132 protein-coding genes, 1 tRNA gene and 2 pseudogenes (1 of these 135 only partly in view) are annotated in these 108,087 nt (G+C 68.9%); 29 read left to right on the plus strand and 106 right to left on the minus strand.

Annotation, left to right across the window (positions count from 1 at the left end; genetic code table 11):
* The first annotated feature begins 185 nt into the window (after positions 1 to 185).
* Positions 186 to 929 (plus strand): L-ribulose-5-phosphate 4-epimerase, encoded by a 744-nt coding sequence (locus H5399_RS04935; protein WP_220489136.1) that lies wholly within the window; start codon positions 186 to 188, stop codon positions 927 to 929.
* A 57-nt stretch (positions 930 to 986) separates the two neighbouring features.
* On the opposite strand, the gene H5399_RS04940 is transcribed toward H5399_RS04935, so the two are convergent.
* Entirely contained in the window at positions 987 to 2,330 is a 1,344-nt protein-coding gene (locus tag H5399_RS04940; RefSeq protein WP_182781943.1) for a UDP-glucose/GDP-mannose dehydrogenase family protein, read from the minus strand.
* Between the two features lie 157 nt (positions 2,331 to 2,487).
* On the opposite strand from H5399_RS04940, the gene H5399_RS04945 reads away from it, so the two are divergent.
* Together H5399_RS04945 and argS are read left to right on the plus strand one after the other, a co-directional pair.
* On the plus strand, positions 2,488 to 4,083 hold the full coding sequence (locus H5399_RS04945) for a xylulokinase (RefSeq protein ID WP_370585687.1): 1,596 nt from the start codon (positions 2,488 to 2,490) through the stop codon (positions 4,081 to 4,083).
* A gap of 162 nt (positions 4,084 to 4,245) precedes the next feature.
* A complete protein-coding gene (gene argS / locus H5399_RS04950; RefSeq protein WP_182781944.1) occupies positions 4,246 to 5,880 on the plus strand; it encodes an arginine--tRNA ligase in 1,635 nt (544 codons plus the stop codon).
* Positions 5,881 to 5,939: 59 nt separating this feature from the next.
* On the opposite strand, the gene ppgK is transcribed toward argS, so the two are convergent.
* Genes ppgK through H5399_RS04970 form a run of 4 tightly spaced genes read right to left on the minus strand, consistent with a single transcriptional unit; the run spans position 5,940 to position 9,349 of the window.
* The gene (ppgK, locus tag H5399_RS04955; protein WP_182781945.1) at positions 5,940 to 6,764 is read right to left on the minus strand and encodes a polyphosphate--glucose phosphotransferase; all 825 of its coding nucleotides are present in this window, start codon (positions 6,762 to 6,764) and stop codon (positions 5,940 to 5,942) included.
* Between the two features lie 49 nt (positions 6,765 to 6,813).
* Positions 6,814 to 8,199 carry a PH domain-containing protein gene (locus tag H5399_RS04960; protein ID WP_182781946.1) on the minus strand — a complete coding sequence of 462 codons (1,386 nt, stop codon included), beginning with the start codon at positions 8,197 to 8,199 and terminating at the stop codon, positions 6,814 to 6,816.
* Entirely contained in the window at positions 8,199 to 8,690 is a 492-nt protein-coding gene (locus H5399_RS04965) for a PH domain-containing protein (RefSeq protein WP_182781947.1), read from the minus strand. The genes H5399_RS04960 and H5399_RS04965 overlap by 1 nt, the downstream gene beginning before the upstream one ends.
* Positions 8,687 to 9,349 (minus strand): DUF1707 domain-containing protein, encoded by a 663-nt coding sequence (locus tag H5399_RS04970; RefSeq protein ID WP_182781948.1) that lies wholly within the window; start codon positions 9,347 to 9,349, stop codon positions 8,687 to 8,689. The genes H5399_RS04965 and H5399_RS04970 overlap by 4 nt, the downstream gene beginning before the upstream one ends.
* 427 nt (positions 9,350 to 9,776) lie before the next feature.
* Here H5399_RS04970 and H5399_RS04975 point away from each other — a divergent pair, with 427 nt between their 5' ends.
* The gene (locus H5399_RS04975) at positions 9,777 to 10,904 is read left to right on the plus strand and encodes a 6-phosphofructokinase (protein WP_182781949.1); all 1,128 of its coding nucleotides are present in this window, start codon (positions 9,777 to 9,779) and stop codon (positions 10,902 to 10,904) included.
* A gap of 109 nt (positions 10,905 to 11,013) precedes the next feature.
* Here H5399_RS04975 and H5399_RS04980 read toward each other — a convergent pair whose 3' ends face one another.
* On the minus strand, positions 11,014 to 13,761 hold the full coding sequence (locus H5399_RS04980; RefSeq protein ID WP_220490854.1) for an FAD-binding and (Fe-S)-binding domain-containing protein: 2,748 nt from the start codon (positions 13,759 to 13,761) through the stop codon (positions 11,014 to 11,016).
* Between the two features lie 85 nt (positions 13,762 to 13,846).
* Here H5399_RS04980 and H5399_RS04985 point away from each other — a divergent pair.
* Positions 13,847 to 13,920, plus strand: a tRNA-Gly gene (locus H5399_RS04985).
* Positions 13,921 to 14,161: 241 nt separating this feature from the next.
* Here H5399_RS04985 and H5399_RS04990 read toward each other — a convergent pair.
* The 16 genes from H5399_RS04990 to H5399_RS05065 form a co-directional block, all read right to left on the minus strand.
* Positions 14,162 to 14,452: a hypothetical protein gene (locus tag H5399_RS04990; protein ID WP_182781950.1), complete on the minus strand. Its 291-nt coding sequence runs from the start codon at positions 14,450 to 14,452 to the stop codon at positions 14,162 to 14,164.
* A gap of 10 nt (positions 14,453 to 14,462) precedes the next feature.
* Complete coding sequence (locus tag H5399_RS04995; RefSeq protein ID WP_182781951.1) at positions 14,463 to 15,500, minus strand: peptidoglycan-binding protein; 1,038 nt, start codon at positions 15,498 to 15,500, stop codon at positions 14,463 to 14,465.
* 183 nt (positions 15,501 to 15,683) lie between these two features.
* Positions 15,684 to 16,007 carry a hypothetical protein gene (locus H5399_RS05000; RefSeq protein WP_182781952.1) on the minus strand — a complete coding sequence of 108 codons (324 nt, stop codon included), beginning with the start codon at positions 16,005 to 16,007 and terminating at the stop codon, positions 15,684 to 15,686.
* Positions 15,995 to 16,225 (minus strand): hypothetical protein, encoded by a 231-nt coding sequence (locus H5399_RS05005; RefSeq protein WP_182781953.1) that lies wholly within the window; start codon positions 16,223 to 16,225, stop codon positions 15,995 to 15,997. The genes H5399_RS05000 and H5399_RS05005 overlap by 13 nt, the downstream gene beginning before the upstream one ends.
* Positions 16,222 to 16,485 carry a hypothetical protein gene (locus tag H5399_RS05010; RefSeq protein ID WP_182781954.1) on the minus strand — a complete coding sequence of 88 codons (264 nt, stop codon included), beginning with the start codon at positions 16,483 to 16,485 and terminating at the stop codon, positions 16,222 to 16,224. Before H5399_RS05010 ends, H5399_RS05005 begins: the two co-directional genes overlap by 4 nt.
* A 1-nt stretch (position 16,486) precedes the next feature.
* Entirely contained in the window at positions 16,487 to 16,750 is a 264-nt protein-coding gene (locus H5399_RS05015) for a hypothetical protein (protein WP_182781955.1), read from the minus strand.
* Complete coding sequence (locus H5399_RS05020) at positions 16,747 to 17,799, minus strand: hypothetical protein (RefSeq protein ID WP_182781956.1); 1,053 nt, start codon at positions 17,797 to 17,799, stop codon at positions 16,747 to 16,749. Before H5399_RS05020 ends, H5399_RS05015 begins: the two co-directional genes overlap by 4 nt.
* A complete protein-coding gene (locus H5399_RS05025; RefSeq protein ID WP_182781957.1) occupies positions 17,792 to 18,568 on the minus strand; it encodes a hypothetical protein in 777 nt (258 codons plus the stop codon). The genes H5399_RS05020 and H5399_RS05025 overlap by 8 nt, the downstream gene beginning before the upstream one ends.
* Positions 18,569 to 18,647: 79 nt before the next feature.
* A complete protein-coding gene (locus tag H5399_RS05030) occupies positions 18,648 to 19,760 on the minus strand; it encodes a hypothetical protein (protein ID WP_182781958.1) in 1,113 nt (370 codons plus the stop codon).
* On the minus strand, positions 19,757 to 20,710 hold the full coding sequence (locus tag H5399_RS05035) for a LamG-like jellyroll fold domain-containing protein (protein WP_182781959.1): 954 nt from the start codon (positions 20,708 to 20,710) through the stop codon (positions 19,757 to 19,759). The genes H5399_RS05030 and H5399_RS05035 overlap by 4 nt, the downstream gene beginning before the upstream one ends.
* An 82-nt stretch (positions 20,711 to 20,792) precedes the next feature.
* Positions 20,793 to 22,691 carry a fibronectin type III domain-containing protein gene (locus tag H5399_RS05040; protein WP_182781960.1) on the minus strand — a complete coding sequence of 633 codons (1,899 nt, stop codon included), beginning with the start codon at positions 22,689 to 22,691 and terminating at the stop codon, positions 20,793 to 20,795.
* Positions 22,688 to 25,558, minus strand: coding sequence for a phage tail tape measure protein (locus H5399_RS05045; protein ID WP_182781961.1), 2,871 nt, complete (start codon positions 25,556 to 25,558; stop codon positions 22,688 to 22,690). Before H5399_RS05045 ends, H5399_RS05040 begins: the two co-directional genes overlap by 4 nt.
* A gap of 321 nt (positions 25,559 to 25,879) precedes the next feature.
* A complete protein-coding gene (locus tag H5399_RS05050; RefSeq protein ID WP_182781962.1) occupies positions 25,880 to 26,275 on the minus strand; it encodes a hypothetical protein in 396 nt (131 codons plus the stop codon).
* 1 nt (position 26,276) lies between these two features.
* Entirely contained in the window at positions 26,277 to 27,047 is a 771-nt protein-coding gene (locus H5399_RS05055; RefSeq protein ID WP_182781963.1) for a phage tail tube protein, read from the minus strand.
* Between the two features lie 83 nt (positions 27,048 to 27,130).
* Positions 27,131 to 27,589: a minor capsid protein gene (locus H5399_RS05060; RefSeq protein WP_182781964.1), complete on the minus strand. Its 459-nt coding sequence runs from the start codon at positions 27,587 to 27,589 to the stop codon at positions 27,131 to 27,133.
* Positions 27,586 to 27,906 carry an HK97 gp10 family phage protein gene (locus H5399_RS05065; protein WP_182781965.1) on the minus strand — a complete coding sequence of 107 codons (321 nt, stop codon included), beginning with the start codon at positions 27,904 to 27,906 and terminating at the stop codon, positions 27,586 to 27,588. The genes H5399_RS05060 and H5399_RS05065 overlap by 4 nt, the downstream gene beginning before the upstream one ends.
* Positions 27,907 to 27,929: 23 nt before the next feature.
* Here H5399_RS05065 and H5399_RS05070 point away from each other — a divergent pair, with 23 nt between their 5' ends.
* Positions 27,930 to 28,571 carry a hypothetical protein gene (locus tag H5399_RS05070; RefSeq protein ID WP_182781966.1) on the plus strand — a complete coding sequence of 214 codons (642 nt, stop codon included), beginning with the start codon at positions 27,930 to 27,932 and terminating at the stop codon, positions 28,569 to 28,571.
* Positions 28,572 to 28,578: 7 nt separating this feature from the next.
* Here the strand turns inward: H5399_RS05070 and H5399_RS05075 are convergent, their stop codons facing one another.
* From H5399_RS05075 to H5399_RS05305, 49 genes are all read right to left on the minus strand, one after another.
* On the minus strand, positions 28,579 to 28,902 hold the full coding sequence (locus H5399_RS05075; RefSeq protein ID WP_182781967.1) for a hypothetical protein: 324 nt from the start codon (positions 28,900 to 28,902) through the stop codon (positions 28,579 to 28,581).
* Positions 28,899 to 29,255, minus strand: coding sequence for a hypothetical protein (locus H5399_RS05080; protein WP_182781968.1), 357 nt, complete (start codon positions 29,253 to 29,255; stop codon positions 28,899 to 28,901). The genes H5399_RS05075 and H5399_RS05080 overlap by 4 nt, the downstream gene beginning before the upstream one ends.
* Before the next feature lie 15 nt (positions 29,256 to 29,270).
* The gene (locus H5399_RS05085) at positions 29,271 to 29,564 is read right to left on the minus strand and encodes a hypothetical protein (RefSeq protein WP_182781969.1); all 294 of its coding nucleotides are present in this window, start codon (positions 29,562 to 29,564) and stop codon (positions 29,271 to 29,273) included.
* Positions 29,564 to 30,511: a hypothetical protein gene (locus H5399_RS05090; protein ID WP_182781970.1), complete on the minus strand. Its 948-nt coding sequence runs from the start codon at positions 30,509 to 30,511 to the stop codon at positions 29,564 to 29,566. The genes H5399_RS05085 and H5399_RS05090 overlap by 1 nt, the downstream gene beginning before the upstream one ends.
* 11 nt (positions 30,512 to 30,522) lie before the next feature.
* Positions 30,523 to 30,912 (minus strand): capsid cement protein, encoded by a 390-nt coding sequence (locus tag H5399_RS05095; protein ID WP_182781971.1) that lies wholly within the window; start codon positions 30,910 to 30,912, stop codon positions 30,523 to 30,525.
* Between the two features lie 3 nt (positions 30,913 to 30,915).
* Positions 30,916 to 32,175 carry a head maturation protease, ClpP-related gene (locus H5399_RS05100; RefSeq protein WP_182781972.1) on the minus strand — a complete coding sequence of 420 codons (1,260 nt, stop codon included), beginning with the start codon at positions 32,173 to 32,175 and terminating at the stop codon, positions 30,916 to 30,918.
* Positions 32,172 to 33,569, minus strand: a complete 1,398-nt coding sequence (locus H5399_RS05105; RefSeq protein WP_182781973.1) for a DUF935 family protein — start codon at positions 33,567 to 33,569, stop codon at positions 32,172 to 32,174. Before H5399_RS05105 ends, H5399_RS05100 begins: the two co-directional genes overlap by 4 nt.
* Positions 33,570 to 33,579: 10 nt before the next feature.
* The gene (locus H5399_RS05110; RefSeq protein ID WP_220490855.1) at positions 33,580 to 35,169 is read right to left on the minus strand and encodes a terminase large subunit; all 1,590 of its coding nucleotides are present in this window, start codon (positions 35,167 to 35,169) and stop codon (positions 33,580 to 33,582) included.
* Between the two features lie 13 nt (positions 35,170 to 35,182).
* Positions 35,183 to 35,563, minus strand: a complete 381-nt coding sequence (locus H5399_RS05115) for a hypothetical protein (protein WP_182781974.1) — start codon at positions 35,561 to 35,563, stop codon at positions 35,183 to 35,185.
* Positions 35,564 to 35,717: 154 nt separating this feature from the next.
* Positions 35,718 to 36,188 carry an AAA family ATPase gene (locus H5399_RS05120; RefSeq protein WP_182781975.1) on the minus strand — a complete coding sequence of 157 codons (471 nt, stop codon included), beginning with the start codon at positions 36,186 to 36,188 and terminating at the stop codon, positions 35,718 to 35,720.
* Positions 36,189 to 36,192: 4 nt separating this feature from the next.
* Positions 36,193 to 36,507: a hypothetical protein gene (locus tag H5399_RS05125; protein WP_220490856.1), complete on the minus strand. Its 315-nt coding sequence runs from the start codon at positions 36,505 to 36,507 to the stop codon at positions 36,193 to 36,195.
* Positions 36,508 to 36,574: 67 nt separating this feature from the next.
* Complete coding sequence (locus H5399_RS05130) at positions 36,575 to 36,967, minus strand: hypothetical protein (protein ID WP_182781976.1); 393 nt, start codon at positions 36,965 to 36,967, stop codon at positions 36,575 to 36,577.
* 36 nt (positions 36,968 to 37,003) lie between these two features.
* The gene (locus H5399_RS05135; protein ID WP_182781977.1) at positions 37,004 to 37,744 is read right to left on the minus strand and encodes a hypothetical protein; all 741 of its coding nucleotides are present in this window, start codon (positions 37,742 to 37,744) and stop codon (positions 37,004 to 37,006) included.
* Between the two features lie 194 nt (positions 37,745 to 37,938).
* Positions 37,939 to 38,271 (minus strand): hypothetical protein, encoded by a 333-nt coding sequence (locus tag H5399_RS05140; protein ID WP_182781978.1) that lies wholly within the window; start codon positions 38,269 to 38,271, stop codon positions 37,939 to 37,941.
* A 223-nt stretch (positions 38,272 to 38,494) separates the two neighbouring features.
* Entirely contained in the window at positions 38,495 to 38,842 is a 348-nt protein-coding gene (locus tag H5399_RS05145; protein WP_182781979.1) for a hypothetical protein, read from the minus strand.
* The gene (locus H5399_RS05150; RefSeq protein WP_182781980.1) at positions 38,842 to 39,507 is read right to left on the minus strand and encodes a hypothetical protein; all 666 of its coding nucleotides are present in this window, start codon (positions 39,505 to 39,507) and stop codon (positions 38,842 to 38,844) included. The genes H5399_RS05145 and H5399_RS05150 overlap by 1 nt, the downstream gene beginning before the upstream one ends.
* Positions 39,504 to 39,761: a hypothetical protein gene (locus H5399_RS05155; RefSeq protein WP_182781981.1), complete on the minus strand. Its 258-nt coding sequence runs from the start codon at positions 39,759 to 39,761 to the stop codon at positions 39,504 to 39,506. The genes H5399_RS05150 and H5399_RS05155 overlap by 4 nt, the downstream gene beginning before the upstream one ends.
* Positions 39,758 to 40,297 (minus strand): crossover junction endodeoxyribonuclease RuvC, encoded by a 540-nt coding sequence (locus H5399_RS05160; RefSeq protein ID WP_182781982.1) that lies wholly within the window; start codon positions 40,295 to 40,297, stop codon positions 39,758 to 39,760. The genes H5399_RS05155 and H5399_RS05160 overlap by 4 nt, the downstream gene beginning before the upstream one ends.
* Positions 40,294 to 40,617 carry a hypothetical protein gene (locus tag H5399_RS05165; RefSeq protein WP_182781983.1) on the minus strand — a complete coding sequence of 108 codons (324 nt, stop codon included), beginning with the start codon at positions 40,615 to 40,617 and terminating at the stop codon, positions 40,294 to 40,296. Before H5399_RS05165 ends, H5399_RS05160 begins: the two co-directional genes overlap by 4 nt.
* Positions 40,617 to 41,183 carry a hypothetical protein gene (locus tag H5399_RS05170; RefSeq protein ID WP_182781984.1) on the minus strand — a complete coding sequence of 189 codons (567 nt, stop codon included), beginning with the start codon at positions 41,181 to 41,183 and terminating at the stop codon, positions 40,617 to 40,619. The genes H5399_RS05165 and H5399_RS05170 overlap by 1 nt, the downstream gene beginning before the upstream one ends.
* Entirely contained in the window at positions 41,180 to 41,491 is a 312-nt protein-coding gene (locus H5399_RS05175) for a hypothetical protein (protein WP_182781985.1), read from the minus strand. The genes H5399_RS05170 and H5399_RS05175 overlap by 4 nt, the downstream gene beginning before the upstream one ends.
* Positions 41,488 to 41,742: a hypothetical protein gene (locus H5399_RS05180; RefSeq protein ID WP_182781986.1), complete on the minus strand. Its 255-nt coding sequence runs from the start codon at positions 41,740 to 41,742 to the stop codon at positions 41,488 to 41,490. The genes H5399_RS05175 and H5399_RS05180 overlap by 4 nt, the downstream gene beginning before the upstream one ends.
* Positions 41,739 to 42,692: a hypothetical protein gene (locus H5399_RS05185; protein ID WP_182781987.1), complete on the minus strand. Its 954-nt coding sequence runs from the start codon at positions 42,690 to 42,692 to the stop codon at positions 41,739 to 41,741. Before H5399_RS05185 ends, H5399_RS05180 begins: the two co-directional genes overlap by 4 nt.
* Positions 42,689 to 42,862, minus strand: a complete 174-nt coding sequence (locus H5399_RS05190) for a hypothetical protein (protein WP_182781988.1) — start codon at positions 42,860 to 42,862, stop codon at positions 42,689 to 42,691. The genes H5399_RS05185 and H5399_RS05190 overlap by 4 nt, the downstream gene beginning before the upstream one ends.
* Positions 42,855 to 43,424 carry a hypothetical protein gene (locus tag H5399_RS05195; RefSeq protein ID WP_182781989.1) on the minus strand — a complete coding sequence of 190 codons (570 nt, stop codon included), beginning with the start codon at positions 43,422 to 43,424 and terminating at the stop codon, positions 42,855 to 42,857. The genes H5399_RS05190 and H5399_RS05195 overlap by 8 nt, the downstream gene beginning before the upstream one ends.
* Positions 43,421 to 43,669 (minus strand): hypothetical protein, encoded by a 249-nt coding sequence (locus tag H5399_RS05200; RefSeq protein ID WP_182781990.1) that lies wholly within the window; start codon positions 43,667 to 43,669, stop codon positions 43,421 to 43,423. The genes H5399_RS05195 and H5399_RS05200 overlap by 4 nt, the downstream gene beginning before the upstream one ends.
* Positions 43,666 to 43,797, minus strand: coding sequence for a hypothetical protein (locus H5399_RS17905; protein ID WP_255422075.1), 132 nt, complete (start codon positions 43,795 to 43,797; stop codon positions 43,666 to 43,668). The genes H5399_RS05200 and H5399_RS17905 overlap by 4 nt, the downstream gene beginning before the upstream one ends.
* Positions 43,794 to 44,096 (minus strand): hypothetical protein, encoded by a 303-nt coding sequence (locus H5399_RS05205; RefSeq protein ID WP_182781991.1) that lies wholly within the window; start codon positions 44,094 to 44,096, stop codon positions 43,794 to 43,796. The genes H5399_RS17905 and H5399_RS05205 overlap by 4 nt, the downstream gene beginning before the upstream one ends.
* Complete coding sequence (locus H5399_RS05210) at positions 44,093 to 44,476, minus strand: hypothetical protein (protein ID WP_182781992.1); 384 nt, start codon at positions 44,474 to 44,476, stop codon at positions 44,093 to 44,095. The genes H5399_RS05205 and H5399_RS05210 overlap by 4 nt, the downstream gene beginning before the upstream one ends.
* Complete coding sequence (locus H5399_RS05215) at positions 44,473 to 44,949, minus strand: hypothetical protein (RefSeq protein WP_182781993.1); 477 nt, start codon at positions 44,947 to 44,949, stop codon at positions 44,473 to 44,475. Before H5399_RS05215 ends, H5399_RS05210 begins: the two co-directional genes overlap by 4 nt.
* Positions 44,946 to 45,242, minus strand: a complete 297-nt coding sequence (locus H5399_RS05220) for a DUF4406 domain-containing protein (RefSeq protein ID WP_182781994.1) — start codon at positions 45,240 to 45,242, stop codon at positions 44,946 to 44,948. Before H5399_RS05220 ends, H5399_RS05215 begins: the two co-directional genes overlap by 4 nt.
* A gap of 64 nt (positions 45,243 to 45,306) precedes the next feature.
* Positions 45,307 to 46,161 (minus strand): DUF2303 family protein, encoded by an 855-nt coding sequence (locus H5399_RS05225; protein ID WP_182781995.1) that lies wholly within the window; start codon positions 46,159 to 46,161, stop codon positions 45,307 to 45,309.
* A 1-nt stretch (position 46,162) separates the two neighbouring features.
* Positions 46,163 to 46,540: a hypothetical protein gene (locus H5399_RS05230; protein WP_182781996.1), complete on the minus strand. Its 378-nt coding sequence runs from the start codon at positions 46,538 to 46,540 to the stop codon at positions 46,163 to 46,165.
* A gap of 13 nt (positions 46,541 to 46,553) precedes the next feature.
* A complete protein-coding gene (locus tag H5399_RS05235; protein WP_182781997.1) occupies positions 46,554 to 47,264 on the minus strand; it encodes an exonuclease domain-containing protein in 711 nt (236 codons plus the stop codon).
* Positions 47,264 to 47,578, minus strand: a complete 315-nt coding sequence (locus H5399_RS05240) for a hypothetical protein (protein ID WP_182781998.1) — start codon at positions 47,576 to 47,578, stop codon at positions 47,264 to 47,266. Before H5399_RS05240 ends, H5399_RS05235 begins: the two co-directional genes overlap by 1 nt.
* The gene (locus tag H5399_RS05245) at positions 47,575 to 48,381 is read right to left on the minus strand and encodes a recombinase RecT (protein WP_182781999.1); all 807 of its coding nucleotides are present in this window, start codon (positions 48,379 to 48,381) and stop codon (positions 47,575 to 47,577) included. Before H5399_RS05245 ends, H5399_RS05240 begins: the two co-directional genes overlap by 4 nt.
* A 23-nt stretch (positions 48,382 to 48,404) precedes the next feature.
* Positions 48,405 to 49,325, minus strand: coding sequence for a PD-(D/E)XK nuclease-like domain-containing protein (locus tag H5399_RS05250; RefSeq protein WP_182782000.1), 921 nt, complete (start codon positions 49,323 to 49,325; stop codon positions 48,405 to 48,407).
* On the minus strand, positions 49,325 to 49,546 hold the full coding sequence (locus tag H5399_RS05255) for a hypothetical protein (protein ID WP_182782001.1): 222 nt from the start codon (positions 49,544 to 49,546) through the stop codon (positions 49,325 to 49,327). The genes H5399_RS05250 and H5399_RS05255 overlap by 1 nt, the downstream gene beginning before the upstream one ends.
* Positions 49,543 to 50,796: an AAA family ATPase gene (locus H5399_RS05260; RefSeq protein WP_182782002.1), complete on the minus strand. Its 1,254-nt coding sequence runs from the start codon at positions 50,794 to 50,796 to the stop codon at positions 49,543 to 49,545. The genes H5399_RS05255 and H5399_RS05260 overlap by 4 nt, the downstream gene beginning before the upstream one ends.
* On the minus strand, positions 50,793 to 51,041 hold the full coding sequence (locus H5399_RS05265) for a hypothetical protein (RefSeq protein ID WP_182782003.1): 249 nt from the start codon (positions 51,039 to 51,041) through the stop codon (positions 50,793 to 50,795). Before H5399_RS05265 ends, H5399_RS05260 begins: the two co-directional genes overlap by 4 nt.
* Complete coding sequence (locus H5399_RS05270) at positions 51,038 to 51,340, minus strand: hypothetical protein (RefSeq protein ID WP_182782004.1); 303 nt, start codon at positions 51,338 to 51,340, stop codon at positions 51,038 to 51,040. Before H5399_RS05270 ends, H5399_RS05265 begins: the two co-directional genes overlap by 4 nt.
* Positions 51,337 to 51,513 (minus strand): hypothetical protein, encoded by a 177-nt coding sequence (locus H5399_RS05275; protein WP_182782005.1) that lies wholly within the window; start codon positions 51,511 to 51,513, stop codon positions 51,337 to 51,339. Before H5399_RS05275 ends, H5399_RS05270 begins: the two co-directional genes overlap by 4 nt.
* Positions 51,510 to 51,704, minus strand: coding sequence for a hypothetical protein (locus tag H5399_RS05280; RefSeq protein WP_182782006.1), 195 nt, complete (start codon positions 51,702 to 51,704; stop codon positions 51,510 to 51,512). The genes H5399_RS05275 and H5399_RS05280 overlap by 4 nt, the downstream gene beginning before the upstream one ends.
* The gene (locus tag H5399_RS05285) at positions 51,701 to 51,865 is read right to left on the minus strand and encodes a hypothetical protein (protein ID WP_182782007.1); all 165 of its coding nucleotides are present in this window, start codon (positions 51,863 to 51,865) and stop codon (positions 51,701 to 51,703) included. The genes H5399_RS05280 and H5399_RS05285 overlap by 4 nt, the downstream gene beginning before the upstream one ends.
* 12 nt (positions 51,866 to 51,877) lie before the next feature.
* Entirely contained in the window at positions 51,878 to 52,012 is a 135-nt protein-coding gene (locus H5399_RS17910; protein ID WP_255422076.1) for a hypothetical protein, read from the minus strand.
* Positions 52,009 to 52,230, minus strand: coding sequence for a helix-turn-helix domain-containing protein (locus tag H5399_RS05290; protein ID WP_182782008.1), 222 nt, complete (start codon positions 52,228 to 52,230; stop codon positions 52,009 to 52,011). The genes H5399_RS17910 and H5399_RS05290 overlap by 4 nt, the downstream gene beginning before the upstream one ends.
* A complete protein-coding gene (locus tag H5399_RS05295) occupies positions 52,227 to 52,457 on the minus strand; it encodes a hypothetical protein (RefSeq protein WP_182782009.1) in 231 nt (76 codons plus the stop codon). The genes H5399_RS05290 and H5399_RS05295 overlap by 4 nt, the downstream gene beginning before the upstream one ends.
* Complete coding sequence (locus H5399_RS05300) at positions 52,454 to 53,251, minus strand: phage antirepressor KilAC domain-containing protein (RefSeq protein ID WP_220490857.1); 798 nt, start codon at positions 53,249 to 53,251, stop codon at positions 52,454 to 52,456. Before H5399_RS05300 ends, H5399_RS05295 begins: the two co-directional genes overlap by 4 nt.
* 70 nt (positions 53,252 to 53,321) lie before the next feature.
* Entirely contained in the window at positions 53,322 to 53,579 is a 258-nt protein-coding gene (locus tag H5399_RS05305; RefSeq protein WP_182782010.1) for a helix-turn-helix domain-containing protein, read from the minus strand.
* Between the two features lie 200 nt (positions 53,580 to 53,779).
* On the opposite strand from H5399_RS05305, the gene H5399_RS05310 reads away from it, so the two are divergent.
* The 4 genes from H5399_RS05310 (at position 53,780) to H5399_RS05325 (ending at position 56,986) form a co-directional block, all read left to right on the plus strand.
* Positions 53,780 to 54,352: a helix-turn-helix transcriptional regulator gene (locus H5399_RS05310; RefSeq protein WP_182782011.1), complete on the plus strand. Its 573-nt coding sequence runs from the start codon at positions 53,780 to 53,782 to the stop codon at positions 54,350 to 54,352.
* Positions 54,349 to 55,233 (plus strand): hypothetical protein, encoded by an 885-nt coding sequence (locus H5399_RS05315; RefSeq protein ID WP_182782012.1) that lies wholly within the window; start codon positions 54,349 to 54,351, stop codon positions 55,231 to 55,233. The genes H5399_RS05310 and H5399_RS05315 overlap by 4 nt, the downstream gene beginning before the upstream one ends.
* A 270-nt stretch (positions 55,234 to 55,503) precedes the next feature.
* On the plus strand, positions 55,504 to 55,926 hold the full coding sequence (locus H5399_RS05320; protein WP_220490858.1) for an ImmA/IrrE family metallo-endopeptidase: 423 nt from the start codon (positions 55,504 to 55,506) through the stop codon (positions 55,924 to 55,926).
* Positions 55,913 to 56,986, plus strand: coding sequence for a tyrosine-type recombinase/integrase (locus H5399_RS05325; RefSeq protein ID WP_182782013.1), 1,074 nt, complete (start codon positions 55,913 to 55,915; stop codon positions 56,984 to 56,986). Before H5399_RS05320 ends, H5399_RS05325 begins: the two co-directional genes overlap by 14 nt.
* 77 nt (positions 56,987 to 57,063) lie before the next feature.
* On the opposite strand, the gene H5399_RS05330 is transcribed toward H5399_RS05325, so the two are convergent.
* Positions 57,064 to 58,008 carry a DUF368 domain-containing protein gene (locus H5399_RS05330; protein WP_182782014.1) on the minus strand — a complete coding sequence of 315 codons (945 nt, stop codon included), beginning with the start codon at positions 58,006 to 58,008 and terminating at the stop codon, positions 57,064 to 57,066.
* 226 nt (positions 58,009 to 58,234) lie between these two features.
* Here H5399_RS05330 and H5399_RS05335 point away from each other — a divergent pair, with 226 nt between their 5' ends.
* Positions 58,235 to 59,308, plus strand: coding sequence for a GNAT family N-acetyltransferase (locus tag H5399_RS05335; protein WP_182782015.1), 1,074 nt, complete (start codon positions 58,235 to 58,237; stop codon positions 59,306 to 59,308).
* A 13-nt stretch (positions 59,309 to 59,321) separates the two neighbouring features.
* Here H5399_RS05335 and H5399_RS05340 read toward each other — a convergent pair whose 3' ends face one another.
* The 8 genes from H5399_RS05340 to H5399_RS05375 all read right to left on the minus strand — a co-directional run bounded on the left by H5399_RS05340 (position 59,322) and on the right by H5399_RS05375 (position 65,774).
* Complete coding sequence (locus H5399_RS05340; protein WP_182782016.1) at positions 59,322 to 60,539, minus strand: glucose-1-phosphate adenylyltransferase family protein; 1,218 nt, start codon at positions 60,537 to 60,539, stop codon at positions 59,322 to 59,324.
* 2 nt (positions 60,540 to 60,541) lie between these two features.
* The gene (locus tag H5399_RS05345; RefSeq protein WP_182782017.1) at positions 60,542 to 61,102 is read right to left on the minus strand and encodes a dihydrofolate reductase family protein; all 561 of its coding nucleotides are present in this window, start codon (positions 61,100 to 61,102) and stop codon (positions 60,542 to 60,544) included.
* 11 nt (positions 61,103 to 61,113) lie between these two features.
* Positions 61,114 to 61,773: an HAD family hydrolase gene (locus tag H5399_RS05350; protein ID WP_182782018.1), complete on the minus strand. Its 660-nt coding sequence runs from the start codon at positions 61,771 to 61,773 to the stop codon at positions 61,114 to 61,116.
* Between the two features lie 99 nt (positions 61,774 to 61,872).
* On the minus strand, positions 61,873 to 62,721 hold the full coding sequence (locus H5399_RS05355; protein ID WP_182782019.1) for a MetQ/NlpA family ABC transporter substrate-binding protein: 849 nt from the start codon (positions 62,719 to 62,721) through the stop codon (positions 61,873 to 61,875).
* Between the two features lie 93 nt (positions 62,722 to 62,814).
* Positions 62,815 to 63,495, minus strand: a complete 681-nt coding sequence (locus H5399_RS05360) for a methionine ABC transporter permease (RefSeq protein WP_182782020.1) — start codon at positions 63,493 to 63,495, stop codon at positions 62,815 to 62,817.
* Positions 63,492 to 64,505 (minus strand): methionine ABC transporter ATP-binding protein, encoded by a 1,014-nt coding sequence (locus H5399_RS05365; protein ID WP_182782021.1) that lies wholly within the window; start codon positions 64,503 to 64,505, stop codon positions 63,492 to 63,494. Before H5399_RS05365 ends, H5399_RS05360 begins: the two co-directional genes overlap by 4 nt.
* Before the next feature lie 116 nt (positions 64,506 to 64,621).
* Positions 64,622 to 65,179 carry a type II toxin-antitoxin system PemK/MazF family toxin gene (locus H5399_RS05370; RefSeq protein WP_182782022.1) on the minus strand — a complete coding sequence of 186 codons (558 nt, stop codon included), beginning with the start codon at positions 65,177 to 65,179 and terminating at the stop codon, positions 64,622 to 64,624.
* A gap of 19 nt (positions 65,180 to 65,198) precedes the next feature.
* The gene (locus H5399_RS05375) at positions 65,199 to 65,774 is read right to left on the minus strand and encodes a hypothetical protein (RefSeq protein ID WP_182782023.1); all 576 of its coding nucleotides are present in this window, start codon (positions 65,772 to 65,774) and stop codon (positions 65,199 to 65,201) included.
* 64 nt (positions 65,775 to 65,838) lie between these two features.
* On the opposite strand from H5399_RS05375, the gene H5399_RS05380 reads away from it, so the two are divergent.
* A complete protein-coding gene (locus tag H5399_RS05380; RefSeq protein ID WP_182782024.1) occupies positions 65,839 to 66,438 on the plus strand; it encodes a bifunctional 2-polyprenyl-6-hydroxyphenol methylase/3-demethylubiquinol 3-O-methyltransferase UbiG in 600 nt (199 codons plus the stop codon).
* A gap of 42 nt (positions 66,439 to 66,480) precedes the next feature.
* Here H5399_RS05380 and H5399_RS05385 read toward each other — a convergent pair whose 3' ends face one another.
* The 4 genes from H5399_RS05385 to H5399_RS05400 form a co-directional block, all read right to left on the minus strand.
* Positions 66,481 to 67,455, minus strand: coding sequence for a DNA ligase (locus tag H5399_RS05385; protein WP_182782025.1), 975 nt, complete (start codon positions 67,453 to 67,455; stop codon positions 66,481 to 66,483).
* 132 nt (positions 67,456 to 67,587) lie between these two features.
* Positions 67,588 to 68,760: a M20 family metallopeptidase gene (locus H5399_RS05390; RefSeq protein WP_182782026.1), complete on the minus strand. Its 1,173-nt coding sequence runs from the start codon at positions 68,758 to 68,760 to the stop codon at positions 67,588 to 67,590.
* 12 nt (positions 68,761 to 68,772) lie between these two features.
* Positions 68,773 to 69,366 carry a MarC family protein gene (locus H5399_RS05395; protein WP_182782027.1) on the minus strand — a complete coding sequence of 198 codons (594 nt, stop codon included), beginning with the start codon at positions 69,364 to 69,366 and terminating at the stop codon, positions 68,773 to 68,775.
* A 78-nt stretch (positions 69,367 to 69,444) separates the two neighbouring features.
* Positions 69,445 to 70,959 carry an acetyl-CoA hydrolase/transferase family protein gene (locus tag H5399_RS05400; protein WP_182782028.1) on the minus strand — a complete coding sequence of 505 codons (1,515 nt, stop codon included), beginning with the start codon at positions 70,957 to 70,959 and terminating at the stop codon, positions 69,445 to 69,447.
* Between the two features lie 240 nt (positions 70,960 to 71,199).
* Between H5399_RS05400 and H5399_RS05405 the strand changes: the two genes are divergently transcribed.
* The gene (locus H5399_RS05405) at positions 71,200 to 71,796 is read left to right on the plus strand and encodes a histidine phosphatase family protein (protein ID WP_182782029.1); all 597 of its coding nucleotides are present in this window, start codon (positions 71,200 to 71,202) and stop codon (positions 71,794 to 71,796) included.
* 172 nt (positions 71,797 to 71,968) lie between these two features.
* Here the strand turns inward: H5399_RS05405 and serB are convergent, their stop codons facing one another.
* From serB to H5399_RS05420, 3 genes are all read right to left on the minus strand, one after another.
* Entirely contained in the window at positions 71,969 to 72,844 is an 876-nt protein-coding gene (serB, locus tag H5399_RS05410) for a phosphoserine phosphatase SerB (RefSeq protein WP_182782030.1), read from the minus strand.
* Positions 72,845 to 72,921: 77 nt separating this feature from the next.
* On the minus strand, positions 72,922 to 74,340 hold the full coding sequence (locus tag H5399_RS05415; protein ID WP_182782031.1) for a S1C family serine protease: 1,419 nt from the start codon (positions 74,338 to 74,340) through the stop codon (positions 72,922 to 72,924).
* 105 nt (positions 74,341 to 74,445) lie between these two features.
* Positions 74,446 to 75,438 (minus strand): class I SAM-dependent methyltransferase, encoded by a 993-nt coding sequence (locus tag H5399_RS05420; protein WP_182782032.1) that lies wholly within the window; start codon positions 75,436 to 75,438, stop codon positions 74,446 to 74,448.
* A gap of 85 nt (positions 75,439 to 75,523) precedes the next feature.
* Between H5399_RS05420 and cobA the strand changes: the two genes are divergently transcribed.
* Genes cobA through cobS form a run of 3 tightly spaced genes read left to right on the plus strand, consistent with a single transcriptional unit; the run spans position 75,524 to position 77,677 of the window.
* Entirely contained in the window at positions 75,524 to 76,270 is a 747-nt protein-coding gene (cobA, locus tag H5399_RS05425; protein ID WP_182782033.1) for a uroporphyrinogen-III C-methyltransferase, read from the plus strand.
* A gap of 1 nt (position 76,271) precedes the next feature.
* Positions 76,272 to 76,901, plus strand: coding sequence for a bifunctional adenosylcobinamide kinase/adenosylcobinamide-phosphate guanylyltransferase (cobU, locus tag H5399_RS05430; protein ID WP_370585688.1), 630 nt, complete (start codon positions 76,272 to 76,274; stop codon positions 76,899 to 76,901).
* Positions 76,898 to 77,677 (plus strand): adenosylcobinamide-GDP ribazoletransferase, encoded by a 780-nt coding sequence (gene cobS / locus H5399_RS05435; protein WP_220490859.1) that lies wholly within the window; start codon positions 76,898 to 76,900, stop codon positions 77,675 to 77,677. The genes cobU and cobS overlap by 4 nt, the downstream gene beginning before the upstream one ends.
* Positions 77,678 to 77,681: 4 nt before the next feature.
* Here cobS and H5399_RS05440 read toward each other — a convergent pair whose 3' ends face one another.
* From H5399_RS05440 to H5399_RS05455, 4 genes are all read right to left on the minus strand, one after another.
* Positions 77,682 to 78,374 (minus strand): 2'-5' RNA ligase family protein, encoded by a 693-nt coding sequence (locus H5399_RS05440; RefSeq protein WP_182782034.1) that lies wholly within the window; start codon positions 78,372 to 78,374, stop codon positions 77,682 to 77,684.
* 176 nt (positions 78,375 to 78,550) lie between these two features.
* Entirely contained in the window at positions 78,551 to 79,876 is a 1,326-nt protein-coding gene (locus H5399_RS05445; RefSeq protein ID WP_182782035.1) for a PD40 domain-containing protein, read from the minus strand.
* Positions 79,876 to 80,403: an RNA polymerase sigma factor gene (locus H5399_RS05450; RefSeq protein WP_182782036.1), complete on the minus strand. Its 528-nt coding sequence runs from the start codon at positions 80,401 to 80,403 to the stop codon at positions 79,876 to 79,878. The genes H5399_RS05445 and H5399_RS05450 overlap by 1 nt, the downstream gene beginning before the upstream one ends.
* An 85-nt stretch (positions 80,404 to 80,488) precedes the next feature.
* A complete protein-coding gene (locus H5399_RS05455; RefSeq protein ID WP_182782037.1) occupies positions 80,489 to 81,373 on the minus strand; it encodes a serine/threonine-protein kinase in 885 nt (294 codons plus the stop codon).
* A 255-nt stretch (positions 81,374 to 81,628) separates the two neighbouring features.
* On the opposite strand from H5399_RS05455, the gene H5399_RS05460 reads away from it, so the two are divergent.
* From H5399_RS05460 to H5399_RS05505, 10 genes are all read left to right on the plus strand, one after another.
* Positions 81,629 to 83,185 (plus strand): SulP family inorganic anion transporter, encoded by a 1,557-nt coding sequence (locus H5399_RS05460; protein WP_182782038.1) that lies wholly within the window; start codon positions 81,629 to 81,631, stop codon positions 83,183 to 83,185.
* Positions 83,186 to 83,321: 136 nt separating this feature from the next.
* Entirely contained in the window at positions 83,322 to 83,723 is a 402-nt protein-coding gene (locus H5399_RS05465) for a MerR family transcriptional regulator (protein WP_182782039.1), read from the plus strand.
* Between the two features lie 205 nt (positions 83,724 to 83,928).
* A complete protein-coding gene (locus H5399_RS05470) occupies positions 83,929 to 84,117 on the plus strand; it encodes a hypothetical protein (RefSeq protein ID WP_182782040.1) in 189 nt (62 codons plus the stop codon).
* A 519-nt stretch (positions 84,118 to 84,636) separates the two neighbouring features.
* Positions 84,637 to 85,302 (plus strand): tyrosine-type recombinase/integrase, encoded by a 666-nt coding sequence (locus tag H5399_RS05475; protein WP_255422114.1) that lies wholly within the window; start codon positions 84,637 to 84,639, stop codon positions 85,300 to 85,302.
* A 215-nt stretch (positions 85,303 to 85,517) separates the two neighbouring features.
* Positions 85,518 to 85,952, plus strand: a complete 435-nt coding sequence (locus H5399_RS05480) for an OsmC family protein (protein ID WP_182782042.1) — start codon at positions 85,518 to 85,520, stop codon at positions 85,950 to 85,952.
* 118 nt (positions 85,953 to 86,070) lie between these two features.
* On the plus strand, positions 86,071 to 87,615 hold the full coding sequence (locus tag H5399_RS05485; RefSeq protein WP_220490860.1) for an ABC transporter substrate-binding protein: 1,545 nt from the start codon (positions 86,071 to 86,073) through the stop codon (positions 87,613 to 87,615).
* A 43-nt stretch (positions 87,616 to 87,658) separates the two neighbouring features.
* On the plus strand, positions 87,659 to 88,624 hold the full coding sequence (locus H5399_RS05490) for an ABC transporter permease (protein ID WP_182782043.1): 966 nt from the start codon (positions 87,659 to 87,661) through the stop codon (positions 88,622 to 88,624).
* Between the two features lie 71 nt (positions 88,625 to 88,695).
* Positions 88,696 to 89,496: an ABC transporter permease gene (locus H5399_RS05495; RefSeq protein ID WP_220490861.1), complete on the plus strand. Its 801-nt coding sequence runs from the start codon at positions 88,696 to 88,698 to the stop codon at positions 89,494 to 89,496.
* On the plus strand, positions 89,493 to 90,293 hold the full coding sequence (locus H5399_RS05500; protein ID WP_182782044.1) for an ABC transporter ATP-binding protein: 801 nt from the start codon (positions 89,493 to 89,495) through the stop codon (positions 90,291 to 90,293). Before H5399_RS05495 ends, H5399_RS05500 begins: the two co-directional genes overlap by 4 nt.
* The gene (locus H5399_RS05505; protein WP_182782045.1) at positions 90,290 to 91,081 is read left to right on the plus strand and encodes an ABC transporter ATP-binding protein; all 792 of its coding nucleotides are present in this window, start codon (positions 90,290 to 90,292) and stop codon (positions 91,079 to 91,081) included. The genes H5399_RS05500 and H5399_RS05505 overlap by 4 nt, the downstream gene beginning before the upstream one ends.
* On the opposite strand, the gene H5399_RS05510 is transcribed toward H5399_RS05505, so the two are convergent.
* From H5399_RS05510 to H5399_RS18460, 13 genes and pseudogenes are all read right to left on the minus strand, one after another.
* Positions 91,035 to 92,420 carry a phenylacetate--CoA ligase family protein gene (locus H5399_RS05510; protein ID WP_182782046.1) on the minus strand — a complete coding sequence of 462 codons (1,386 nt, stop codon included), beginning with the start codon at positions 92,418 to 92,420 and terminating at the stop codon, positions 91,035 to 91,037. The two genes, H5399_RS05505 and H5399_RS05510, sit on opposite strands and share 47 nt — an antisense overlap.
* Positions 92,417 to 92,836 carry a hypothetical protein gene (locus H5399_RS05515; protein ID WP_182782047.1) on the minus strand — a complete coding sequence of 140 codons (420 nt, stop codon included), beginning with the start codon at positions 92,834 to 92,836 and terminating at the stop codon, positions 92,417 to 92,419. Before H5399_RS05515 ends, H5399_RS05510 begins: the two co-directional genes overlap by 4 nt.
* A 200-nt stretch (positions 92,837 to 93,036) precedes the next feature.
* Entirely contained in the window at positions 93,037 to 93,291 is a 255-nt protein-coding gene (locus H5399_RS05520; protein ID WP_182782048.1) for a hypothetical protein, read from the minus strand.
* Between the two features lie 94 nt (positions 93,292 to 93,385).
* Complete coding sequence (locus H5399_RS05525) at positions 93,386 to 93,667, minus strand: metal-sensitive transcriptional regulator (RefSeq protein WP_182782049.1); 282 nt, start codon at positions 93,665 to 93,667, stop codon at positions 93,386 to 93,388.
* 28 nt (positions 93,668 to 93,695) lie between these two features.
* Positions 93,696 to 96,488 carry a heavy metal translocating P-type ATPase gene (locus tag H5399_RS05530; RefSeq protein ID WP_182782050.1) on the minus strand — a complete coding sequence of 931 codons (2,793 nt, stop codon included), beginning with the start codon at positions 96,486 to 96,488 and terminating at the stop codon, positions 93,696 to 93,698.
* A 95-nt stretch (positions 96,489 to 96,583) separates the two neighbouring features.
* Positions 96,584 to 96,889, minus strand: coding sequence for a hypothetical protein (locus H5399_RS05535; RefSeq protein WP_182782051.1), 306 nt, complete (start codon positions 96,887 to 96,889; stop codon positions 96,584 to 96,586).
* Between the two features lie 186 nt (positions 96,890 to 97,075).
* Entirely contained in the window at positions 97,076 to 97,942 is an 867-nt protein-coding gene (locus tag H5399_RS05540; RefSeq protein ID WP_182782052.1) for a DMT family transporter, read from the minus strand.
* 91 nt (positions 97,943 to 98,033) lie between these two features.
* Positions 98,034 to 100,442 (minus strand): cation-translocating P-type ATPase, encoded by a 2,409-nt coding sequence (locus tag H5399_RS05545; RefSeq protein ID WP_182782053.1) that lies wholly within the window; start codon positions 100,440 to 100,442, stop codon positions 98,034 to 98,036.
* An 81-nt stretch (positions 100,443 to 100,523) separates the two neighbouring features.
* Positions 100,524 to 101,579 (minus strand): type II glyceraldehyde-3-phosphate dehydrogenase, encoded by a 1,056-nt coding sequence (locus H5399_RS05550; protein ID WP_182782054.1) that lies wholly within the window; start codon positions 101,577 to 101,579, stop codon positions 100,524 to 100,526.
* Between the two features lie 313 nt (positions 101,580 to 101,892).
* Positions 101,893 to 102,159, minus strand: coding sequence for a heavy-metal-associated domain-containing protein (locus H5399_RS05555; RefSeq protein WP_182782055.1), 267 nt, complete (start codon positions 102,157 to 102,159; stop codon positions 101,893 to 101,895).
* 95 nt (positions 102,160 to 102,254) lie between these two features.
* Positions 102,255 to 103,190: a hypothetical protein gene (locus H5399_RS17915; protein WP_255422077.1), complete on the minus strand. Its 936-nt coding sequence runs from the start codon at positions 103,188 to 103,190 to the stop codon at positions 102,255 to 102,257.
* Positions 103,191 to 103,251: 61 nt separating this feature from the next.
* Positions 103,252 to 103,800, minus strand: a pseudogene (locus H5399_RS18455) (ABC transporter permease); the annotation flags it as partial.
* Positions 103,797 to 104,546: pseudogene (locus H5399_RS18460) on the minus strand (ATP-binding cassette domain-containing protein). The pseudogenes H5399_RS18455 and H5399_RS18460, both read right to left, overlap by 4 nt.
* Before the next feature lie 296 nt (positions 104,547 to 104,842).
* Between H5399_RS18460 and H5399_RS05570 the strand changes: the two are divergent.
* From H5399_RS05570 to H5399_RS05580, 3 genes are all read left to right on the plus strand, one after another.
* The gene (locus tag H5399_RS05570; RefSeq protein ID WP_182782056.1) at positions 104,843 to 105,640 is read left to right on the plus strand and encodes a prolipoprotein diacylglyceryl transferase; all 798 of its coding nucleotides are present in this window, start codon (positions 104,843 to 104,845) and stop codon (positions 105,638 to 105,640) included.
* Positions 105,641 to 105,648: 8 nt separating this feature from the next.
* Positions 105,649 to 106,080 carry a hypothetical protein gene (locus tag H5399_RS05575; RefSeq protein ID WP_175558271.1) on the plus strand — a complete coding sequence of 144 codons (432 nt, stop codon included), beginning with the start codon at positions 105,649 to 105,651 and terminating at the stop codon, positions 106,078 to 106,080.
* 146 nt (positions 106,081 to 106,226) lie between these two features.
* A complete protein-coding gene (locus H5399_RS05580) occupies positions 106,227 to 106,406 on the plus strand; it encodes a hypothetical protein (RefSeq protein ID WP_068752814.1) in 180 nt (59 codons plus the stop codon).
* Between the two features lie 100 nt (positions 106,407 to 106,506).
* Here the strand turns inward: H5399_RS05580 and H5399_RS05585 are convergent, their stop codons facing one another.
* Together H5399_RS05585 and H5399_RS05590 are read right to left on the minus strand one after the other, a co-directional pair.
* A complete protein-coding gene (locus H5399_RS05585; RefSeq protein WP_182782057.1) occupies positions 106,507 to 107,160 on the minus strand; it encodes a DUF305 domain-containing protein in 654 nt (217 codons plus the stop codon).
* An 88-nt stretch (positions 107,161 to 107,248) separates the two neighbouring features.
* Positions 107,249 to 108,087, minus strand: partial view of a cell wall metabolism sensor histidine kinase WalK gene (locus H5399_RS05590; protein ID WP_220490866.1) — the 3' portion only. Its footprint extends 301 nt past the window's final position; 839 of the gene's 1,140 nt are visible here — the last part of the coding sequence; its start codon lies beyond the right edge, outside the window; its stop codon occupies positions 107,249 to 107,251.

Here is a 108,087-nt window from a genome sequence, read left to right on the forward strand (position 1 = left end):
GGCCCGAAGCCCCCATACACGAGGGGCCGAAGGCCAGAAGGAACCACTCCCGGGCCCGACCGAAGCCTCACAGACCAGACTCAGCCGATCTCCAGCCCAGTAGCGCCATTCATCAGCGGTTCCTTAGCTCGGACCAACCATCCGCGCTAGCTGGTTCTGGCTTAGAATTCATGCTGTTTACAACGATGGAGGAAACCGTGACGCTCACCCTCACCGACCTGCCCGCCGCCGTCCAGGAGGAGGTGGCGCGCACCCGCGAGATCGTCGCCAAGCTGCACGCAGAGCTGCCCCGCTGGGAGCTCGTGGTCTGGACCGCCGGCAACGTCAGCCAGCGCATCCGCTGCGCCGACGCGATCGGCCAGGAACTGTTCGTGATCAAGCCGTCGGGCGTGTCCTACGACGACCTGTCCGCCGATGCGATGGTGGTCTGCACGCTCGACGGCGTGAAGATCAACGACGGCACGCCCGAGAAGCTGCAGCCCTCGAGTGATACCGCCGCCCACGCCTACGTGTACCGCAACCTGGAGCACATCGGCGGCGTGGTGCACACGCACTCCACCTATGCGACGGCGTGGGCCGCGCGCGGGGAGTCCGTGCCGTGCGTGCTGACCATGATGGCCGACGAGTTCGGCGGCGACATCCCCGTGGGCCCGTTCGCGCTGATCGGGGACGACTCGATCGGCCAGGGCATCGTCGAGACCCTGAAGGACTCCCGCAGCCGCGCCGTCCTCATGCAGAACCACGGCCCGTTCACCATCGGCAAGGACGCCCGCGACGCCGTCAAGGCGGCGGTGATGGTCGAAGAGGTGGCGCGCACGGTGCACATCGCCCGCCAGCTGGGTGAGCTGATCCCGATTCCGCAGGAGAAGATCGACTCGCTGTTCGACCGGTACCAGAACGTCTACGGGCAGCCCACCCCCGCCGGCTGAGGTGCCCGCACAGCGGCCTCGAAGACCTCCTCGTCGCTCGTACGACCCGACGAGGCGTCACCAGATGGAGACGCCGCGACCCATCCCGTAGTAGTGCCATCCCGCGTCGCTCCATCGGCGCGGGTTCAGCACATTGCGGCCGTCGATCACGTTGGGGGAGGCCGGCAGCGACACCAGCGCCGCCGGGTCAAGCTCCACGAACTCCCGCCACTGGGTGAGGACCATCACCACGTGGGCGTCGCGCACCGCCTCGTCGACGGTGTCGCTCACGTTGAGCTCCGGCTGCCGTTCGCGGAGCAGATCTCCCGCGGCCGGGTCGACGACGGCGAGCTCCGCACCCCGCGACCACAACCGTCCCGCGATGTCCAGAGCCGGCGAGTCGCGCAGGTCGTCGGTGTCGGGCTTGAACGTGATGCCCAGGACAGCCACCTTCTTGCCGGCCAGACGCCCGCCGACGGCCTGCTCCGCGAGCGAGACAGCATGGTCGCGGCGGCGCCGGTTGATGGCGTCCACCTCGCGCAGGAAGGTGAGGGCCTCGTCGACGCCGAGCTCCCCGGCGCGCGCCATGAACGCCCGGATGTCCTTGGGTAGGCAGCCGCCGCCGAAGCCGATGCCGGCCTGGAGGAACTTCTTCCCGATCCGGTCGTCGTGGCCGATGGCCTCGGCGAGCCTGGTGACGTCTCCGCCCGTGGCGTCGCACAGCTCTGCCATCGCGTTGATGAAGGAGATCTTCGTGGCCAGGAACGAGTTCGCCGCCACCTTGACCAGCTCGGCGGTCGGGTAGTTGGCCACCACCAGCGGGGTGCCCTCCGCGAGCGGACCGGCGTAGCACTCGTCGAGGATCTCCTTGGCGACGGCGCCCCGGGCCAGGTCGTCGGGCAGGCCGTAGACGAGGCGGTCGGGGTGGAGCGTGTCAGCCACCGCGTAGCCCTCGCGCAGGAACTCCGGGTTCCACGCCAGCAGCAGGTTCTTGCCGGACTCCGCCAGCGCCACCTCGATCTCCTGCGCGGTGCCCACGGGCACGGTCGACTTCCCGGCCACCAGCACCGGCCGGCCCCCGGCGGGCGCCTCCGCGTGATCGACGATGGTCTGCACCGCCTGCCGGACGTAGGTCATGTCGGCGCCCAGCCGGCCCTGAAGTTGCGGGGTGCCGACGCCGATGAAGTGGATCTCAGCGTCGCGGATCTGGGCCGGGTCGGTGGTGAACCGGAGCCGCCCTGAGGCCACATGCCTGGCAAGCAGCTCGGGGAAGTCAGGCTCGTGGAACGAGGGCTTCCCCTGGGCCAGCAGTGCCACCTTCGCCTCGTCGACGTCCAGCCCGACGACGTCGTGGCCGAGTTCGGCCATGCAGGCCGCGTGCACAGCGCCGAGATATCCGCATCCGATGACAGAGATTCGCATGGCCCTAAGGGTGCCAGACCGGACCCCCACCACAGCCGAGGACACCATGATGAATGGTCTCATCGGGCTGGCGGGTGCCCCTTTTGGGGCCCCCCGTGGCGGAACCGGCCTGGGCAGGCAATGATGGGGTACGGGTACAACAACGGAGGTTTACATCGTGGAAAACTTGACCGCGCGCGACACCATCGAAAGTGGCAACACGTCGCTCGGCATCGAGCTGGGCTCGACCCGCATCAAGGCCGTCCTCATCGGCCCGGACCACCAGCCGCTGGCCACCGGTGGCCACGAGTGGAAGTCCAAGCTCGAGGGCGGATTCTGGACCTACGACGTCGACGCGGTCTGGGCGGGGCTGCAGGCCGCGTACGCGGACCTGGCGGCGAACGTGCAGGCCAGCCACGGCGTCGCGCTGGAGACCGTGGGCTCGATGGGTTTCTCCGCAATGATGCACGGGTACATGGCCTTCAACGCGGCCGGGGAGCTGCTGGTGCCGTTCCGGACCTGGCAGAACACCACCACGGGCCAGGCGGCCCACGCCCTCACGCAGCTGTTCCAGCACAACATCCCGCAGCGGTGGAGCATCGCGCACCTCTACCAGGCGTTCCTCGGTGCCGAGGAGCATGTGGGCTCGATCGATTACCTGACCACCCTCGCCGGCTACGTGCACTGGCGCCTCACGGGTGAGCGGTCCCTCGGAGTCGGCGACGCGAGCGGCATGTTCCCCATCGACACCACCACTGGCCAGTTCGATACGGACATGCTCGCCCAGTTCGACGACCTGGTGGCGGATCGGGGCTACGGCTGGAAGCTGGCCGACATCCTCCCCGCCGTGCTGCCTGCCGGGCAGAGCGCCGGAGCGCTCACCGACGAGGGCGCCCGCCTGCTGGACCCGTCGGGCCGGCTCCGGGCCGGGATCCCGTTCGCCCCGGCAGAGGGCGACGCGGGCACCGGGATGGTGGCCACCAACTCCGTCGCCCGTCGCACCGCCAACGTGTCCGCGGGCACCAGCATCTTCGCCATGGTGGTGCTCGAGGGGCCGTTGAAGGCCCTCCACGAGGAGATCGACCTGGTCACGACCCCGGCCGGCGACCTCGTCGCGATGGCGCACTGCAACAACGGCGCCGTCGACCTGCAGGCGTGGGTGGGTCTGTTCGGCGAGGCCGCCGCGGCGCTCGGCGCCCAGGTGGACACCAACGCCCTGTTCCAGACTCTCTACACGGCCGCCCTCGACGGCGACGCCGACGGCGGCGGCATGTTGGCCTACAACTACCTGGCCGGCGAGCACGTCGTCGGGCTCGAGGCGGGTCGGCCGATGTTCGTGCGGACCCCGCACAGCTCGTTCACGCTGGCCAACTTCATGCGCACCCACCTGTTCGCGGCGCTCGGGGCGCTGCGGGTGGGGATGGACATCCTTCTCAAGGATGAGGGCGTGGAGCTTGACTCGATGTTCGCCCATGGTGGCCTGTTCAAGACCAAGGGTGTGGCGCAGCGGTTCCTGGCCGCCGCCATGAACACGCCGGTCTCGGTCGGCGAGGTCGCGGGGGAGGGCGGCGCCTGGGGCATGGCGCTACTGGCCGCGTTCCAGCGCTCCGGCGAGGGGCCGCTGGCGGACTGGCTGGCGTCGTCGGTGTTCGGCGGTGCCGAGATCGAGACCGAGCAGCCTGTCCCTGCCGACGTAAAGGGCTTCGACGTCTTCATGGAGCGCTATCGCACGGGTCTCGCGATCGAGCGGGCTGCGGTGGACTCGCTGCACTGAGGCGCGGGCGCTCCCGCTCCGGCCCGCCGAGGGGTGAGGAGCGGAGCCCCGGACCTCACCCCCCAACCACGCAACCCCGCGGGCCGCGGGTCGGGTGACGTCGTGGGCGGCGAGGCGGCGCCGGCTTGGGGCCGTCGCGCCGTCAATGCGAGAATGTCGCCCATGCAATCCCTCCCCGCGCTCCTCGACACCCGCCTCCGGGACCTCACCGGCGTCGACCCCGAGATGCGTCCGGCCACCAAGCCCCAGTTCGGGCACTTCCAGTCCAACGTCGCGCTGCGCCTCGCCAAGCAGGAGGGGCGCCCGCCCCGCGAGGTCGCCGCGGACATCGTCGCCCGGCTGGACGTCGAGGACCTGTGTGAGCCGCTGGACATCGCCGGCCCCGGCTTCATCAACTTCCGCATGCGCTCCGACGTCCTGGCCGCCGCGGCCACCGCCCTCCTCGAGGACCCCCACGGCGGCCTCAACCCGGTGGCCTACCCGCAGCGCGTGGTGATCGACTACTCGGCCCCCAACGTGGCCAAGCAGATGCACGTCGGGCACCTCCGCACCACGATCATCGGGGACTGCTTCAACCGCGTCCTCAGCGCGCTCGGCCACACCGTCATCCCGCAGAACCACATCGGCGACTGGGGCACGCAGTTCGGCATGCTGATCGAGCAGGTCCTCGACGAGGGCATCGACGCCGGTGCGCTCACCCTCGACGAGGCCGACGCGCTCTACAAGCGGGCCGCGGCCCGTTTCCGCGAGGACGAGGAGTTCGCCACGAGGGCCCGCGCGCGCGTGTCGGTGTTCCAGGGCGGCGATGAGGAGTCGCTGGCCATCTGGCGTCAGCTCGTGGACATCTCCAAGCCCGCCTTCAACGAGGCCTACCGCCGACTCGGAATCCTGCTGACCGACGACGACCTCGCCGGTGAATCCACCTACAACGACGACCTCCCCATCCTGGTGAAGGAGCTCGAGGAGTCCGGGGTCGCGGTGGTCGACGACGGCGCGCTGTGCGTGTTCGTCGAGGGCTTCGAGGCCCCGCTCATCGTCCGGAAGAGCGACGGCGGCTACGGCTACGCCACCACGGACCTCGCCGCCATCCGCCGTCGGGTCCGCGAGCTGAAGGCGGACCGCATCATCTACGTCACCGACGCCCGCCAGGGCGGCCACTTCGCCCAGATGTTCGCCGCCGCCCGCAAGGCCGGCTTCCTCCCCGGGGACGTGACGGCCCAGCACGTCGGCTACGGCATGGTGCTCGGGCGCGACGGCAAGCCGTTCAAGACCCGCGACGGCTCGGCCGCCACCCTCGGCTCCCTCCTGGACGCCGCTGAGGAGGTGGCCGCCCCCAACATCGCGCTGGCCGCCATCAAGTACGCGGACCTGTCCAACGGCCTCCAGAAGGACTACACCTTCGACGCCGAGCGCATGGTCCAGACCACCGGCGACACCGGCCCCTACCTGCAGTACGCCCACGCCCGCGTCAGCCAGATCCTGCGCAAGGCGGAGGCCGAGGGCATCGGCTGGGGCTCGGTGACCACCCTCGACGAGCCGGCCGAGCAGCAGCTCGCCCTCCTGCTCAGCGGTTTCGGGGAGGTCGTCGACGAGGTGGCCCAGAGCCTGCAGCCGCACAAGCTCTGCGCGTACCTCTACGACCTGGCCGGGGCGCTGGCCACGTTCTACGAGGCGTGCCCCGTGTTGCGGTCCGAGGGCGACGTGCGCGCCTCGCGGCTGGCGCTGTGCGCGGCCACGCAGCAGGTGCTCGCCCAGGGCCTGCACCTTCTGGGGATCGACGCGCCCGAACGCATGTGAGACGAGGGACGGCGGGCGGCCCTTCGAGGGGCCGCCCGCCGTCGCCGTTCCGGCCTCTGCTACTCGGTGTCCGCCACGTCCGCGGGGTTGGCGTCCGCCACCGCGGGGATCATCGACAGCACGTCGGGATTGTCGACGGCGTCCTTCGCGGCCAGCGCCGCGCCGATGATGCCGGCGCGGTTGCGCAGCATCGCCGGCACCATCGGGGTCTTGAGCTTGAGCAGGTGGCCCCACTTGTCCCAGTCCTTCGAGACGCCGCCGCCGGTGACGAAGAGGTCCGGGGAGAACAGCATCTCGACGTGGCTGTAGTACGGCTGGAGGCGCTCGGTGGCCCACTCCTCGTAGCTGATCCCCTCCTTGTCCTTGATCGACGACGCGGCGCGCTTCTCCGCGTCGTAGCCGTCGAGCTCCAGGTGGCCGAGCTCGGCGTTGGGGATCAGCACGCCGCGGTAGATGATGGCCGAGCCGATTCCGGTGCCGAGGGTGGTGAGGATGACCAGGCCCGGGTGGTCCTTCGCGGCGCCGAAGTGCACCTCCGCAAGGCCCGCGGCGTCGGCGTCGTTGACCAGCACGACCTTGCGGCCGAGCTTGTCCTCGAAGTACTCGTCGGCCTTGAAGCCGTTCCACTTCTGGTCGAGGTTGGCCATGAACGGCACCTTGCCGTGCAGGACCGGCGCCGGGATGGTGAGGCCCACCGGGTTGTCGCCGATGACGCCCGCGAAGTGCTCGATGATCTCGCCGACCACGGCGGCGACGGCCTTCGGGGTGGACTTCTCGGGAGTGGGGATCCGCAGGCGGTCAGCCGCGAAGTCTCCCCGCTCCAGATCAACGGGCGCGCCCTTGATGCCCGAACCGCCAACGTCGATACCCAGGAAGATGCTCATGCGCGAAATCGTAGCGTGAGCGCCACCGGTGTAGGCAGCGGCTTCCGGATCAGGCTACCGAGACAGCGGCACGGGCCGCCCGGCCACGGGCCAGCTGCTCGTCGAACAGCCGCCGTGCCACCGAATCATCCAGGTGGTACAGGCGCAGCGACACCGGCCCGTCGGTGGTGTGCACCGCGATGGTGGCCAGCCTCAGCTTCCGCTGGACGGGGCCCTGGTGCAGCGACAGGGACTGCATCCGTCGGTGCGGCACGATCGACATCGCGTGCTCGATGAGCCCGTGATGGGCCACCAGCACATCCTCGCCCACCCCCCACGTGTGCTGCGCGTGGGAGAAGGGGGTGAGCCAACGCGCCCGGTCCGGCTGCGGGGTCGGCTGGATCAGGTTCAGGTTCATCTCCGGCCAGATGGCGTGCAGCACTGTCATGACGTCGGGCCATTTCCCGAACGGGAGCACGATCGAGTTCGACGAGCCGCTCTCCTCGCCGCCCGGATCTCCGTAGCCGAGCACTGTGACCGTCACCCGGTACAGCCCGGTGAGGCGCTGCAGCAGGTCCTGGTGGATGACCACCCCCTGGATCCGGTCCGGGCGCAGCCCCTGGGCGGTGGTGGACCCGAGCCCCCGGGAGATGCGCAGGGTGTCCCCCCGACGCGTCATCCGGAACCCCCAGTTGCGGCCCACGTTGGACCACGCCCACCCGCCGAAGGCCAGCAGGGCGCCGAAGGCGGTGATCGACGTCTCGGACCAGAGCGACATCCCCACCACGAGGCCGGCCACCAGCAGGGCGGCCACGGCGGGCGAGGACACCGCGGTGCCGAGGATCAGCGTGGCCGGGGTGACGGCGTGGATCAGGTCTTCCGCCTCGTCGTCGACCGTCGATGACGCAACGGCCTCTGGTGCCTCAATGCCGTCGGGTGTCGAGACGGGCACGCGTCCGCGCCTGGCCAGGCTCATCCGGGTCAGCAGATGCTCGCGCAGCGATTCGGCCCGCGACTTCGTGAGGAAAGCCAGCGTCAGGCCTCCGGCACCGCCCACGTCGATGTGCACCTTCGCGAGGCCGAGGAGCCGCGCGACGAGGGGCTGGGCGATGTCCACCGACTGCACCTTCGTGTAGTCCAGCCTCGACGACGAGCGCGAGATGAACGCCCGCTCCACGCGGAACTCCTCATCGTCGACGATGAACGCCGTGGTCTTCCACGCGAAGATGCCGTACACCCCGGCCACCAGGGCCGCACCCAGCGCCATGAGGCCGAAGAGAAGCGCCTGCCTCGACAGGTCCGCCAGTCCGTTGTCCAGCTCCCGGACCAGGAACACCAGCGACGCAGCCAGCACGATCCCGCTGTGCGCCAGACCGGTCAGCGGGCTGGGATGCTCCACCACCTTGGGGGGCGCATCCGGGACCGGGACGACGGGCACTGGGGTGAAATCGGTCATCAGATCCCGGCCTGCTGGGTCTCCCCGCGCTCAATGAGACGGTTGCGCAGCGCCGCCGCATCGTCTGGGGCGAGGCCGGGAATGGACACGCTGCCCTGCGTCGAGGAGGTGATCATCTCCACCGTCGCCAGCTTGAACAGGCGGTCGATCGGGCCCGAGTGGAGCTGGACCAGCTGCATCCGGCCGTAGGGCACGCAGACCAGGCGGCGGTAGAAGAGGCCGCTGGTGAGGTAGACGTCCGTGTCACGCTCGGCGTAGCCCCACCGTCGGAAGGCGCGCGGAGCGCGGATGAGCCGCCAGGAGAGCAGCGCCGCCCAGACGGCCACCACCGCCCAGCCCAGCCACGACGGGCCGAACAGGAAGGCGACGACGGCCGGGGCCACGAACATCAGCGTCCACACCACGGGGATGAGGATCAGCTTCATCCGGAGATAGTTGGGGGAGAGGCGCTGCCAGTGCGTGTCCGGCGGGGCGAAGAGGGTCTCGCTCACCGGATGAACCGCTCGTAGCGGCGGCGGTCCATACCAGGCCCGTACACCTTCAGCTCGCCCATGAACACCGTGCCGATCAGATTGATCCGGATGCCGTCCGGGCGGGGCATCAACCCCTGAACCTTCGATTCGGCCATGATCAGACTCATCCCCGACAGGTTCACGTCCACGCCCTCAGGCACGCGGATCTTCACCTCGCACAGGCCGCCGCCGACGTGCAGGGTGACCTCGCGCTGTTCGAAGGCCGCCCCGATCAGATCCAGGCGGATCTCGCCCAGCCAGGCGTTGAGCTGGACGGAGGAGCCCACCAGGGCCACGCGGCCCGGGTTGTAGGTGGACATGAAGGAGTTGCCGCCGGTGAAGGCGCCGGCGGTGAGGACGCCGGGCGGGGGTGTCGCGGGGAGGTGCGGGGGTACGGGCGACGGCGCGGAGTAGTGGGGTGCAGGAGCCATCGGGGCGGGTCGTTCGAACGCGACGAGGTCCGTGGTGAGGCCGTTCAGGTCGCCGAAGGTCTTCGCGTCGTAGGCGCGTGCGATCCGCTCGGCGTGCTCGTCGAAGGTGAGGCGGCCGTCTGCGTAGGCGGTGTTGAGCAGTGTCGCGACGACCTCGCGGTCCTGGTCTGCGCAGCGCAGCACGTCGAGGCGGTTCGGTTCGGACATGCCTCCAGTCTAGGACCGTCTCCGTTCGCCGAAATCCCTGGTGGGCCCGTCTGCGGCTTGTGGTCGAGCCGGCGGTGGGTGGTGGGGGCCGGGCCGCCCATGATGCCGGCGGCGGCGCTTCGCGCAGCCACGCCGTCATCAACGCCCACCCAGCCTGCCCCGACCCCCACCACCCACCGCCTGCGATCGTCTCCCGCGCCCGCTGGGTGAGTCCACTGTCGCCTCGGGCGGCGCCGCTCTACCGCCGGTTGAGCCGGTCGGGCGCGGAGCGCCGCCGACCGCGTCGAAACTTCCGGCGCACGGTGCGGTGTCGCGGTGTCGCGGCGCAGTCTCAAGTGGTGATGTGGGCTCGGCCCCGGTGGTTGGGATTCACCGCGGGTACGAGGCCCGCTCGGTAGGGTTGGGCCACGACACGAGGAGGCCTGTGATGGGTGCGAAGAAGCGAGTGGGGATCCTGACCGCGGGCGGAGACTCGCCCGGCCTGAACGCCGCCATCCGGGGCTTCGGAAAGTCCGCGATCGGCGAGCACGGCATGGAGCTGATCGGTTTCCGCGACGGCATCCGCGGGCTCGCCGAGGACCGCTGGCAGGTCCTCGACGCCTCCGCCCTGTCCGGCATCCTCACCATCGGCGGCACCGTGCTCGGCACGTCGCGTGACAAGCCACACAAGATGATGGTCGACGGTGAGGTCCGCGACATGGTGCCCACCATCATCGAGAACTTCGAGAAGAACAAGCTCGACGCGCTGGTGTGCATCGGCGGCGGCGGTACGGCCAAGAACGCCAACCGGCTCATGCAGGCTGGCCTCAACGTCATCCATCTGCCCAAGACCATCGACAACGACATCGCCCATACCGACACCAGCTTCGGCTTCTCCACGGCGCTGGGCATCGCGACGGAAGCCATCGACCGGCTGCATTCGACGGCGCACTCCCACCACCGCGTGATCATCGCCGAGATCATGGGCCACAAGGCCGGCTGGCTGGCGCTCGGGTCGGGGATCGCCGGCGGCGCGGACATCATCCTCATCCCCGAGATCCCCTACGACATCGACTCGATGGCCGCCTCCATCAAGAAGCGCGCGGACTCCGGCCGCAACTTCTCCGTGATCGCCATCGCCGAGGGCGCCCGCGACATTCAGGACACCGCGGACCTGCAGGCCGCCGAGGCGCTGAAGAAGGCCGCGTCCTCGCCCGAGGCCAAGTCGGCGGCCGCAGCGCACAAGGCCTCCATCGAGGCAAGCCACCGCGACAACGCGTTCAAGGTGGCCACCGCACTTGAGCAGGCCACGGGCCTCGAGTCCCGCGTCACCATCCTCGGCTACGTCCAGCGCGGCGGCATCCCGGACGCCAACGACAGGCTGCTGGGCACCCTGCTCGGCTCAGCGGGCGCGGACCTCGTCGCTGCGGGGGAGTACGGCGTGACGGTGGCGTCGCAGGCAGGCGAGGCGGTCCCCGTGCCCTTGGGTGAGGTGGCTGGAAACCTGAAGGTCGTGCCCAGGGATCACGCCTGGATCAGAGCCGCCCGGGGAGTGGGCACCGGACTCGGGGACTGATCTGCAGGAATCTATCCAGAGCGCGGCTTCTGTGTATATCCACAGATAGCGCGCTCTGGATAGATTCCTGCAGGGCCCGGCCGCGGCGCCACCGACTGAAGTGGGTAGATCAGCGGGTGGCCTCGGCCAGCAGCTCGAGGATGTGCACGTAGGTGCGGCCCGTCGCCCGCGACATCGCGATCTCGCACGTCCGGTTGAGCGACGCGTAGGCGAAGAACCCGTCCTTGACCTCCGCAGCCTGGTCCCGGGTTGCGCTCTCGGTCAGCTCGGGGTGCAGCAGGCCTCGGTCGCCGGCGAACCCGCAGCAGCCCCACGACGGCGGCACCGTCACCTCGTCGTCGCTGATGAACTCTGCGATCCGGCGCAGATCGTCGTTGACGTCCATCCGCGTCGACGAGCAGGTGGGGTGCAGCACGAGCGACGGCAGGGAGCGGGTCACCTCCAGGCGCGGCAGCAGCTGCTGAGCGGCGAACGTCACCACGTCCACGACGGTGGGCGTCCAGCCCTCCGTCATGCGCGTCAAGGCGTCCGTGCAGCTGGAGGCGTCCACCACGACGGTGGCGTCGCCGCCCCATTTGAGCGCCGAGCGGACGCGGCGCTGCATCGTGTCGTAACCGTCGGTGTAGCCCTTGGCCCTCCAGGGCGAGCCGCAGCACAGCCCCTCGGCGTCGAGCAGCGACACCGGCACCCCCGCCCGCACGCACAGCTCGTTGAAGGCGGAGAACACGCCCTGCCCCGTGGGGGCGAACATCGTCTGCAGGCAGGATGGGAAGTAGACGGCGGCGACGCCGGGGCGGGGACGGTCGCGGCGACGGGGCCTTCTGCGCAGCCCGGAGCCCCGGGGGAGGTCCTCGTCGTACCCGGGCACGGCGTCCTCGCCCAGCGCCCGGCGCCCGAGCCTGGTGGCGGCGGTGGCCAGGGGCCCCGTCGACTTCGCCACGGTGAGGGCGGCCGAGCCCATCCGCGTGGCGAGGCCCCACGTGCGGGCTGCCTGATTCCACGCGCGCTTCTCGACGCCGCCCACCCGCTCCTCGCGCTGGCGGCGGACCAGGTCTCCGGTGTTGATGCCTAATGGGCACGCCACCTCGCACATGCCGTCGACGGCGCACGTGTCGATGGCCGCATAGTCGTACTCCTCGGCCACCTGACGCAGGAGCTCCACGTCGTCCTTCCGGGCGGTCAGCTCGCGGCGCAGCACGATCCGCTGCCGGGGCGTGAGGGTGAGGTCCCGTGACGGGCACACCGGCTCACAGAAGCCGCACTCGATGCACGCATCGACCTCGGGCTCGATGGTGGGCATGAGCTTGAGGTCCTTGAGGTGCGCATCCGGGTCATCGGAGATGAGGACGCCCGGGTTGAGCACCCCGGCCGGGTCGAACAGGTGCTTGATCTCGCGCATCACCTCATACAGCTCGTCGCCGTATTGGTCGCGCAGGAAGGGCGCCATGGCGCGCCCGGTGCCGTGCTCCGCCTTGAGGACCCCGTGGTGGCGGAGGGTGAGGCGCACCAACTGGCGGGTGAACTTGCGGTAGCGCAGAAGGCCGGCGGGGTCGTCGAAGCGCTCGCTGAGCAGGAAGTGGATATTGCCGTCGCGGCCGTGCGCGAACAGCGGCGCGTCGTCGTACCCGTGGCGCTGAAGGAGGTCCGCGAGGTCGCGGCAGGTGGCGGCGAACTCCTTCGGGGGCACGCAGATGTCCTCGAGCAGGGTGGTGGAGCCTGAGGGGCGGGCTCCGGCGACCAGCGCGTACAGCCCGCGGCGCAGCTCGACGAGTGCGTTGCGGTGGCGGACCTCCGTGGTCAGCTCCACGCTGCCCACCACGTCGAGCCCGGTGAGCTCGGCTGCTGCCGCGTCGAGGCGCGCGGCCAGGACCTGCTCGTCCACCTCGTGCAGCTCGACGAGCAGCGCGGCCTCGGTGGTCAGCTCACGTTCGCGGAGCAGCGCCGGTGCCCCGGGCTGCGTGCGCGCCACGCGGAGCGAGGCGGCGTCCATCAGCTCGATGGCCTCGAATCCGTGCTCGACGAGCCCCTGCACCGCGGCGGTGGCGGCGTCGAGGGTGGGGAACAGCGCCAGCGCGGCCGCCGTGTGCGGGGCCAGGGGGACCGTGCGGAACGTGGCCTCGGCCACGAAGCCGAGCGTGCCCTCGTTGCCGATGAGGAGGTGCGCGATGATGTCGACGGGGCGGTGGAACTCGAGCAGCGCGTTCAGGCCGTACCCCATGGTGTTCTTGATGGCGAACAGCCGGTTGATGTCCGCGATGGACGATGGGGTGGTCCGTAACCGTTTGCGCAGCATGTGCAGCCCCCCCACCAGGGGCGTCTCCTCCAGGCGGAGCGTGATGTCCGCGGTCGGGTCAGCGGTGTCGACGATCCGGCCGCTGGGCAGCACGAAGACCATGGACTCGAGCGTGTGGTAGCTGTTCTGCGCCACGCCCGAGAGCATGCCGCTGGAGTTGTTGGCGACGATGCCGCCGATGGTGCAGGCGATGTCGCTGGTGGGGTCCGGCCCGAGGCGACGACCGTGGCGCGCGAGCCGGGCGTTGACCGCCCGCAGTGTCGCTCCGGCCCCCGCGCGGACCCGGGCGCCGCCGTCGAGGACCTCGATGTCGCGGAAGTGGCGGCGCACGTCGACGAGCAGCCCCGACGTGATGGCCTGCCCGCAGAGGCTGGTGCCGCCGGCCCGGAAGGTGATCGGCTGGCGGGTTTCCACGGCGTGGACCATCAGCGCCGCCACGTCCTCCACCGTCTCCGGGGTGACCACCCCGGAGGGCATCAGGAGGAAGGGCGAGGCATCGTGAGCCATGGCGAGGCGGGTGAGGGCGCGCTGATCCGGCTCGATTCCGGTCTGTGCCCTACCCACGTCGTTCAGCCTACCCAGGGTGGGGTGGCGAGTCCGTGAGGCCGGTTGGAGGAGGGCACGATTTCTTTGCTAACCTAGGGCCCACGCGGGCGTAGCTCAATGGTAGAGCGCTAGCTTCCCAAGCTTGATACGCGGGTTCGATTCCCGTCGCCCGCTCCACCACGATCCGAGCGTGAATCTGGCTGTGACTAGCTGTTTCGCCTCGGGTCGTTCGCTGTTCCGGGGCGTTGGGCCTGGCTGAGTGACGGCTTCTGAGGACGTGTGCGACCGTACCGGGTAAGCGTGGGCCGAGCAGCGATCGCGTGCCCGGTCTACCGGATTCCTACCGGGGGAACGACGAATCCGCCCCCTTCAACCAGCGCGAGGCTGGCGAGGGGGGCGGGCTCTGGTTCAGGAAGGGTCAGGCGGCGCGCTTCGGCTCCACCTGTCTGATGTCGGTGCCGGACAACACCTGGTCGTTCGCCTCGCCCGCCACCACCGTGTCGCCGATCAGGACCTCCAACACCTTCTCCCGAGGGACCGTGTAGGCCCACAGGACGAGGGTGGCGACGATGCCCATGAAGCCTGCGGCTCCGGCGATCGCTGCGATCTGCTCAGGGGTGAGATGGAGCCCGAAGGCGACGGCGAGGGAGATGAGCACCATCACCGCTTGTGTGATGAGCGCGCTGACGAGAGATGCTCTGCTGGTCATGGTGGTCCTCTCAGGCGGTGGCGGTGAAGCCGTACTTGGCGGCGAGCTTGGACAGGGATGCTGTGCCGGGGATGCCGTTCGCGTCGTCACCTCTGTAGCCGAGGCGCTTCTGCCACGCGGCGTAGGCGGTGCGGGTGGCGGTCCCGGCGTGCCCGTCGGAGTACTTCGCCTCGAGCAGGCCCTCACGGACGAGTGCGGCCTCGACGATGAGCGTCGGCGGGTAGCTAATCGGGGTGCCGGTCTTCGGTGCGTCGACCTTGAAGGCGGTGATGAGCTTCGACAGGGACACGGTGGGCTTGGTGGGGACTGCGGCCATTAGTCGAGTCCAGGTGGTGGGGCCGGGGATGCCGTCGGCGTCGGCCCCGGTCCAGCCCTGCTTGTACTGGAACGCTTCGACGGCGGCTGAGGTGTTGGGGCCGAAGTAGCCGTCGAGGGCGCCCGGGTTGTGGCCGTGGGCCTTGAGGCGCTGCTGCAGCAGCAGGGTGGCGGCGTGCTTCACGCCGTTCTTGAAGATCGAGGCGCCGGGGAAGGACTTGCCGTCCCAGCCGTCGGCGCCCGACGAGGGCAGGCCGGGGGCGGTCGGGGTCGGCGCGGTCGAGCTGCTGTCGAGGATGATCGTCTCGGTGGGGATCACCCCGGCGGTGTCCTCCAGCCACACGTGCAGGTGGTCGCGGTGCCAGTCGGAGTGCCCGTAGGCGTAGTTCTTCGATCGCGACGCGGTCAGCGGCAGCGGACCCCAGGCGCCGTAGCGCGTGCGGTAGATGCGCTCGTTCCAGATGATGTGCCGGATGTGCATCGTGCGGGCGTGCTTGACGAGGTAGGCGGCGAGCTTGTCGCCGCGGGCCTTCTGGGTGTCGGTCGGGCGGGTGTTGACCTTCGGCGAGACCATGATGTCGAGGGCGCGGCCGGTGCCGTGCTCGGTGCTTTTCGGGTCCCAGCCGCGACCGATCCAGATGGCGTATCGGGCCACCTCGGCGTTGAGCTTCCGGGCCAGGTCCCAGATGATCTGGGATGCGTTGCTGTGGACGTTGACGAACGGGTCACTCATGATTGTTCCTCCGGTTGCGAGTAGGGCGGGTCGAAGTGGGCGTGGATCCGGCGGGGCGCCCATCCAGGGCGCACAGGTGGCGGGGGCGGGCAGCCGTCAGCGATCCAGTCATGGACGCGATCAACCTCGGCCTCCGCGCGGCGCGCACGGGAGGCTTGGGTGACGGCTTCGCGGGTCAGGCGGTCATCGGTCATCGCGGAGCAGGCGTTCACGGATCGCTGCGCGGTCCACGCGGGCCGTGTCGTGCCAAAGCATCCAGGTGCGCCACATCACCACCACGGCCACCGCGAACCAGCCGACGACCAGGAGGTGGTCCGCTTCCGCGTCCAGGTTGCAGCGCCGCAGCAGTCCACCGCACGCCACCAGGAGCACGGCGGCCTTCATTGCCATGATCGAGCGGCCGTGAGCGGACCGCCACCACTGGGCACGGCACCAGTAGATGCCCATGAAGCCGGCCAGCAGCAGGGCGGCCGCGACGTTGGCGGCCAGCAGGATCAGGTCGTCCATCGGTATCTCCCTCCGAGCGCGGTAGCGACACGCTCCGCGTAGCCGTTGCGGATCCGGTCCGCGTCCAGTGCGGCGGACACGGCCACCACGCGCTGCTCCCGGTCCGCCACCACGGCGAACGCTTCGCGGGCCCGGTCCAGCTGCTCGTCGGCGGCCTCCACCTGCGCCTTGATGCGGGGCGGGGTCAGCCGCCACCACATGCGCGCCCGGCGACTCACCGCTCGTCCTCGGGGGCGATGGACCGCAGCAGGTGCAGCGTCGTCTCGGAGGTCGCCAGCAGCTTGTCGGCTTGCGCGTCGCGACGGGCCCCAGCCTCGATGAGGACGCGGATCGTGTCGTCCTTGCTGGCAAGGATGCGCTCGTGCGTTGCGGCGGGGATCAGGAGCCCGACGACCACCTGCCGCACGATCCACACACTGAGCGCCAGCAGGCCACCGAGCGGGGTGATGGTGGGCAGCGCCGAGACGAGCCAGTCCACGTCAGGCCTTGCCGATGATCGTGGTGGCGGTGCCCTGATGGAGCAGATACACGCGCTGGTCGGCCACGAGGACCCCAGCGGCGTTTCCTGACACGCTGCGCGGGGTTTCGGTCTCGTCCGACTCGAGCACCACCATCAGTGGCGTCACCGTGTCGACGATGGCCCACTCGCCCCACGGGACTGGGCGCTGGGGTTTCGTGACCAGCGCCACCGTGGCGGCGAGGCGGTCCATGCCTGCCTGCAGCTTGCTCAGCATGTCACTCATGGGAGGTCACCTCCGGTGTAGATGAGGCGGATGGCGTCGGTGACGACAGCGCCCGCCCCGGCCGAGCCGTCGCCGAGGGTGATGTCGCGTTGCACGATGGGGCCGGTGATCGCCAGCGGCCCGTGGGTCACGACGTCGTTCATCTGGGTGCCGTCAACGGGGTGGGTGATCGTCGCCCGCCGGGTGACCTGCAGCGCCTCCTGGAGGCGGCGTGCGGCGATCTGGTCGGCGACTTCCTGCGAGGTGGCGGCGTCCGCGTTCTCGGTGCGCAGCCAGTCGGTGATGCCCCGCGACTGCGCCGACAGGGGATGCTCCGGCGGCAGGTCCGCCTTCCCGATCAGCCCGGGCGTGGTGTCGTTGCCGGGGACGATGACCCTGAATCCTGTCGGCAGGCCGTAGGTGGGCATGTCGTCGGAGAACTGCTTCCGCAGCGGCAGGTGGCCCTGCGCGCGCTTGCCGTAGGTGGGGCCTGCTGGCCGGTCCGCGGGCGCGAGGTAGGGCTGGAGCCGGAACGCACCCGTGTTGTCGACCCACAGGGAGGTGTAGTTGATGGCCGCCAGCAGGTCGTTGACGACCTGCAGCCAGGTGGCGTTCGGCTCCCACGACAGGGCGGTGCGGAGGGTCTCCGTCGAGGGGGTGACGGCCAAGTTCGTCTCGCCGCGGTCCCGGATGATTGCGGCAACTGTGTCGGTGACGACAACGCCCGCCTCATACGTGAGCCAGGCGCCGATCTCCGAGTTCAGGGCCTCGCACTTGTCGGCGAGCATGATCGAGGCGTGGCTGACGGGGCCGTCGTGCTCCCAGCCGGACACCATCGGCAGGAACACGCCGAACGGGGTGATCGTCTCGTCGCTGTGGTGCCAGACGGCGATGCGGTCGCCGCGGCGCCAGTCGATCGCGACATCCGGGTGCCGGGTCAGCTCGATCGAACCAGAGCCGGGCACGGCCTTGAAGATCGACCAGGAGAGCTTCCCGGCCGAGACGCGAGGCAGAGTCTGGATGCGCTGATCTCGTCGATCGAGTAGTTCAGCCGACCACCATTCAGCCATGCGTGACCCGTTCCACCTCGAACGACAGGTCGTACCGCCCGGCCCACGGCTGGGAGCCCTGCATGTGGCCGACCGTGCCCCACCACGCGCGGCCCGCGGGATCGCGGTAGAACACGTCTCGCCCGAGCGCCACCTTCGGGTCCTGCGCGAGGTCCTCCGGGGTGTACCACGAGCCAGACACCTGCACCCGCTCAGTGGACCCCCGGCCGTAGTGGGCGGTCGGATACTCGTCCTCCCAGTAGTCCTCCACTGTGCGCTCGCTGCCCAGGTTGGGGGCGAGGTCTACGGCGCCGAGGACGTACATCTTCCCGAGGTCGGATTGCAGCCAGACGCGGGAGGTGGCGGTGGTGACGGTGACGGGGTCCCCGGGCTGCTCCACCCCGAGGTCCGAGATGGACACCGCCCGGTAGAGCGGGTCGCGGTTCAGCGGCACCTCGTCGTCGCCGACACCGGCGCCGAGCGGCAGCCGGTCGGCGATCGTGGCCCAGGTCGCGCCCTGGTTGTCGGAGCGTTCGATGCGGGCGGCGTCGGGGTCGACGGTGGCGGGGGTGTCGCCGTCGAACCAGTCGCCCTGGTAGTTGCCGTCGAAGATGCCGAGCTGGTCCCACCAGCCGGTGCCCAGGGATACCTCGCCGGTGCCGTAGACGCGCAGCTGCTGCCCGTCGGCGGTTGCGGTGGCGGCGACCTGCCCGTTGAGGGTGACGGTCTGCCCGGCGTGGCGGGCGGTGATGAGGAGGGTTTGGTCGTCAAGTGTTGCGATTCCAGGCATCGGTCCTTGGCTCCCTATCGTTGCTTGGGTGGCCGCGCGGCGCGACCGGGTTGGCTCGGGTCGAGGCGCTGGACGAATTTCACGGCGTGGCCCCCATCACCACGTCGCGCAACTTCTCGGCGTAGAACCTGTTGCCGTACACGGTCAGGTGCGCGTTGTTGTAGGCGGTGTTGTTGATCGTCGAGTCCCCGGTCGGTACCCAGTCGAGCACCCGCGGCTGAACGTAGGCGGCGACGTTCGGAGCGGCGGCAGTGGCGGTGGTGACCGTGGGTGACGAGTCGGTGACGACGCCAGCCTGCCCGTAGTCCTGCACGCCCACGACGACGATCCGGCAGCTTGGCAGGTTGGCGGCGACGTGCGCGTACAGCTCGGCCGCGTAGGTGCCGGCCGTCGATTCGGCGTCGTTGTCGTCGTTGATGGAGCCGAACACGATCAGGTAATCCGGCGCGTGGTCGACGATGCGCGACATGCGGGCGGCGCTCGCGTAGTGCAGCCCTTCCGCCTGCCGTGCCCCGTAGCCCGAACCGCCGATGCCGCCGATGACCATGGACGCGTCCAGCAGCCGCCCGGTCACGAACGCCATGTGCTCCAGCCCGGGCCCGTTCTGGATGCCCGCGGCGCCGTCGGAGACGTAGGAATAGCCCTGCACCCACGAGTCGCCCAGGATGTAGACCTTCGTGCGCGGACGGGTGGCGGTGACGATGGCGCCGGCGGTGGTGTCGATGGCGGTGAGGGCGACGCGGGCCAGGTCAATGCGGACGGTTCGGAGCCCGGCCGCTCCGAGTGCCACGCGGTATTGGCTGTCGACGATGCCAACGACCATCCCAGCGGTGACGGGTGCGCCGTCGACGTAGACGCGGACGGCACGCTCAGGCGAGGGGGCCCCCGACGCGTCGAGCCTGAACGCCAGCTCGGTCCCGGTGTAGGTGAACTCGTAGGAGTGCGCCTCTGGTCGGATGCCGTCCGTTGTGCCGCTGTAGCCGATGAGCCTCAGCCGACCATCGCCAGCCGTGATCCGTTCGCCGCCTGCCACGAGATCCGGGTCGGTGAGCGGCGCGGTGGTGACGGTGCGCAGCGTGGGCGTGGCGTCCACGGTCTGCGCCAGGGTGAGGCTCCGCAGCGGCAGCACGTTGCCGGGGTGCCCTGCAATGACGGCGCCCCCGGAGGACGCAAGGAGACTCAGCAGGTTCACAGGCCAGCCGCCGTCGCCAGGGATGCGATCTGCGCGGGGGTGAGTGCGTGGGGGGTGACGACCACGCCGGCCCACGTCGACTTGTTGCAGAAGTTGCCGCCGTCGAGACAGATCTGGTTGTTCAGTGCGTTCGCCACGATGACTGTCGCGGTGGTCGTGACTCCCACCTGTTCGCCGTCGATGTAGATCCGGTGGGCGGTGCCGTCGACAACTGCGGCGACGTGGTACCGGCGCCCCGCCACGAGTGCGATGGATGCGGTCGTCGTCACGCCATCGACGAGCATCGTCAGCAGGCCGGACATGGGCAGGGAGAGCTTGATGCCCGCCTGGTACAGCCCACGGTTGAGGCTGAGGTCGTCAAGCTTGATGATGGCCGCGAATGTGCCCAGCCCTGCGGCGGACAGGGGCTTGTCGGCTGACGTGAAGAAGTAGCCGTTGGACGCCCCGGTGGTCGCGGAGGTTTCGCCGTCACCGATGCCGAGAGCGCCAAATGCGGCGGTGTTGCCCTTGGTGAGCGCGACCCCGGAGGTGCCCAGGTTGCGGGCCGTGGTCGCCTCCGGTGCATCGTCGAGGGGGTAGTAGCACTGCACGGAGCCGATGGCGGCCACAGCGTCGTCGTAGGCGCCCACTGCGCCCGCGGAGCCGATGCCGTCAACGACCTTCGCCCACCATGTTCCTGCGATGGGCGTGAACACGACCATCGTCTCGGCGTGGGGGACGCCCTTGATGGGGAGCGCGTTGCCGTCGAAGGTGGCCGCCCGTCCGCCGGTCACGTCCTGCGTGAGGACGAATGCCACGGGCTGTTCGGGTGCGTCGAGCGGGACCGTCACTGCCGTGGTTGCGTCGGCCAGGGTCTGCGTCTGGATGGGGTACACGCCGTCTACCTTCGCGGCGTAGCGGTCGTCGGCGTCGGCCAGGGTTGACTCGGCCGTTTCGACCCTCTCCTCCACGGCCCCTCCCCATGACCTCAGTTGGTCGCCCCAAGGCGTCGTGCCGTCAGCGGGAAGAGTAGGGAATGGCATGGGATTCTCCTCAGAGTCCGAAGGGGGTGGTGCCGAACGGGGACAGGCCGAAGAAGCCGTGCGGCACATACAGGGAGCGGGTACCGGACGCGGCCCACTCAGTCGAGACGACGGCGCCGGCCGGCAGGTCGGCGTCGGACTCGAACGACGGGTTGACGGCCAGGTTCGTGACCGTCGCTCCTGCCCGGAGGCGGGTCGAGGTGGACTCGTGCGGGGTGCCGGTCCAGGCGGACACGTCGCCCTCCGGGTTGGTGGCTGCGAGCTGCACGGTGCCGTTCGGCTCGTCCCACACGGCCGTGAGCAGGGGGCGGGTCGGGCGGGCGAACTCGACGGTGACCGTCGCCTCGTCCGGGGCGGAGGTGAGGCCGGAGCCGGACGTCGCCCACACCTTCGCCGAGTACGCGATGCCGTTGTCCAGCGCCCTGCTGAACGTGATGAGGTTGGCGGCTCCCGTGCCGGTCAGGGTTTCGACGAGCTGCCCGTCGCGGTACAGCTCGCCGCGCCAGCCGACCATCGGGGCGCCCTGCGGGTCGGAGTAGGCGACCGTGGCGGTGAACCTGTTCGACGGGATGGTCGTCCCGTTCGTCGGGTCGGTGATCGCCAGCGCGGGCGGCTGCGCCACCTGGAACGTGGCCACCGCCGACCACGGCGACCAGTCGGCGTGCTCGCCCTTCGTGCGGGCCCGCCACTCGACGCCACCCACCGGCCACTCGCCGACCAGGAGGGTGAGCTCCTGGTCGGCGCCGGTGACCGTCTCCAGGGTCCAGCTACCGCCGGCGGGGCGGTGCTCCACCTCGGCGAACGTTTGGGCGGTGGTGTCGACCGAGTTGTGGCGCCAACGCAGCGCGACAGCGTCCTGCGACGACACGGCGCCCTGCGGCCCGAGGGGGGTGGGTGCCTGCGGGGCGGTGAGCAGCTGCAACGGGCTCGACGCGGCGCTATACCCGTACAGGTCGCCGATGCCGAGACTGGGGTTGCTGCGCGACGACACCACACCGATCCGGTGCACCAGCGCCGGGTTGAGGGTTCCGGCGGCAACCGTCCGGCTCGTCGCGTCCTTCGAGAACGCGGTGTGACCGGTGATCCACGCCCACGCCGACCACGTGGCACCGCCATCGCTCGACGACTGGTAGCGCAAGTCCTGGTGGGTGGCGTCGCGGGCGTTGATCGTCCACGAGACCGTCGCGTCGGCTCCCACTCGGGCCACCTGCACGCCCGTCGCGGCGGCCGGGGTGGTCCACACCGCCGGGAAGTAGACCCAGGCGGAGGCGCCGGCCGCGTTCACGGCCCGGATCCGCCACTCCAACTGGTCGTTGGGGTGGTTGCCGTTGTCGACGTAGGCGCGGGCCGAGCCGGTCACCGAAGCCTGCGGGTCGTACCGGTTGTCGGACAGCTGCCACTTCTGGATCTCAAACGAGGCGACCGGCCGGTCTGTCGTCGGCGATGCCGACCAGGCCAGGTCGTGGCGGGTGTCGGACACGCGCGCCACGCTCACGCCAGTCGGGGCGTTCGGGGCCGTGATCACCCGGGACGGAATCGTGACGGTCGCCGACACGCTGGCCGTGTTCGAGGCGCCCACGTAGTCGACTCCGCGCAGTGAGAACGCCACCGACTTGGACTGCGCCGAGCTGCCCAGTGCCACCGCGACCGAGAACGAGTGAATCTGCTGCGAGCCATCGGTCGCCACATTGATGGACTTCGACCCGGAGCCGGAACCCAGCAGCGTCCCCGACCAGGCGAACACGTTGTTCGTGTCGTAGAACGAGTAGCGGGCCTCCACTCGCACCGTGCCCGTCACGGTCACGCTCGTCTGGCCCAGCGTCGGCGTCGGGACCGTGTAGTCCAGCCGCAGCCGCATTCGGGCCGTGGTCGTCGAGTTCGGAACCCAGGCGCCGTAGAGCGTTGTCATCGAGGCCCTCCAGCCAGTTCAGCGTGATGGTCGATGTTCGACAGGAACGCCTCGAAGTGGTTCCACGAGCGGAACGCGTCCTTGGGGACCGTCACGTTGTAATGCCGGTTGACGACGGTGCCGGTGCCACCGCTGGGCAGTGCGCCGACGATGCCGCCGCCGGCCATGGCCATGCCGCCGAAGCGTCGTATCGTCTCCAGCAGGATCGCCAGCGACCGGGCCGACCCGTCCAGCGGGATGTACGCCTCAGGGACGTCGCCACGGTCACCCACCACCCGCCAAGAGTTCGGCGGCACCATCTGCGCGATCGGCTGCATCGGGTTGAGCCCGCGGATACCCCCGGCGGCCATGAAATCCAGAACACCGCCAGTGGCGTTGTAGACGTTGTACCCGGATCCGGAGACGGCGCGCTGTGCGGCCTGCTGCACCGACTGCACGCGGGCGTAGACGGTCGCAGTCCTCGCCCGCGCAAGGTAGTTCAGCTCACGCTCGGCACCGGACACGTCCCCCGAGTCCAGCAGTGCGCGAATCTTCGACTGCTTCTCCGCCGGCAGCTTGTCGATCGCCGCCTTCATGTCGTCGATGTACTGCTTCGAGGACGTCGCGCCCGGCGCGGAGACAGCCGTCGACTTGCTGCCCGGCACCTCCGCGTAGGTGTTGATCAGGTCGCGGGCTTGGTCCTCGGTGAAGCCCATCTGCACGAGCTGGTCCACGATCGCGTCCGTCGCCACCGCGTACCGGTCCGCCAGGGCGCCCTGACCCTCACCGGCCGCAGCAGCCGCAGCCAGCTCATTATCCAGCGCCGTGATCGTCTCAACGATCTGCCCGTGGAGCACCTTCCCCGAGTCGGAGGCCTGCAGGTTCCCCTCTTCCAGCCCCTCCATGCTCAGCTTGGAGCCGTCAGCCGCGACACCCAGCCCGGCGACCGCCGAAGCGGTCAGCTTCGCCGCGTCATGCACGAATCCCAGTGCCACCTGCGCGTCGGCGAAGCCGTTGAACTTTTCGCGCATCCCTTCGAGCTTCTCGTTGGCCTTATCCGTGGTGTCGCCGAAGCCGCGCATCCCGTCGGCCAGCTCGGTCATCCCCGAGGTGTCTGCGAGCCCGAAGGTCTGCCACTCGATCACGGCGGCGAGCCCCTCCAGCATGTCCGCGAGCGGTCCCGACACGAAGTCGCCAATCCCGGTGTTCGCCGCGACGGCGAAGTCGATGGCGCCGTTCACCAGATCCTGGAAGAACTGCAGCAGTGGGCCGCGGTTCGAGCTGATCCACTCGGCCGCCTCGCTCAGCGGCTCCGAGAATGCGGCGGCAAGGGCGCCCTTGATCCCGTCGGCGGCAACCTCGATGTTGCGCTTGGCTTCCTCCATCTTGGTCGCGTCGTTGTCGGCAAGGGTGTCGAACATCGTTCTCGCCGCGCCCGCGACGCCGTCGAGCTGGTCGACAGCGTTCGTGAGATCCAAGGCTCCAAGTGCCCCGGCCGTGTCTTCCCATTTGGTGCCGAAGATGTCGATCCCTGCGGCGTTGCGAGCTAGGGGGTCCTCGATTCCTCGGAGTCCGTCGAGGATCTGGTCGAGGCCCTCCCTTGCATGGGGTCCGCCTGCGGCGATCTTCGCGGCGGTCTCCTCCGCGCTGAGTCCCATAGCGTCAAACGCGGCCCTGGTGTCGTCCGACATGTCCGTGGTCAGGTTGCGCAGTTCGAGGAGTCCATCCGCGATCACGTCGCTGTTGCGCGCACCGGCTTTAAGCCCTTGGTTCAGCAGGCCAAGCGCCTCGCTGCCACTGATGCCCAGCGAAGCGAAGACGCTGCCGTACTCGTTGAACGTGTCGAGGAGATCCTCGCCCAGGTTCACGCCCTCGCGCTGGCCTGCCGCGAGCACATCGAACGCTTCATCGGCTGACTTCACGAGCCCGGTGCGGAGCATCGTGGTGACAGCACGGGCTACCGGGAGCACGTCCTCACCCAGGACGTCCGCGATACCGGCCAGGCCCTGGATCACCAGCTCCGCCGAGCGCCGCGAATCCTCGGGCTGGATCAGGTCGAACTGGAGCGCCAGTCGCGCCGTGTCCATGTTCGCCTCGATCGACTCGCCGAACACGCTGGCGTACGCCTCAGCGGCGGCGTCGGCCATGCGTGCCGCCTGCGCCGGGTCCAGCCCTGTGAGTGCCTGCAGTCGGTCGCGGCCCAGCTCCACGTTGAGCCCATCCTGCACGGCCCCGACGATGGCCTTGCCGATCGCCACGCCCGCCAGGATGATGCCGCCCGCAACGGGGATCGCGGTGAGCGCATCCTCAAGGCTGCTGCCGATATCGCCACCGACGACCTGGCCGACCCGCTCGCCGACGCCACGGGTCGCGCCGTCCAGGTTGGACACCAGCCCGGAGCCCGCCTGCTTGCCCGCCTCGCGGCCCTCGGTCTTCGCCGTGTCGGTCAGCTGCTTCAGCTCGGCCTGAGCCTTCGCCGTGTCAGCGTCGACCTCCATCTTCGACTTCGCCGATACCAGGGCGTCCCGCTGCCGCTCGGCGCGCTCCAACGCCTTCTCGGCGCGGGTGATGTCGGCGGTGACCTCAAGGTCCGTCTCCACGGAGCGCAGGTAGTCCAGTCGCTCCTGGGTGCGGGTCAGATTCTTCTCGGCGCGCTCAATGTTCGCGTCCACTGTGGCGACAGTCTTGGCCGAGACGATCTTCTTCGCCTCAGCCTCAACGCGCCCCATGCCGGCCAGGGCGTCCTTGACGTCGCCGTCGACCTTCTGCTTGACCGGCTTGTCCTCGATCTTCTTCGCCTTGGCCGCAGTGTCCTTGACCGCCCTGTCGACGGCGGAGGTGTCGGTGGTGAACAGAACTTCGAGCTCGGTGACTATGGACTTGCTCATCGGGTCACCTCCTAGTGAGAGCGGCCCGCAGGTGACCGTGAGGACGTTCAAGCAGGGCGAAGATCATGGTCCGCACACCCGGCCACGGACGGGCCAGGATCGCCGGGTCATACAGGTCGACGCCGTACACCTCGGCCATCTCGGCCACCACGATCCGCCAATGGGCGGCGATCGCAGACAGCGAGCCGTCGATGGTCGGCGCCTTGATGACCGGAGTCGGGACCTCGGGTCGAAGCTCCGCGGGGACTGGGCGGTAGTCAGAGAACCAGCCGTCCGCATCAGGGGTGCCAATGCCGTACGGCGCCCAATCCTCCGCGGTCTCTAGCCTTTTGGGCCCTGCTTCTCACCGCCGGACAAGCCCTCGGTGGACCACAGGAGCCGCGCCAGGTTCGTGGCGTACTCGCGGCCGCGCGCCCAATAGAAGACGGCGTAGTAGGCCATTCTGTCGATGCTGGCCTGCGGCACGTCGTCGGCCACCATCTGCTCGTACACGTCCCGACCGAGGCCGGGGTGGTTGTCGCCGATGGAGTCCAGGACTTCCTGCACCTCCGGCGGCACCGGGCCAGGAACCCAGCCCAACGCCACCTCGCCGCGAATCGCAGCGGCCAGGATCTGCCGACCGGCGGCGACGCTCGGGGGCTGCACCACGTAGGTGCGACCCCCGAACGTCAACTCCAGACCGGGGGCCGCCCACTCCGCGAAGTCGACGGCACCCATGTCAGGCCCGCGTGTACGGGAAGGCGTTCGAGGTGCCCTCCGGCGTGACAACCGTCACGTCGACCGAGCCGGCCGAGCCGGCGGGCAGGGTCGCGACGATGGTCGCGCCGTTGATGACCGCGAACTCCGTCGCAGCAGTCACGCCGAACGTCACCGAGGTGGCGCCCAGGAAGCCGGAACCGGTGATCGTCACCATGTCGCCCACACCAGCAGCGGGGCCGTCGACCGACGCGACACCCGTGATCACAGGGGCCGTGGCGTCCCAGCCGGCGAACGGGTTGGTGATCGTCTGCGGACGCCCACGGCCGGTCAGCGTGACCGAGAAGGACTCGATCTCCGCATTGCCGGAGTTCTGGCGAGTGACCTCGACAGTCACCAGGGCCGAGCCGGCGTCGTCCGGGTTCGGTGCGCCCACATCGGGCTTGTGGTACCAGCGCACCTCGAGCACGGCAGTGTTGCCGGTGCCCCTCGCCGCGGCCATCAGTGCCTCGACCTCAGGGAGGTAGGCGCCTGTGGTCAGCGAGCGGTTGCCCTGCACTGTGAACGAGGCCGCGAAGCCGCGTGCGGTGACCTCCTCGGAGGGGGCGCCGCGGTCGTCGTAGGTCGCCACGTCCTGCGTGGTGGCCGGGAAGGAAGGAGTCCAGCCCGAGATGCGGCGCACGGGCTGCCACGACGGCGAGCCAGTGGTGCCGAGGTTGACATCGAGGCCGTACTCGAAGGACTTGCCCAGCGACGTGGAGGCCGGGACGGGGACGTAAGGGTGGTCGCTCATGGGGAAACCTCCAGGTTGTCGAGCGTGATTTCGCGGAGCACGCGGAAGTGCGGCCCGGGACGGTGGAGTGCTAGGCCGGGCGCCTAGACCCCGAAGGGGTCGATGCCGAATGCGCCGATGGCGAACCCGAGCACGGCCTCCAGGTTGTCGAGCTGAATCGTGTAGTTCTCTGAGCGTTCTTCGCGCCCGTTTCCGTCGGCCCCGAGCGGCCCGAAGGAAGTTCGTTGGATGTGGTTGATGCCACCGGTGCGCATCCGCCCCTGCATCATCAGGAACGCCAGGGACGCGAGCTTGTCGGCGGAGTCAGGCTGGTTGCGGGCGCCGCGAATCAGGAGCTGCACGCTGCGCGTCGGCCCGTAGACCTCCACGTCGTCGGTGCCGCCGTAGACGCGCACACCCACAGCCGTGTCAGGGGCATCCGGGATGGGCCCGTAGAACACGCCCACGCGATCAGCGGGGTACGTGCCCGTCTCGGACCAGGACCAGCCGGGCAGTTCGCCCAGCAGCCCACAGATGGCGATGGTCAGGTCTCGGTCGTTCACTTCAGCCTCACCCTCACGCCGTCGGCGATCTTCTGCTTGGCGCCCGACTGCTCGACAGCCGCCTCCAGATACTTCGCCTGCCCGCCGTTGGGGTGCTTGAAGTCGAGGCGCTCATGCTGGATCCACGCGTAGCGCCCTTTGAACACGACCGACACGGACTTGAAGTCGGTCTCGACCTTGCCGGAGCGGCGAAGCTTGCCGGACTCCTTCGGGGCCAGGGACTTCGCGACTCGGAGGACCTCCTTGGCGGTCTCCACCATTGCGGCCTGCGCCGCCTGCTCGATCTGCGTCAGCTTCGCGTCGTACACCTTGACCATCAGGCCCCCGATACGCTGGATGAATGAAACTTCGATCTGTCGGCATCGCCGCCGCGCTCCTGCTGTCCGGATGCGCAGCCGGGAATGGCTCGGCGGCAGATGGCGCCCCGAGCGCCACGGTCAAGGTGACGACCACTGCTCCCGTCGCGACACAGACGGACTCACCGGAGCCTGCGATGGTGGCCATCCCTGACGTCGCGGGGATGGCCGCCTTTGACGCAGGCAGGGAATTGAACGAGCTCGGCTTCGACGTCTCGTATGCAATCGGTGGAGAGCTACGCGACCCGTCGTGGACACTGACGGCGGCGAACACCGATCCCGCAGCCGGGAGCACCGCCCCGAGTGGCTCGCGCGTCCGCCTCGAGATGATCGCCGAAGATCCGATCAGTCACGAGATCGAGCTTGATGGACAGCGGGCGATGATCTGGATCAGCGAGCCCCTCACGATTCAACAGGCTTGGATCCTCAGCGCCGAACTGGCCTCCCAGCCCCTTGTTGACGGCGGCTACTTCATCGAAATCAACTGCATCGACGGCACGACCGACAGCGCGTACAACAGGCAGGCGAACGGAAGGCTGGCGGTCGGGGAGAAGGGCGGGGAGGCCCTCGGGCTCAACCCCGGCGTCTACGTCGTTGAGTTGCGTGAAGGCGCGACCTGCCCTTAGTGGGGGCCTACTCCAGCGACAACAGGAGGTAGGCGTCGAGCGGCGGGTCGTTGGGGTTGATCGCCGCCGACAGGACCCTTGCCTCGCGCTCCTGAGGCAGCCCGGGCCACACCGTCACCAGCGACCCGACAGGGACGTGCTCGGGAAGCGGCAGGCTGACCTGAGACGACGACACCACCTCGGCGCCGGACGCGTCGCGCACCAACTCCTGCCTGTCGAGCACCTCAGCGGCCAGGGTCCGGGGCGCACCGAAGCCGCCGCCGAGTCCGCCGCTGGGCAGAAGGTCGCGCACCGTAACGGTGTGCGGGTACCAGAAGGTGCCCCAGCTCACGACGACTCCGGCCAGATCGCGGCCACCAGCCCTGAGGTCGGGAAGCTCCCGACAGGGGCAGCGGCAGCCGACGGCGAGATGCCACACAGGGCACGCAGCGCCGACCGGTCGTTGGCCGTGAACACGTCGCCGACATCACGAAAGGACACGCTGGTGCCGTTACGCGACTGCTGCGACACCCGCGACATGCCAGTGCCCGGCAGCTCACCGGCGACCCTGCGAAGGATCGCCACCGCCTTCGCGCGGGGCAGGTTGTCCAGCGAGTCGAGACAGGGGGCGACGGTCGCGGCGTACGCCAGGACCACGAGACCAGTGTCGTAGCTGTCGCTGATCTCATCAGGTTCGATGTCCACGTCGCCCCCTCTCTGCTACTTCGCGGCAGGCTTGGGGGCCTGCGGCTTGACGGGCTTGACCGGCTCGGCCTCGACCGTGGGCGCGTCCGGGTCGACCCCGGCAGCGCCCTCGACGAACTCGGCGCCATCCTGGATCACCGGCAGCTCGACGGGGACCTCCACGACCAGCCCCCGCTTGACTAGCCGGGCAGACTCGGCCGCCTCGACCTCGGCGGGCAGGAGCGAGCCGCGGTAGATGTACACCTCGCGACGTGGCCCCGGAACGCGGGCCACAGCCACAGCCGCGACCACGCGGAACCGGGCGGGCATCAGAGGCCCGTGTCGTCGATGATGACGCCGGCGAGCGGCTCCAGCACGACGGGGACGGTGACGCGACGGGCCCGCAGATCGTACGAGTCCTTCAACTCGTCACGGATCGACTTGACCTGCACGCCGTCGAGGCCGGTGTAGCCGGGGCTCGCCAGCGCCTCATCCGCCATGCCGCCCAGCTGCTCGCGGTCCACCAGCATCGGATCGGTGAACGGCACGTGGGCCGAGGTGGCCCAGGTGAGGCCCAGGTAGTCCGGAATCACGCCGGTCAGGATCGCGTTCTGCTGCTCACGCGGCACGAGGCCACCCGTGATCAGCTTCCCGGCCACCTTGGCGAACTGGGTGGGCTTCAGGACGACCGTGTTGTAGTCGAACACCTGCGACCCGTTGAGCTCCTCGGCCTTCGCCTTGACCGCCAGGACGCCCTCGATGATCGCGTCATCGGTGGACCACGCGCCAGTGTTGACGTTGTGGGTGCCGGTGGTGGTCACGGAGATGGTCTGGGTGATCTTCGATGCGATGACCGCCAGGGCCACGGCGTCGACGTCGCGGATGTTGCCGTTGGCGAGCTTCCGCAGCGCCTTCTCCACCGGCGTGAAGCCGAGACGGGAGATCGCCTCATCGGTCACCGGGGTGTCGAGGCCCCACTTGACGGTCTTGGCCGCGGCGAGCTCGCCGGAGGTCAGGACGGTACGCGGGTACTCGCCGCCCGGGGCCACGGCCTCGGCGGAGTCAGCGGGCATGATCTCCTCGCCGGTCTCGTACAGGATCGCCCCGCCGACCGCCTGGAAGCGACCGGCCAACAGGAAGTCCGCGATGAACTTCTGGGTGAGGATGTCCAGCAGTCGCCGGCGCAGGAGCGTCGGGGTCTTCAGGAGGTGGTGGATCTCCACCGTGGTCATGTCAGCGCCGATGACCGGCGCGGAAGGGGGGTACGTGAAGCTCATGGTTCCTTCTCTCAGCGATCCAGTGCGACGAGCACGGGGACGTTGGTGCCGCCAGTCAGGGCAACCCCGACGATGGCGCGGGTGTTGGTGACATCGGCAGCGGTGGGGGTGGTCACCGCGGCCAGCGCGGACACCTTGCCGTCGGTGGCAGCGACCACCAGGGCGCCGGCAGCGATCGCGCCGGAAGCCTCAATTCCCTGGATGCCGCCGCGGAGGATGAGGACCTTCTCGCCGATCGCGGCGTCGGTGGCCGCAGCCCCGAGCCATGCGGACGAGTTGGCGGTGGCCGGGGACACCTCGTTGTCGCCGGTGACCATGACCAGACGGCCAGCGGTGACCGCGGCCTCGGCGGTCAGGGTGATGGCCGCCCCGGGGGTGAACTTGTGGACGTGCTGAGCCATGGCTCAGGCCTCCTTCCGCGTGGAGCCCCACGCCTTGGTGTACAGGACCTCGTCGGACGTCTCCACGTCGTCGGAGTGGCCGATCTCGGCCAGCGGGACGGTGTTCGGGGCCAGCGACGCGAGCACGGGAGCCATGCCCTCTTCGTCGGCCTTGAGTGCAGCGACCCAGTGCTCGCGTCGGGCGGGCGGGATCCGGCCGTCGGCGATCGCGGCCTCGACCAGTGCGGCGCGGGTCGCGTCGGCCTGCTCGGTGCGGATCGCGCGCAGCTCGTCGAGCTCGGAGCGCATCGTGTTCAGCATGGCGGCCTCGATGGCCACCACGCCCTCGGGGAGCGCCGCCACGGGGGCGGGCGGGGCGTCGGCCTGCTCGGCGAGAGCCTCGTCGAGGGCGGCCAGAACGGCATCCTCAGAGGTTCCGGCATCGGAGATCCCGAGCCGTTCGCGGAGCCCAGCCATGAAGGAGTCGGACATCGCGTCCTGCCTTTCGGTTGGTTGACCCGGCTCGGAAGTCGCCGGGGGAACATGGAGCGCGGCCACAGCGGGCAGCGCAGGAGCCGGGGCGGCCAGGCGCCCCGCGTAGGTGAATCGGGACAAGTCGTGCGCGGCGGCCTTCGTGTCAGCGGAGCCGTCCCACTCGTCAGCAACGCCCGCCAGGACGGCCTCCTCGGCCGTGTACCAGGTCTCGGCGCGCATCACGTCGCGCCACTGTGCACGGGTGCCACCAGCGCGCTTCGCGTAGGCGTCGGCGTAGGAGTCGGACAGCTTGTCCAGCAGGTCCGCCGTCTCGCGCATCGTCTGCGCGTTGCCCCAGGCCATGCCGCTGGTGTCGTGAATCATCATCTGCGCCGAGCGGTTCATGGTGATGTGATCGCCAGCCATGCAGATCAGCGACGCAGCCGATGCCGCGATGCCGTCGACGGTGACCTGCACGCGGGCGCGGTGACGCCGAAGCGCGTTCATGATCGCCACCCCGTCCCACGCGTTACCGCCGGGAGAGTTGACGAACAGGTTGATCGTGTCCACGTCGAGCCCGGCCACCTGTGCAGTGAAGTCCTTCGCGGACGTGCCCCAGTAGCCGATCTCGTCGTAGATGTACACGTCGGCCGCGGACTCGGCGGTGCCGTCGGCCTTGGCCTCGATGCGGTACCAGTTGGGCGCGGCAGGCTCGCCGACCGCGGCAAGGATGCCGGCGGCTCGGGCCTGTGCGCGCGGGTGCGACGGGATATAGGTCTCGCCCTCACGCTCGGGGGTCAGGTTGGTCATTCGCCCTCCTTGGGGCTTCCGGGCCCGAGGGCCGCACCGGCTCGGCGCACCAGGTCGCGCGCCTCGTCCTTGTCGATCACGGGGCCTACGCCGAGGTAGACCTTCTGCACCGTCTCGGCCGCGAACCGTGCGCGATCGGCGTCCGACACCTCATCGGGCTCGGCTTCCTCCGCGTCCTTGTCCTTGACTGGCAGCTTGTATCGCTGGCGCAGGTACTCCTCGAGCGAGCGATCAGGGATGACCACGTGCGCATCCACGAGCAGTTTGATCGCCTCGGCGGTTGCCGGACTTGACGCACCGATCTCGTCGAACACAAGCCGCGGAGCTGGCTCGGACTCGCCCCAGTTGAGGTCAACCAGGTCGTCGATGACGTGCTGTTGTGTTACGTCGGCCAGATGCAGCGCCGAGGCCTGCAGCGACGACGCGAAGAAGTCTGCGAACGTCGAGCCGAGGGCCCATGAGCCTGTCTCGGTGCCGAGGTTCAGGAAGTGCGCCAGGACGGCGCGCGCGATCTGCTCGTCGTAGTAGCGAATCGGGCCATCAGTGTCCGGGAGTTTCCCGGAGACGCCCATCAGCTCCAGCTTCGCCCCGGCGGGAATCGACACGCCCGCGTTCTCGCCGGCCCGTAGCCCCTTCGCCAGCTTCAAGCCCTCGTCGCGCTGCGCAGCGTGCCATGCCTCGACCTCAGCCGTGGTCATCTCAACGCCCTCAGGCAGCGGCGCACCGGTGTAGACCGGGATGCCCAGACCATTGCGCTCAACCGTCAGCGCCTGTGCCCGCATCATCCGGTCCTTCAGCAGCCAGCTCTTGTAGCCCGCGCGCAACAGCGACTGTCCAACCCAGTTACCGCCCTCGCGGTCGCGGGTATACACAACCAGGTGCTCAACCGGGATAGGCTTCTTGGCGCCGTGCTGCTTGACATGGACGAGTCCGCCATCCTTGGCGACCTTCCACTCCGAGATTGTGCGATGCGGGCGCCACGCGAGCTTCTTAAGCCGCCAGAGCCCGTCTTCAATCTCGCCGACCTGCTCAAACACCGAATGCCCGAACACGTCCTCAAGCTGCGCCAGGCGTAGATGCTCCTGCCACGAGAAGCGACCCCGGCGACGATTCGCCGACGGCACGGGCGCCTCGCCACGGATCGGCAGGTCAAGGTCCCGGGAGGTTACCTCCACCACTTCGCGGCGGCATCCCGTCGCGTCCAAAGCCCAGTTCGCGCGGCGTACAGGGAGTGACACCGCCAACAGTGTCGACTTCACCTGCGCATCCAGTCGCATCTGGCCGTACACGTCCAGCGACTGCGGCCAGCGCAGCGCCGGGTTCGCCTCAGCCGTGTCCGTGGACATGGTGCCCCACGAAAGGAGGTCTTCAACTTGGTAGCCAATTTCCGGCATCCCGACCTCCTTAGAATTGCATCTCTGCGAGGTTCGGCTCGCCCCGCATGTAGTCACTCGGCCCCACGTCGTCCAGCACCGCGGCCTTCGGCGGCGCCGGGGCTTCCTTCTTCGGCGGCGGCTGCAGCACCTCAAGCGCGTACAGCGCCCACGTCTCGGCGCACAGGCCGGCGATGTCCACTGGTGTCGACTTCTCGCGGGACCAGATTTGATTCTCGGCGTACTTCATCGTCAGGCCGCCCTCGACGGCCAGGTCCACGTCGGGCTGCTCGGTGATGACCAAAGCCTTGTCGCGTACCCGGTCATGGATCCGGCCCGTAGCGATCGCGCACATCGAGCCGTCAAGCTCGTGAACAATCAGGCCGGCCTTCTTCAACGGCTTGACCAGCTCGGCCGCGGGGCAGCCCTTGACCTGTACGGCCACCTCGCGGTGCCCTGACTTGTCGGCCAACTCCTTAACGAAGTCGACCGCCCAGATGATGCCCGGGCGCTTCGTGCGCACCGTCACCAGCGGGAGCCCCGAGTCCGTCACGACCGCGGCGGACACCCACGTCGTCGAGCGGTCGTGCGACGTGTCCACGCCCCAGACCGTGCGGGCGCCCTTCGGGATCACCAGATCGCCAGGGGCAACCTGCAGCGCCTTCCATTCGGACGGCTCAATGTGCGGCTCGATGCCCTGCGTCACCCACTGGCACAGGACCTCGATGCGCTCCACGGACTTGTTCTTCGCCTCGGCCGCGGTCTGCATCAGGCCCTCGATCGTCATCCCCGGCAGGTAGCCGGCCGACGGGTTGGCCTGCGCGAAAGCGTTGGGATCGTCCAGCGTCGCATCAGGCGGGGCTGACCACTCGGCCACGAACCATTGCGCCTCAGGCTTGTCGACCGACTCGTGCGCGATGTCGCGCACGTCGCGGAGCACCACCGAGCGGTGCGTGCCGGCGTTGCTGAATGCCAATAGCAGCGAGTCGAACATGGCCGTCGCCGACTTCTCGATCGCCGACCAGCCCTCATAGTCGTACTGCTCGCGCAGCTCGTCCAGCAGTAGCCGCGCCGATGAGTAGCCACGGGCCCCGTCGAAGGTTCGCGGGCGGTACACGGCGCCCTCGTGGGTCACCAGTTCCGTCTCGCCGTTCGACGTACGCGGCATCCGGGTAGCGCCCTGCAGCAGCGGCACACGGTCGTGCGCGATACCGATACGCGGATCGTCCGGACCGCCCCAGCGGCGGACCTGAGTCCACGGCTTCATGGCGATGTCCAGCTTCTGAGCGGCACCCACCACCACGAAGTCGCGGGGCTGCACCAGCTCGGGCCAGCGCACCGAGTCGACGTACAGGAAGAACGCCGCCAGGATCGCGGCCATCAACGTCTTGCCGTTCTGGCGAGCGACGATGACCAGTGCCTTGCGGAACCTCAGCGCGCCGTTGAGCTTGAGCTCGAGGAGGTGGATCAGTAACCACTTCTCCCACGGCAGGAGGTGGACCCTCAGCACGTTCTCAGCAAACGCGATGCACTCGAAGCCGCGCGAGGTCTCCGGCGTCAACTCGCGGAGAGGCTTGGTGAATATCCGGGGCTCGGTGAACCCGTGCGTGATCTTCAACACGCGCTCACCGCCCTCAGGAAACGACGCTCAGGGGCTGGCCGAGGCCCTTCCTCATGTCATTCAGCGCCTGCTGTGCAGGGGAAGCCGTGGGTGCCGGCCCCGGCTTGGCCTTCTCGGCCGCCGGCGGGACCAACTGCAGCGACTCCAGGTACTTGAGGAAGCTCGGGAGCGAAGTGTTGTCGTTCGCCGGGACCGACGGGCGGGCGCCTCGCGCCTCGGACTCGTGCGCGTCCTCGATCGCCCACTGCACGATCGTGTCCCAGGCGTCGATCTTCGCGGCCAGGGCACGGGCAGCGGCAACCGCGCCGGCGTGCTTCGGCTCCAGGTGCGTCGCGGTCATAATCGAACGGTTCAAGGCGCCCAGGACGGTGGTGTCGTCGAAGCTTTCAGGCATCGGAACCTCCGTATTCGCACACTTCCTGAGGATTCTCGCGCGCGACCCCCGGATCGGCATCTTCGGGGAGAGAGGACTGCTCCCCCCGAAGCTCGTCCCCCCCGACCCCTAAGGCTAGATTTTTCACAGGATTGGGCGCGAACTATTCGAACACTCACCACCAGTCGGTGATCCCGGCCCCCAGGTCCGCCGGCGCAGACTTGTCGGTGTTCGATTCTTCGATCACCGCAGCCCGTGGCGGTGTAGGCGGGTTCAGGTACCAGCGATGGATGGCGTTGATGGCCTCGTCGGGCCTGCCTGCTCGTCGTGCCCGCTGCAGCGTGACGGTCTGTCCGGGATCGACCAGTAGGTACTGGGATCCGGGGTGCTCCCGGGTGATCTGGGTACGGAGCCATGTGTCGATGACCCACGCATCCACGCCAAGGTCGATGGCCTTACGGATGGCGGAGGCCCGGGCTGCACCTGCAATGCGCTTGATGTGCTCGGGGTGGTCGTGGTCATCGGGGGAGCCCAGTGCAGCGCAGAGGGCGTCCTGGTCGATGACGACGTCGCCGGGCTTGCGGTGCTCGTTGACGTGGGTGGTCTTGCCGCTGCCCGGGGGCCCGTACACCACGACGATGGTCACGAGGTCACCACCACTCGTCGAGCGCTTCACCGAGCCCGGGGGATGGGGCGCGCTTGCCGCGGCTGCTGTTGCAGTTGAAGTGGCTGTGGCGGAATCCGGTCACGTCCTCGAGGAGCTCGGGCGCGTCAGCGAAGGGCGTGTAGTGGTCGAGGTTGTGACTGTCGGGCGTGGTACTGGGATCGGCCACGTAGTCGATGCGCTGCTTGCACAACCAGCAGTTGGCCAGGTGCCGGGTCGCCGGGTCGGCATCGAGCCGCCGGCCCTGTTCGAAGAACTCTGCGCGGAGCTTCTTCATGCGGCGGGAGTCGGGGCGCCTCATGTGATCCCTCCGGGTATGCGAAACCCCCGACACCTTGGGGGGGCGTGTCGGGGGCTCGGTCGCCAGCTTAGCGCGACCGGCTCTCGCGCATTTGGCGCGCCACTCCGCCCGGCTTGGCACCCCATCGGTCGTCGTAGCCTGGGCGATCCCTGTACTGGTAGGCCAGTGTGAGTAGCGCGAACTGGAGCCCCGCGAGCTCCATGCGCAGCATCTCCGACTCTCCGGCCTGGAACATCCTGTCGGCGTTCAGCTGTCGCTTCAGCGTCGTCTCGTACTGGTGAGCAAGGGTCAGCTTGGAGTTGCCCGACCGGCGCAGATCCTCCGAGTTGCCTGAGGGTGCTCGGCCTTCACCGGGAACGGCCTTCTCGATGCGCTTGGCGCGCGACAGTTGCTCGATGGCCACAGACTTGACGAAGGAGGTGAGGGCTTCGTCGTCCCGGAAATCGTTGCGAATCGCCACTAGAGACACTCCTGCCGCCGCCATGACCATACCATTTCAAAACCTCCTGAGACGAGTAGCAAGCACCACGGCGTCGAATGTCGCGTACAACAGGCTCCGGTCAGACACCACGCACCCCACAGCCTCTAACGCATCACCGTTCTTACACCATCGCCTGAGCGTCTCACGAGGGATCTCCAGTGCACGGTGGAGCTCCGTGAGGGTGGCGAGCCCGTCGACCTCCAGGCCAGCTCTGGCGAGTCTCTGCTCGACGTTGGCTTCCCAGGCCAGGAGTGCGGCCAGCCTGTCGTACACGGCCCGGTCATGGACGGCGCCGCAGGTGGAGCACCAGACGTCGATCTCGCCGGCCGGGATGCGGAGCGTCTTCTGGTGACAGGCAGGGCAGGACACGCCTACGCATGGCCGGTCCGCTGGTCGCCACGGCGCGACCAAGTGGGCGCTCTCGATGGCCTCGTGCAAGTCGTCGATCATCTCGGCCGCAGGGGCCCAGCGAGCGAGCGCCTCGATCCGCTGCCGCAGCCAGCGAGCTACCGTCTCGGGGGTGGTGTCGAGTGGTCCGCGGAGATGGTGGTGTTCGGCGACGCTCACGGCCCACTCGTAGAGCTTGACCTGCAGGTCCGACATCGCGCAGGCGGCGTCCACGGTACGGTCCATCGACTCCGTCCGGCCGCGAGCGCCGTCGCCAGGGCCCCTCAGGTGCTGACCCAGATTGGCGGCCAGCCAGGCGGCGACGGTCGCGACGGACTCCGCTCTGCGCTCCGCCTCCTCGATTGGCATGGCCGGCCCGATCAGCGAGACCAGCCGACCGTGGCAGTGTCGGCACAGAAGACCGAGCTCGGCCAGGCGTGGCCGACAGCCTCGACACTCCTGGTCGATGCACTGGGCGAGATGGCCGTCGGCACACCCGCTGGCACAGTAGGCAACAGCCCCGGCGAAGTCAGCCGTCAAGTGGTCGGCGTCGGATCTGCTGCTCACGTTGCGTCCTTCCGTGCCGCGCGGATGGCGGCGATCTGTTCGGGGGTTGCTTTGGGGGTGTCGGCGTAGCGGTCGTGCCAGGCGGGCAGTGCCGGTGCGACGCCGGGCTGTCGTGTGGATGCGAGGTGCCACCAGGGGCCGTCCTCGCGGAGCCGTGCCGGCGTCTTGGTGGCGGGGTCGTAGGCGACCCAGACCATGGCGAGGTGGACGTCTCGAGGTTGTCTGTCGCGGAAGTCGGCCAGGACGGTGACGATGGATGTGCGCAGCCAGTCGGGTCGTATCGCTGTGGCGGTCTCGGCGATGCGGATGGCGTCTTCTCGGCTCATCATCGGCGTTGCCGCCAATCAATCGCCTCGCGCGTTGCAGTCGTTTGATTGGATGCAGAAGCAACCAACCTCAGAGCGAGAGTCCGGTAGGTATATACGGGTCGGGTCGGGACGGGACGGGACGGGACGGCGTGACAGGTGCGTGACATGGACGGCGTGACAGGTGCGTGACACCCCGCGTGACATGTCACAGCGTCACGCGTGACATGGGCGTGACAGCGTGACATCAGGCACCCTCTTTCGCTCTGGCCCGGGCTCGCTCGCGGGCGTCCTGTTGGCGCTTCCGCCAGGCGGCCCGGTCTGCTTCCACGTCCTCGCGGCGGGGGTTTCGGCCCTCCCAGTCGTGGAAGCGCCAGCCGCCCTCCATCCGCTCCCAGAGCCCGGCATCCACCAGGGCTTTCGCGTCGGCGGGCTTGCCGCCCAGGGCGACGAGCATGTCGGCTGGGATGAATCCGTCTGTGAGTTGATCGCCAACCCAGCTTCCAGCGATCACCCACAGCCCCATGGCGCGGAGCCCGGCGCGATGTCTCTTCGGGTGGGAGTGGAGCTTGTCGTCCACTTTGAACCAGGCCATCACGCCGCCTTCGTCTTGGGCCCGGGGGTGCCGACGAATGCCAGCTCGACGCCTTGGCGGGTCAGCTTCCAGCGGCGGTGGCGGATGTTCTCGGCACTGCGGCCGGGCAGCAGTCGTGCGGCTTCACTGATGCTGTGGGCCGCGACAATGGCGTCCTCGTCGGCGGTCCAGGGGACACGGGGAGCGCGTGGCTCGATGGCTCCGCTCTTGCGCAGTTGCTTGCGCCGCCACTCCACGGCCGACTTGCTGGCCCCGGTGAGCCTCATCGCGTCGTCGATGCTGCGGGCGGCGAGGATGGCGTCCTGCTCGGGGGTCCATTCGAAGTTCTTGCCGCGCGCCTGGGCGACGCCGAGGTGGGCGCGGCGTCGGGTGATCGTGGTGGGCGACACACCAACGGCGCGGGCCGCTTGCGACGGCGGGAGAGTGCGAACCAGATCATCCTCAGCTTCGGTCCAGGTGCGGCCCTGGTTGCGGTCGGCGGGCGGCTTCCTCTCGGGCTTGCGAAGCCTGCACCGGTGGGCGGCGGCCGCGGCGGCGTCCTCTGTGTCATGGGGGCCGTTGAGGTGGTTGCAGTCGTCGCACAGGTTCCACCAGTCGGAGGTGGCCGAGGGCTGCGGTTTGGTGGACAGCTGGTTGACGGCGGACCACAGGCGGAAGACGGTCATTTGCACCATCCCCTTCCGAGGCAGACGGGGCAGGCTTTGGCGACGCGGCCGTAGGCCTTGCAGGACGGGCAGGCGGCGCCCCAGTTCGCGCGGTGGAGGTCTTCGCAGATGGCGGAGTGGGCGCGGGCCCTCAGCGCTGCGGCGAGGCGGTCCGCCCAGTATCCGAACTGCGTCTCGCACCCCTCGCACCAGAAGCCCCAGGACTGCACGCGCCGGGGGCGACCCACCTTGACGGCGTAGCGGTAGGTGCTCACGACGGCCACCTGACAGCGGCCATGGCGGTCTGGTTGAGCTGGGGCACGTCGTCGATGGGGTGCTCGAGGTGGCGGGCGCCCATCGCGGCGAGCACCAGGGCGTCGGCCATGTTGTTGTCCCGGATGTCGACGTGCGGGTAGCGGCGGGCGACGGCGAGCAGCACGGCGTCCTTCGCGGCGTTGCCCTTCCCGGTGGCGTACTTCTTCAGGGTGGTGGGCGACACCTCGGCCATGGGGGTGATCTCCTCGCGCCAACCCCAGATCGCGTCGACGACCATCCACCAAAGCCCCGATCGGTCGTGGTGGTGGCCGGTGGTGCGGGAGAACGCGGGCTGCTCGATGACGACCAGGTCGATGGGCCCGGTGGGCAGGTGATTGCACAGGATGTTGGCGACGAGGTTGTGGAGCCGCGAGTGACGGTCGGCGAAGCTGTCGCCGGACGGCTTGCTGGTGATGGTGCGCACTGTGATGGTGTCGTCCTCGATGAGGGCGAAGCCGGTGGCGGTGAGACTGAGGTCCAAGCCGATGACTCTCACAGGAGGACTCCTTGGTCGGGGTTGATGCGGGCGGCGAGCACGCTGTCGGGGCTGCCGCTGAGGGCGCTGGTGGCGAACGTGAGCGCGGCCGCGAGCGCGTCGTCTCGCGTGGGGACGGGGCCGTTCCACGAGGAGGCCGATCCGGAGTAGTCGGAGACCTGGGCGTAGCAGCGCCAGGCCCATCCGCCGGGGATCTGGGCGATGGAGTACTCGACCCTTTCGTGGCCGTGCTTGAGCTTGCACTCAGGCTCGCGGTTGGCCTTGGCGGGGTCGCGGACCTCGGCCTCCCAGCGGTGGTAGTCGTCGGCAGGCGTGATCATCAGAACAGCACCCCCGCGGCATGGCTGACGGAACCCGAGCCCGGGAACAGGTCTTCGAGCTCGTCCAGGTGAGGGTCGAAGCCCAGCATGTCGAGCACCCAGCGGGTCCAGGCGGGCGGCTTCGTGCCGACGAATCCCGCCATCGGATGGGGCGCGCGGAGGACATCAGGGACGGTCATGCCGGCGATGGCGGCTCGTCTGCCGTCGGGGACGCGGACGAACACGGCCTCCCATGTCGAGCGGACTCGGGCGCCGTCGGGGATCGCATTGGTGACCTGCCAGACGGCGAGGCGTGCGCCGTGCAGGTCGGCCGCTCCGATGATCGGTGCGAGGGTCTTGCTCGAGGCGGCGAGAGCCCACCCGTCGTACTCGCGTTCCATGTGGGACATGAGCGCGATGTGCGCTATCGGGTCGTCCCAGCGGGCGGCGTCGGGGTGGTACTCGACGGAGTTCGGTCCTCGGCCCTTGGTCCGTGGCTGGTGTCCGGGCCACTTGGTGGCACCCTTGCCGCCGTACCAGAGCGCGGCCCGGCCGAGGTAGGGCGGGTCTGCGATTGCGAGTCTCACAGCAGGGCTCCTTGGTTGGTTCCGTTGACGGCGGCGGTCATGTCGTCGACTGCCTTCCGGGCGGCGGCGGTGCGGTCGATCTGGCCGAGGAGCTCGTGGACGGCATCCCGGCGGCGGGGGTCCACAACCACCAGCGACTGGAGGCACTGGAGGATCACGGGGCGATGGCGGATGAGGAGGTCGGCCAGGGCGTTGGTTTCGCGGACGCGCTGGTTGGCTGCCTTCTCGAGGCGCCCGAGTGTGTCGATGGCTTCCTGGGTGCGGCGGTGGGTGCCAGGCGTCCCATTGGAGCCGAGGGAGGGGATCATCGCGTATGCCTCCGCTCTTCGGCGCAGTAGTAGCAGGTGCAGCCGCGGGCGAGGCGGCAGTCGCGGCAGAGTCGCGGGTTGGTGCCGTCGGGCCACTCGTGGAAGCGGAGGCCACCGTCGAGGACGGCGAGCAGCACCCACCGTCCGCGCCCGATGTGTCCGCATCCGCGGCACTGGACCGCCCAGCCGAGGAGGTCCTGCGCGACGATGCCTTCGACGAGGCCGGGCAGGGTGGGGAGCATGGTGCTCATGCCGCTTTCCTTTCCAGGCGCATCTGGCCGTGGTCTGCGTCGCCGACGCGGATGTGGTTGGGGAGCTCGATGCCGTGCCGTTTGGCGAGCTCGAGCAGGTAGGGGCGACTGACCCCAAGGCGTGCGGCTGCTGCCCAGCTGGTGGAGTGGGTGGCGAGCATCAGGCGGATGTCGTCGGGGTGGACGGTGCTGCGGTTGGCGCGCCCGCTAGGGGTTCGCAGTGCGGGGTCCGGCTCGCCAAGGCTGGGGGCGTCGTCCAGGTCGATGTCGTCCCAGGCGGCGGCAGGCTGCCAGCCGTTGCGCTTGGCGAGGCCGAGGGCGCGTGTGACTGATCCGCCCTGGTAGCCGGTCTTCACGGGCGGCGGGGTGTCACACCACTGATCGAACAGTGCGGCGACAGCCATCCGGGTGGATTCGAGGCAGCGGGCGGACTCGCCGTGGACGAGTCGCCACACCGCCAGGTGCCCGATGTTGAGCGCGTCAGCGATGCGCAGCAGCGAGTAGCCGCGGGCGACGAGGGCCTGCAATCGGCGGGTGGTGCCGAGTGCGTCCACTTTGGCGCCGGGCTGGAGTGCGGGGCGGATGGCGTAGATGCGGTTGGCGACGTCGCCGGTGACCTGCTTCCGCGGGGGCCGGTACTCGGGGTGGTCGGGGTGATCGGCCCACTTGCCGTACAGGATGGCGCCGATGGTGCCGGAGCCCTGCCAGCCGCCGGCGCGGGCGATGGTCTTGATGCCCATCCCGGCGTCCATCAGGCTACGGAGGTGGGCGCGGACCGGATCCCCGTCGACCATGTGGTAGCGGCCGTACAGCTTGGCGCGGCGGCGGATCTGCTCCTTGTCGCGGTTGGCGGCGCGGCACACGTCGCAGTGACACTTGTGGGTGATGTAGGTGGCGTACTGGCCGCATTCGTGGACGGCTTGGGGGCAGTGGCAGTCGGGGTGTCTCACAGCAGTGGCTCCCGTCCCGGTAGCGGTTGCACGCCGGCGGCTTCCCATGGGCCGTAGCTGCGGCTGACGTACTGTCGCCCGTCACTGGTGGTGAGCAGCCGGTCGCGGTCGCCGATGGGCTCGATGAGGTCGCCGTTGGGCTGGAGGACGGCGCGGCGGTCGTCACTCATGAGGCGCCTCCAGCGCGCGGCGGATGGCTGCCCTGGTCGTGGCCCACGACTCACCGCCGTAGCCCTCGCTCTGGGCGTCGGCCTCGTACTGCTCGGCCAACTGCCGTACGCGCTGCACGGTGACGCGCAAACGGTCCAGCTCGTCGGGTCCACCCTTGTCGTCAAGGATGTCGAGCACGTCGGCGACGAGGATCGCGTCGCCGTCGGGGGTGTCGATCGGCTGGGTTGCGAGGCGGCGGAGTCGGAGGATGCGGTCGGCGTCAGCGTCGGTGCCATCCAGGGCGCGGATGGTGGCGCAGGGACACATCTCAGCGCAGGCGTCGCACTCCATGAAGCAATCCGGGCAGCCAACTTTGGGGTTGGTGTGCGACGGATTGCCGCATCCCCACCCGCCCACGTGCAGCGCCCGCACCCGCTCGACCGCAGCGGCCAGCCGGTCCCGTTCCTCGGCGGCGCCCAGGAGGGCGCGGAGGTCGCGACCCGGGATGCATGTCGAGTAGGTGCCGGACGTCGCCACCATGCCCCTCAGGATGGTCAGCCGCTCGGGGGTCAGGTCGGTCATGAGTCGGCCTTCCGGACGTGGACCGATAGCTCACGGAGGCGGGCGCGGGACTCGTCGCTGAATCGCCCCCCGCGCATCTCGGCGGCGATCTGTCGCACCTCGTCGCCGCCATAGTCGGTGAGGTCGGAGAGCAGGGGGCCGTCGATGTAGTTGGCGAGATCGGCCAATGTGGTGGGCTCGGTCTCGTAGGGCGCGCCGTCGTCGTCGCGGTTGTCGATGTCTCGCAGGACGTAGAGGTCAGTCACAGTCGCTCCTCCTTGAGTGCGTCGCGGTAGTCGTCCCAGTCGGGGCGTTCGCGGTGGGTGTCGATGAGGGCCAGCAGCCCGGCGGTGACGGCCAGGACGGCAAGCAGGGTCAGCGCTGGGCGGGTCATGAGTCGGCCAGCCGTCGCGGCTCGCTCGGGTGGGTCGCGCCGGGCTCTGGCCCGACGAGCTGCACCCACGCGCCCTTGACGCCGACGGGGAGCGCCCATAGCTCCGTGGCGCTCTCCCTGCGCATGACGGTCAGGGCGTCCTTGAGGTAGACCTGATGCGGAAGCCTGATCCCGAAGGGCTTGAGACCATGCCTCGACGTGGCGAGCACGATGCTGCCCGCGCCATTGAGGTGAGGGACGTGCAGATATGGGCCGAAGTGCGAATTGCGCAGGCGCGTAGTCCTGAGCCGCCGCTTCACGACTCGCCCCTGAGCGCGGACTCGATGGCGGTGACAGTGCCGCATGGCCAGGGGGATGGGACGGCATACCCGGCCGATCCAGTGATGCAGCGCCGACACCTGAAGCCGAGAATGGGGCCAAAGTGCCCCCGCTCATGCTCGGCCAGCACGGCCTCCAGCGCGTCGAGGGCAGCGGGCAGGGAGGTCCGGGCATCGGCGATGAGGTTGGCGTCTCCGGCGCAGTGGTAGAGGCGCGTGATCGCTACGGCCTCCATCGTCGACTGCGCGTCGTGCGGGACAACGCAGTCGCCAGTCTCCCCGGAGAACTCGGCCACCCATGGGCCCTCGGTCGCGGCGTCCAGCAGTTCGCGACGTTCGGCGATCCACTCGGCGGCGGTCATGATTCGGCCCTCGGCGCATCAAGGGCGAGCATCGGGGGCATCTCGTGGAGCTCGTAGGCGTGGGCGATCTGCGGGAGCAGCCAGTCGCCGACAGATGAGCCGTCCGGGAGGACGATGTGCGCGGCGAACTCCTCCTCGAAGCCGACGATGCCGGTATCGACGGCCACGAGCTTGGCCTTGATGACCTCGGCCAGCGCGCGCCATGCCTCCCGGCATCCCTGCTCCCACTGCGCCGCAGCTTGCTCCGGCGTGCGGCTCTTGCCGGTGGGGGTGTGGGTGAATCGTCGCGCAGCACGGTCCGGAAGCCACAGGATGAAGCGCACGCGGCGCTGGCTGGCGGTGAACTGGACCACAGCGCGGGCCTTGTCGTAGCCGTAGGCGAACTCGTCGGCGCCGAACCGCGCCAGGGTGCGCTCGATCTCCGCTCGCGACCGCTCAACGGGCACGCTGGTGCCTGCTGCGTAGCCGCTCATGCCCGTGCCCCGTAGATCCGCATCCCGGTGGCGGTGGCGACCTGGTGCTCCAGCTGGGCGCCGCGGGACTCGCGCCACCCGGTGAGCATGTAGATGGCGTCGGCCTGCATCTGCATGGTGAGCGCCGCCTTCATCCAGCGTTCCCAGGTCCACGAGTCGTCTCCGGGGATGCGGGCCGGGTTCAGGACGCGCATGCCGTTGGAGGCGAGGTGCTCCTCGGCCTCGAAGAAGGCGGGGTAGTTGTTCTCTGGTAGGCCTGTGATCGGGCCTGAGATGTACACGTGCATGTCCATGGTGTCCTTTCTGGTTCGGCTGAATGGGGCGGGCCACCCGCTGGGGGCGGATGGCCCACGCGACTCAGCCGACGCCGTGGTTCACACGCACCGGCACCGAGGCCTGCACTTCGTCGACGATCTGGTTGAAGGCGACCTCCAGGGCCTTCGACGGTTCGGCGAGCTTGATCCCGAGGCGCAGCTGTCCACCGTCGAGGCGGTACCGGAAGCGGGCCAGGATCGCGACGGGCTCCGAGCCCTGGAACGGGCGCAGCACGAGGGTGAGTTCGGCGGGGATCGTCAGGTCGCCCTTCTGCCCGGCCTTCGCTTCGGTCGTCTCGTCGTACTTGAACTTGCGCTGCCCGTTCGCGAGCAGCTCCGAGGACTTGAAGTCGACCTTGGTGCGGGCCTCCAGCGTCTGGCAGATCTCCAGGAGCTTCGCGCCGTCGGGGGCGCCGATACTGGACAGGTGGTCCTCGATGAACTGTGCGAAGGCGAGCTGGTCGACGAGCTTCCCGTCGATCGAGGTCCACTCGGTCCACTCGATGGAGTGGCGCAGTTCGAGGGTGGCGGTGTGGACGCGGTGTCCGTCGTTCCCGTCGAGGACGGCCTTGATGGTGCGGCGGTCGATGTCCGCCCAGAGTTCGAGGCGGCCCACACCGTGGCGGTGGTCGGTGCCGACTGCCTCTCCACCGTTGATGGTGTTGGCGTCGAGGTAGTCGATCAGGGAGCTCGCGTCACGCACGGTGATGCTGCGGCGGATCTGGTCGGGCGACGTCTGCGCGGCCAGTTGGGTGACGGCGCGGTCATAGCCGGGGGTGCGGAGCAGGACGATGCCGCCGTCGGCGTTGCGGACCGCGTAGAGGTTGCCGTCCTCCAATTCGTGAGGCTGGACCGCTTCCTGGGCGTTGTCGATGACGGTGTTGATGTCGATGGTCATGTCAGTTGGCTTCCTGTCTGGTGATGATGTGGGTGACGCCCGGGATTTCGGGCTGGTTCGGATCGCGGCGACTCGCGTTGCCGTGCTGGTCGAGGAAGAAGCTCGTGGTGGGGCGTGCGTACTCGGGGAGCTTGACCTTCACCTCGTCCTTCACTTCGACGCGGCCGACGCCGTTCAGGGCGACGTTGATGGTGAGGGACACGGATCCGGCCTTGCCGGTGTCCTGCACCCGCTGCAGCAGGTCCCACATGGCTTGCGACAGCTCGACGGAGGTGGAGCCTTCCCCGAGCTCGGCCAGGATCTGGCTGAACGGGCGGATCTCCGGGTCGTCGATCACCTCCCCGGTTTTCGGGTTCACGTAGCGGCGTTCAGTGGACATGGGTTTCCTTCCTTCAGGCAGCCGACGGCTGCGCAGTGAATGCCCGGATGGGCCAGTCGGTGGTTTCGTCGTCGAGGGGTTCGCCGCGCTTCCGGCGGTAGGCGGCGAAGGACAGGCGCTGCTCGCGGTACTGGTCGCGTTGCCATTCGGTGAGGGCGTCGAGGTCCATCTGGCCGACCTCTGGGTGGGCGGTGGCGATGCACCAGGCGATGCGGCAGGAGGCGCGGGCGTCGGCTTCCGCGCCGTGCGCGTCGGCCTCGGTCAGCTCGAAGCCGTAGTGCGCGGCTGTCGCGGTCAGGGTGCGCTTGCCCTTCCTGAAGCGATCAACCGCCTTGTCGAGGACGAGGGTGTCCACCACGGGGCCACTGATGGTCAGCGATCCATGCCCGGCGCGCCTCAGCTCGCGATCCAAGGTGGTGAGGTCATAAGGGCTGTTGTGGGAGACGAGGACGGCGCCGGCCGCCCAGGCTGCGCGGATCGCGGCGGCGATCTCCTTGAGTCCGGCGGCGCGGTCGGTGCCGTCGATGCGGGCCATTTCCGTCGTGATGCCATGGATCGCCGTAGCGCCTTCGGGGATGTCGCGGTCGGGCTGGAGGAGCCAGTTCTTGGCGGTCCAGCCGCCGGCGTTGGCGATGCCGACGCAGGCCGTGACGATCCGGGCGTCCTCAGGGTTGGGCGAGTCGGTCTCCAGGTCGAACCCGGCGAGGTGGTCGCGCCAGGTCATCAGAACGCCACCTCATCTGGGTCCGCCTTGAACTCGCGGGCGATGGCGCGTTGGGCGCGCTTCGCCATGTAGGAGTCGTTCCGGTAGGCGTAGAGCTCGCGTGCCTCCTCGGGCGTGGGGGGTGTGGGCATCGGGGCGGTCCCGGACGTCCAGGCTTCACCGGCCGCGGTGATGACCGTCACGAGGCGTTGGAGGTCGCCCCATTCCAGGACGGTCTTGCCGTCGACCATGAGCATGGGCCCGTCTTCGGTGACCCGGACAGCGGTGGCCTCGGGTCCCTGGTAGGTGATGGTGGCGGGCTTGATCTCGCTCATGCCGTCTCTCCCGTCACCGGGTCGATCCACGGCTCGTTCGCGTCACCGAAGCCGCCGTTGACGATCTCGGCCTTGATGACCTCTTCCGCGGGTGCGGTCGTCTCGGGGGCCTCGATCGCCGGGGCGAACACGCGGCCGGCGCGCTCGATGGAGCCGGCCTGCTCGTCGAACGCGACCGCGTTGTGCAGCTGCGTCGACTTCGGGGCCATCTTCAGCACCTGCTTCAGCGCCGTCTTACGGTTCATCCACTGCTCGGGGTCGGCGATGTTCGAGGGGCGCACCTTCCCGCGCAGCGCCTTGATCTGCTCGGGGGAGAACACGTCGAACCAGACGGCGCCGTTCTTCAACCCGACGATCGCGTAGTAGGCGATGACCTTCCCGCGGTCGCCGATGGCGGGCTTATGGTGGAGTCGCGGGGCGAGGCCCTTGTCGAAGTCGAACTCGTCGCGTTCGCACACGTACTCGGCCGAGAGTCGGGCGGCCAGCGGGTGGTTCCAGAACAGCTTCGCGATGCCCTGGTAGCCGATGATCAGCTGGGTTTCGCGGCCGTAGGGGACGAGGTAGCACTCGCCGTTGACCTCGGGCTCCAGGCCCAGCGCGGCGGCGGTGTACAGGGCGCCCACGAAGGAGTCGGGGTCGGTGGCCATCAGCTTCGGGTTCTTGCGGAGCGTCGTCAGGGCAAGGCGGGCGAACCGCTCCGGGGTGACGTGATCGGGCAGGGATTCGAGGATGTAGGGCTTGACGCGCTCGAGCTCAGACAGCACGGTCTTCTTCTCGGGCGGGCGGGTGGCAATGGTGGTCACGATGGTTGTCCTTCCTGTGACGGCTAGAGGGTTGCGAGGGAGTCGGCGTAGGCGGCGAGCTCGGCGGCGATGTCGTCGGACAGTCGGTCGTCTTCGCCGCTGAGGAGCCACTTGGGTGGGTCGACGACGGTGACGCCGGTGTAGCCGGGCCACTGGTCTTCGGCGCGGCACTTGGCGTACAGGTCGATCGCGGCCCGGTTGCGGCTGTGTCCGATGGACAGGTATTCCTCGGACAATTCGACGACGGACACGAGGTAGGGCGGCGTCTTCTCGACGAGGACGAACCGGAAGGGTCCGCCTGTGAGGTTCAGGTCTTGGGCCATGTCGAGGTACCAGTCGGCCTGCTGGTAGTAGCCCAGGTCGACGGCGGTGCGGCGTGCGAACTTGAACGGGTCGGCGTCCACGCAGGTCTTGAGGTCGCCGACTCCGGCGGGGCTGAGTGCGTCGAAGCGGCAGCGGAGCCACATGCCGGTGCGGGGGTCGCGGCGGAACGCGGACACTTCTGTCTGGGTTCCGCCGGCGGCGAGCACCCTCATGGCTTCGGGGTGCGCCTTGATCGATTCGGCCATGGCGAGGATCTGGTCGTATTCGGCGGGCTTGAGGGGGGTGGCGCCGGCGGCGCGTGCCTGGGTGATGAACTCCTTCGCGGCGTCGGTGGAGATGGCCCCGTTCTTCGCGAGCTTCTCCTGGGGGATGCGGGCGATGGCTGCGCCGGAACCGAGGACCACGGTGTGCACGGCGTGGCCGAGGTCGAACACCTTCTTCGGGGGCTGGGGGTTGCGGCGCTCGTGGGCGAACTTCGCGGGGCCAGCAGGCTCCATCAGCTTCCGCGCCCAGGTGCTGGACAGGGAGCCGGAGGGCACGGGGTCGCCGAAGTAGGTGTCGGCGTCCATCAGGTACAGCCCTGGGGCCGTGATGGGGCCGTCGGCGGTGAGGGTGAGCATCAGTACTCCGGTTCGGGGACGATGGTTTGCGCCCAGCGCTGCCCGGCGGGGGCCCGCGTCAAGCGCTCCTCGCGGCCCTTCATCTCGGCCAGCCACTCGGGGGTGCGCAGGGCGGGCGAGGGGAAGGTGCTGCTGCGGTGAGTTGCGGGGGCGCCGCTTCGGTGGTCCGCGCACACCGAGCAGCCGCGGCAGCCGAGGGTGCCGGTGCCGTCACAGCTCATGGCGCGGCCACCTGTCCGTCCTCGATCACGACAGCCGACTCGGCCGGATCCGCCACGCGCTCGATCCACACCTGGAAGTCGCGCGCGGCGACCTGGTCCCGGATCGCCGTCATGCTGTCCTCGTCCAGGAGGGACCCGTCGAGGATGCGGATCACGCGCAGTCGCGGGTTCAGGGCCATGGCCATCGCCAGTGAGATCCGGATCTGCTCCGCGCTAGATGCCTGCGCGAACGGGACGCCCCGGTAGGTGACGCCGGACTCGTCGAACCCGAGACCGTCCACGGGGAACTCGGCGGCGGCCAGTGCCTCGGCCTTGCGGTGGTCGATGCTGTCGATCTGGGCGGTCAGTGCCTCGTATCGGTCGCGCATCTCGGCCTTGGTGGCGAGCAGTGCGCGGGCGTCGGTGTTCGCTCGGATGCGGCGGTTGGTGTCCTCGGCGCCCGTCAGTCGGGCTTCGATCCCGGCCGTGTCGACGTAGGCGGGGCATGAGGCGACGGTGTTGGCGAGGCGGGCGAGGGAGGCTTCCGCTTCGGCGAGCTGGCGCCGGAGTCGATCGACCCACTCGACGGCCTCGGCGTGGTCCGATTCTGCGAGCCTGCGGAGCCGGTTGGACTCCTCCGCCTCGCGTAGCTCCGCGATGATCGCCGACGCCGACACCTCTGCGGTGGGGAGCGTCTCGTCGATGGCGGGGATGTCGCCGATGGCCTTCCCGTGGCGCCCGATCTCGACGCGCTGCTCGTACAGGTCGCGGCGCTCTGCGTCGAGGGTGTCGAGGTCGACGTCGAGGTCCACAAGGTCAAGGAGGGCGGCGAGCTGCTCCCGGGCCGTCAGGCGGGTGAAGGCGAGCGGGTCGAAGGACAGTTGGCCCACGAGGTCGTCGAGCATCCGTTGGGGGGAGGAGTACTTCGCGCCATCGGCGGACTTGACGACAAGGCTGGTCTTGTCGCCGGTCCATGTGCGGGTGACGGTGAGGTCGCCGAGGTCGACGGTCACCGCCGCGTTGGTCTCGCCGTCGCGGATGGGGCGGGTGGTGCCCTTCGCGGCCGAGCCGCCGCCGAGGGCAAGCCAGATCGCGTCGAGGACGGAGGTCTTGCCCTGAGCGTTGCGGCCGGTGATGATCTGCATCGTCTGGTCGGGGGTGATCTCGACAGCCTTGAGGCGCTTCACGTTCTCGGCGGTCAGGCGAACGACCTTGAGTCCGGGCCGGGTGGTGGTTGTCATGGTGTCCTTCTCGTTGATCTGGGTGCTCATCTGACCGACTCCTTGAGCACAGCCATGAGCTGGTTGATGTCTGCCTCCAGTGCGTCGGGGATCAGCCCGGAGGCGGGGTCGGTGTCGAGGGCCAGGTCGCGGAGTTCGGCACGGATGTATGCGACGCGCTCGGCGAGGTCGGAGCTGCGGCAGACGATGCACATCTCGTGGGTCTCGACGAGGGCGGCTTCAACGTCGCGCATGTGGCGGGTCGATTCGCCGCAGGAGATACAGCGGGTGCTCATCTGCTCTCCCTGAGGGTGGGGAGGACGTGGATGTCGACGTGCTGCTCGTCGGGATGCGTGGAGCAGCGCCTGATCCGCAGCCACACCTCTTCCCCCGGGTCTGGGATGCGGTCCAGGATGCGATGCCCGCAGTCGAGGGCCGCGAGGTCCGAGTCGCCGAGGGTGTCGTCGTGGCCACGGAGTCCGTCGCGCACTGCCTTGAACACCGCGGTGGCGATGAAGGCGACCAGGATGACGATGCCGGCGGCGATCGCTGCGACGGCGATCCAGCCGAGGACTTCCAGCGCGGCCGTCATCATGCGGCCCTCAGCGCCTCGACCTCGGCGCGCAGCTGCTGCAACTCCGTGAGGTACTTGAGCGCCAGCTCGTGCTTGAGGGGGATCTCCAACGCTCTGACGGCCACGATCAGGGAGTCCAGGTCGCCGTCGATGGCGCGGTTGATGGTGTCGACGGGCACCGTGTCGCCGCTCACGACTCGTCCACCAGCCGCTTGAGCTGGGCTGCGATGACGGCGAGGTTCGCGTTGATCGCCAGCAGCGCGTTGATCTGCGCGGACCCCATCGAGAACTGGACGTCGGCGGGGTGTTGCAGCTCGGCGGCGTTGCGCATGTCGCGGGCCGCGGCGTCGGTGTGCTGCATGGCGTTGACGATGGCGGTGCTCATCGGAGCACCTCCCGCTGCGCAGGACCCCAGGCGAGGTCGACGCGGGCCCACGGGGCGGGGTGGGGCAGCGGGTCAGGGAACGCGCGGCGGGCAGCAGCGCGGGGGGCGAGCAGGTCGAGGACGCGGCCGACGAAGCGGCGGGAGCGGGTGCGGCGAGGCATAGATGGGTCCTTTCAGATGGCTACGGCGAGGAGCCAGCAGCAGGCGATGGTGACGGTGAGGGTGGCCAGCAGCCAGGCGATGCGCCCAGCGACGGTGGCGAGGGTGGCGTTGATGGCGCGGTCGATCCACAGGTCCATGGCGGTCACGCAGCCGGGAGGCCGCGGCGGGCCAGGTCGAGGGGGGTGCGGGCCTCGTCCGCGAGACGCTTCTCGACGGAGGCCCGGTCGATCAGCAGCCGGCGGGAGCGTCCCCCGATCGTGGTCTGCATGCGGCCCCGCAGGATCGTGGCGCGCCACATCTTGCGGACGGTCTTGATGTCGACGCGCAGCAGCTGCGCGGCCTCGGCGGCGGTCAGCTCGGTCATGGCTTGGCCGCGCATTCGGGGCAGAGGTCGCGGACCTCGCGCAGCCCGCCGGGGAGCTTGACGCCGCGCCGGACCCAGCCGACCTTCTTGGCCTGGTCGCGGGCGATGGCACCCGACCTGGCCGGGATCACCTGCCAGTCGGCCTCGTCGACGTCGCGGCGACGGTGACGGGCGGCGCAGTCGGCGCCGTTGTCGCACTGCAAGCGGTACTCGATCGCGGTGATCATGCGGCACCGTCCACGGAGAAGCGCCCGTCGAGGAAGCGTGCGATGAAGTAGCCCTGGCCCTTGCCGGTCACCTTCGGGGTGATGCTGATCGACGTGTGGCCGTCGGAGTGGACGACGACGGTCTCCTTGATCTCGAGGACGCCCAGCTCGATGGCGCGCTGCGTGGGCCGGTTGTAGTCGGTGCCGTTGCGGGCGATGAGGAACCCGTTGGCGCGCATCCACTTGAACAGCCGCACGGCGCCGGTCTCGATGCCGTTGTCGCGGAGCATCTTCGCCAGGTCGCCGACGAGGATGCTCGTCTTGGATGCGGCCACCGCGTCAGCGAAGATCACCTTCGGCCGGTCGGCCTCGGCGCGGGCCTCAAGCTGGGCCCGCTGGGCACGTTCCTCCTTCAACTCGCTCAGGAGCCGGATCGCGGTGTCAGGGTCCGCGAGCATCGCCTCGACGGTGGAAGCGGTGGCGTACATGCCGCGCTTCCGGATCGAGGGGAGGACGTCGGCGACCACCCAGCGCTGCAGCCGCTTCACGAACTCGCGGGCGGCGGCGTCCTTGATGTATCCGGCCTGTCGGTTCAGGCATGCGCGGTAGAAGCCGGCCTCGGAGACGACGGTCATCTCCTGGTCGCCGCCAGGGGTCCGCACGATCTGCGGACCCTTCTCGTCGTCGTCAAGGGTCCGGGTCAGGTCGTACGCCTCGCGGTAGCCGAGGGCCTTGGCCAGGTCGGCCGCGACGACGCATTCGCCGACGAACCGCATCTGGTTCCCCTCGAAGGTGAACGGGGTAAGATTGCTCACGAGATTTTCCTTTCGTCTCGTTCTTGGCCCTCGTCTGTTGCTGCAGGCGGGGGCCGGTTTTCTTGTGGGGTCAGGCGGCCTTGGCGGTGCGAGGGTGCCCGGTCTCGTCGATGACGCAGATGTCATTGACGTTGACGTTGAGAGCGACGCAGAGGGCGGCGATGAACCGCGTCCCGGGCCGCTGCTTGCCGGACTTCACGCGGGAGTAGCTGGCGTGCGACATCCCCATGGCGGTGATCAGGGCTCGGTCGTCCTGGAGGTCACGCAGTTGCCGCATGACCTGGACTCGGTCCCACTGGACCTCTAGGTCGGGGTGTTGTTTGGGCATGCCCCGTACGTTACGCCTAACGCGTACGTACACGCAAGCCAAGGAATATAACGATCCGATAACGGTGATCCCCCGCGAGGGGCTCGCTGCGGGCGGGACTAGCGGAAGCACAGCGCTGTAACTTCTGACTAGGGCGTTACCTATACGTAACGACGTGGCACAATCCGTACGTGAACGCACATAGGCCTACCGTTGAAGGCGTGACCTGGACCCAGTTCGTGCGGACCGTCGCAACCGAGACCCCTCACGCGGAGATCGGCCGAAGGATCGGCATCACTGGGGCGAGCGTCGGCCGCTGGTTCTCCCTGGGTTCCCTCCCGGACCCTCAGACAGCAGCCAAGTTCGCCAGGGCATTCAGAAGGCCAGTGCTGGAAGCGTTCGTCGCGGCCGGCTTCCTCACCGCCGACGAGGCGGGGGAGCAGCCCACGGCGCCACCCTCACTGGCAACGCTCAGCGACGACGACCTCATCGAGGAAGTCCGCCGCAGGATGACAGGAGGTTCCCATGGTCTGGTCGACTCGGCTCAGAAGAGCGCCAAGGCGGCGGTGACGCCCATCGAGGGTCCTCCCGTTGACTACGCCTGGTCGAACGAACTCGACATCGCCACACCAATAGCACCTGAGGGGGAGGGCGACGAGCCTCTCCCGGTGACGTCACCCGACGACGTGGCGCTGGCCGCCCGGAGGACCCGGTCAAGGGGGAAGCAGATGCAGGCAGAGGCCGACGCGCTGGGCGAGGAATCACAAGATCTTGGGGGAACGGATCCGGCATGAACAACCCACTGATACCTGTCGACGACACGCCAGTCGTTGAGGAGTCTGAGTTCAGCGTCAAGTACGACGGCGACGAGTACGAAGGGGAGATGTCGGCGCGAGAGCTGGCCAGCGCCCTCCAGGGCATGGCCGACTTCGCAGATGGCGTTGCCGCCGCAGCGTCCGACGGCAAGTCAAAGGTTCGGGTCAAAGTGCAGGCGACAGAGACGGGCTCCTTCGACATCGTCGCACTCGTCGAAGTGTTGACCGGTCCTGGCATCGGGGCTGCCGTCGCCTACGCCTTCAGGTTCTACTGGATGCACATGAGGAAACGCGTGAAGGCGGCCACCTACGTGGCGGAGCATGACACGTGGGAGGTTGTGTTCCTCGGCGGTGAGGTGGTCCATTTCACGCAGGAGGAGTGGCGCCTTTGGAACAACAAGCGTGCGCGTAAAGCGCTTGGGCGGATCGCCGCGCCCCTTCGAAGCGGGGCCAGATCGTTGACGGTCAAGGCGGCTGACGCCGAGCCTCTCAAGGTCGAGGCCGTGGATGCGGAACGACTCAGCGAACCCCCAAGCGCGGAGCCGCGGGACCGACGATTCGAAGTGTCAGCATGGCCCGATACCGTAGCTTTCGACCCGGCAAAGACGTGGCGGATGATCACGCCGGACGGATCCCTCTCGGCTACCATAGAGGACAGAGAGTTCTTGCAGAGCGTCGCCACTGGGCACGTTCGGGTCGGCGTGAACGACGTATTTCGGCTCGCGGTTCGCCGCGAGTGGGTCGAAACTGATGAGGGTGACGAAGCGAAGGTTCGGCACTTCATCGAGAAGGTCATCGGCCACGAGCCAGGAGCTGAGCAGGATGAGTTGCCGCCAGGAGACCAAGACGCCGCTGATTAGCGGCGCGTTCGTCGTCGTCTCGACACGGACGTTCCTGCTCATGCTCTCCGTGGGTCCCACTGGCTACTATGCCCCGCGCTGGTTCGCGCTGGTGCTCTGCGCAGCCCTCGTTGGCTCCCTGATCCTTGACTGGCGGCGCACCCGCGGAGTCCTCCGCACTGGCTGATCATCACGGTCACGCTGGATCTGGCGACCCGCCGCTCTAGGTGCAACCGTCGCCCACAGCGAGGGTTGAGGCGGCTTGTCGTACCTCCCCGCCACGATGGCGGCATGGAACATCCTTGGGGGAGGCTGCGGGAGCTTGGCGACTGGCTGATCGGCTGGGCGCATCTACCCGTAGACCTGGTCGGCATCACTCACCACAACGCGCGCGTCATCGTCCTCGACAAGCGCCTCCTGCAGGCTGAGCGGCGCTGCACCCTCGCGCACGAGCTCGAGCACGTGGCCCGCGGTCCACTGCCTGCGGATCCAGTCCTCGCTGCCCGCGAGGAAGCTTCGATCGACGAGGTGGTGGCCCGCCGGCTGATCTCGCTCTGCGCGCTGGGCGATGCGCTGGCGTGGTCCCAGGAGCCACACGAGGCCGCCGATCTGCTCTGGGTCGACGTCCCTACCCTCCGTGCCCGTCTCGCGTCGCTGGAACCAGCCGAGCGGGCCTACCTGATCCAGCGAACGGAGCACCATGGCTGTAGCTGACCTGTGGCATGTGCGCGGCGGGGCCCGCTGCCCGGAGTGCCGCACGAAGGCCGGCGCCCCATCCACTAGGCACGGCCGCGGCGCCAGGTGGCGGGTGACGGTCGGGGACCATCCCTCGCGGGCGTTCACCGTGAAGGCTGACGCGGAGGCCTGGGAGGCGTCGCTGAAGCTGAACCCCTGGGCGGGGCCTGGATCCACCGTCGGCGAGCTGCTGGACCTGTGGCTGGCGGGGAAGCGGGGCTTGAGCCCTGGCGGTCTTGAGCAGTGCCAGCATGCCGTCAACAGGGTGCGGCCCGTGTGGGGCGCGCGCCTCGCCACCCACGTGGAGCGCGCCGAACTACAGGCCTGGATCGCCGGCCTCAGCATCGGTGCCCGGCCGGCGTCGCAGACCGTGAAGGCGAAGGCCGGACAGGCCCTCGCCGGGGCCCTGCAGATCGCCGTGGAACGCGGCCAGCTGGCCAGCAACCCGGCCCGCCAGCTGCGCTACGGCCGCGCCACACGCCGCCAGGCCCGCTTCCTTGCCGTCGGCGAGCTCGCGGCCCTCGCCGGGGCATCGTCGTGGCCTGCGATGGTGTGGATGCTCGGCACCGGCGGCTATCGGGCCTCTGAGGCCCTGGCGTTGACGGTGGGGGACGTGGACCCCGGGCGTGGTCGTGCGCGCGTCCAGCGGTCCAAGAACGGCGAGGGACGCGACGTGCCGATCCTGCCGTCGGTGCTCGCGATGCTCGACCTCGACCGGCCCCGCGGCCGATGGCTGCTTGAGCACCCGCGCGGCGAGGCGGGATCCAGGGACCGGCGGGCGCTGCGCAACAACGTCGTCGCCCCGGCGGCCGCACGGGCCGGACTGGGTGCGGTGACCACGCATGACCTGCGGCACACCGCAGCGTCCCTGGCGATCGCGGCCGGGGCGGATGTCAAGATGGTTCAAGCGATGCTCGGGCACGCCTCGGCGACCCTCACGATGGACACTTACGGGCACCTGTTCGAGGGCGGCCTGGACGGGGTGGCGGCGAAGATGGAGCGCATGATCTCGACCAGATTTCTACCGCCCCCGCTCTGACTAGGACTTATCCTAGCTTCCCAAGCTTGATACGCGGGTTCGATTCCCGTCGCCCGCTCCACAGCGGCCTCGTCGCCTCAGGCGTCGACGACCTTAGCGGCCGCTTCCTCGATCTCGTGGCGCTTGTCGCTGACCGTGTCCTCGAACTTGCTGAACAGGAACGACGCGACGGTGCCCACCAGCAGCATGGCCACAGCGAAGAGCACGGCGGTGGTGAGGCTCAACCCGCTCGCGTCCAGACCCTCCGCCGTGAAGGCGGGGAACACGACGGTGGGGAAGATCGCCAGAGACGAACCGATCACCATGCCCAGGATGAAGTGGTACATGCCGCCGAAGTAGCGGTCGAACAGCCAGGCCGCCCCCTTGGCGAGGAGCAGGACGCAGGCCACCACACCCAGGAACAGCGGGATGGTCACCGCCAGGTCGAAGTCCTTGATGCCGCTGGCCATCTTGTCGTAGAGGCCGAAGTAGATGAGGAAGTTCGACGGCGACATCCCAGGCACGATCACGCCCAGGCCGATCAGTGCGCCGGAGCCGAACCAGACGGGGATGCTCGGCGGCACCTGGACCAGCATCTGGCCCCCCGCGAGCATGAGCAGGAAGATCGCGGTGGCGGCGACGCCCATGATCGCCAGGTGCGTCGGGGTGCGTCCGTTGCGGCCGGCCTGCCGGTACAGCGACGGGAACGTGCCGATCACGAACCCGATGAACAGGCAGGTGAACTGGGCCGCGTAGGAGGCGAAGGCGGCTTCCACCACGACGGAGAAGCCCAGGACGCCGATTCCCATGCCGATCGCGATGGGGATGAAGAACAGCACGTTGCGCACGAAGTGGTGCCGGACGTTGGCCAGGAAGCGGATCATCGGGTCGTACAGCCCGAAGATCACCGCCAGAACCCCGCCCGAGAGCCCGGGCAGGATGGCGCCGACGCCGACCGCGATCCCCTTCAACAGCCGACCGAGCCACGAGCGGGGGGAGTCCGGTCGGTCGACGACCGACTCGCGGTGGGTGTGTGCGGTCATGGGCGCCTCTTCTCTGTCTTCAAGGCTCCCACCCTACGTTCCGGCCCGGCGCGTGCCAATCTGATGCCCGTGCGTCCACACCCGCCCCACCGTCGAGGCAGCGCCCACGGCTGTGCACGACACGCCGTCTGAACCGCCGGCTGGGCGCTCCTGCGACGACGGGGTGCGCAACACGCGGCGTTTCGTGCACGACCCCGCCCAGCCCACTGCGATTAGGCTCGACCCCGTGCTCCACATCGTGCCGCTCCCGTTGCCAGACACCCACACAGACCCCTCGTGGCGGGATCTCTGCACACTCGTCCGCGCCAACGAACGCGAGCTCATCGGCGGGCCGCAGTGGGACGTCGACGACGAACCCCACCTCGCCTCCGAGCGTGAGGACACCGAGGCGGTGCACCGCCGGTGGCTGGCCTACGTCGACGACGCCCCCGCAGGCTTCCTGGCGGCCGGAACCTCACTCGTCGACTCCCCGGAGAGCGCCACAGTCGCCGTCTACGTCCTCCCCGAACACCGCAGCCGGGGCGTGGCCACCGCACTGATCGAGGCCTTCGAGGCCGACCCGCCGCCAGGCCTGACCAGGGTGAAGGCGTGGGTGGAGACCCCCATCACCGACGGCGCCACGCTGTCTCCGCCGTCGGGCCACGGCGCGATAGACCCTGACCATCCCGGTGTGCGCCTCGCCCTCAAGCACGGATTGAGGCTCGGCATCGTGGAGCGGGTCAGCCGCTACGACTTCGCCACGCCGCTGGTCGACCCGGCTGAGGCCCTCGCCGAGGCGCAGGCCAGGGCGGGAGACGAGTATGAGGTGCTCACCTGGGAGGGCGAGTCGCCGGACGATCTCCTTGCTGGGCAGGCGGTCCTCAAGGAGCGGATGGCCGCGGACCAGCCGCTAGGGGACCTCGCGGTGGTGGAGAGCAGCTGGGACGCCGAACGCCTGCGGGAGCGCGAGCGCGTGACGCTCGTGACCAACCGGCTGTTCCACGCCGTCGTCCGCCACGCGCCCAGCGGGACTGTCGCGGCGGTGAGCGAGATGGCCCTGGACCGCAGTAACCCCGAGGCGTTCGTGGACCAGTACGACACGATCGTGCTTCCCGAGCATCGCGGCAGGCGCCTGGGGATGCTGGTGAAGGCAGCCAACCTCCTGCAGGTGCGTCGGGCGGTCCCGACGGCGACGTCGATCGTCACCTGGAACGCGGCCGAGAACCGGTACATGCTCGACGTCAACGAGGCGCTCGGGTTCTACCCCATCCTGATCAGCGGAGGCTTCGAGCGGGCCGTCGGCCCGGAACTGACCTCCTGACCGAGCCCGGGCATCAGGACCTGACCGCCTCCACACGGTCCCCCGGCGCCAGCTTCCGACGGCCCCGCACGTGCGCCCCCATGCCGACCAGGACCAGGTCGTCGGTGGACACCTCGCCAGCCGGCTCCGCCCCGACGATGGCGCCCTTCCCGACGACGGCTCCCTCGTCGACGATGGCGTAGCGGATCTCCGCCTCCTCGCGGATCTCGACGTCGGTGAGGATGACGGCGTGATCAACCACCGCGCCCGCCGCGACACTCACGCCCGGCCCCAACACCGAATGCCGGACCGTGCCTTCGACCACGCAACCAGGCGAGATGAGGGAGTCCTCCACCGTCGCCCCGGCAAGGATCCGCGCGGGCAGTCTCTGGTGGTCCCGCGTGAACACGGGCCAGGCCGGGTCGTCGAGCTCAAGGTCTGGCTTCCCGCGCACCAGGTCCATGTGGGCCGCGAAGTAGGTCTCGGGACGGCCGAGGTCCTTCCAGTAGCCCTCCAGCCTGAAGTCGAACACCCGGCCACGATCGACGAGCGCGGGCACCAAATGCTCGCCGAAGTCTCCCAGGTTCGTCGAGGTCCCGGACGCCAGCTTCTCCACCAGGGCATCCAGGGTGTCGAGGAGCACGTCGGTGCTGTAGGCGAAGACCTCCGTGGTCACGGTGTCGGTTCGTGGCTCCTCCGGCTTGAGTTCGAATCCGATCACCCGACCCTCGTCGTCGACCTCCACCACGCCGTGGTGCGTCGCCTGCTCTGCGGGCACCCGCGTGGACACGATCGTGAGGTCGGCGCCGCGCTCGAGGTGGGCGCTCACGACGTCGGCGAAGTCCAGCCGGTAGACGTGATCCGCGCTCAGCACGAGCAGGACGTCCGGCGCGAACTGGCGGATCACCTCACGTGACTGGTAGATGGCGTCCGCGTTGCCCTCGTGCCACCCCTCCTCGTCCTCGAGGTCGCGTCGCTGCTCGGGGGTGAGGAGGCGCAACCCACCGCGGGTGCGGTCCAGGTCCCACGGCCGCCCACCCGCGACGACGTCGACGACGGACTGCACCTCGTACTGGGCGGCCACCCACACGTCGTCGATGGCGCTGTTGCGCAGGTTGCTGAGCGGCAGGTCGATGAGCCGGTACACACCGGCGACCGGCAGCGCCGGCTTGGCCCGTCGCGCCGTGAGCACGTCCATCCGGCTGCCTTCGCCCCCGGCGAGAATCAGCGCAAGAACTTTCGGGCGGTTCACGGTCACTCCCCGGGTGTGACCCGGTATACCAGCCGCGCGAACTGGCCGACGGCGGCGGCTGACACCAGCTGCAGGCGGCTCGATTCGACGCGGCGCGGAAACAGCGGCGCCCCACCGGTCAGCGCCACCGGGGCCACCGACAACGCGATCTCGTCCAGCGCTCCCGCGTCCAGGAACTGGCCGGCCAGATCGCCGCCGCCGACCACCCAGATGTCGCCGTCCCCGGCGGCCTCCCTGATGGCGGGCAACGCCTCGGACACGGGTCCGGACACGAACCGGATGTCCGCCCCCGCGGGGACCGGGAGGCTGCGGGTGGTGAAGACGAAGGTGGGGCGATCGCCGTGGAACTCGGCCCACTTCTCCGGGTGGGCGAGGATGTCGGACTCGGCAAGAACCCATTCATACGTGGTGGATCCCTCCACCATCACGGCGGCGTCGGACGGGAAGAGGCCCTCATCCGGCTGGTCACCACCCGCGACCGCGAAGAGCCAGGCCAGGGAGTTGTCCTCGTCGGCGATGAAACCGTTGAAGCTGGTGGCAGTGTCGAACACGATGCGTCCCATGCCGGTCAAGCCTAATCGAGGATCAGGCGGCTGACCTCGGCTGCTGTATCGACGACGACCTCAGCCCCCGCGGACTCCAGCTCGTCGCGGGTCGCGGCGCCCGTCGTGATGCCCATCGCCCGCATGCCCGCGGCCAGCGCCATGTCCATGTCGGAGGTCGCGTCGCCGACGTACCACGTCTCGGCCGCGACGGCGCCCAGACGCTCCAGCCCCACGAACGCCGAATCGGGGGCCGGCTTGCCGCGGTCCACGTCGTCGGTGCTGACCACCGTGTCGATCAGATGGCGAAGCTCGGTGATGGTCAGCAGGTGGGCCGCCTGCGGACCGCCCTTGGCCGTGACGACCCCGATCGCGTAGCCACCGGCGCGCAGTTCGTGCAGCATGGCGCGCACGCCCGGCAGGACCAGCGACGGGCCGGCCTCATTGACCGCCTGATGCAGGGCGCCGCGGTACTCCAGGATGATGGCCCGCATGCGGGCCCCGTCGTCGGCGAACTCGTGCAGCTCGGCCATGGCGTCCTCGATGGGCCGCCCGATCAGGGGGTACACGTCCTGCGGCACGCACGCGATGCCGTGCGAGTTCAGGGTGTCGCTGATGTGTTGGGCGATGAGGGGGACCGTGTCGGCGAGGGTGCCGTCCAGGTCGAAGAGGACCGCGCGCGAGCTGTTCACCCCGCCAGCCTAATGCCGCCCGGCCCACCAACGTCGGCCCGGACGTGATGAGGGGCCGCCGAGCAGTGTGTGCTCGACGGCCCCTCAACGTCACAGGGATCAGGCGTTTCCGGGGATCACGTCGCCGGACGGCCAGGTTTCGGCGATGAAGTCCGCCACCTCGGTGGAGTGCAGGAGCTCCTCCAGCGTCGCGATGCCGGGGTTCTCGTCGCCGGTGCGCCACACGAGCATGTTGGCGTACGGGTTGCCCTCAACCTCTTCGGACTCGATGGCCTCGTTGGGGTCCAGGCCGGCGGTGAGGATGAAGTTGGCGTTGATCACGGCCGCGTCGACGGCGGGGTCCGACATCTGCTGCACGACGACCTCGGGCTGGGTCTCCTCGAACTGGAACCCCTTCGGGTTCGCATCCTCGGTGAGGGTCAGCACGGTGGCGTCCGACGGCACCTCGGTCAGCAGCCCGGCCTTCTCGAGCAGCTTGAGGCCGCGGTACTGGTTGGAGACGTCGTTGGTGATCGCGATGGTGGCGCCGTCGGGGATGGCGTCGACGGAGTCGTGCTTGTCCGAGAACAGCTTCAGCGGCTCGATGTGGACGCCCTCGCCGGCGGTGAACTCGTAGCCCTTGTCCGCGATCTGGCTCTCCAGGTACGGGAGGTGCTGGAAGTAGTTGGCGTCCAGCTCCTCTGAGGCGAGCGCCTCGTTGGGGAGGACGTAGTCGTCGAATTCGCGGATCTCGATCTCCAGGCCGGCTTCCTCGGCGAGATTGTCGCGGACGAACTCGAGGATCTTGGCGTGGGGCACCGGGCTGGCGCCGACGACGAGGCTGATCACCTCGCCGGAGGCGGCCGAGGACGCTTCGCCCGAGGTCGACGGGGTGGCGCTTCCGCCGCACGCCGTCAGGGTCATGGCGGCTGCCACGGAGGCAGCGATCGTGGTGAGAATCTTGTGCATCAGGAGGAGTCCCTCTCTGTTCGGGGCCGACAACAAGTTGGCCAGTTTCTTTCTGTCCAGCGCGGAGCTGGTCTCCCACAGGGTGGGAAGGTCTTAGCGGTGGTCCACGGCCCGGCTGATCCGGTCGCCGAGCCATTGGACGCCCTGCACCAGGATGACGATCAGGATCACCGTGATGACCATGACATCGGGCGAGAAGCGCTGGAAGCCGTAGTTGTAGGCGAGGCGCCCCAGGCCACCGCCGCCTACCAGTCCGGCCATCGCCGAGTAGCCGATGATGGTCACCACCGTGGTGGTGATACCCGCCACCAGCCCAGGGAGGGCCTCAGGGATGAGGACCTTCGTTATGGACTGCATCTTCGAGGAGCCCATCGCGTGGGCGGCGTCCAGCTTGCCGGGGTGCACCTCGCGCAGCGCGGTCTCGACGAGGCGCGCGAAGAACGGGATCGCCGCGATCGCCAGCGACACCGACGCCGCGATGGGGCCCAAGGAGGTGCCGACGATCCAGCGCGTGAAGGGGATCAGCGCGAGCATCAGGATGGCGTAGGGAATGGACCTCGTGATGTTGACCACGATGTTCGAGAGCACGAAGTTGAGGGCACGGTTCTCCCCGAGCGCGCCCTTCTGCGTGACGTACAACACCACGCCGAGCGGCAGCCCGATCAGCACGGTGGCGAGGCTGGTGATGCCCATCATGAGGAGCGTCTCCCAGATGGCGGGAAGGAGCGCCTTCTGCAGGGCGGGGTTGTTGAACCAGGTCTCGAGGAGAATCACTGCGCCGACCCCTCAATCGCGCTGCGGGAGGTGAGCTTCGCGTCGGCGCCCTGGGCGCGCAGCAGCTCGATCACCCGCTGCGGGTCAGTGCCGGGGGGGACCGAGATCCGCAGGTGGGAGAAGGTGGTGCCGGCGAGGTGCTCCACGCTCCCGGCCACGATGTTGAGCTCGGCGCCCACCTCGTGTGAGGTGTGCGCCACCACGGGCATGGCGGCCTTCTCACCTGAGGAGAGCACGTCGACGTAGGTGCCGTGCACGGCATCCAGCGGGGCGTGAGGCGGAATGCCGAGCAGCGCCTCGGCGAGCCGGGAGTCAAGGCTGTTGACGACTTCGACGAGGGGGCCGGACTCGACGATGCGGCCCCCGTCGAGCAGAGACACCGAATCACAGATCTTCTTCACCACATGCATCTCGTGGGTGATGACGAGCACGGCGAGGCCGTCGCGACCCTTGAGGCTCAGAATCAGGTCCAGGATCTCGTCGGTGGTCTTCGGGTCCAGGGCGGAGGTGGGCTCGTCGAACAGCAGGACGTCCGGCTCCGTGGCCAGCGCGCGGGCGATGCCGACCCGCTGACGCATGCCGCCGGACAGCTGCGCCGGGTAGGCGGGGCCGGAGTCCGGGAGGCCGACCACGCGGAGGAGTTCGGCGACCTTCGCGTCGCGCTCGGCCTTCGGCATCCCGATCAGCTCGAGCGGGTAGCCCACGTTGTCCGCGATGGTGCGCGAATCGAAGAGGTTGGCCTGCTGGAACACCAGACCGATGCGACGACGGGCCGTGCGCAGCGCGTCGGCGTGGGCCGCGGTGAGGTCCACGCCGTTGATCTCGACTGTTCCGGAGGTGGGTCGGTCCAGGAGGGTGAGGCAGCGCACGAGGGTGGACTTCCCGGCGCCGGAGTGCCCGATGATGCCGTGGATGGAGCCTGCGGGGACCGTGAGGGTGACGCCGTCCAGGGCGCGCACCTCGCGCTTGCCCTGGAGGTAGACCTTGGTCAGGTCCGTCACGGTGATCATGGGCGCCTCTCGTTGCTTCTGGTCCACTATTCAATCAGGGACCGTGGCGGAGACCCGAATCGGCGGCGGTGATGTTCACCGGCAGCGCAACGTCATCGGTGGCTGAGGCGCCCGGCTCAGTAGTGGCGGCGGACCTTTCGCGCCACGGCGTCGAAGATCTGTTCGTCCAGGATGGCGCCCACGCGGCGGACCGCGTCCGGGTCGATCCGGATGATCCGGTTCACTCGCACCTCGCTGGGGCGGCGCTGATTGTCCCACTCCCCGGTGCCGATGTCTGTCCAGTAGCGGCCGGCGTCGGCTTCCTGGGCCGCGTCGACGTCGTGGTCCTGCGAGGTGACCTGCAGGCCCAGCAGCCAGCCGCCGTCGCGCCCGATCAGGAGCACGGGCCTGTCCTTGCCCTGACTGGAATCCTCCTCGTACGGCACCCAGGTCCACACCACTTCGCCCGGGTCGGGGCGACCGTCGCGGTGCGGGTTGTACACGATCGTCGGAGCCTGCCGGTAGTCGCCGGGATAGCCGCCCGAGGCCGCAGGCGGGCGGGGGGAGCGGGTGGGTTCGGCGGGCCGCCTGGTGGCGCGGCGGCGGGCCTGGGGCGCGGTGGCCCTGTCGATCGCGCGGAGGGCGACGTCGCGGACCACGCGGAGGGCGCCGTCGAGGAAGGGGTTCGAAGCCATGGTCAGTGAGCCTAGGGCCTCACCGGAACCGCGGCAGCCGGCCGTAGAAGATGGAGCTGGGCCTGCGGTACGCCTCCGGCCGGATGGCGCGCACCTGCTCCCACTGGCGGAAGTACCTCGTCGACGGCGGGAGGAACAGCAGCGCCCACCCCACGACGGCGAGGCCGAGGCCGATGAACGCCCAGTCGCTGAGGATCGCGGCGAAGCCGCCGGCCAGCGCAACGGCCACGAGGCCGCCCCACCGCGTCCATCGCCACCCGTTCCAGGCCTGGAAGCCCACCACCCCGCACGCGCCGCCGGCCAGCACCAGCGCCGCGGCGAACCCGCCCTCCAGCGTGAGCGACAGCCACTTTCCCGGCTCGGGCGCCACCCATTCGATCAGCCGCGCCGAGGTGACGTAGCTGTCCGGGTGCGCCGCCAGCCACCAGTGCCAGCCGTAGGCGGCGGCGAGCGCGGCCACGGCCAGGTACTGAAGGATCGCCGAGACCAGCACGACGGCGGGGCGCGTCGGCTCGCCCGTGCGCGGGCTGCGCGGCACGTCGCCGTGCAACTCCTCGATGGGCGGGAGCGTCGCGATGGGCTGGGGCTCGGTCATCGCCACCAGCCTACCGGCGCCCGCGACTGTTGCCCCTGGCTCGGGATCGGCGGGATACTTGGGCATGCCACACGAGCACGACTGGGATCAGGCCTACCGCGACACCGACAGAATGTGGAGCGGGGAGCCCAACGCCGCCCTGGTCGCGGAGGCGCCGAAGCTGCGCCGCGGGCGTGTGCTGGACGTGGGCTGCGGCGAGGGCGCCGACGCCATCTGGCTGGCGGCGCACGGCTGGGAGGTCACGGCGCTCGACCCGTCGCTGGTGGCGATCGAGCGGGGGCAGAGGGCGGTGGAGGCCACCGGACTCATCGTCGAATGGGTGCTCGGCAGCATCGGGCAGGCGCCCCTCCCGCACGACGACTTCGACCTCGTCTCCGCGTTCTACGTGCCCCTGCCCAAGGACTCGCCGGCCGTTGACGCGCTGGCCTCCGTCGTCGCTCCCGGCGGCGCGCTGCTGGTGGTGCACCACGCGGACTTCAACCCGAAGCACTCGCACGTCGACCCCGCCACGCTGGCCTATCCCGACGACGTGGTCGAGCGGCTGGGCGACGGCTGGACCGTGCTGGTGCACGAGCGGCGCGCACGGAGCGTGGCCGAGGGGGCTGGGGCGCACCACCACGACGACATCGTGCTCGTCGCGCGCCGCGACACTGCCGCTCCCTGACCTGAGGAACCGAGCGTCGCGGTGTGTCCCTGGCCCAGTGCGCTACTGGAGATCCGCAGTCGCGGCCTCGACGGGGGACACGTCTGGGCGCAGCGCCCGCAGGACGGGCTGGCGGAGGGCGCCGTCGGGCGTCACGTTGAGGTAGCGCACCTGCACGCACAGCATCGGTTCGACCCAACGGGCCTGGCGGGCCACCGGGTCCGCGGGCACGGGCTCGAACGGGGGAGTGGGGCGTTCGGTGTCGCGGAGGACCGCCAGCAACGTGTCCCGGTCGGAGTGCCCGAGTCCGGAGCCCACCCGCCCCATCGGATACAGCACCGGCCGCGCCTCGAAGGTGGCCTCGTCGCTCGGCTGCCCCACCCACAGCGCGCCCAGCGCATGCTCGTTGCCACCCTCCGGCAGCCACCCGCCGATGACCACCACCAGCTCGGAGCGGTGCGGGGTCTTGACCCAGTCGTCGCTGCGCACCCCTGGGCGGTAGATCGACGAGCGCCGCTTGCTCATCACCCCCTCGAGGCCCGCCTCTCGGGTGAAGTGCGCCAGCTCAGCGCCGTCGTCGAAGAGCTCCGAGAGCCGCCAGGCGGGTCGGTTGAGGTCCAGTGCGTCCAGCGCGGCGCGACGCTCGTGCAGCGGGCGGCGGGTGAGGTCCGTCCCGGCGAGGTGCAGCAGGTCGAACACGACGAAGGTGACGGGGCGCTCCACGGCCCAGCGGGCGGCGCGGCGGGCATCGCGGACGTTCATCCGGGGCATGATCGCATGGAACGACGGCGTCCCCTCGGGGCCCATCGCCACCACCTCGCCGTCGAGCACGGCGCCCTCCGGGAGCCCGACGGCCCCGGCGGCCACCTCCGGGTACGCCACCGTGATCTCGCCGTCGGTGCGGTTGGTCAGCCGCAGCCGGCCGTCGCGGATCTCGCCCAGGGCGCGGACCCCGTCCCACTTGATCTCGTGCACCCACTCCGGGCCAACCGGCGGAAGGCCGGGGGTGGCCGACGGTGTGGCGAGCATGGGGCGCATGCCGCCCATCATGCCCGCGACACTGCCGCCGCGCCCCGCTGGGCACGAAACGCCGTCGCAATCGTGGGGGAGCGCCCTCAGCGTGGTCGACGGGCGGGTCAGGCGGCGTGTCGCGCCCGGGAGGGCCGCCGGTCAGGCGCCGATCTTGCGCAGCGCCAACTCGGTGAACAGCGCCGCCCCGTCGGCGACGACGGCGTCGTCGAAGCGGGCGTAGGCGGAGTGGTTGAACGGTGCGGTCAGCGGGTCCAGGTCCGGCGGGCAGGCGGACAGACCGATGAAACACCCCGGGGCCTCCTGCAGGAGGCGTGAGAAGTCCTCGGCGCCGGCCAGCGGGTTCTTCCACCGCAGGTGTCGATCCTCGCCGAACAGGTCCGTCACCGCCTCCGCCACGACGTCGGCCTCGGCATCGTCGTTGACGGTGACCGGGTACTGCTCCAGCAGCTCGAACTCGCCCCGCACCCCGTGCGCCGATGCGATCCCGGACACCACCTCGGGGATGGTGGTGATGAGCTTGTCCCGCACCGACGTGTCGAAGGTCCGCAGCGTGGCCTCCAGCCTGCCCTCCTCGGGGATGACGTTGGCGATGGTGCCGGCCTGCAGGAGCCCGACGGTGACGACGACGGGGTTCTGCACGTCGAAACGCCTTGTCACCATGGTGTTGAGCGCCAGGGCGATCTCCGCCAGCGCCGGCACCGGATCTGCCGCGAGCTGCGGTGTCGAACCGTGGCCACCGCGACCCACGACCCGCACCTTCGCCACGTCAGAGCTGGCCATCACGGTGCCTGGCTTTGTGGAGAACACTCCGTGCGGATCCAGCGCGGCCCACACGTGGATGGCGTAGACCCAGTCCGGCCGCGACCCCGCCACGTCCAGCAGCCCCTCCTCCAGCATGAACCTGGCGCCGTCGACTCCCTCCTCGCCGGGCTGGAACATGAAGATCACGTCACCCGCCAGGGAGTCGCGGCGGGCGCACAGCGCGTGCGCCGCGCCGATCAGCATGGCCATGTGGAGGTCGTGGCCGCAGGCGTGCATGGCGCCGTTGGTGGAGGCGTAGTCCAGCCCGGTGAGCTCCTCGACCGGGAGGGCGTCCATGTCGGCTCTCAGCAGGACGACGGGGCGCTTCCCCTCAGTGGTCAAGCCTCCGCGCAGCACGCCGACGACGCTGGTGACGTTCCGCCCGAGCGTGATCTCCAGCGGCAGCCCGTCCAGTGCCTCCAGCACCCTGGCCTGCGTCTGCGGCAGTTGAAGCCCCACCTCCGGGATCTGGTGGAGTTCGCGGCGCAGGGAGATGAGGTCGGGCGTCATGGACAATTCATATCAGGCCAGGAAGAAGGCCTTCGTGCCGTCGAACATCATCTGGACCGCCATGATCACCAGGATCATGCCCATCAGGCGCTCCACCGCGACCAGCGCCCGGGTGCCGACGACACGCTGCAGGAAGCCGGAGAAGTACAGGGTCACCGCGGTCACCAGCCAGGCCAGGACCAGCCCGCCGAGGAACCACTGCCAGTTTCCGGGGTCCTGGCTGACCAGCACCACGATGACCGCCAGCAGCGACGGCCCGGCGATATAGGGCACCGCCAACGGAACGATGAACGGCTCATCGTGGGTCATGGGCTCGGCCAGGTTGCGCTCGGACGTGGGGAAGACCATCCGGATCGAGATGAGCAGCAGAATGACGCCGCCGGCCGCCTGCAGCGCGGCCTGGTCGATGTGCAGCACGCTCAGCATGGACTGGCCGAGGAACAGGAAGGCCACCATCACGGCCAGGGCGATCAGGCACTCGCGCAGGATCACCCACTGCCGCCGCTCGGGCTTGGTGCGCTGGAGGGAGGTGAGGAACAGGGGAGCGTTGCCCAACGGGTCCATCACCAGGAGAAACGTGACGAACGACGAGAGCATCAAGGCCATGGCCGGATCCTATCGCCGGACAGAGGAGGGCCCCCACCGTCGAACGGCGGGGGCCCTCGTCAGCGGCCTGTGCTCAGGTCACGGGACCATGGTGCCGGTCTCGAGGAACCGCACGTGCCAGCCCAGCGCGGTGGCAAGGTCGTGCGGGGTGTGCTGACCGTTGGCCTTCTTCTCCGCCAGCTTGACGTACTCGCGCAGCGGCTCCTTGAAGTCCGGGTGGGCGCAGTTCTCGATGACCTTCAGCGCGCGCTGGCGGGGGGCCAGGCCGCGCAGGTCCGCGAGGCCCTGCTCGGTGATCAGCACCTGCACGTCGTGCTCGGTGTGGTCCACGTGGTTGACCATCGGAACGATGCAGGAGATGGCCCCGCCCTTCGCCGTCGACGGCGTCACGAAGCTGGAGACCCAGCCGTTGCGGGTGAAGTCACCCGAGCCGCCGATGCCGTTCTGCATGCGCGAGCCCATGACGTGGGTGGAGTTCACGTTGCCGTAGATGTCCGCCTCGATCATGCCGTTGCAGGCGATGACGCCCATTCGACGGATGGCCTCGGGGTGGTTGGACACGTCCTGGGGGCGGAGCACGATCTTGTTGCGGTACTCAGCAGCCTTGTCGTTCATCCGCTCGGCGGCGATGGGGCTGAGCGAGAACGCGGTGGCCGACGCCACGGTCAGCTTGCCGGAGTCCAGCAGATCCACCATGCCGTCCTGGATCACCTCGGTGTAGGAGGTGAGGTTCTCGAATGGTCCCTCGAGGAGGCCGGCCAGCACCGCGTTTGCGATGTTGCCGACGCCGGATTGCAGCGGAAGCAGGTTCTCGGGAAGACGCCCGGCCTTGACCTCAGCGCCGAGGAAGTCGAGGAAGTTACCTGCGATGGCGCGCGAGTCGTCGTCGAGGCCCTTGAACGGCGTGTTGCGGTCTGCCGAGTTGGTCTCGATGATGGCGATCACCTTGCTGGGATCAACCTTGAGCACCTTGCCGCCGATGCGGTCCCCGGCGTTCTGGATGGGGAGCGGGACCCGGTTGGGCGGCAGCGCGCCGATGGGGTAGTAGATGTCGTGCATGCCGAAGAGCTCTTCGGACTGCCACGAGTTCACCTCGATGATGACGGCGTCCGCGTGGTCCAGGTACGTGCGGTTCATGCCCACCGAGGACGAGGGGACGATGTCGCCCTCCGCCGTGATGGAGGTGGCCTCGACGACGGCGACGTTGAGGTGGCCGAGGAAGCCCTGCGACACCTGGGGTCCCATGTGGGAGAGGTGGATGTCCTGGTAGTACGAGGTGCCGGCGTTGATGGCGCTGCGCATCTCGGGGTCCGACTGGTACGGGGCACGGTACGAGATGCCGCCCGTGCGGGCCAGGACGCCGTCGAGCTCGGGGGCAGTGGACGCTCCGGTCCACACGCCGATCCGGAACTCTTCGCCGTGCCCGTGCCGGGCGTCGATGATGGCGGCGAGGGCCTCCGGGAACGCCTTGGGGTAGCCGGATCCGGTGAAGCCCGAGAAGCCGACATTCCATCCGTTCTGGACGAGGGCGGCGGCGTCGTGGGCCGACATGACCTTCTGCTTGAATGCCTCGTTGCGGATGCGACCTGACATCTGTCCTCCTTGAAGATTTGCGGTGCGCTCTCACCCTACCGGCGAACGCACGCCATTTCCGCCGCGCGGGACTTAGTCCGATCGGCGGGCAGACCAGTGCAACGGTGTGCACTGACGGGGTGGTCAGCCCGGCTGGGCTGCCGTCATCCCATCTTTGCAGGATGCACCACGCCGCCCGGATGGGGGTGGGCAAACGTAGATTGGACCCAGGGGTCAGCCGGGCCCGACGAGAGGACAGCGATGAGCAATCCACGCACCCAACTGTGGCTCGTGCGCCATGGCGCCACCGAGTGGTCCCAGGTCGGGCGGCACACGTCCGTGACGGATCTGGGGCTTTTACCGGAGGGGCGTGACGACGCCGAACGGATGGGCGAGCGCCTTGCCGGGGAACACTTCGGCCTGGTGCTCAGCTCGCCGCGTCGCCGCGCGATGGAGACCGCCGCGCTCGCCGGTTTCCCGGCGCCTGAGATCGATCCGGACCTCGTGGAGTGGTCCTACGGTCCCGGCGAGGGGCTCACCAGCGTGCAGATCGCGGAGCGGGTCCCGGGCTGGCGGATCTGGACCCACGGCGCCCCTGCTATCGAGCGGGAGGGGTTCCCGGAGGGGGAGACCAAGGAGCACGTGGTGGAGCGGCTGGGCCGGGCGATCGACAGGGCCCGCGCAGCCGGCGAGGAGAGGGTGCTGATCTTCGGCCACGGGCACGCGCTGCGGGTGCTGTCCATGCTGTGGCTGGGTGCCCCCGTGGAGTTGGCCGCCAGCTTCCCGCTCCTGACGGGATCGCTGAGCGTGCTGGGCTGGGAGAAGGACTCGCCGGCGATCGTCCGTTGGAACAGCTAGCGAGACACTGGGGAAGCACTGATCGATGCTGTTCTCGGCGAGGACGTGCCGGGCGGGATGAGATGGCGCCACTACATCTGGTGCGTGTACTTGACGTCCATATTCAGATGGAGGGGTGTCAGATCGCCCGATCCGGTGCACCGCAGCCAGGACATGATTGGTCAGTGGTTCCCTAGGCCAGCGGTGCGCTCTTGAAGGCGAACGCGGCCACCGCGTCGAGTCGGGGGAAGTTGATCGCCACGTCGGCGTGCGCGGCGGTCACAGGCTTGGCGCAGTAGGCGATGGACAGCCCCGCGGCGTCGAACATGCCCAGGTCGTTGGCGCCGTCGCCCACCGCGACCGTCAGGGCGGGGTCCACGCCCTCCGCGTGAGCGAAGCGGAGGAGATCGCGCGCCTTCTGATCCCGATCGACGATGGGCCCGGTCACCCGACCGGTGAGCCGCTCCTCACCGTCGACGAGCTCGGTCTCGAGGGTGTTGGCGTTGAAGAAGTCCAGACCCAGGCGCTCGGCCAGCGGGGCGACGAGCTGGCTGAAGCCCCCCGAGGTCACCCCCACTCTCGCGCCGCAGCCGCGTGCCGCGGCGATCAGCTCGGCGGCCCCGTTGGAGAGGGTCATCGCCTCGCCCACAGCGGTGAAGATGCTGGTGGGGAGCCCGTGGAGGGTGGCGACGCGCTCCTCGAGGGACTGGGCGAAGTCAAGCTCGCCGCGCATCGCCCGCTCAGTGATCGCCGCCACCCGGGGGCCTACCCCGGCGTGCTCGGCCAGCAGGTCGATGGCCTCGGTGGTGGTGAGGGTGGAGTCCACATCCATGAGCATCAGCTTGGCGGGGACCCTGGCCAGCGGCCCGGTCACCACGCCGACCGCCACCTGGCCGGCCACCGCACGGAGGGCCCTGCGCAGCGCCGCGGGATCATCGTGTTCGGTGAACATGCTGATCCGCTGCCCATAGTGGGTCTCGTCGCTGATGACGTGCCCGGTGGTGGGCACGAGCGCGACGAGCGACTCCGGAATGGGCCCCATGGCGGCCAGCGTGACGCGAATCTCCATGGGGTCAGGCTATCCGGGGCTGTGGTCCGGCACCGGTGCGTAGGCCTGCGGTGGGACGCCGCGGCGCACGAGGCCGCTCACCGGGCTGCTGCGATGGGCGTGACGACGAGCTCAAGCTCCTCGCCGTCGCGCAGCACGGTGAGCGTCATGTCGCGGCCCACCCGGCCGGCGCGCACCAGCGCCACCAGCGACTCCGTCGACGTGACGGGGTTGCCGTTGACGGCGGTGACGAGGTCGCCCACCTGCATGCCCACGGCCTCGGCCGGCGACCCGGGCACCACCTCGGCGATGGCGGCGCCCATCCGGCCGGTGGTGTTGATGTCGCTGGCGCTGACCCCGATCTGCGGGTGCTCGGCGACACCGTTGGCGATCAGCTGCTCGGCCACGTACTGCACCTGGTCCGCGCCGATGGCGAAGCCGATTCCGATGTTGCCGGCGCTGTCGCTGGAGGTGGCCAGGGAGGCGATCGAGGAGGTGATGCCCACCAGTTCGCCCGCGGCGTTGACCAGCGCGCCACCCGAGTTGCCGGGGTTGATGGCCGCATTGGTCTGGATCGCCGCCGTGACCACCACGTCCTGCTGGCCCTGCCCGACGGTGCTGTTGGTGACCGCGCGCGTGGTGACGGGCCGGTTGAGGGCCGAGACGATGCCCGTGGTGACGGTGTCCGCCAGGCCGAGGGGGTTGCCGATGGCCATCACGGGATCGCCCACGGCCAGCTCCGTCTCGTCCGCGTAGGACATGACGGTGAGGTCCGACGGCGGATCCACGAGCTTGATCACGGCCAGGTCCGTGGACGGGTCCGTGCCCACCATCTCCGCCACGTAGGACGTGTCGCCCAGCAGGACGACGATCCGGGCGCCGCTGCCGCTGCCGGAGACGACGTGGTTGTTGGTGACGATGTGGCCCTCGGCGTCGATGACGACGCCCGAGCCCTGCCCTCCGGACCCGTCCTGGCCCGTCACCTGGATTGCGACGACGGCGCTGGCCGCCGCGGCCGCAACGACCGTCCAGTTGGGGCTGTTCGGGTCCGCCTGGACCACCTGGGTCTCGGTGGGGACGCTGGTGGCGGACGCACTCGCCGCGGCGGTGGCCGCGTCCTGGGCGGCGAGGCGGGCGGCCCCGAATCCGGCGCCGCCACCGACGCCGGCCGCCAGCACCGCCACGGCGACAAGGCCCGCGACCCGTGAGCGGCCCTTGGGTCGGGCGGTCGCGGTCGCGGTGGGGGTGGGCGAGGCGCCGAACGAGGCCGTGGGCTGGCCGAAGGGGTAGGCCGGCGGCGGGAAGTCGAGCCGCTGGGGCCCCTGCGTGGGGGAGCCCTGCGCGGAGAACTGCTGCGCGATGAACCCCTGCCCCTCGCTGGAGGGTCCCTGCGGCTGGACCGGCTGCTCGCCGGCCTGCGGGGTGTGCACGGGTGTGGTGGGCTCGTCGTGGCCGGGGGCGTCGACGTCCTTCCAGGCGTCACGGCTCCACGGATTGGGGTTCTGCTCGTTGCTCATCGCGGCTCCTCTGGTGGGTATGCCCTCAGGTAACCCGTCAAGTCTATGAGGCGCCTGTGAAACCCCTGAGTTGTCTCTGATAACCCCGATGGCGGGGATCGGTGGTCACCTGGCCGTGGTCACCGTGACCGTGTAGCGCGGATCCTGCTCGGCCACCTTCGTGGGGCCGACGCGCTCGTTGAGTTCCTTTCGCCACGGCAGGTGGGAGTTGAACACGCACCACAGCTGGCCGCCGGGACGCAGCACGCGGCGGGCGTCGTCGAACATCTCCAGGGTGTCGGAGGACTCCTTGGCCACCCCCTGATGGAACGGTGGGTTGGTGACGATGGCGTCCACGCTGCCATCGGCGTAGCCGTCCAGGCCGGCGCCCCAGGTGGCGTCGACGGTGAGGCGGTTGACCTCGGCGGCGACGGCGGTGGCCGCCACCGCGGACCAGCTGACGTCGCGGGCCAGGACCCGCATGCCCGCCTTGGCCAGCCACATCGAGAGCGTCCCGTTGCCGCAGCCGAAGTCCAGGACATCGTCGGCCTCGAGGCCCGCGGTGCGGCCGCCGCCCGCGAGAGCCGAGATGAGCAGGCGGGAGCCCGGGTCGATCTTGGTCCCCCCGAAGGTGGCGCCATGGGCGGCGACGGCGAAGCCGAGGTCCGCGTGCTCGCGCACCTTCGGCCAGTCCGACTCGTGCCCCTCGGGTCCCCAGGCGCGGAGCACGCGGCACTTCGAGCGGCCGAGGCTGGCGGCGACGGCGGTGAAGTGCTTGCCGAGGACCTCGTTCATGGAGCGGTTGAGGTGCCGGATCCGGGCGCCTCCCACGAAGGTGACGTCCTGGGCCCCCTGCACGAGCGCGGCCATCTCGTCGAGTGCCCCCAAAGACTTGGGGAGGCGGGCGAGCGCGACGTCCACCCCGGCAAGGTCCGAGGGGTGCTCGACGAGGAGGTCGGCGGGGACCTTGGCGGCGTCGCGCCAGTCGTCGCACCACACCCGCACGTCAGCGGTGAGCGTGAGGGCGTCGTCGACGAGCGCGGGGGAGTCCAGCAGCGCCACCGCCCCGGCTTGCTTGGGGGCTTCGTCCCAGATCAGGTCATCAACGGCGTCACGCATGGGGTGAGTCTACGGAAGCGACGCGTGGAGTGCGCCGGTCCCCGCGATCGCTAGGGTGTGGGCTGAGCGTCACGAGGAGACCCCCATGCATCACGAGTTCGCGCCCGGCAGCGTCATCCTGGTCGGCGGAGGCCCGGGGGATCCCGGTCTCATGACCGTGGCCGGCCTCGCCGCGATCCGGCAGGCCGACGTCATCGTCCACGATCGCCTGGGGGCGCTCCAATGCATGGAGGAGGCCAGGCCGAGCGCCGAGATCATCAACGTGGGCAAGATCCCGCGCGGCGACTTCACCCCGCAGGAGGAGATCAACGCCATCCTCGTGGACCGCGCGCACAGGGGCCTTCGCGTGGTGAGGCTCAAGGGAGGCGACAACTACGTCTTCGGCCGTGGCGGCGAGGAGTGGCTGGCCTGCCGTGCCGCCGGGGTGCCGGTCCGTGTCATCCCTGGGGTGACCTCCGCGGTGTCTGTCCCAGCGCTGGCCGGCATCCCCGTCACCCATCGCGGGCTCACGCAGGGCTTCGTCGTGGTCTCTGGCCACGTGCCGCCGTCTGACCCCCGCAGCGACGTCAACTGGGCGGCGCTCGCGGCCGCCAACCTCACCCTGGTGGTCCTCATGGGGGTGCAGAACCTGCCCGATATCGCGGCCGAGCTGCAACGCCACGGGCTCCCCGGCGACACCCCGTCGGCGGTGGTGGCCGACGGCACCACGCCCGGGCAGCTGACCCTGCGCGCTCCCCTGTCGCGGATCGCCGAGGAGTCGGAGAGGGCCGGGATCCGGCCGCCGGCCATCGTCGTGATCGGCGAAGTGGCCGCTCTTGAGCTCGAGGACTGAGGTGGACTTCAGCCTCCGCATCGACCCCGCCGACGAGGCCGCCATGGAGTTGCTCGCCCGCCTCGCCCAGCGCGCCGAGGTGACGCCCATGGTCCACGGCCGGGGAACGGCCCTGGTGCTGGGCGGGGCCAGGTCTGGCAAGTCGTCGTGGGCCGAAGCCCAGCTGGCGGGGGCGGCGGACGTCGAGTACGTGGCCACCTCCGAGGTGCTCGACGGCGACGCGGAGTGGGCCGAGCGCGTCGCCCTCCACGTGGCCCGCAGGCCACCGTCGTGGCGGACCACCGAGACGAAGGACCTCGCGGCGGTGCTGGATGCCGACGATCCCGCCGCGGTTCTGATCGACTGCGCGGCCGTCTGGCTGGACCGTGTCCTCTTCGACGCCGGCGCCTGGGACGACGCGCCGGGCTGGCGGGAGCGGGTGGAGGCGGAGGTGTCGCGGCTTGACGATGCGCTGGTGCGTACCGGCCGCGACGTGATCGTGGTGAGCAACGAGGTGGGGTCGGGCATCGTCCCGGCCACGCCGTCGGGGCGGCTCTACCGTGACGAACTGGGCCGGCTGAACGCCCGCCTGGCCGCCGTCTGCGGCGAGGTGTGGCTGTGCACGGCGGGGATCGCCAGGCGGCTCAAGTGAGGGGATTCGTGGCCGCGTTGGGCCTGTTCACGGTGATTCCGGTGCCGCCCGTGGCCGAGATCGACCGCGGGCTGGCCGGGCGCGCCATGGCGGCGTTCCCGTGGGTTGGGCTTCTGGTGGGGGCGCTGGCCGGGGCGGTGCTGTGGGGTGTGGTCGCCCTGGGGGCGGGCGGATGGTTGGGCGCGGCGCTGGCGCTCGCCGTCGTCGCGCTCCTCACGGGGGCGCTGCACCTGGACGGGCTGGCCGATACGGCCGACGGCTTGGGGTCGCGGAAGCCCGCCGCGGAGGCGTTGGTGATCATGCGCAGGTCCGACATCGGGCCGATGGGCGTGGTCGCGCTGGCCCTGGCGCTGCTGATCGACGGCGCAGCGCTGGCGTCGCTGGCAGAGCGGGGCGGGCTGCTGGCGGCGGGGGCCTTGACTGTCGCGGCGATGGTGGGCCGCGGCGTGGTCACGCTGGCCACAGTGTCGCGGGCGTCGGCACGGCAGCATGGATTCGGGGCGCTGTTCATCGGCGCCACCTCGCGCGCCACGGCGGTCCTCACCGGGGTCGCGGTGGTGGGTGTCGCGGCGGGGGTCGGTGCGCTGGCCTTTGGCTTGAGCGGCGCAGCGGTGTTCGTGGGCGCGACGGTCGCGGCGGGCGGGGTCGGGTTCCTGTGGGCCCGCCACCTGCGCCGGCGACTCGGCGGGATGACGGGCGACGTGTTCGGATCCATCGTCGAGGTCACTCTGGCCGCGTTCCTGATCCTGGTGGCCTTGCTTAACAGGGCTGTCTAGGCCCTCAGCCGGTGTGGCCTGCCGCCCGCGACCGCGCGGACAGGGCTCCGTCACGGGTGAAACCGGGCAGCTCCGACTCGACCATCCACGTCCCATCGGCCAGCGAGAGGCGCCCGAGCGTGGTGAGGGGGCCCGCGATGTCGTGGGTCTCATAGGCCAGCAGGAGCCACTCCCGGACCTCCACATCCACGGCTGGCGGCGCCCAGCCGTCGACCCGGGCCGCGATGTCGGTCAGGGGCCGCGACACCGAGTAGTGCCCGACGGTGACGTGCGGCACGTACCCGCCGCCGCCCACGGCGAAGGCCCGATGGGCCGCGTGCAGCTCGGGCGCCTCGGCGGCCAGATACGGCACCATCGGGAACGACCCCAACCCCGCGACCCTGACCGTGAACGGCCCCGCGGCGAGCCGGCGCAGCGCCGCGACATCCGAGGCCAGCCGCCCTGGTCCGTACGGCTCCTCGCCGGGGCGGGCGCCGGGGGAGGGTGCGAGACCCGCGTAGGCGACGGTGACGTGTGGCTGCCGGTCGTAGCGGGGGAGGAGGACGTCGGCCAGGCGCCCGCGCGCCTCCCCGACCCCTGCACGGACCGCGTCGACGTCCGCATCGACGGCCCACACCATCGCGTGCCTGCATCCGCCGTGCCATTCGGGGAAATCGCGGTCCTCGCAGGCGACGGTGCGTTGGCTCGATGATTCCACGACCCCATCATGACGGGAGGGTCGGGTTTGTGTGTCTGCAACTTGCTACCCATAGAGCGGCATCTGCGCATATATGCAGAAGCCGCCCTATGGATAGCAAGTTGCAGACCCCTCGTCGTCAACGACACCGGCAGGCTGGCGAACAGACGATTCACGGTAAGCCTCCGATCAGGGCTTCACTTGCCTTGGGTGCTCCAACTCTGGAACGTGTTCCATGGTTGGCCGATGTGGCCGCCGACGCCGAGGACGTCGTCGAGGACCACGGGCGGAGAGGAGCTGTCCACCGGCACGGCAAGGATTCCGTAGCCGGGGTAGGACCACGCTATGTACAGCAGGGCCTTGCCGTCGGGCGACCAACTGACGCTGTACGGCGCCCATACCTGGACCTTCCCGCCGTGTGTGGTCTGCGGGGCCGGGATCACAGTCTGGGTCCCGAACGGTGTGCGGGGGTCGTCGCCGCCGACGGTGACGACGACAGCCTCGTGTTCGTCCAGGCAGATCCGCTCCTGCCCGGCCTCGTCCACGTAGGTGTCGCAGCTCCGCTGGAACGCCACGCGGTCTCCGTCCGGGGACCAGACTGGGCCGATGCTGTTGCCCACCTGGTAAGCGGCCACCAGGGTGCGCTGATTGGATCCATCGGTGCCCATCAGCACCAGGTCGTCGGATCCGGGAGCGTCTCTCCCCGGGCCGTATTGGACGACCAGGGACCTGCCGTCGGGCGAGATCGCCAGGGCCGTCGCGCGTGAGGTTCCGTCCACGGATCGTGTGGTGCCCGTTTCCGCCGAGTAGATCGAGATGCGGCCGCTGGCGATGAACAGTTCCGACGATCGCGGCGCCCACTCCAGGTCTGTGGCCCTGAGCCCGGGAAGCCGGGTGATGTCGTTGGTCTTGGTGTCCACCACCCAGACCTGAGTCACGCCGAACTCAGAGTCACCCAAGTCGGCGCCGAACGCCAGCCAGCGGCCATCCGAGGACCAGACCGCGCAGGGCGGGTGGACGACGCCGTCGAGGGTGAGCGAGGTCGTGCGGGTGGGCTCCCCATCGGCCGTCAGATCGGTGATGTTGAGGCTTGCGACAACCCGACCTGCGTCGTCCTCGCCGGTCACCTGCCCGGACACAAGTCTCCTGCCGTCGGGGGAGAAGGCAGGACAGATCTGATCGGCGTCGTCGGCCTCGGACCCGAGGATGCGACGAGCCGGCGAGCCCTGCTTCACCAGGTAGATGTCTGCGCCACGCTCGCCGGCAGCGAACGCCACCCAGCCGCTCCAGAGGGTGGTGGTGGGGGCGGGAATGGCACTTGCGGCTGCGGGTGAGTCCGGTTCGCGGACGGTCCAGGTCAGGAAGGCACCCGCCACCGCACCCACCAGGAGCAACGCCACCCCCGCGCCCGCCGCGCGCAAGGTGCGCGTGCCCGCCGGGCGGATGCGCTCAGTACCGGCCAACACCAGATCACGCATCTCGTCGTGCTCGAAGCGGGAGAGCCCGCCGTCGTCCGTCCTCATCAGGCCTCCATCGCCAGAATCTCATCGCGCAGCTTCGCCCGTGCCTGAGCGAGCCGGGACTTCACGGTTCCCTCCGGGATGCCGAGCGTCAGAGCCGTCGCACGCTCCGGGTATCCCTCGAGCACTCTGAGGACCACCACGCTCTGCTCGCGAGCGGGCAACCTCTTCAATGCGGCAAGAACGCCGCTGTCGTCACTTCCGGAGAGTTCTTCCCGCGGATCCTTCGTCGGGGCGCGCGCGATCAACGTCCGATATCGACGGCTCGATCGCTCCAGGTTGCGGGCAGTGTGAGACACCGTGTTGAGCAGCCACGGCAGCGGTGAGCCGTCCACCAGCCGGACCGCGGATCGCTTGCGCCACAACTCGAAGAACGCGATCGTGACCGCGTCTTTCGCGTCCTCGCGCACCGTGAGCAGACGGCTGGCGTGGCGGAACAGACGCGCCTCGTGCCGATCGAAGAGGGCGGCCAACGCCACCGGGTCGCCGGCGCGGACCCGCACCCAGTCCGCCGCGTCGACATCGCTCATACCTTGTGGTGTCCGCCGACGGCGGAAGGGTTCCCAGTGGTCGCCAGGAATTCTCGAGCCGGTGCTTCTGCCCCGGGAACTCGGATCAGTCGTCGAGCAGCGCGCGCCTGGGGAGGTCCGACTGCGCCATCGCCGCCTCCAGGCCCGCTGGGTGAAGGGGATCGCTCGCCGGGTCCTCCAGCATCCGCGCGATGAGTGCCGCGGAGGGGCGCTGATCGGGCTCCTTGGCGAGGCAGGCCGTCACGAGCGTCACCAGATCCTCCGGCGTGCCGGGAGGCAGGGGCGGCGGGGGGTCCTGCACATGGGCCAGCGCTGTGGCGATCGGCGTCAGGCGATCGAACGGCTTGGTAGTGGTCAGCATCTCGTGCGCAAGGACGCCCAGGCTGTAGATGTCGGCGGCGGGTCCGGTGGTCTGCCCCAGGGCCTGCTCAGGGCTCAGGTAGTGCGCGGTGCCGAGTACCTGGCCGGTCAGGGTGCGCGAGTCGGCGTCGAGGGAGCGGGCGATGCCGAAATCCATCAGCTGGGCGTGGCTCCCGTTGACCATCACGTTGGCCGGCTTCATGTCGCGGTGGACGATCCCGGCCTCGTGTGCCAGGGCCAGAGCCGAGGCCAGCTGCCGGATGAGGTGACGGACTTCGTCCGCGCCCAACGGGCCGTCGGCCAGCAGGGTGGCGAGGTTGGGCCCGTCCACGAACTCCATCACCAGGCAGGACAGGCCTTCGTGTTCGAGGAAGTCGTACACAGTCACGATGTTGGGGTGGGACAGTTGCGCGGCGAATCGGGCCTCGTCGCGGAACCGTTCGGCGAGAGCCAACTCGTGCTGGGTGTGCGGGTGCATGATCTTCAGCGCGACCCGTCGGTCCAGGGTGTCGTCGACCGCCTCCCACACTTGGCCCATGCCGCCGGAAGCGACATGGCGGATCAGCCGATATCGCTCCGAGAGCACCAGTCCCGGACACAGTCGCTGCATCCCAACCTCCACCATTGACCATCGAGACCGCCGGCTTGGCTCCGCCACTACCGGTTCGCTGAGCGGCCTACGGGGATTCGGTCGAGTCTCAGCCTAATACCTGGCGGCCGGATTCCACTCTCGAGGTCAGATGTCCGCTGTGCGCAGGCACCCCAATGCGGCTGGGGCTCGATTGGGGCGCAACTCTGACGTTGGGGTAGAGTTCGTGGCGGTGTCAGGCCAACGTCGACGCCCCCATCCCAATGAAGGAGCCATATGGCTGAGTCGAGCGCGCCCGCATCTGTCCGGGACACCCATCCGTTGGTCCCAGAGGCGGGTGAGCGGGAGACCTCCACGTGGGCGGCTCTGCGCAGCCCGCGTCGCCTGCGCACCGAGGTGCTGGCCGGCCTGGTGGTGGCGTTGGCGCTGATTCCGGAGGCGATCTCGTTCTCGATCATCGCCGGTGTGGACCCGCGGGTGGGGCTGTTCTCGAGTTTCGTGATGGCGATCACGATCTCGATCGTGGGTGGGCGTCCGGCCATGATCTCGGCCGCGACAGGGGCGATCGCCCTCGTCATCGCGCCCGTTGCTCGCGAGTACGGCCTGGACTACTTCCTGGCCACCGTCATCCTCGCCGGGGTGCTGCAGATTGTGCTGTCCCTCTTGGGCGTCGCGAAGTTGATGCGCTTCGTGCCGCGGATGGTGATGGTGGGCTTCGTCAACGCGCTGGCCATCCTCATCTTCATGGCGCAGGTCCCGCACCTGCTCGGGGTGCCGTGGCTGGTGTACCCGATGGTCGCCCTCGGGCTGGTGATCATGATGGTCCTTCCGAGGCTCACCACGATGGTCCCGGCGCCGCTGGTCGCCATCGTCGTCATCACCACGCTGGTCGTGGGTGCCGGGTGGGATCTGCCGTCGGTCTCCGATCAGGGGGAGCTTCCGAGCTCGCTGCCGGCGCTGCTCCTGCCGCAGGTGCCGCTGACGCTCGAGACCCTGCAGATCATCGCCCCCTATGCCCTGGCGATGGCGCTGGTCGGCATCCTCGAGTCGTTGATGACCGCCAAGCTCGTCGACGGCATCACCGACACCCACTCGAACAAGACCCGCGAGGGCTGGGGCCAGGGCATCGCCAACGTTCTCTCGGGTTTCTTCGGCGGCATGGGCGGCTGCGCGATGATCGGCCAGACCATGATCAACGTGAAGGTCTCCGGTGCCCGCACCCGGATCTCGACGTTCCTCGCGGGCGTGTTCCTGCTGATCCTGGTGGTCGGGTTCGGCCCGGCGGTCGGGATGATCCCGATGGCGGCGCTCGTCGCGGTGATGATCATGGTGTCGGTGGCCACGATGGACTGGCACAGCATCCACCCCGCGACGCTGAAGCGGATGCCGCACAGCGAGAACATCGTGATGTTCCTCACCGTCGCAGTGACGGTGCTGACGCACAACCTCGCGTATGGCGTGATCGTGGGCGTGAACGCCGCCATCATCGTCTTCGCCCGGCGGGTGGTGCGGTTCGCATCGGTGGAGAAGGTGACCGAGACCGACGTCGACGGCGACGGGACCATTGATGTCCGGATGTACAAGGTCACAGGTGAGATGTTCTTCGCCACCAGCAACGATCTCGTGTACCAGTTCGACTACGCGGGTGACCCGAAGCGTGTCGTGATCGACTTCTCGGAGAGTCACATCTGGGACGCGTCCACCGTCGCGGCGCTCGACGCGGTGCAGACGAAGTACGAGCGGATGGGCAAAACGGTGGAGATCGTCGGACTCAACAGATCGTCTGCGGCCCGCCACAACCTCCTGACGGGGCAGCTCGGCGAAACCCACTGAGCCTAGGGGCAGACCAGGGCGCATCGCCGAGCACGACCGGGGTCCCCATCTGATCTCCCGGGAGTACCCTCCTCCGACGAGAGGGTTCAGAGGTGCTGCCCGCTGGCGTCACTCCAGCGTGCGGCACACTGGGGGCATGACCCAGCCCGAGTCGCATGCGCCCACCCTCCAGATCGGTGCCGTCGCGGAGCGCACCGGGCTCTCGATCAGGACGCTGCGGCACTACGACGAGGTCGGTCTGGTGCGCCCGAGCGGCCGGTCCGTCGGCGGGTTCCGGCTCTACACCCACGACGACGTCAGCCGGCTGCTGCTGATCCGGAGGATGAAGCCCCTCGGGTTCAGCCTGGAGGAGATGGTGTCGCTGCTCGAGACCGCTGACGCCCACCGGGCTCTGCCCACCGCGGACACTGCTGCCGCGCTGGCGGACCATGTCCGGGTTGCCTCTGAGCGCCGCGACGACCTGGCTCTGCAGGTGGCGAAAGCTGACGAGTTCATCGCTCAGTTGCGCGGACTCGGCGGAGACCCGGCTGCCTCCTGAGCGGAGTCGAGCCACCGCGCAGCGGCGCCCAGCCGCTAGAGCCACCCTTGGGTACGCCAATGGGCCAGGAGCGCGTCCACTGTCTCCATCGCCTCCGCCGGTAGGCGGGAATCCTGCGCCAACGCCGCCAGCCGCTCTCGGCCTATCGCCGCACCCAGAGACGCCAGCCGGGTGAACGGATCCAGCCTGATCGCCAGACGTTGCTGTGGCCACCCTCGATGAGGGTCGGACGGTCGTGACGCTGACCGAGGACAAGGGCGTGCAGCGTTGCGCCATCTACCCGGAGGCTCTGCTCGACCACTCCTGCAACGTCGCGGGCCGCAACCTCACGCAGGCGGAGTGGAGCACCGCGCTTCCCGACCTCCCGTACGCGCAGACGTGTCCGGGGCGGTGAGAGTCTGCCTCCTGAGCGTGGGAGGCGTTACTGGCGTCCCGCCTCCGCGGCTCTTGCATCCGCAAGGCAGTAGCCTTCTCCACCCCGGCACGAACGCAGGAGCGGTATCGCTCGATGGTCCATCCGCGCGTCGGCAGCAGCGAACGTTCGGCGGCCGGTCAGGCTACGCGGGTTGCGAGTCGTCTAGTTGAGCGCCGATCCTGGCATGAGAGCCGTGGCGGACTTGTCTGGGCCAGCCAGTTGTGACAGGAGGAGGTCTCGAGCCAGAGTGGACACTGGGAGCCCCGCGCTGCACGGCCAGCACCATGGAGACTGATATCATCAGATATCGACCGCGATAGAGGTGAGCCAGGCTTACGACCTACTTCGGGCGATCATGAACGCGGCAGTTGAGGCTGAGTTAATCGATGTGAACCCGGTGCGGGTGAAGGCAGCCACGCAGCCACGCAGGCACAGGCCTCTCGTGAGCGCGACCTCGACCCGCTGCCCATCGAGGTGCTCTACGCAGTGGCGAACCAAATGCCGGAACATTGGCGCCTGGGTGTTCTGCTTGGGGGCGTTCTGGGGCTGCGCTCTGGCGAGATCCGAGCATTGCGGCGCGGTGACTTCAGCCTCTCCGGCGACCTTCCCACGGTGAAGGTCCACCAATCAGTGAAGGAGTCAGAGGGTACGGTCGAACTCGGCCCGCTGAAGACAGCCCGCAAGGGGATAGCCACACGCACCCTTCCGATACCAGCGGCACTCCTCGAAGACGTCAGGACGCACCTGCGTCGGCACGCCCAGTTGGGCAGGTCCGGGCTTCTGTTCTGGAGAAGCAAAGACGGCGACCTTGTGAAGTCCGTGGATTGGCTCCGAGCCTTCAAGAAGGCCTGCCATGCGGCGGCGGACCAGATGCAGGCCACCGCGGCCCTCGTCCACGCACGGACTGGCGAGCCAGAGTCGGATGAGTCGCAGCGGATCCGCGAGTTGCTGACCGGTCACGGTGGGTACGTCTTCCACGGCACAAGGGTGACCGGCCTCACCTGGGCCTATAGGTTGTCAGGAGGAAACCTCCGAGCGGTGCAGGCAATCGCTGGCCACACCTCACCCAAAATGGCTCTGCGATACCAGCGGGCCGAGATGGACTATTTGGCAGCCGTAGCGGCAAACGTGTCGACCATGATCGAGGGTCGGTCGGTCCAGTAGCTGGGTTCAACCGGCGCGAGTGAAGGACAAGCTGAGGGCAGTCCGCCTCCGGCCTTCCGAGTCAGCAGCAGCGCCTGTGGATCGGGCTGGACCAGAGGTGATGTTGATGGACGAGCCGTGCTCGCCCCGGACACGATCTCGACGGAGGATCTGATGAGGCCCCTTCAGGCCCTCTTGCCGGAAGACCTAGGCTGGGCGGGACGAAGGAGGACTGAATGATCGAAGAGACCCGTCGCCCCACCGCTGTGCAGGTGACGCGCTTGAGTCATCTGAGTTTCGAGGCCCGGAACGAGCGCGGGGGCTCTGTCCCGATCGGGAGCGGCGACAGCAGCGAGTTCACCCCGGTGGAGCTGTTGATGGCGGCGATCGCCGCCTGCGGCGCGATCGATGTGGATCTGATCACGCATCGTCGCTCCGAGCCGGACGTGTTCAATGTCGACGTCACGGCCTCGAGGGTGAAGGACTCCACCGGGAACCGGCTGGAGGACATCGAGGTGACTTTCAGCATCACCTTCCCGGAGGGCGAGGACGGGGATCGCGCGCGCCTCTTGCTTGGGCGCGGTATTGAGCAGGCGCATGATCGGCTGTGCACGGTGTCGCGGACCATCGAGCTCGGCACCCCTGTCACGATGAAGGGCTCCGACGTCTGAGGGCGCGATGTCGTCCGCCTGCGGCGAAATCGATCTCCCACAAGGAATGATTCTGCCTCCGCGGGTGTTGGCAGTCGTGCGAGGCAAAGCTCGCGAGCCATACCGGAAGGACCTTTTGATGAATCACCCACGTCATGTCGTGCGAGCCCTGGCAGGGATGTTGGCCGCCGGCCTCATGCTGACGGGGTGCGCCAGTCCTTCCGGTAACGAGACCGCCAGCGTCGGCTCGTCGTCCGCGGGCAGTGCCCCGGCGGCGTTCGACGCGGAGGCGTCAATCGAGATCGGTTCCCTGTACGAGCCCAGCAACCTCAGCAACGTTGACGCGGGCGGTCAGGGCGTCACGGAGGCCTTCAATGGCAACGTGTACGAGTCGTTGATCAAGCTCAACGACGACGGCTCGCTGACCAACCTGTTGGCCGAGGACTACCAGGTCAGCGACGACGGTCTGACCTATACCTTCACCCTCCGCGACGGGGTCCCCTTCCATTCTGGGAAGGAGCTCACCTCAGCCGATGTGAAGGCCAGCTTCGAGCGCGTCACCTCGGAGGCGTCGCAGGCGGCGCGCAAGAGCAGCTACGCCGTCGTCGAGTCGGTGGCCACCCCAGACGATAAGACGGTCGAGTTCACGCTGAAGAACCGCTCGATCTCGTTTCCCTACCTGATGGCCTACGTCTGGATCGTGAACCCTGACCTCGCCGACGCCAAGGCGGAGGCCGACGGCACAGGTCCCTACGTGTTCGACGAGTGGCAGCGGGGCAGCACCCTCAGCATCGTCCGCAACGACGACTACTGGGGCGAGCCGGCGAAGAACGCCCGCGCCACGTTCCACTACTTCACCGACGCGAGTGCCGAGTCGAACGCACTGCTGACCGGTGAGATCGATCTGGTCACCACGATCCAGAGCCCCGACGCGCTGACCCCGTTCGAGGGTAGCGGCGAGTTCCAGATCAGCGAGGGCACCTCCACCACCAAGGAGCTCCTGGCGTTCAACGATCGCGTGGCCCCGTTCGACGACGCCCGCGTCCGTCGCGCTGTGTACTCCGCCGTCGACCGCGAGAAGCTGTTGGAGTCCATCTGGGCGGGCCGCGGCCAGCTCATCGGCTCCATGGTGCCCCCCACTGACCCGTGGTACGAGGACCTGACCTCGGTCAACCCGTACGACCCGCAGTTGTCCAAGCAACTGCTCGACGAGGCGGGCCTGGCCGACGGGTTCACGTTCACGCTGCAGACGCCCAACTACGACCCGCACCCGGCCGTGGCCGAGTTCTTGAAGTCCGAGCTCGCGAAGGTGGGCATCACCGTCGACATCAAGGTGATCACGGCCGACGAGTGGTACTCCGTGGTGTTCAAGGAGCGGGCGTTCGAGGCCACCCTGCAGGAGCACGTCAACGACCGCGACGTGGTGTGGTACGGCAACCCGGACTTCTACTGGGGCTACGACAACGCCGACGTGCAGCGTCTCGTGGGCGAGGCCGAGCAGGCCGCCACTCCGGAGGAGCAGGCCGCCAAGCTGAAGGAGGCCAACACCATCATCGCCACGGAGGCGGCCAGCAACTGGCTCTACCTCTATCCGCAGATCGTGGTGGCGAGCAGCGAGGTGTCCGGGTTCCCGGTCAACGGCCTGAACTCGCAGTTCTACGTGTACAACATCACCAAGGCCTGAGTAGTTCTGAGCCTCACAACACAGGAGGGCGGTGTGCCGGACCATGGGTAATTACCTGGCCCGGCGCGCCGCCTTCCTGCTGATGTCGTTCGTGCTGGCGATGCTGCTGATCTTCGTTCTGCTGCGGCTCCTGCCCGGTGACCCCGCCAACGCCCTGCTCTCGGTCGACGCCACCCCGGAGCAGGTCGAGGCCGCGCAACAGCAGGTGGGCTCCAACCTTCCCGTCCACGAACAGCTGGCGCGGTGGGTCGGAGACGTGATGCGACTCGACCTGGGCAACTCGTTCATCTCCGGCGCCCCAGTGCTGCCCGACATCGTGTCCCGGTTGGAGGTGACTCTGCCGCTGACTCTGATCTCCTTCGTCATCTCTGTGCTCCTCGCCAGCGGGATCGGGTACGTCGCGGCGGCTCGGTCTCACACGCGGCTAGGGGTCGCCGTGACGGCTGTGTCGCAGTTCGGCATCGCGGTGCCCGTTTTCTGGATCGGGATCCTGCTGGTGTGGCTGTTCGCGTTGGAGCTTCGGCTGTTCCCGTCCGGGGGGTTCCCGCGGGAGGGATGGGCTGACCCGCTCGCGGCGCTTCGTTCCCTGTTCCTCCCTGCCACCACGATCGTCGTTGTCATGACTGCCTCGCTGGTGCGGTATGTCCGATCGGCGACGCTTGACGTTCTGGAGAGCGACTATCTCCGCAATGCGCAGGCGTTGGGTAGCGGCTTCGGCGAGGCGTTCCTGCGCCACGGGGTCCGCAACGCCTCGGTGCCCGTCATCTCGATCCTGGGGATCGAGCTCGCGTCCACACTGCTTGGCGCCGTCGTGGTGGAGAGCGTGTTCACGCTGCCCGGGTTGGGGAGCATGCTGACCAAGGCCATCGCCCAGCACGACTACCCCAGCATCCAGGGGATCCTCCTGGTGACCACGTTCTTCGTGCTGATCGTCGGTTTCGCCGCCGACGTGGTGCAGCGCCTCGTCGACCCGCGCCTGCGGTCCAGCCTCTCCGGGGCGCACGCGTGAGCGCGGGGATCGAGATCCGAAGCGCGCCGGAGCCGATCGCCCCGGCGCCGGATCGACGGCGAGGTCTGCCAGTGAGCCTCCTGGTCGGGCTGGTGTTGTTGGCTGCCGTGGGGATCGTCGGGTTGGTGTCGGTGTTCTGGTTGCCCTACGACCTGGCGGACACCACTGGTGGACGGCTCGAGCCCCCCTCACCTGATCACTGGTTGGGCACCGACAAGCTCGGCCGCGACACCGCCAGTTTCGTCATGGTGGGCACGAGGATCGCACTGACGGTCGGTCTCAGCAGCATGGCGATCGCGATGGCCATCGGCGTCATCGTCGGCCTGCTCGCCGCGTTCGCCACCGGATGGGTCGACGACGTGCAGTCCTCTCTCCTGGACGTGGTGATCGCCTTCCCCACCCTGCTGCTCGCGATGCTGATCGGCGCCATGCAGGGCGCCAGCCTGACCTCGGCCGTGGTCTCGATCGGATTGGCAGCCTCGGCGGTGGTGGCGCGACTCACCCGCATCCTGGCCAAGGGGCTGCTGCGGCGGCAGTTCGTCACCGCTGCCCGCACCTCGGGCAGCAGTTGGCTGCGTATCGTCTTCATCCACCTGCTGCCCAACATGTGGCCGACGCTCGTGGTGACCGCCGCGCTCATCTTCGGCACCGCAGTCCTCGCCGAGGCGAGCCTCTCATACCTCGGACTGGGAGTCCCGCCGCCGAACTCGTCGCTGGGCCGTCTGCTCCAGGGCGCGCAGAGCACCGTGCTGACCGCACCTTGGGGCGCCATCGCACCGGGCATGGTCATCGTGGTGATCGTGCTGGGGGCGAACTCGCTGGCCGACGGCCTACGCGAACGCTTCGATCCGACCCGACGGGAGCGCAGATGAGCATCGAGGTTGAGGATCTCACCATCACGGTCGCGGGATCCGGCAAGCGCGTCGTCGACGCCATCTCGTTCAGCCTCGACCCAGGCGAGCGTGTCGGGATCATCGGCGAGTCCGGCTCCGGGAAGTCGGTCACCACCCTGGCGCTGCTCGGCCTGTTGCCCCGGTCACTGACAGCCTCAGGATCAATTCGCGTCAACGGCACCCAGATCGTCGGCGCCTCCCAGAAGCAGCTGCTAGGGATCCGGGGACGCAGGATGGCGAAGATCTTCCAGGACCCCTCAACCGCGCTCGACCCCCTCACCCGAGTCGGCGAACTCATCGCCGAGCCCCTCCGTCGCCACCAAGGGCTCCGCGGCCATGACCTGAAAGCCGCAGTTGAGCAGTCGTTGCAGGAGGTGTCGCTTCCTGCCAGCGAGCGGGTGGCCCGGGCGTTCCCCCACGAAATCTCTGGCGGGCAGCGGCAGCGCGTCGCCATCGCGATGGCTCTGGCCTGCCGACCGGCGGTCCTCATCGCCGATGAACCGACCACCGCCCTCGACGTCACCGTCCAGGCGGAGATCCTCGACCTCATCCGACGACTCAGTGCCGATCACGGGATGGGCCTGGTGTTCGTCTCCCACGACATCGCCGTCGTCTCACACACCGTCACCCGCGCCCTGGTCATGCAGGGCGGCGAGATCGTTGAACGTGGACCGATCGATCAGATCGTCCACGCACCGAAGGACCCCTACACGCGCCGGCTCGTCGCCAGCGCCCGCGCACTCGACGAGGCACTGGCCACGGGGAGCATCTCGTGACCGAGTCACCGCTGCTGGCATTCGAGTCCGTCGGTTTCACCTACCATGGCGCCACCGACCCCGCCCTGAACCGGGTTTCCCTCTCGCTGGCTCGCGGCGAAAGCCTCGGGATCGTCGGCGAGTCGGGCTCAGGCAAATCCACCGCACTGAAACTGCTGCTCGCGCTCCACACGCCCACCGTTGGCCGCGTCCTCTTCGACGGGGCGGAGCTGAACTTGCGGGACCGCCGCCAGGTGCGCGAGCTGCGCCAAACGGTTCAGCCCGTGTTCCAGGACCCCTACGCCTCACTGGACCCAAGGATGCGCGTCGACAGGATCGTCGCCGAGCCGCTGGTGTCCTTGGGCATCGGCGGATCGTCGGCCGATCGGCGTGCCCGAGTGGCGGCCGCGATCGAGGAGGTGGGCCTGGACGTCGACACCCTCGCCCGCTACCCCCACGAGTTCTCCGGAGGCCAACGGCAACGGATCGCCATCGCCCGGGCCCTGGTCACGGACCCAGCCGTCCTGGTGGCCGACGAGCCGGTCAGCGCCCTGGACGTCACCACCCGCATCGAGGTAATCGACTTGCTGGCCCGACTCCGCCGCGAGCGACAGTTGAGCATCGTGATGGTCTCGCACGACATGAGCGTGGTCGCGGCGCTGTGCGACACCACACTGGTCCTCAAAGACGGCACAGTCATCGAGACGGGAGAGACAATGTCGATCCTGAATGACCCGCACGAGGCGTACACGCGCCAACTGATCAGCGCGATCCCCCGCCTCCCGGCCCCCCCTGCTTCTGGCCGATGATAAGCGGGGCCTTGCCGAGCGGGGTGCGGGCAAGTTCCTGAACCGGGGTGACGATGATGTGGGTGTCGTCGCTGACGCCTGCGGATGTGAGTCCGGCTCTGAGTCGGCGGGTGATCTGGTGCAGGTCCACCCGTCGGTCAGGGTCCACGATTCGTACCGTGATCCCCTCGGTGGTTTGCTGCACCTGCCAGCCGTGGACGGCCACCGGTTCGAGGGCGTCGTGGAACAGGCCAGGGCGAATCAGCACGGGTTCTCTGGTCCTGCTGGTCACACGGAGGGTCGCTTCGGTGCGACCCGCGACCGTGTCCAATCGTCGGAAGGGTAGTCCACAGGTGCAGGGGTCGGTGGCCAGCCGGATCGAGTCGGTCAGTTCGTAGCGGATCAGCGGGAGGGTGCGGCTGAACAGGACGGTAGCAAGGAGCCGATCGGCGATGTGGCCGTCGGGGACGGGCCGGTAGGAGCTGTCGACGGGTTCGATGATGACGAAGTCCTCGTACAGGTGCATCGAGCCATGGCTGCAGGACGACGCGATGGTGGCGGTTTCGGTGGCAGCGTAGGTGTTGACGACCTGCACACCCCAGGCGTCGATCGCCGCGTGCCGGGCCGTAGGAAGTTGCTCCTCGGAGGCGGTGATCACCTTCTCCGGCGCGATGTGGAGGTTCCCGGCGGTTTGGGCTTCGGCCAGGGGCGCCAGCATTGAGGCGTAGCACACCAGAAGTCGGGGCTGGAATCTGTTGAGCGCCTCAACTAGGGCCTCGATGGGTTGGGTGGCGTCGAGTCGGAGGGTGGGGACCAGGGGGTTGCGGAGGGAGGCGCCGACGACCGCGGACTGGTGGGCGGGGTTGCGGGTGGACACGATCGCGGCCGGCACAGGCCGGCGTGGACCGACCTTCACGTGGGCCCAGTCGTTGACGCGGGCGTAGGAGGAGAGGATGCGGATCCATTCGCGACGGTTCCAGACGAAGATGCCCCTTTGGCCCGTTGAGCCGGCGGTGGCCGCCGTCCACCAACGACCCTGCCAGGGTTGTCCGGGATCACCACCCCCAGACTCCAGATCCTGCAACCGTCGCGTCACCGAATCGAGGCGAAGCTCCGGAGAGGTCACCAGCCGATCCCACTGCGTCATCAGTTGTGTCTTGGTCAACGGCGGCAGTTGCGACAGCGGGGCGGACTGCATGCCGCGGTGCTGGTCGGCATAGTAGGGCGACTGTCGGGCGGCATGCTCGCGCAGCCGCCCCAGCATGCGCTGCTGGTGATCATCGAGCTGGGTTCGGGTCCAGCGATCATGCTGTTGGGTCCTCCAACGGGTCACCAGCAGCTCTCCGAACAGGGATGTCATCGCCGGCCCCCAACAATGACGCGCTCCGGGACCGTGGCGGTCCCACCCGACCCTACGTAGAGCAGGTTGAAGGACCCCCGAAGGGTCCGGCGATGGATGGGATTGAGTGGGCGGTCGGCGGGGAGCCAGTGCTGGACTCGTTGCTGGGCGGTGACGTGGCCGGTGTCGGTTCTTCTGGTCGGTTCGACGAGGTTCTTGTAGGAGAGGGAGCGTTGGCCGGCGGGTTCCCTGTCGCAGGTGAACTCATCGAGGTGGGGATGGAGTTCTGATCCGTAGGGGCCGCTGACCATGGGGCGCAACCCATGTTCCAGTCGAAGATGACGGGCGATGAACAGCGTCGGTGACCCCCACGTCGATTCGAGGACCCGCCCGCCCAGCGTGTTGTGGTCGATGCACAGATCGCCGATCACGGTCACCAAGGGTGGTTCACCGCCCGAGGTCCCCTGTGCCGGGTGGGTTGACTGGACAGATGCCGTGTGCGGGTCCAGTTGCCGAGGCGGCGTGTCGCCGGGTGGGTGGATGCCGTGGGGAGCGGCCCGTCTGGTCACTGGTACCCCCTTGCCTTGGCGCTCGTTGGGTTGTTTGTTGGGGTCGGGGCCTACGCCGCGGCCACGGGTCAGTGGCGGTGACCGGAGCCTGGGCGGCCGTGCATCAGCAGCATCATGCCGGCGCAGAGAAGGCCGCCGATCAGGGGGCCTGCGCCGCCTCCGCTGAACAGGGACCACAGGCCGAACCCGATCAACGGTAGGCACATCAGGAGCATGTGCCACATGTGGCCACCATGGCTTTGGTGCTGGTGGGCGGGTGCGGTGGCCGCGGGTGGGGCGTCGGGGCCGGTGTCGGTGGGGCGGTGGTGGCTGTGGAGGGTCATGAGCCGGGTTCCTCTCGTTCGGGTGCTGCTTCCACTGTGCGGGGTCGGGATTCAGATCCGATCCGCGGCCGGTCAACCTCTGATCAAGAACGGTTCAGCTGCGGACGAGGCGGGCGATGGCTGTGGAGGCCTCGGCGACCTTGGCGTCGCGGTAGGCGGGGTCTGGGGAGTGGATGGCCTGGGTGAGGCAGTGCTGGAGGTGGTTGTCGACCAGGTCCAGGGCGACTGAGCGCAGCGAGCCGGTGACTGCTGAGGTCTGGGTGAGGATCTCGAGGCAGTTGGCGTCCTGGTAGACCATGCGGGCGATGCCGCGGATGTGGCCTTCGATCACGGCGAGTTGGCCGATGAGTTCCTGACGCTGCTGGTTGCTGGTCATGTGTCCTGGACCTGGTCTGGTTCGGCGGCTAGTGGTGGTGCGGTGCGGGGGTGTGAGATTCGGGTTGGTGCTCGGCCGCGGTCTGGGGGTGTCCGTAGCGGGCGGGGTCCGCGTCGAAGGCTTCGGCGCAGTGGGTGGAGCAGAAGTAGATCGTGGTCTCGCCGCGGGTGCGGGTGGCGGCCGCGGTGGCGGGCTTGACCTTCATTCCGCAGACGGGATCGATCTGGGCGGTGGCGGTGGTCTTCTTGCCGAACATGGGGGTGTCCTTTCCGGTGGCGTGGTGCTGGGTGGTGGGGGTTTCGCCGCCGATTTCGACGACGGGGGTGACGGGGGAGCCGGTGGTGGGGGACTCGTGGATGGGGTGTGGTGCCCAGCGGCGGAGCCGGTTGGCGTTGGTGACCACCGACAGTGAGGACAGCGCCATGGCCGCGGCCGCGACCATGGGGCTGAGCAGGATCCCGAAGAACGGGTAGAGCAAACCTGCGGCGATGGGGATGCCCAGGCTGTTGTAGAGGAACGCGAACACCAGGTTCTGTTTGATGTTGCGCATGGTGGCCCGCGACAGGTCGACGGCGGTGACCACCCCTGACAGTGCGCCGGAGATCAGCGTGATGTCGGAGGATTCGATGGCCACATCGGTGCCGGTGCCGATCGCGGAGCCGACGTCTGCCTGGGCCAGTGCGGGGGCGTCGTTGATGCCGTCGCCGACCATTCCGACGATTTTGCCTTCGTCCTGGAGCCGGCGGACCTCGGCGGCCTTGTGGGCGGGCATCACTTCGGCGACCACGCGACGGATCCCGACCTGGGAGGCGATCGCGGCGGCGGTTGCCCGGTTGTCGCCGGTCATCATGATGACCTCGATGCCGCGTGCCTGGAGGGCCGCGACCGCGGCGGGGGAGCCGTCCTTGATGGTGTCGGCGACCGCCACGATTCCCGCGGGGAGCCCGTCGACGGCCACCAGCATCGGCGTCTTGCCCCCTGCTGCGAGCGCGTCATGCAGCGGCTGCAGCGTGTCGGTACTGATGCCATTTTCGTCGAGAAGGCGCCGGTTGCCGATCAGGACGTCGTGGCCGTCGACGTGGCCGCGGACGCCTTGCCCGGTGATCGAGTCGAAGTCGGTGACCTCGCCCAGGGTGAGACCGCGGTCGGTGGCGCCGGTGACGATCGCCGCCGCCAGGGGGTGCTCGGAGCTGTTCTCGATAGCGGCGACCCAGCCGAGGAGCTGGTTCTCATCGAACGCTGCGACGGTGGCGACGTCGGTGAGGGTCGGTACACCCTTGGTGATGGTGCCGGTCTTATCGAGGATGATCGCGTCAAGCTTGTGCGCGGTTTCCAGTGCTTCAGCGGAGCGGATCAGGATGCCGTGTTCGGCTCCCTTGCCGGTGCCCACGGTGATCGACATCGGGGTCGCGAGCCCCAAGGCGCAGGGGCAGGCGATGATCAGGACCGAGACCGCGGCGACGAGCGCGAACACGAACACCGGCGGGGGACCCACCAGCAGCCAGATCGCCAGCGTCCACACCGCGATGATGATCACGACCGGGACGAAGTAGCTGGAGACCTTGTCCACCAGGCGTTGGATGGGGGCCTTCGAGCCCTGGGCCTCACGGACCAGTTTGATGATCTGGGCGAGCATGGTGTCGGAGCCGACCTTGGTGGCGACATATCGCAGTGCCCCGGTGGCGTTGATGGTGGCGCCGATGATGGTGTCGCCGACGGTCTTGGCCGCAGGGATGGATTCGCCGGTCACCATCGACTCGTCGACCGCGGAGGATCCGTGGATCACTTCACCGTCGACGGGCATCTTCTCCCCGGGACGGATCACGATCACATCGCCGACGACGACGTCCTCGACCGGGATCTCCAGTTCGGTGTCGTCGCGCAGGACCCGCGCGGTGCGGGGCTGGAGGCCGATCAGCTTACGGATGGCCTCACCGGTGCCGGCCTTGGCTTTGGTTTCCAGGAGACGGCCGAGCAGGATCAACGTGATGATCACCCCGACGGCTTCGAAGTACACCTGCCGCAACTCCTCAGGCAGGAGGCCGGGGGCGAAGGTGACCACCAGGCTGTAACCGAACGCCGCGACAGTGCCCAGCGTGATCAGCGAGTTCATGTCCGCGGTGCGGTGCGACAGGGCCCGCCACCCGACGCGGTGGATCGGCCACCCCGACCACAGCATCACCGGCGCAATCAACGCCAACTGCAACCACGGACTCATCAAGATCTCAGGCACCCAGGTGGCGCCGAACAGTTCGACGGCCATCACCGCGATCAGCGCCGGGGCTGTGAGGATCGCGCCGATGGTCACCCGCCGGGTCAGGTCCCCGATCTCCGCGGCCCGCTCCGCCTCATCGTCATCGGCGCCGTCGGTCGACAGACCCGTCGCCGCCGGGGAGGCGGTCGTCTGCGCATGATGCTCCGGTGCGGTGAGGGGGGCTGGTGCGGTGTGGGGGTCGCCGGTGACGCGGATCAGACCGGAGACCATGTTCATGCCGCATGCGAAGCGGAACTCGCCGGCCTCCGTGGGCGTGAACTCGACGGCGGTGGTGCGGTACGCGGGAAGGCTCGCGTTGACCTTGAAGTCCGACATCACAACTCGCGAGGTGCACTCACCGCCCTCTCGGCGGTCGAACATGATCCGCACCGGCATCCCGGGACGCACCCCCTCGATCACGCCGGGGTTGTAGCCCCCGTCGACGGTCACATCGACCACCTGAACACCGTCCTCGATGCGGACTTTCCCGGCCCGTTTCGGGCCAAAGAAGAACCACAACAGCAGCCCGGTCAGGACCACCGCCCCACCTATGACCAGCCAGAGCATCACAATCTCCACTTCTTCTCGACTCCCACCCATTACCCTGGGGGGGTATAACTCGAGGGTAGACCCAGGAAGGTTCGGAAATGACCCAGAGGGGGTCAGGCTTCGGTCAAGATTTCCCGGCCGTCGTCCACAGGGACTGTGGTGAGGGCAAGTCGGTGGCGGGACCCGGGTCGGGGGCGGCGCCGGCGTCGGGTCAGTTCGAACCCGGAGCGGTCGAGGGTGGCTCGGACCTGCGAGCTGGTCACGGCGCCGGCCGGCGCCAGCGTCAACAGCGACTCGCCGTGCGGCTCCAAATCCATGCCGACGGTGTGCACCCCGGGCAAGGCCCGGACCGCGTCCACAGCGCTGATCATGCAGCGCCAGCAGCTGAGCCCGCGCACCCCGTAGGTGGCCTGTGTCATCGTCGCCACGTCGAATCACCCTCTCTTCCTGGTCGGTTTCGCGTGTCCATGTTCGATGGTGCCCCCCGCGATGTCGGGAACCGGTCTGGGTGGGGTCAAGATCCCGACAAGACCCGGCCAGGTGGTCGGATCTTCACTGCACCCTGTCCGGGTCCTACTCGTTGCTCAGGTGACCGGCCGTGTGGCTCACCAGTCGGCGGGGCCGACAGCCGTCGGGTGCGTGGGGGGCCGGTGAGGTGGTCGAAGAGCGATCCACATGGCCGCCAGCACAGCGAGGAGCCCGGCGGCGGTCCATCCGCCCGGTCGCTCGCCCAGTGCGACGGAGGCCAACGCGATACCAAGGACCGGAGTCAGGAACGTCCACGCCGTCAACGTGTCGAGCCGGCTGCGGCGCGCCTCGGCGAACCACGCCATGGTCGTCGCTGCGGTACCAACAAGGGCCAGGAACGCCAGCGAGAGGGTGAAGCGGGGACTCCATAGGATCACCGGCGGGCCCTCCACGGCCGCGGCGAGCATCATCAGTCCAGCCGCGCCAATCAGCAGGTGCCACGCGGTGGCCGTGACCAGATCCAGCCCGGTCAGCCGCCGGGAGAGCAGGGTGCCGGCGGTCACGGCGGCGGCTGACAGGAGCGACAATGCCGCCCCGCTGCCCCCGCCACCGGGCAGCGCAACGGCGACCAGCCCGGCGAAGCCGACGACCAGGGCGGCCGAAGTCCGGGGGGAGAGCCTCTCGCCGTAGAAATACCAGGCGGGGAGGAGGATCAGCAGGGGCTGGGCGTTGGCCAGCACCGCGGCGGTCCCGGTCGCGCCGCCGGCGACCCCGCCGAACATCGCGGCGAATGCCACTGTGACGTTGACCAGGCCTAGGACCGTGATGAGTCCCCAGGCGCGCCAGCCACGGGGGACAGGGCGGTGCAAGGCGGCGCCGAGGGCCAACAGGGCCGCCCCGGCGATGAGGGCCCGCAGCGCGGCGAACCACAGGAGGGGGGCGTCGCGGAGCCCCCACTCGATCGCCACGAAGCACGCCCCCCAGGCCGCTGTGATCCACAGCATCCGCAACGCCTTCGGCCGCCGGGTTTCTTCGGTCCCCGCTCCCGTCGCCGAAGCGGTGAGGCCAACAGGGTCGTCCACGCCCACCCCCCGGTCAGCGGATGCCGGACGGCACTGGAGCGGTGGGCTCCGGCTCCCGGGCCTGGCCTTGCGGCGCGGCCGGGGCCTGCTGCGCGGGCAGCCTGAGCTGTTTGAGCAGGAGGGCATTGACGGTGACGATGACCGTGGAGCCCGACATCGAGAGGGCGGCGATCTCTGGGCGCAGCATCAGGCCGAAAGCGGGGTAAAACACCCCGGCGGCGATCGGCAGCGCGATGACGTTGTAGCCGATGGCCCAGGCCAGGTTCTGACGCTCCTTGCGTACGGTTCCCTTGCCGATGCGCAGTGCGACGGAGACGTCCAAAGGATCGGAGCGCATCAGGACGATGTCCGCGGTCTCGATGGCCACGTCCGTCCCGGCACCAATCGCGATACCGATGTCGGCCTGGGCCAACGCAGGCGCGTCGTTGACGCCATCACCCACCATCGCGACCGTCTTTCCGGACTGCTGCAACTCGGCGATCTTGTTCGCCTTGTCCCCGGGCAGAACCTCGGCGATGACGGTGTCGATGCCGAGCTGGTCAGCGATACGTAGAGCGGTGGCCTCGTTGTCGCCGGTCAGCATGACGACCTCGATCCCGGACTCGTGCAGGGCGGCGACAGCGGCAGCAGCAGTGTCCCGCGCGGCGTCGGCCAATGCGATGACACCAACCGCGCGCCCATCCACCGCGGCGAGCACTGCCGTGCGCCCCGATGCGGCCAACTCGTCACGGCTCACGGCCAGGTCGCCGAGGTCGACGTTCTCCCGGACCATCAGGCGGAGGTTTCCCACCAGGACACGTCGGCCGTCGACGGTGGCGGTTGCGCCGTGGCCCGGGACGTTGAGGAACTCGCTCACGGAGAGCACGGGCACGCCGCGCTCGGCGGCTCGGCGGTCGATGGCGCGGGCCAGGGGGTGTTCAGACTCGCGTTCGACGGCAGCGACCAAGGCCAGCATCTCATCCTCGCCCATCCCCGCCGCGAGAACGTCGGTGACCTCAGGCTCCCCCTTGGTTAGGGTGCCCGTCTTGTCCATCACCACCGTGTCGATCCTCGCCATCCCCTCGAGGGCGGTGGCGTTCTTGAACAACACTCCCCGCTTGGCGCCCATCCCGGTACCGACCATGATCGCAGTTGGGGTCGCCAGACCGAGGGCGTCGGGGCATGTGATGACCACGACGGTGATGGCGAAGAGCATCGCCTGTGCCACGCCGACGCCGGCGAGCATCCATACCGCGAAGGTGACGGTGCCGCCGATGAGGGCGACGAACACCAGCCAGAACGCGGCCCGGTCGGCCAGGCGCTGGCCCGGGGCCTTGGAGTTCTGGGCCTCCTGAACCATCTTGACGATCTGCGCCAACGCGGTGTCCGCGCCGACTCTTGAGGCGCGGACCCGCAAGGTGCCGGTGGTGTTGATCGAGGCACCGATCACGTCCGCGCCGGGGGCCTTCTCCACCGGCATGGACTCTCCCGTCACCATCGACTCGTCGACTTCGGACTCCCCCTCCTCCACCACCGCATCGACTGGGATCTTCGCCCCCGGCCGTACCAGTAGCAGGTCACCGGTGACGACTTCGGAGGTCGGGACCTCCACGGGCTGACCGTCCCGGAGCACGACTGCCTGGGAGGGCGCGAGTTCGAGCAGCGTCCGCACAGCGTCGTTCGCGCCGCCACGAGCCCGCATCTCCAGCCAGTGCCCGAGCAGGACGAAGGTGGTCAGGACCGTGGCGGCTTCGTAGAAGACCTCACCCCCGCCGGTGAACGTGACCACCACGCTGTACAACCAGCCCGCCCCGACCCCGACCGCCACCAGGACCATCATGTCCAGCGTCCTCGCGCGGAGCGCCCGGAAGGCCCCGTCGAAGAAGATCCACGCCGAGTAGAACACCACCGGCAGGGACAAGATCAGAGAGAAGACGTCGTCGCGCAGCCCGAAGGGTGCCGGCACGGTGAACCCCAGGACCTCCCGCCCGATCGGCGACCAGAACAAGATGACCACCGACAGCACGCCGGCGACCAGGAGACGGTTGCGCATGTCTCGCACCATGTCCACCATCGACCCACCATGCCCGCCGTGGCCCATCACCGCCTGCGCGGACCCGCCAGCCTCATCCTCACCGCCCCCGTGGCCGGTGTGCATTTCGTGGCCAATGTGGGGGTCGGTCGGGACTGGTTCCGTCATGGGGTGGCAGATGTGGCCCGGTACCGACTGACCGGTGCAGTGGTAGCCGCAGTCGTTGACCCAGCCGACCAGTTGGGCGACCGAGGTCTGGTTCGGGTCGTAGGTGACCGTCGCGGTCTGGGAGACGGCGCTGGCCTCGACGGCCAGCACGCCGGGTACACCTAGTAACGTTTTCTCGATCACTGATTCCGAGGTGGCCCAGTGCAGGCCACCGGCCTCCAGGACCGTGGTTTGACTCTTCATGATCGGGTCTTCCTTTCCGGCCGCTTGGCCGACAGGTCGTGCGCCGACGGGCTCGGCGGATGCCTGCCCGTCCGTCGGGTCTCAGGCCGTCGTCGCCCGGAACGGGGCGGGAAGGAACTCCCGGCGCATCCCCAGGGCCTCGTCCGTCATTTTGATCGAGGTGGAGCCGTCGGTCACGGTGCCGGCAAGTGCGCGTATGGCATCGATGGTCTCGGGGACGACGATGGCCTCGTTGTAGACCTGATAGGTGAGGTAGGCCTCGTCTCCCTCGACGGTCAGGACGTCTTCCCACAGGGCGACCTCCCACATGTCCCCCCGCGGCCGGCCCAGGTCGCGCATAAGTTCGACCGTTGTGTTCAGGGCAGTGAGACCGTCGGCCATCCGGATGAATGCAATCCGGGGTGCGGCCCGCAGCGCCTCTAGGACCTCCTCGCGGCTGGCCGGTCGGTTCAGCTGCAGGGTCCAGTAGTGGTTGTGTGTCTGGGTGTGGGCGGCCTTCGCCGCCATGGTCACCACATCCAGGTTGGGCAGGACTGTACGGGCGTCGGGGCCCTGGTGGGACGGGATGGATCCCTCGGGGACCATGGTGTTCATGATGCCGCCATGGTGAGACTCGCCCGGGTCGGTGGCCCGGCGGATGAGCACCCCGCGGGCGCGGGCGAGGAGGTCGGCGTCCTGCAACGCGCCGAGGACGCGCACGATGCTGGCGGTGTTGCAGGACACCACCCGGGTGGAGTCCCGGCCGAGCGCGGTGGCGTAGTTGGCCTGGGCGACAAAGGAATGCCCGGTGGTGGCATGGGACTCCCCACCCTGGAATACGGCCTTGACTTGGGCGGTCCGGTAGGCCTGCAGGTTGGTGGCGGCGACCTTCTTCGGGGTGGTATCCACGACCACGTCCACTTGGTCGAGCAGATCAGGCAGTGTCCCAGCCAGGGGCACCCCGGCCGACTGCATCGCGGTGCGCGCGTCGTGGGTGGCCGCGAACACATCTATGCCGAGCCCGGCTGCAGTCCGTACGTGCCAGTCCGTGGCGATGTCCGCCACCCCGACGAGGTGCATGTCCGGCATTGCCCGGACGGCGTCGGCGACCCGCTTGCCGATCACTCCGTAGCCGTTGACGGCAACCTTGATATTCATAACAGCCTCCAGTGCTTGTTTCGTGTCGTGTGTTCTCTGAATCTTGGGTCGTGGTCGATGGGTTCGGCCGGTGAGGGTCAGGCGGCGCGCTATCGGCAACTCCTTGGCTGCCGATGATGGTGACCACCTCACTACGGTGGTGGACGAGAAGGCCCCACCGTCCCACCTATGACCAGCCAGAGCATCACAATCTCCACTTCTTCTCGACTCCCACCCCATTACCCTGGGGGGGTATATGTCGAGGGTAGACCCGGGAAGGTTCGGAAACGACCACGAGGGGGTCAGGCTTCGGTCAAGATTTCCGGGCCACCGCTCACAGAGGCGGCGTGGAGCGGTGTCGGACCCCGGGGCGGGGGCGGCGCAGGCGTCGGGTCAGCTCGAACCCGGAGCGGTCGAGGGTGGCTCGGACCTGGTCGCAGATCACGGCTCCGGCCGGGGCCAGGGTCAGCAGCGACTCGCCGTGCGGCTCCAGATCCAGGGCGACGGTGTGCACCCCGGGTAGGGCGCGGACTGCGTCGACGGCGCTGATCATGCAGCGCCAGCAGCTGAGTCCGCGCACCCCGTAGGTGGTCTGTGTCATCGTCGTCACGTCGAATCACCCTCTCTTCTCTGGTCGGTTTCGCGTGTCCAGGTCGATGGTGCCCCGGGCTGTGTCCGGGACTGGTCTGGGTGTGGTCAAGATCCCGACAAGACCGGGGTCGGGCCGCGCGTGCTTCCTATGGGCACCGGTTTTGTGGTGCTTGTGCGGGTGCTGAACATGACCACGACGACTGAAGTGAGCCCGAGGATCCAGACCGCGGCGATGAGGAGGCCCCCCGTTTCGTCGAAGGTGTCGGTGAGGCCGGTGTCGATGAGGACGCGGTAGGGCCCGTAGCCCGGGAGGAACGCTGCGGCGCCGGGTGGTTCCAGCCGCAGCATCGGGCTCTGCGTGATACCGAGATCCAGGAAAGGGATGACGAATGCGATCAGTACTCCCGTGACGCGTCCAAGGAGGAATCCGAGGCACATCCCCAGCAGTGCGTAGACGGCTCCGATCAGTAAGGTGCCGGCGATGAATCCCGCCCATTGACGGGCCGTGAACACCATGGCCGTGATTGTCAGGGATGCGGCCGCTGCGACGAGGACCGCGGCTGCGACCTCCTTGATGCGGCCGACCAGCAGTGCGGATCGGCGCATCCCGGCCTGGACCAGGCGGCGATCCCCATCACGGTTGTTGAGGGCGATGAACAGCCCAGCCACGGCGGCCAGCGAGGCCACCGCGATCGGCGCCATGGTTCCGGTGTGCGTGTCGGGCAGCCAGAACCGCATGTCGACCTCCTGCCCGCCGTCGATCACCCGCATCACGGAGAACCGCTCTTCGGTGATCAGTTTCGACAGCCAGATGAAGATCACCGGCACCGTTACGAGGAGGACCCAGAGGGCTGGGTTGCGTCGGTACTGTCGCATCCCCATCCGGAAGCTCTTCCCGACTTGCCCCGCCCAGCCCGGTCGATGCGAGCCGTCCGGGTGCCGAGCGTTGCGTGTCGCGCGCGTCAGGAGCAGTCCGCTCGACAGGAGGGCTCCGCCGACCCACACCAGTGCGATGGCGAGGTCGCCGAGGTTTCCCCCCATGGCCCAAGGGCAGGTCCACCATCCACAGTGTGACGAAGTGGGTGGGCATCCAGCGGGTGATCTGCACCCGGTCGGGCGAGGTGAGCGCCGGTCCGAAGAACACGTCGAGGATCCAGACGAGCAGGATCACCACCGTGCCGTTGACCTGGTCCGTGACGACCGATCCGACCGCGGCGCCGATCCCGACGTAGATGACGGCGAACATCATCGTCCCGGCCGCGACGCGGAGCGGCTCGTCCACTGCGGTGCGCAGGAACAGCGTCGCCAGGGCCGCTGTGGAGGCCAGTGCAGCGATCAGCAGGCCGGTCGACATTCTGGCGACAACGAGGGCTGGGGCGGGGAGGCCCGCCAGGACCAGACGACGGTCCGCCGATCTCGCCTGGCCAACCTGGAAGAACATCGCCAGCGCCGCCAGGAACGCGGCGGCCCAGCCGGTGGTCGCGGTCTCGACTGCCCGGCCAGTGCCGCCCAGCAGTTTCGCGGCATCGGCCATCGGTTCCGCGGCCACCCACACGAACACGACCGGGATCAGAATCAGGACCACCAGGTTCACCGGGTTGCGGCCGTAGTCCAGGAGGAATCGGCGGGTCAGCACCCCGACCGCGGTCATTTCGGGGTCGCCTTCCCGTCACGCAGTTCGATGATGCGGTCGAACCGCGCCTCGTCGGCGATGAAATGACTGATCACCAGCACTGCCCGCCCGGATGAGCGCCCGCGCGCGACGAGCTCCCAGAACCGAAGATAGGTGTCCCAATCGAACCCGGCATAGGGCTCGTCCAGCAGCAGGACCGCCGGGTCCGGTAGCAGAGCCAGGGCAAGATTCAGTTTCGCGAGGGTGCCCCCGGAGAGCCGGTCCGCCCGCTCGTGCGCCTATCGCCCAAAGTCAAGTTCCTCGTACAAGGTTCCCTGCGCCCGGAGCCGCTCATCCCGGCTCATCCCGTAGGCCACCGCGAATAGCTCGAAATGTTCATCGCACGTCAGGCGCTCGAACACCACCGGACGCTGCGGACAGTACCCCAAGGCCCCCTGCAGCTCCACGGCGCCGGCGTCGGCTGCCAACCCCCCGACCAGGATCTGCATCAGCGTCGATTTGCCCGATCCGTTCTCCCCGACCAGCCCGACGACCTCGCCGCGGCTCAGCGACAGTGACACACCGTCGAGCACATGGTTGCGCCGCACGAACGGCCACAGCCCCTGACGATAGGTCTTGGAGATCGCGGTCCCCGCGAGGACCACGTCCGCTCGAACGCCATCAGAAGAGGCGCCGCTTGAACCCATGTCGATCACCGCCTTCGAATCCCATGTGACTTTCACGCACCCGCCAGTGGGCTTCGCCAGACCGCCACAAGGGCCCATTCCTCAACGACCCGAGCCGTGGTGTGTCGGGTGACCCGTGGCGGCGCCACGACACCCCCAAGGGGTATGTCATCAGGGTAGGCACGCTCTAGTGCGGAGATCACCGTCAGGGGGTCAGGCTTCGGTCAAGTTTCCGGGCCTTACGGCCGCGACACCTCGTCCGGGCTGGGGACGGGGATCTTGACCAAACCTTGTCCGGGTCCTGCTCGTTGCTTGACGTGACCGGTTCAGACTGGGCACTGAGGCCGCGCGGTCACGTCGTGCGCCTGGAACTTCTTTGACGATGGGAGTGGGCTGTGTGGCCTGAGGTGTTCTCGATATTTGGTGTAGGGATCCAGTCCTATGGGCTGAGTAAGGCGCTGGCGCTGCTGGTCGGCGCGTATCTGCTGGGTCGAGCGTTCACGCGGATCGGCTACGACAAGGACTTGGCGCACTCGATCGCGTTGTGGGCGACAGTGTGGGGATTCGTCGGCGCCAAGGTGTACTACCTGATCGCGAACTGGGACAACTTCAGTTGGCACCTGTTCGGCGGCTCGGGGTTCGTCTGGTACGGGGGCCTGATCGCGGGGGCGATCGCGGTGATCGTGATGACCCGACGCCACGACCTCCCCCTTGGACGGGTGGCGGGCGCGATGGCGGCCCCGCTGTCGGTGGCCTACGGCATCGGCCGGATCGGCTGCTTCCTCGCCGGTGACGGCACGTACGGCACACCCACCGACCTGCCCTGGGGGATGGCGTTCCCCAACGGGGTGGTGCCGGTGAACGTGCCGGTGCATCCCGTCCAGCTGTATGAGGCCGCCGGCGCCTTCCTGATCGCCGGCATCCTGTGGGCGCTGGGTCGCAGGCTGCGACCGCTGGCCGTGTTCGGGTCCTACCTGCTGCTCAGCGGCGCGGCACGCCTGCTCGCCGAGGTCGTCCGGATCAACCCGCACGTCCTGTTGGGCCTCACCGAGGCGCAGCTGATCGGCATCGCCAGTATCATTCTGGGCGTCGCCCTGATCCTGCGAGACGCCTTCCACCCCGCAGTTGCGCCCTCAGATGCTCCTGTCGGCTCCGAATCGGCCGTCCTTAGCTCTCACCCGGTCGGGAGGTGAGCGGCGCCATGGACACGATCACCGAGCCGGCCACAGCCGTGAGGGGTGGTCGCGGGTTCTGGGGTGCGCTGTGGGCCGGGACCAGGGCCACCGTCGGCGCCCTGATGGGGCTGGCGCCGCACGTGATGCATCACATCGGGTTCCTGGCCGGGGCCGCGTTCCTGACCGGGTTCCTCGGCAACTCGCTCCTCTATGTGGTCGGGTTGCTGCTGAGCATCCCGCTGCTGCGACGGCTGCGTCGCCGATTCGGCACCCGGAAGGCCCCCGCGATCGGGGTCGCGGTGTTCACCGCCCTGTTCGCCCTGTCCGCGTTCGTGATCGGGCCACTGTTCAACCCCGCCACCCCCAACCAACCAGACACGCCGTCACCGGCGGCCTCCGCCAGCGCGTCCGGCACCGAGGACCACGAGGGGCACCACAGCGCCTCGCCCACCCCATGATCAACACCACAATGAAATGAAAGGAAACCAAGCACATGTGCAATCACGAGCATGGGCACCAGCACGGGAACCAGCAGGAGGGAGGCTGCTGCGGCGGTCACGCCGGCGGCGGTCAGGGTGGGGGCCATCACTGTCAACATGACGTGGTGGCGGGCCCAGGCGACGAGCTGGTCACCTGCACGGTCCGCGGGACCAGCACGCTGAAGTCCACCGCGGAGGCGGCGGGACTGTTCCGCGACGTCGAAGGCCAGCGGTTCTACTTCTGCTGCCGACGTTGCCAGGACCTCTTCGACGCCGAGCATCTCGCCAGCAACCCAGCCGCCTAACCCCGCCAGGTACGGCGTTCGCCAACCAGGACAACCGACGAAGCGCCCGCCCAGCCACAACGGCTGGACGGGCGCCTCATCGCTTGCACGCCTGGGTTGGTCAGAGGCTGGTGAGCATCTCCTGCATCTCGGTGATCTCAGTCTGCTGGTCGGCGATGATCTTCTCCGCCAACATGAGAGCATCCGGGTTCTGCCCCTCGGCCAACTGCTGCTCGGACATCCCGATCGCACCCTCGTGGTGGGCGATCATGGCCTCGAGGAACGCCTGATCAAAGTCGGCGCCGGACATGCCGTCGAGTTGGGTCATCATCTCCTCCTGGCTCATTCCGTTCATGTCCATGCCGCCCATGTCCATGCCGCCATGCCCACCGGGGGAGACGTCTTCACCCCAGGCGCTGAGCCAGGCGGTCATCTCCTCGATCTCGGGGCCTTGTGCCTCGGCGATGCGCTCCGCGAGGGCCACGACCTCGGGTGTTTCGGCGCGTTCGATCGCCAGCTGGGACATTTCGATGGCGCCCTCGTGATGGATGATCATCATCTGCGCGAACGTGGTGTCCTGGTCGTTGTGGTCGGCGGCCACCTCAGATGAGGCGCTCGCCGACGCCGACTCGGACTCAGTGGCCGTGGCGGAGGTGTTGCCTGTCGGGGAGGTGGTCGCCGTCGGGGGAGTGGCGCCCTGGTCCGCGCAGGCCGCCAGGGTGGCCGTCAGGACCAGCCCCGCCAAAGTGGCAGTGATCCGCTTAGTGCGTGTCATGAAAGATGCTCCATTCCTGGCCGACGGGGGCCGCCGGTCCTAACGTCGAGGCTATGAACGATCAGCTCAAGAGCCAACCCGTGTAAGGTCAAGAATCGATCAAGACCCGCTCAGGTGCTGGCGCGGTGGGCAGGTGCAGGGTGAAGATCGAGCCGTGTCCGGGGCCGGGGCTGGCGGCTGTCAGTGAGCCGCCGTGAGCCAGGGCGAGGCTGCGGGCGATGGTCAGCCCAATCCCGGAACCGCCCGCATCGCGGGCCCGTGCCGTGTCAGCGCGGTAGAACCGGTCAAACACCTTCGAGAGCTGCTCCGGGGTCAGGCCATCGCCGGTATCGGTGACCGTGATCACCACCTCGTCCGTGGACTCGCGTGCACTGATGTGCACGATCCCGCCGGTGGGGGTGTGCCGCAGCGCGTTGTCGAGGAGGTTGCCCAGGATCTGACCCACCCGCTGCGGATCGGCTGCGATGAGGCCCGGGTCCGAGTCCGCAGATAGCGTGACTCCCTTGGCCGCGTATCGGGTGGCGACGGAGGCGACGGCGGGCTCGATGAGGTCCCAGACCGGCTGGGTCTGGGTGTCGAGGGTGAATCGGCCTTCCTCGGCGCGGGACACGTCGTCGAGGTCGGCGGCGATCTTCTTGAGCCGGGCGGCCTGGAGGGTGAGCAGCTGTTGGCTGTCGCGGTCCCAGGGAACCACATCATCGATGACGGCCTCCAACTCAGCGGTCAGGGTTGCGAGAGGGGTGCGCAGCTCGTGCGCCACATCGGAGAGAAGCCGCCGTCGGCTCGCTTCGGTGGAGTCCAGCCGGCTGGCCATGTCGTTGAATGCGTCGGCGACGGCGCTGAACTCGGGACTTGTCGCCGTCGCCGGGACGCGGGCGGTGTAGTCGCCGGCCTCCAGCTGGGCGGCGGCTGCGGTCAGTTGTTCGA

The sequence above is a fragment of the Tessaracoccus sp. MC1627 genome (genome assembly GCF_014164725.1).
In the GTDB taxonomy this organism is placed as follows: Bacteria; Actinomycetota; Actinomycetes; order Propionibacteriales; family Propionibacteriaceae; genus Arachnia.

Coding starts and splice junctions, on each gene's coding strand:
- H5399_RS05455 (WP_182782037.1), bottom strand. CDS start 81,373: ATGCAGCGACTGTGTCCGGGACTGGTGCTCTCGGAGCGATATCGGCTG.
- H5399_RS05475 (WP_255422114.1), top strand. CDS start 84,637: ATGCCGGAACATTGGCGCCTGGGTGTTCTGCTTGGGGGCGTTCTGGGG.
- H5399_RS05090 (WP_182781970.1), bottom strand. CDS start 30,511: ATGAGCTTCACGTACCCCCCTTCCGCGCCGGTCATCGGCGCTGACATG.
- H5399_RS04960 (WP_182781946.1), bottom strand. CDS start 8,199: ATGACCGATTTCACCCCAGTGCCCGTCGTCCCGGTCCCGGATGCGCCC.
- H5399_RS05190 (WP_182781988.1), bottom strand. CDS start 42,862: ATGAGTGACGACCGCCGCGCCGTCCTCCAGCCCAACGGCGACCTCATC.
- H5399_RS05250 (WP_182782000.1), bottom strand. CDS start 49,325: ATGCTCACCCTCACCGCCGACGGCCCCATCACGGCCCCAGGGCTGTAC.
- H5399_RS05345 (WP_182782017.1), bottom strand. CDS start 61,102: ATGGGACGCATCGTGTTCGACACTGCCACCAGCTTCAACGGTTTCATC.
- H5399_RS05520 (WP_182782048.1), bottom strand. CDS start 93,291: ATGACCCTCCACAGCCACCACCGCCCCACCGACACCGGCCCCGACGCC.
- H5399_RS05365 (WP_182782021.1), bottom strand. CDS start 64,505: ATGATCACCGTGACGGACCTGACCAAGGTCTACCTCCAGGGCAAGCGC.
- H5399_RS05575 (WP_175558271.1), top strand. CDS start 105,649: ATGGACACGATCACCGAGCCGGCCACAGCCGTGAGGGGTGGTCGCGGG.
- H5399_RS05265 (WP_182782003.1), bottom strand. CDS start 51,041: ATGAGCACCCGCTGTATCTCCTGCGGCGAATCGACCCGCCACATGCGC.
- H5399_RS05490 (WP_182782043.1), top strand. CDS start 87,659: ATGGGTAATTACCTGGCCCGGCGCGCCGCCTTCCTGCTGATGTCGTTC.
- H5399_RS05285 (WP_182782007.1), bottom strand. CDS start 51,865: ATGCCTCGCCGCACCCGCTCCCGCCGCTTCGTCGGCCGCGTCCTCGAC.
- H5399_RS04995 (WP_182781951.1), bottom strand. CDS start 15,500: ATGAGTGACCCGTTCGTCAACGTCCACAGCAACGCATCCCAGATCATC.
- H5399_RS05270 (WP_182782004.1), bottom strand. CDS start 51,340: ATGATGACGGCCGCGCTGGAAGTCCTCGGCTGGATCGCCGTCGCAGCG.
- H5399_RS05445 (WP_182782035.1), bottom strand. CDS start 79,876: ATGAGGACGGACGACGGCGGGCTCTCCCGCTTCGAGCACGACGAGATG.
- H5399_RS05380 (WP_182782024.1), top strand. CDS start 65,839: ATGCCACACGAGCACGACTGGGATCAGGCCTACCGCGACACCGACAGA.
- H5399_RS05420 (WP_182782032.1), bottom strand. CDS start 75,438: ATGCGTGACGCCGTTGATGACCTGATCTGGGACGAAGCCCCCAAGCAA.
- H5399_RS04970 (WP_182781948.1), bottom strand. CDS start 9,349: ATGTCCGAACCGAACCGCCTCGACGTGCTGCGCTGCGCAGACCAGGAC.
- H5399_RS04940 (WP_182781943.1), bottom strand. CDS start 2,330: ATGCGAATCTCTGTCATCGGATGCGGATATCTCGGCGCTGTGCACGCG.
- H5399_RS05040 (WP_182781960.1), bottom strand. CDS start 22,691: ATGACAACGCTCTACGGCGCCTGGGTTCCGAACTCGACGACCACGGCC.
- H5399_RS05405 (WP_182782029.1), top strand. CDS start 71,200: ATGAGCAATCCACGCACCCAACTGTGGCTCGTGCGCCATGGCGCCACC.
- ppgK (WP_182781945.1), bottom strand. CDS start 6,764: ATGAGCATCTTCCTGGGTATCGACGTTGGCGGTTCGGGCATCAAGGGC.
- H5399_RS05215 (WP_182781993.1), bottom strand. CDS start 44,949: ATGAGCGGCTACGCAGCAGGCACCAGCGTGCCCGTTGAGCGGTCGCGA.
- H5399_RS04935 (WP_220489136.1), top strand. CDS start 186: ATGGAGGAAACCGTGACGCTCACCCTCACCGACCTGCCCGCCGCCGTC.
- H5399_RS05390 (WP_182782026.1), bottom strand. CDS start 68,760: ATGACGCCCGACCTCATCTCCCTGCGCCGCGAACTCCACCAGATCCCG.
- H5399_RS05175 (WP_182781985.1), bottom strand. CDS start 41,491: ATGATCCCCTCCCTCGGCTCCAATGGGACGCCTGGCACCCACCGCCGC.
- H5399_RS05105 (WP_182781973.1), bottom strand. CDS start 33,569: ATGCCGGAAATTGGCTACCAAGTTGAAGACCTCCTTTCGTGGGGCACC.
- H5399_RS05530 (WP_182782050.1), bottom strand. CDS start 96,488: ATGCTCTGGCTGGTCATAGGTGGGGCGGTGGTCCTGACCGGGCTGCTG.
- H5399_RS05395 (WP_182782027.1), bottom strand. CDS start 69,366: ATGGCCTTGATGCTCTCGTCGTTCGTCACGTTTCTCCTGGTGATGGAC.
- H5399_RS05195 (WP_182781989.1), bottom strand. CDS start 43,424: ATGACCGACCTGACCCCCGAGCGGCTGACCATCCTGAGGGGCATGGTG.
- H5399_RS05485 (WP_220490860.1), top strand. CDS start 86,071: ATGAATCACCCACGTCATGTCGTGCGAGCCCTGGCAGGGATGTTGGCC.
- H5399_RS05235 (WP_182781997.1), bottom strand. CDS start 47,264: ATGACCTGGCGCGACCACCTCGCCGGGTTCGACCTGGAGACCGACTCG.
- H5399_RS05315 (WP_182782012.1), top strand. CDS start 54,349: ATGAACAACCCACTGATACCTGTCGACGACACGCCAGTCGTTGAGGAG.
- H5399_RS05325 (WP_182782013.1), top strand. CDS start 55,913: ATGGCTGTAGCTGACCTGTGGCATGTGCGCGGCGGGGCCCGCTGCCCG.
- H5399_RS05525 (WP_182782049.1), bottom strand. CDS start 93,667: ATGACCAGCAACCAGCAGCGTCAGGAACTCATCGGCCAACTCGCCGTG.
- H5399_RS05550 (WP_182782054.1), bottom strand. CDS start 101,579: ATGAATATCAAGGTTGCCGTCAACGGCTACGGAGTGATCGGCAAGCGG.
- H5399_RS05500 (WP_182782044.1), top strand. CDS start 89,493: ATGAGCATCGAGGTTGAGGATCTCACCATCACGGTCGCGGGATCCGGC.
- H5399_RS05230 (WP_182781996.1), bottom strand. CDS start 46,540: ATGTCCACTGAACGCCGCTACGTGAACCCGAAAACCGGGGAGGTGATC.
- H5399_RS05415 (WP_182782031.1), bottom strand. CDS start 74,340: ATGAGCAACGAGCAGAACCCCAATCCGTGGAGCCGTGACGCCTGGAAG.
- H5399_RS05015 (WP_182781955.1), bottom strand. CDS start 16,750: ATGAGTGACATGCTGAGCAAGCTGCAGGCAGGCATGGACCGCCTCGCC.
- cobA (WP_182782033.1), top strand. CDS start 75,524: ATGCATCACGAGTTCGCGCCCGGCAGCGTCATCCTGGTCGGCGGAGGC.
- H5399_RS05085 (WP_182781969.1), bottom strand. CDS start 29,564: ATGCCCGCCCGGTTCCGCGTGGTCGCGGCTGTGGCTGTGGCCCGCGTT.
- H5399_RS05050 (WP_182781962.1), bottom strand. CDS start 26,275: ATGGGTGCCGTCGACTTCGCGGAGTGGGCGGCCCCCGGTCTGGAGTTG.
- H5399_RS05540 (WP_182782052.1), bottom strand. CDS start 97,942: ATGCTGTGGATCACAGCGGCCTGGGGGGCGTGCTTCGTGGCGATCGAG.
- H5399_RS05140 (WP_182781978.1), bottom strand. CDS start 38,271: ATGATGAGCCGAGAAGACGCCATCCGCATCGCCGAGACCGCCACAGCG.
- H5399_RS05555 (WP_182782055.1), bottom strand. CDS start 102,159: ATGACACAGACCACCTACGGGGTGCGCGGACTCAGCTGCTGGCGCTGC.
- H5399_RS05115 (WP_182781974.1), bottom strand. CDS start 35,563: ATGCCTGAAAGCTTCGACGACACCACCGTCCTGGGCGCCTTGAACCGT.
- H5399_RS05370 (WP_182782022.1), bottom strand. CDS start 65,179: ATGGCTTCGAACCCCTTCCTCGACGGCGCCCTCCGCGTGGTCCGCGAC.
- H5399_RS05355 (WP_182782019.1), bottom strand. CDS start 62,721: ATGCACAAGATTCTCACCACGATCGCTGCCTCCGTGGCAGCCGCCATG.
- argS (WP_182781944.1), top strand. CDS start 4,246: ATGCAATCCCTCCCCGCGCTCCTCGACACCCGCCTCCGGGACCTCACC.
- H5399_RS05480 (WP_182782042.1), top strand. CDS start 85,518: ATGATCGAAGAGACCCGTCGCCCCACCGCTGTGCAGGTGACGCGCTTG.
- H5399_RS05150 (WP_182781980.1), bottom strand. CDS start 39,507: ATGACCGTCTTCCGCCTGTGGTCCGCCGTCAACCAGCTGTCCACCAAA.
- H5399_RS05225 (WP_182781995.1), bottom strand. CDS start 46,161: ATGACCATCGACATCAACACCGTCATCGACAACGCCCAGGAAGCGGTC.
- H5399_RS05240 (WP_182781998.1), bottom strand. CDS start 47,578: ATGAGCGAGATCAAGCCCGCCACCATCACCTACCAGGGACCCGAGGCC.
- H5399_RS05180 (WP_182781986.1), bottom strand. CDS start 41,742: ATGAGCACCATGCTCCCCACCCTGCCCGGCCTCGTCGAAGGCATCGTC.
- serB (WP_182782030.1), bottom strand. CDS start 72,844: ATGGAGATTCGCGTCACGCTGGCCGCCATGGGGCCCATTCCGGAGTCG.
- H5399_RS05460 (WP_182782038.1), top strand. CDS start 81,629: ATGGCTGAGTCGAGCGCGCCCGCATCTGTCCGGGACACCCATCCGTTG.
- H5399_RS05045 (WP_182781961.1), bottom strand. CDS start 25,558: ATGAGCAAGTCCATAGTCACCGAGCTCGAAGTTCTGTTCACCACCGAC.
- H5399_RS05095 (WP_182781971.1), bottom strand. CDS start 30,912: ATGGCTCAGCACGTCCACAAGTTCACCCCCGGGGCGGCCATCACCCTG.
- H5399_RS17915 (WP_255422077.1), bottom strand. CDS start 103,190: ATGGGGGGAAACCTCGGCGACCTCGCCATCGCACTGGTGTGGGTCGGC.
- H5399_RS05510 (WP_182782046.1), bottom strand. CDS start 92,420: ATGACATCCCTGTTCGGAGAGCTGCTGGTGACCCGTTGGAGGACCCAA.
- H5399_RS05320 (WP_220490858.1), top strand. CDS start 55,504: ATGGAACATCCTTGGGGGAGGCTGCGGGAGCTTGGCGACTGGCTGATC.
- H5399_RS05260 (WP_182782002.1), bottom strand. CDS start 50,796: ATGAGCACCCAGATCAACGAGAAGGACACCATGACAACCACCACCCGG.
- H5399_RS05450 (WP_182782036.1), bottom strand. CDS start 80,403: ATGAGCGATGTCGACGCGGCGGACTGGGTGCGGGTCCGCGCCGGCGAC.
- H5399_RS05280 (WP_182782006.1), bottom strand. CDS start 51,704: ATGAGCACCGCCATCGTCAACGCCATGCAGCACACCGACGCCGCGGCC.
- H5399_RS04990 (WP_182781950.1), bottom strand. CDS start 14,452: ATGACCAGCAGAGCATCTCTCGTCAGCGCGCTCATCACACAAGCGGTG.
- H5399_RS05100 (WP_182781972.1), bottom strand. CDS start 32,175: ATGACCAACCTGACCCCCGAGCGTGAGGGCGAGACCTATATCCCGTCG.
- H5399_RS05000 (WP_182781952.1), bottom strand. CDS start 16,007: ATGGACGACCTGATCCTGCTGGCCGCCAACGTCGCGGCCGCCCTGCTG.
- H5399_RS05025 (WP_182781957.1), bottom strand. CDS start 18,568: ATGCCTGGAATCGCAACACTTGACGACCAAACCCTCCTCATCACCGCC.
- H5399_RS05330 (WP_182782014.1), bottom strand. CDS start 58,008: ATGACCGCACACACCCACCGCGAGTCGGTCGTCGACCGACCGGACTCC.
- H5399_RS05290 (WP_182782008.1), bottom strand. CDS start 52,230: ATGACCGAGCTGACCGCCGCCGAGGCCGCGCAGCTGCTGCGCGTCGAC.
- H5399_RS05210 (WP_182781992.1), bottom strand. CDS start 44,476: ATGACCGCCGCCGAGTGGATCGCCGAACGTCGCGAACTGCTGGACGCC.
- H5399_RS05400 (WP_182782028.1), bottom strand. CDS start 70,959: ATGTCAGGTCGCATCCGCAACGAGGCATTCAAGCAGAAGGTCATGTCG.
- H5399_RS05135 (WP_182781977.1), bottom strand. CDS start 37,744: ATGCCAATCGAGGAGGCGGAGCGCAGAGCGGAGTCCGTCGCGACCGTC.
- H5399_RS05020 (WP_182781956.1), bottom strand. CDS start 17,799: ATGGCTGAATGGTGGTCGGCTGAACTACTCGATCGACGAGATCAGCGC.
- H5399_RS05255 (WP_182782001.1), bottom strand. CDS start 49,546: ATGAGCTGTGACGGCACCGGCACCCTCGGCTGCCGCGGCTGCTCGGTG.
- H5399_RS05535 (WP_182782051.1), bottom strand. CDS start 96,889: ATGACACAGGCCACCTACGGGGTGCGCGGGCTCAGCTGCTGGCGCTGC.
- H5399_RS05295 (WP_182782009.1), bottom strand. CDS start 52,457: ATGATCACCGCGATCGAGTACCGCTTGCAGTGCGACAACGGCGCCGAC.
- H5399_RS05385 (WP_182782025.1), bottom strand. CDS start 67,455: ATGCGCCCCATGCTCGCCACACCGTCGGCCACCCCCGGCCTTCCGCCG.
- H5399_RS05585 (WP_182782057.1), bottom strand. CDS start 107,160: ATGACACGCACTAAGCGGATCACTGCCACTTTGGCGGGGCTGGTCCTG.
- H5399_RS05465 (WP_182782039.1), top strand. CDS start 83,322: ATGACCCAGCCCGAGTCGCATGCGCCCACCCTCCAGATCGGTGCCGTC.
- H5399_RS05125 (WP_220490856.1), bottom strand. CDS start 36,507: ATGAGGCGCCCCGACTCCCGCCGCATGAAGAAGCTCCGCGCAGAGTTC.
- H5399_RS05305 (WP_182782010.1), bottom strand. CDS start 53,579: ATGCCCAAACAACACCCCGACCTAGAGGTCCAGTGGGACCGAGTCCAG.
- H5399_RS05375 (WP_182782023.1), bottom strand. CDS start 65,774: ATGACCGAGCCCCAGCCCATCGCGACGCTCCCGCCCATCGAGGAGTTG.
- H5399_RS05545 (WP_182782053.1), bottom strand. CDS start 100,442: ATGAAGAGTCAAACCACGGTCCTGGAGGCCGGTGGCCTGCACTGGGCC.
- H5399_RS05065 (WP_182781965.1), bottom strand. CDS start 27,906: ATGGTCAAGGTGTACGACGCGAAGCTGACGCAGATCGAGCAGGCGGCG.
- H5399_RS04975 (WP_182781949.1), top strand. CDS start 9,777: ATGGGTGCGAAGAAGCGAGTGGGGATCCTGACCGCGGGCGGAGACTCG.
- H5399_RS05145 (WP_182781979.1), bottom strand. CDS start 38,842: ATGGCCTGGTTCAAAGTGGACGACAAGCTCCACTCCCACCCGAAGAGA.
- H5399_RS05220 (WP_182781994.1), bottom strand. CDS start 45,242: ATGGACATGCACGTGTACATCTCAGGCCCGATCACAGGCCTACCAGAG.
- H5399_RS17905 (WP_255422075.1), bottom strand. CDS start 43,797: ATGACCCGCCCAGCGCTGACCCTGCTTGCCGTCCTGGCCGTCACCGCC.
- H5399_RS05070 (WP_182781966.1), top strand. CDS start 27,930: ATGAAACTTCGATCTGTCGGCATCGCCGCCGCGCTCCTGCTGTCCGGA.
- H5399_RS05055 (WP_182781963.1), bottom strand. CDS start 27,047: ATGAGCGACCACCCTTACGTCCCCGTCCCGGCCTCCACGTCGCTGGGC.
- H5399_RS05165 (WP_182781983.1), bottom strand. CDS start 40,617: ATGATCACGCCTGCCGACGACTACCACCGCTGGGAGGCCGAGGTCCGC.